At 42.6% G+C, this 115,343-nt stretch carries 66 protein-coding genes (1 of these 66 running past the window's edge); 16 read left to right on the forward strand and 50 right to left on the reverse strand.

Features of this window, described 5'->3' with window-relative positions; genetic code table 11:
- Positions 1 to 155: 155 nt before the first annotated feature.
- A complete protein-coding gene (locus ACFFGT_RS07645; protein WP_377021921.1) occupies positions 156 to 1,658 on the reverse strand; it encodes an aldehyde dehydrogenase family protein in 1,503 nt (500 codons plus the stop codon).
- Positions 1,659 to 1,813: 155 nt separating this feature from the next.
- Between ACFFGT_RS07645 and ACFFGT_RS07650 the strand changes: the two genes are divergently transcribed.
- Complete coding sequence (locus tag ACFFGT_RS07650) at positions 1,814 to 2,746, forward strand: AraC family transcriptional regulator (protein ID WP_377021922.1); 933 nt, start codon at positions 1,814 to 1,816, stop codon at positions 2,744 to 2,746.
- Between the two features lie 159 nt (positions 2,747 to 2,905).
- Here the strand turns inward: ACFFGT_RS07650 and ACFFGT_RS07655 are convergent, their stop codons facing one another.
- The 3 genes from ACFFGT_RS07655 to ACFFGT_RS07665 are packed head-to-tail and all read right to left on the reverse strand — an operon-like array spanning position 2,906 to position 7,679.
- Positions 2,906 to 5,566: a glycoside hydrolase family 2 protein gene (locus ACFFGT_RS07655; RefSeq protein ID WP_377021923.1), complete on the reverse strand. Its 2,661-nt coding sequence runs from the start codon at positions 5,564 to 5,566 to the stop codon at positions 2,906 to 2,908.
- A 12-nt stretch (positions 5,567 to 5,578) separates the two neighbouring features.
- The gene (locus ACFFGT_RS07660) at positions 5,579 to 6,433 is read right to left on the reverse strand and encodes an ROK family protein (protein WP_377021924.1); all 855 of its coding nucleotides are present in this window, start codon (positions 6,431 to 6,433) and stop codon (positions 5,579 to 5,581) included.
- 7 nt (positions 6,434 to 6,440) lie between these two features.
- Complete coding sequence (locus tag ACFFGT_RS07665) at positions 6,441 to 7,679, reverse strand: MFS transporter (protein ID WP_377021925.1); 1,239 nt, start codon at positions 7,677 to 7,679, stop codon at positions 6,441 to 6,443.
- Positions 7,680 to 8,081: 402 nt separating this feature from the next.
- On the opposite strand from ACFFGT_RS07665, the gene ACFFGT_RS07670 reads away from it, so the two are divergent.
- From ACFFGT_RS07670 to ACFFGT_RS07690, 5 genes are all read left to right on the forward strand, one after another.
- The gene (locus tag ACFFGT_RS07670) at positions 8,082 to 9,122 is read left to right on the forward strand and encodes an AI-2E family transporter (RefSeq protein WP_377021926.1); all 1,041 of its coding nucleotides are present in this window, start codon (positions 8,082 to 8,084) and stop codon (positions 9,120 to 9,122) included.
- 5 nt (positions 9,123 to 9,127) lie between these two features.
- Positions 9,128 to 10,060 (forward strand): cation diffusion facilitator family transporter, encoded by a 933-nt coding sequence (locus ACFFGT_RS07675; RefSeq protein WP_377021927.1) that lies wholly within the window; start codon positions 9,128 to 9,130, stop codon positions 10,058 to 10,060.
- Positions 10,061 to 10,096: 36 nt separating this feature from the next.
- On the forward strand, positions 10,097 to 10,420 hold the full coding sequence (locus ACFFGT_RS07680; protein ID WP_377021928.1) for a phosphoribosylpyrophosphate synthetase: 324 nt from the start codon (positions 10,097 to 10,099) through the stop codon (positions 10,418 to 10,420).
- Positions 10,421 to 10,540: 120 nt separating this feature from the next.
- Positions 10,541 to 11,635, forward strand: a complete 1,095-nt coding sequence (locus ACFFGT_RS07685) for an SGNH/GDSL hydrolase family protein (RefSeq protein WP_377021929.1) — start codon at positions 10,541 to 10,543, stop codon at positions 11,633 to 11,635.
- Between the two features lie 81 nt (positions 11,636 to 11,716).
- Entirely contained in the window at positions 11,717 to 12,526 is an 810-nt protein-coding gene (locus ACFFGT_RS07690) for a lysophospholipid acyltransferase family protein (protein ID WP_377021930.1), read from the forward strand.
- 135 nt (positions 12,527 to 12,661) lie between these two features.
- Here the strand turns inward: ACFFGT_RS07690 and ACFFGT_RS07695 are convergent, their stop codons facing one another.
- The 29 genes from ACFFGT_RS07695 to ACFFGT_RS07835 all read right to left on the reverse strand — a co-directional run bounded on the left by ACFFGT_RS07695 (position 12,662) and on the right by ACFFGT_RS07835 (position 77,116).
- Positions 12,662 to 13,747, reverse strand: a complete 1,086-nt coding sequence (locus tag ACFFGT_RS07695) for a mannose-1-phosphate guanylyltransferase (RefSeq protein WP_377021931.1) — start codon at positions 13,745 to 13,747, stop codon at positions 12,662 to 12,664.
- An 8-nt stretch (positions 13,748 to 13,755) separates the two neighbouring features.
- The gene (gene fcl, locus ACFFGT_RS07700) at positions 13,756 to 14,721 is read right to left on the reverse strand and encodes a GDP-L-fucose synthase (protein WP_377021932.1); all 966 of its coding nucleotides are present in this window, start codon (positions 14,719 to 14,721) and stop codon (positions 13,756 to 13,758) included.
- A complete protein-coding gene (gene gmd, locus ACFFGT_RS07705) occupies positions 14,721 to 15,836 on the reverse strand; it encodes a GDP-mannose 4,6-dehydratase (protein ID WP_377021933.1) in 1,116 nt (371 codons plus the stop codon). The genes fcl and gmd overlap by 1 nt, the downstream gene beginning before the upstream one ends.
- Positions 15,837 to 16,122: 286 nt before the next feature.
- A complete protein-coding gene (locus tag ACFFGT_RS07710) occupies positions 16,123 to 17,106 on the reverse strand; it encodes a UDP-glucuronic acid decarboxylase family protein (protein ID WP_377021934.1) in 984 nt (327 codons plus the stop codon).
- Positions 17,103 to 18,419 (reverse strand): UDP-glucose dehydrogenase family protein, encoded by a 1,317-nt coding sequence (locus ACFFGT_RS07715; RefSeq protein ID WP_377021935.1) that lies wholly within the window; start codon positions 18,417 to 18,419, stop codon positions 17,103 to 17,105. Before ACFFGT_RS07715 ends, ACFFGT_RS07710 begins: the two co-directional genes overlap by 4 nt.
- 39 nt (positions 18,420 to 18,458) lie before the next feature.
- Positions 18,459 to 19,376 (reverse strand): nucleotidyltransferase family protein, encoded by a 918-nt coding sequence (locus ACFFGT_RS07720; RefSeq protein ID WP_377021936.1) that lies wholly within the window; start codon positions 19,374 to 19,376, stop codon positions 18,459 to 18,461.
- A gap of 111 nt (positions 19,377 to 19,487) precedes the next feature.
- Complete coding sequence (locus tag ACFFGT_RS07725; protein ID WP_377021937.1) at positions 19,488 to 20,609, reverse strand: XrtY-associated glycosyltransferase XYAG1; 1,122 nt, start codon at positions 20,607 to 20,609, stop codon at positions 19,488 to 19,490.
- A gap of 48 nt (positions 20,610 to 20,657) precedes the next feature.
- A complete protein-coding gene (locus ACFFGT_RS07730; RefSeq protein ID WP_377021938.1) occupies positions 20,658 to 21,500 on the reverse strand; it encodes a glycosyltransferase family 2 protein in 843 nt (280 codons plus the stop codon).
- Positions 21,501 to 21,568: 68 nt separating this feature from the next.
- Positions 21,569 to 23,371, reverse strand: coding sequence for an ABC transporter ATP-binding protein (locus ACFFGT_RS07735; protein ID WP_377021939.1), 1,803 nt, complete (start codon positions 23,369 to 23,371; stop codon positions 21,569 to 21,571).
- A gap of 10 nt (positions 23,372 to 23,381) precedes the next feature.
- Complete coding sequence (locus ACFFGT_RS07740; RefSeq protein ID WP_377021940.1) at positions 23,382 to 36,959, reverse strand: non-ribosomal peptide synthetase; 13,578 nt, start codon at positions 36,957 to 36,959, stop codon at positions 23,382 to 23,384.
- Between the two features lie 48 nt (positions 36,960 to 37,007).
- Positions 37,008 to 51,275 carry a non-ribosomal peptide synthase/polyketide synthase gene (locus tag ACFFGT_RS07745; protein ID WP_377021941.1) on the reverse strand — a complete coding sequence of 4,756 codons (14,268 nt, stop codon included), beginning with the start codon at positions 51,273 to 51,275 and terminating at the stop codon, positions 37,008 to 37,010.
- 54 nt (positions 51,276 to 51,329) lie between these two features.
- The gene (locus ACFFGT_RS07750; protein WP_377021942.1) at positions 51,330 to 57,623 is read right to left on the reverse strand and encodes a non-ribosomal peptide synthetase; all 6,294 of its coding nucleotides are present in this window, start codon (positions 57,621 to 57,623) and stop codon (positions 51,330 to 51,332) included.
- 36 nt (positions 57,624 to 57,659) lie between these two features.
- The gene (locus ACFFGT_RS07755) at positions 57,660 to 59,282 is read right to left on the reverse strand and encodes an MBL fold metallo-hydrolase (protein ID WP_377021943.1); all 1,623 of its coding nucleotides are present in this window, start codon (positions 59,280 to 59,282) and stop codon (positions 57,660 to 57,662) included.
- A 2-nt stretch (positions 59,283 to 59,284) separates the two neighbouring features.
- The gene (locus ACFFGT_RS07760) at positions 59,285 to 60,004 is read right to left on the reverse strand and encodes a thioesterase II family protein (protein WP_377021944.1); all 720 of its coding nucleotides are present in this window, start codon (positions 60,002 to 60,004) and stop codon (positions 59,285 to 59,287) included.
- An 18-nt stretch (positions 60,005 to 60,022) separates the two neighbouring features.
- The gene (locus ACFFGT_RS07765; protein WP_377021945.1) at positions 60,023 to 60,574 is read right to left on the reverse strand and encodes a WcaF family extracellular polysaccharide biosynthesis acetyltransferase; all 552 of its coding nucleotides are present in this window, start codon (positions 60,572 to 60,574) and stop codon (positions 60,023 to 60,025) included.
- A gap of 48 nt (positions 60,575 to 60,622) precedes the next feature.
- Positions 60,623 to 61,765, reverse strand: coding sequence for an acyltransferase family protein (locus ACFFGT_RS07770; RefSeq protein WP_377021946.1), 1,143 nt, complete (start codon positions 61,763 to 61,765; stop codon positions 60,623 to 60,625).
- Between the two features lie 40 nt (positions 61,766 to 61,805).
- Complete coding sequence (locus ACFFGT_RS07775) at positions 61,806 to 62,990, reverse strand: glycosyltransferase (RefSeq protein WP_377021947.1); 1,185 nt, start codon at positions 62,988 to 62,990, stop codon at positions 61,806 to 61,808.
- 8 nt (positions 62,991 to 62,998) lie between these two features.
- Positions 62,999 to 64,210, reverse strand: a complete 1,212-nt coding sequence (locus ACFFGT_RS07780; RefSeq protein ID WP_377021948.1) for a glycosyltransferase family 4 protein — start codon at positions 64,208 to 64,210, stop codon at positions 62,999 to 63,001.
- Positions 64,211 to 64,229: 19 nt separating this feature from the next.
- Positions 64,230 to 65,615, reverse strand: coding sequence for a hypothetical protein (locus tag ACFFGT_RS07785; protein ID WP_377021949.1), 1,386 nt, complete (start codon positions 65,613 to 65,615; stop codon positions 64,230 to 64,232).
- Between the two features lie 18 nt (positions 65,616 to 65,633).
- Positions 65,634 to 66,797 carry a glycosyltransferase family 4 protein gene (locus ACFFGT_RS07790; protein WP_377021950.1) on the reverse strand — a complete coding sequence of 388 codons (1,164 nt, stop codon included), beginning with the start codon at positions 66,795 to 66,797 and terminating at the stop codon, positions 65,634 to 65,636.
- Between the two features lie 8 nt (positions 66,798 to 66,805).
- Complete coding sequence (locus ACFFGT_RS07795) at positions 66,806 to 67,855, reverse strand: glycosyltransferase family 4 protein (RefSeq protein ID WP_377021951.1); 1,050 nt, start codon at positions 67,853 to 67,855, stop codon at positions 66,806 to 66,808.
- 1 nt (position 67,856) lies between these two features.
- Positions 67,857 to 68,963 (reverse strand): acyltransferase family protein, encoded by a 1,107-nt coding sequence (locus ACFFGT_RS07800; RefSeq protein ID WP_377021952.1) that lies wholly within the window; start codon positions 68,961 to 68,963, stop codon positions 67,857 to 67,859.
- Positions 68,964 to 68,975: 12 nt separating this feature from the next.
- On the reverse strand, positions 68,976 to 69,848 hold the full coding sequence (locus ACFFGT_RS07805) for a glycosyltransferase family 2 protein (RefSeq protein ID WP_377021953.1): 873 nt from the start codon (positions 69,846 to 69,848) through the stop codon (positions 68,976 to 68,978).
- Positions 69,845 to 70,978 carry a glycosyltransferase family protein gene (locus tag ACFFGT_RS07810; protein WP_377021954.1) on the reverse strand — a complete coding sequence of 378 codons (1,134 nt, stop codon included), beginning with the start codon at positions 70,976 to 70,978 and terminating at the stop codon, positions 69,845 to 69,847. Before ACFFGT_RS07810 ends, ACFFGT_RS07805 begins: the two co-directional genes overlap by 4 nt.
- Positions 70,979 to 71,033: 55 nt before the next feature.
- Positions 71,034 to 72,002, reverse strand: coding sequence for a hypothetical protein (locus tag ACFFGT_RS07815; protein ID WP_377021955.1), 969 nt, complete (start codon positions 72,000 to 72,002; stop codon positions 71,034 to 71,036).
- A gap of 6 nt (positions 72,003 to 72,008) precedes the next feature.
- Entirely contained in the window at positions 72,009 to 72,566 is a 558-nt protein-coding gene (locus ACFFGT_RS07820; RefSeq protein WP_377021956.1) for an acyltransferase, read from the reverse strand.
- Positions 72,563 to 73,867: an MATE family efflux transporter gene (locus ACFFGT_RS07825; protein ID WP_377021957.1), complete on the reverse strand. Its 1,305-nt coding sequence runs from the start codon at positions 73,865 to 73,867 to the stop codon at positions 72,563 to 72,565. Before ACFFGT_RS07825 ends, ACFFGT_RS07820 begins: the two co-directional genes overlap by 4 nt.
- Before the next feature lie 94 nt (positions 73,868 to 73,961).
- Complete coding sequence (locus ACFFGT_RS07830; RefSeq protein ID WP_377021958.1) at positions 73,962 to 76,295, reverse strand: GumC family protein; 2,334 nt, start codon at positions 76,293 to 76,295, stop codon at positions 73,962 to 73,964.
- A 38-nt stretch (positions 76,296 to 76,333) separates the two neighbouring features.
- Positions 76,334 to 77,116: a polysaccharide biosynthesis/export family protein gene (locus ACFFGT_RS07835; protein ID WP_377021959.1), complete on the reverse strand. Its 783-nt coding sequence runs from the start codon at positions 77,114 to 77,116 to the stop codon at positions 76,334 to 76,336.
- A 205-nt stretch (positions 77,117 to 77,321) separates the two neighbouring features.
- On the opposite strand from ACFFGT_RS07835, the gene ACFFGT_RS07840 reads away from it, so the two are divergent.
- Positions 77,322 to 77,558 (forward strand): hypothetical protein, encoded by a 237-nt coding sequence (locus ACFFGT_RS07840; protein WP_377021960.1) that lies wholly within the window; start codon positions 77,322 to 77,324, stop codon positions 77,556 to 77,558.
- A gap of 13 nt (positions 77,559 to 77,571) precedes the next feature.
- On the opposite strand, the gene ACFFGT_RS07845 is transcribed toward ACFFGT_RS07840, so the two are convergent.
- Positions 77,572 to 77,961, reverse strand: a complete 390-nt coding sequence (locus ACFFGT_RS07845) for a response regulator (protein ID WP_377021961.1) — start codon at positions 77,959 to 77,961, stop codon at positions 77,572 to 77,574.
- Positions 77,962 to 78,129: 168 nt separating this feature from the next.
- On the opposite strand from ACFFGT_RS07845, the gene ACFFGT_RS07850 reads away from it, so the two are divergent.
- Positions 78,130 to 78,351 (forward strand): hypothetical protein, encoded by a 222-nt coding sequence (locus tag ACFFGT_RS07850; RefSeq protein ID WP_377021962.1) that lies wholly within the window; start codon positions 78,130 to 78,132, stop codon positions 78,349 to 78,351.
- Positions 78,352 to 78,377: 26 nt separating this feature from the next.
- On the opposite strand, the gene ACFFGT_RS07855 is transcribed toward ACFFGT_RS07850, so the two are convergent.
- Positions 78,378 to 79,679, reverse strand: coding sequence for a WcaI family glycosyltransferase (locus tag ACFFGT_RS07855; RefSeq protein WP_377021963.1), 1,302 nt, complete (start codon positions 79,677 to 79,679; stop codon positions 78,378 to 78,380).
- Between the two features lie 836 nt (positions 79,680 to 80,515).
- Here ACFFGT_RS07855 and ACFFGT_RS07860 point away from each other — a divergent pair.
- Together ACFFGT_RS07860 and ACFFGT_RS07865 are read left to right on the forward strand one after the other, a co-directional pair.
- On the forward strand, positions 80,516 to 81,049 hold the full coding sequence (locus tag ACFFGT_RS07860) for a UpxY family transcription antiterminator (RefSeq protein ID WP_377021964.1): 534 nt from the start codon (positions 80,516 to 80,518) through the stop codon (positions 81,047 to 81,049).
- Positions 81,050 to 81,152: 103 nt separating this feature from the next.
- Positions 81,153 to 81,521, forward strand: coding sequence for a hypothetical protein (locus ACFFGT_RS07865; protein WP_377021965.1), 369 nt, complete (start codon positions 81,153 to 81,155; stop codon positions 81,519 to 81,521).
- A 215-nt stretch (positions 81,522 to 81,736) separates the two neighbouring features.
- Here the strand turns inward: ACFFGT_RS07865 and ACFFGT_RS07870 are convergent, their stop codons facing one another.
- Complete coding sequence (locus ACFFGT_RS07870; RefSeq protein WP_377021966.1) at positions 81,737 to 82,297, reverse strand: inorganic diphosphatase; 561 nt, start codon at positions 82,295 to 82,297, stop codon at positions 81,737 to 81,739.
- Positions 82,298 to 83,149: 852 nt separating this feature from the next.
- Here ACFFGT_RS07870 and ACFFGT_RS07875 point away from each other — a divergent pair.
- Together ACFFGT_RS07875 and ACFFGT_RS07880 are read left to right on the forward strand one after the other, a co-directional pair.
- Complete coding sequence (locus ACFFGT_RS07875; RefSeq protein ID WP_377021967.1) at positions 83,150 to 83,485, forward strand: hypothetical protein; 336 nt, start codon at positions 83,150 to 83,152, stop codon at positions 83,483 to 83,485.
- A 383-nt stretch (positions 83,486 to 83,868) separates the two neighbouring features.
- Positions 83,869 to 86,280, forward strand: coding sequence for an FtsX-like permease family protein (locus tag ACFFGT_RS07880; protein ID WP_377021968.1), 2,412 nt, complete (start codon positions 83,869 to 83,871; stop codon positions 86,278 to 86,280).
- Between the two features lie 6 nt (positions 86,281 to 86,286).
- Here the strand turns inward: ACFFGT_RS07880 and ACFFGT_RS07885 are convergent, their stop codons facing one another.
- The 3 genes from ACFFGT_RS07885 to ACFFGT_RS07895 are packed head-to-tail and all read right to left on the reverse strand — an operon-like array spanning position 86,287 to position 90,286.
- On the reverse strand, positions 86,287 to 87,882 hold the full coding sequence (locus ACFFGT_RS07885; protein ID WP_377021969.1) for an MFS transporter: 1,596 nt from the start codon (positions 87,880 to 87,882) through the stop codon (positions 86,287 to 86,289).
- Between the two features lie 5 nt (positions 87,883 to 87,887).
- On the reverse strand, positions 87,888 to 88,943 hold the full coding sequence (locus ACFFGT_RS07890; RefSeq protein ID WP_377021970.1) for an HlyD family secretion protein: 1,056 nt from the start codon (positions 88,941 to 88,943) through the stop codon (positions 87,888 to 87,890).
- 2 nt (positions 88,944 to 88,945) lie between these two features.
- The gene (locus ACFFGT_RS07895; protein WP_377021971.1) at positions 88,946 to 90,286 is read right to left on the reverse strand and encodes a TolC family protein; all 1,341 of its coding nucleotides are present in this window, start codon (positions 90,284 to 90,286) and stop codon (positions 88,946 to 88,948) included.
- A gap of 61 nt (positions 90,287 to 90,347) precedes the next feature.
- Here ACFFGT_RS07895 and ACFFGT_RS07900 point away from each other — a divergent pair, with 61 nt between their 5' ends.
- On the forward strand, positions 90,348 to 91,166 hold the full coding sequence (locus tag ACFFGT_RS07900; protein WP_377021972.1) for a helix-turn-helix transcriptional regulator: 819 nt from the start codon (positions 90,348 to 90,350) through the stop codon (positions 91,164 to 91,166).
- Here the strand turns inward: ACFFGT_RS07900 and ACFFGT_RS07905 are convergent, their stop codons facing one another.
- From ACFFGT_RS07905 to ACFFGT_RS07940, 8 genes are all read right to left on the reverse strand, one after another.
- Positions 91,167 to 94,262, reverse strand: coding sequence for a DUF5107 domain-containing protein (locus ACFFGT_RS07905; RefSeq protein ID WP_377021973.1), 3,096 nt, complete (start codon positions 94,260 to 94,262; stop codon positions 91,167 to 91,169). It abuts the gene before it with no gap.
- Between the two features lie 7 nt (positions 94,263 to 94,269).
- Positions 94,270 to 97,251 (reverse strand): glycoside hydrolase domain-containing protein, encoded by a 2,982-nt coding sequence (locus ACFFGT_RS07910; protein WP_377021974.1) that lies wholly within the window; start codon positions 97,249 to 97,251, stop codon positions 94,270 to 94,272.
- Positions 97,252 to 97,472: 221 nt separating this feature from the next.
- Positions 97,473 to 98,489 carry a c-type cytochrome gene (locus tag ACFFGT_RS07915; RefSeq protein ID WP_377021975.1) on the reverse strand — a complete coding sequence of 339 codons (1,017 nt, stop codon included), beginning with the start codon at positions 98,487 to 98,489 and terminating at the stop codon, positions 97,473 to 97,475.
- Positions 98,490 to 98,499: 10 nt separating this feature from the next.
- A complete protein-coding gene (locus tag ACFFGT_RS07920) occupies positions 98,500 to 99,900 on the reverse strand; it encodes an aryl-sulfate sulfotransferase (RefSeq protein ID WP_377021976.1) in 1,401 nt (466 codons plus the stop codon).
- A gap of 86 nt (positions 99,901 to 99,986) precedes the next feature.
- On the reverse strand, positions 99,987 to 101,507 hold the full coding sequence (locus ACFFGT_RS07925) for a RagB/SusD family nutrient uptake outer membrane protein (RefSeq protein WP_377021977.1): 1,521 nt from the start codon (positions 101,505 to 101,507) through the stop codon (positions 99,987 to 99,989).
- A 40-nt stretch (positions 101,508 to 101,547) separates the two neighbouring features.
- The gene (locus ACFFGT_RS07930; protein ID WP_377021978.1) at positions 101,548 to 104,658 is read right to left on the reverse strand and encodes a SusC/RagA family TonB-linked outer membrane protein; all 3,111 of its coding nucleotides are present in this window, start codon (positions 104,656 to 104,658) and stop codon (positions 101,548 to 101,550) included.
- 480 nt (positions 104,659 to 105,138) lie between these two features.
- A complete protein-coding gene (locus ACFFGT_RS07935) occupies positions 105,139 to 106,488 on the reverse strand; it encodes a Gfo/Idh/MocA family protein (protein ID WP_377021979.1) in 1,350 nt (449 codons plus the stop codon).
- 24 nt (positions 106,489 to 106,512) lie between these two features.
- The gene (locus ACFFGT_RS07940) at positions 106,513 to 107,823 is read right to left on the reverse strand and encodes a DUF3472 domain-containing protein (protein WP_377021980.1); all 1,311 of its coding nucleotides are present in this window, start codon (positions 107,821 to 107,823) and stop codon (positions 106,513 to 106,515) included.
- Positions 107,824 to 108,275: 452 nt separating this feature from the next.
- Between ACFFGT_RS07940 and ACFFGT_RS07945 the strand changes: the two genes are divergently transcribed.
- From ACFFGT_RS07945 to topB, 3 genes are all read left to right on the forward strand, one after another.
- The gene (locus ACFFGT_RS07945) at positions 108,276 to 109,301 is read left to right on the forward strand and encodes a LacI family DNA-binding transcriptional regulator (RefSeq protein WP_377021981.1); all 1,026 of its coding nucleotides are present in this window, start codon (positions 108,276 to 108,278) and stop codon (positions 109,299 to 109,301) included.
- A gap of 81 nt (positions 109,302 to 109,382) precedes the next feature.
- Positions 109,383 to 110,468, forward strand: a complete 1,086-nt coding sequence (locus ACFFGT_RS07950) for a phosphotransferase enzyme family protein (protein ID WP_377021982.1) — start codon at positions 109,383 to 109,385, stop codon at positions 110,466 to 110,468.
- 127 nt (positions 110,469 to 110,595) lie between these two features.
- Complete coding sequence (topB, locus tag ACFFGT_RS07955) at positions 110,596 to 112,455, forward strand: DNA topoisomerase III (protein WP_377021983.1); 1,860 nt, start codon at positions 110,596 to 110,598, stop codon at positions 112,453 to 112,455.
- A gap of 143 nt (positions 112,456 to 112,598) precedes the next feature.
- Here topB and ACFFGT_RS07960 read toward each other — a convergent pair whose 3' ends face one another.
- The 3 genes in view from ACFFGT_RS07960 to ACFFGT_RS07970 are tightly spaced (at most 9 nt apart) and all read right to left on the reverse strand, a layout consistent with a single transcriptional unit that may run on beyond the window.
- Positions 112,599 to 114,182, reverse strand: a complete 1,584-nt coding sequence (locus ACFFGT_RS07960) for an arylsulfatase (protein WP_377021984.1) — start codon at positions 114,180 to 114,182, stop codon at positions 112,599 to 112,601.
- 9 nt (positions 114,183 to 114,191) lie between these two features.
- Positions 114,192 to 114,923 (reverse strand): thioredoxin domain-containing protein, encoded by a 732-nt coding sequence (locus ACFFGT_RS07965; RefSeq protein ID WP_377021985.1) that lies wholly within the window; start codon positions 114,921 to 114,923, stop codon positions 114,192 to 114,194.
- 2 nt (positions 114,924 to 114,925) lie between these two features.
- Positions 114,926 to 115,343: the 3' end of an arylsulfatase gene (locus ACFFGT_RS07970; protein WP_377021986.1), read on the reverse strand. It continues 1,463 nt past the right edge of the window; 418 of the gene's 1,881 nt are visible here — the last part of the coding sequence; its start codon lies off the right edge, out of view; the stop codon is at positions 114,926 to 114,928.

Here is a 115,343-nt window from a genome sequence, read left to right on the forward strand (position 1 = left end):
ACTATAATTGGGAAAGGCCTCATCAGGGTATTAATGGTAAAAAACCTATTGAAATGGCATCCGTAAACAACAAATAAAATACCTGATTCTGTTACCGAATTACTAAACCCGTACAGCAATGACATAACGAGGGATCAAATTGGTAAAAGCCGGGATTAAAAAAATCCCAGCTTGTTCTTATTATATGAGATCAGCATGTTTTTAGTTTGACGGTAATGGCCAAGCATCATTTTATGATTTTCGCGACCAAAACCTGATTTTTTATAGCCTCCGAACGGTGCATGTGCAGGGTAAGCGTGGTAGTTATTTACCCAAACCCTGCCGGCCAGTATAGCGCGCGGCACCTGGTAAAGCTCATGCGCATCGCGTGTCCACACGCCGGCACCTAAGCCGTAAAGCGTATCATTAGCTATCGCGATGGCTTCTTCGGTGGTTTTAAATGTGGTTACACAGGCAACCGGGCCAAAAATCTCTTCCTGAAAAATGCGCATCTTGTTATTGCCTTTAAACAAGGTTGGCTGAATATAATAGCCGCCTTCCAATTCTCCATCCAGTTTTTTAATCTCGCCGCCGCAAAGTACCTCGGCGCCTTCTTCCTTACCAATTTTCAGGTAGGACTGGATTTTTTCGTACTGATCGTTGGAGGCCTGTGCGCCCATCATGGTACTTCCGTCAAGCGGATTACCCATAATGATGGCGTTGGTGCGCTCAATCACTTTCGACATAAATTTATCGTAGATATTTTCATGTACCAGGATCCTTGACGGGCAGGTACAAACCTCGCCCTGGTTAAGGGCAAACAGCACAGCACCTTCAATAGCCTTGTCAAAAAACTCATCATCGGCATCGCCAACCGATTCAAAGAAAATATTGGGCGATTTACCGCCAAGCTCCATAGTAACCGGGATGAGGTTTTCAGAAGCGTACTGCATAATTAGGCGACCGGTTGTGGTTTCGCCGGTGAAGGAAACCTTAGCAACCCTTGGCGATGAAGCCAGCGGCTTACCTGCCTCCGGACCAAAACCTGTAATGATATTCAAAACGCCAGGAGGCAAAATATCCCCGATCAGTTCCATCAGCACCATAATTGATGTTGGCGTTTGCTCGGCCGGTTTCACCACGCAGCAATTACCTGCGGCCAGCGCCGGAGCAATTTTCCAGGTGGCCATCAGCAGCGGAAAATTCCAGGGGATAATCTGGCCTACCACACCCAATGGCTCGTTCAAACAAATACTTACGGTATATTCATCATGTTCGGAAATGCCCCCCTCTTCGGCACGGATCACACCGGCAAAATAACGGAAATGATCAATCACTAATGGCAAATCGGCAGCACGGCATTCGCGGATGGCTTTACCGTTATCAATGCACTCTACAACGGCCAAAAACTCCAGGTTTGTTTCAATAACATCGGCTATTTTATTTAATAAAGATGCACGGTGGGCAGCTGAAGTTTTGCCCCATGTTGGGAATGCGGCATGGGCGGCATCTAAAGCCAGTTCAACATCTTCCTTTCCTGATCGTGCAGCTTTGGTGAACACCTTGCCATCAATGGGCGAAATGTTATCAAAATATTCGCCTTTAACCGGCGGAACAAATTTGCCGCCAATAAAATTGTCGTACTTATCCTTAAAGGATGGTTTAGAAACAGCGCTCATAATTTTTTATGTTTTTTTGGTAGTACTAATGTAGAGCTACCTCGCTGTAAGGCATTTGCATTATGCTCTCAAATGGTAGCACAATGGTCGCATTTTTTACGCCCGTTTGTTAATCAAAATAAGTATGCCTAATTTGGCTTAAATTATAAACGGCTATGAATAACAAAACCCTGTTATCTCCACTAAGCCTTTCACACGGAAAAGAACTGAATACCCTGATTGAAAACCGCAAGGCTTACACCATGAACCATTGTGAGCTCAACGTTTTTGAAACCTTTCAGCGCAGCGAACTGGTGCCCTTAACTTTTAGCGACCTGGTAATTACCAGCATGCTGCGGGGCAAAAAAGTAATGCACCTGTTTGATAAGCCGGGCTTTGACTACCTCCCCGGCGAAACCGTCATTGTTCCGCCAAATATTACCATGAAAATTGACTTCCCGGAGGCTACCATCAACCAGCCCTCGCAATGTACAGCCCTTGCCATCAATCACCAGGAAATTGCCGATACGCTTGATTTTTTAAACGAGAATTACCCGCGGGAAGATAAACGGGTATGGCAGCTAAACTACAACCAGTTCCACTTTTTTAATAATTACGAGCTTGCCCAGCTTATTAATAAACTCATCCGCATTAGTACCGGCGATGCTTTGACTAAAGATGTACTGGCCAACCTCACTTTAAAAGAATTGCTGATCCGCATTATGCAGATGCAAAACCTGCACGAGATCAGCGATAACCTGCATGAGCTATCAAGCGATAGTCGCTTTGCTTATGTGTTGGAATATATCAGGGTGCATTTAAGCGATAAGCTTAATATTGATGCCTTAAGCCAGATGGCCTTCATGAGCAAGGCCAGTTTTTTCCGGGCGTTTAAACATGAACTGGGTATTTCGCCGGTTGATTATATCATTAAGGAGCGCCTGCAATTAGCCAAGCAATTGATGAACAATCCTCATAACAGCATTTCCGAAGCTTGTTTTAAAGCCGGTTTTAATAACCTCAATTACTTTAGCCGGGCTTTTAAAAAGATAGAGGGTATTACGCCAAGTTATTATAAGGCGAAGTTGCGTGGCGGGCATTTGAATTGAAAATAAAATTGTCATTTCGACCGTAGGGAGAAATCTTATACGCCCTGTACGGCGGACTATACATTTACGCTTTTCGCACGTATAAGATTTCTCTTTCGCCCCCGTGCTCTATCCCATTGCGGCTCTATCGAAATGACAATTATTCATTATTGTGATATTCTACTCCTTCGGCAACCCATCCTCAAACCCACCATCCCCGCTACTCCCGGCGGTATCCAAATTCCAGGCTGAGGTTAGCAAATACGGCATAGCACCATCAGCATTCTTAGTATTGTAAGTACATTTAATCACCCTGCTTTCTCCCGGTGCTAATGAGATATAGTTATCACTGAAGATCACCGGTAAAATATCATCGCCACCCTGGCCTTTTAAAGCACGCAGATGCACAAAGAAAGCTACCGCGCTTCCTGTATTTTTAATATTTACGATGTATGAAGTACTATCCCCTTCGGCTTTGCTGGTTTGATTAACGGTCAGTTTGGTTTTGGGTAAGGATTGCAAGGCCGAATAATCAGCATAGGCCGATTGTGGTGTAGTAAACCAGTTTGATTTTTTCCAGTTCAGCTCATCTCCTTTTTTGGAGAGCCAGTACCAGTTGATGCTTTTGGATTCTCCGCCTTTATCACTCAGCTCGAGACGTAACAGGTAAGTATCGGATAAACCGGTAATAGCAGGCAGGGCGAACAATCTTTTGGATGCATCGGCACCAATATTGGCAACAACCGTTTTGTTGAATTTATTTGAACCATCCAGGTTATAAACATCTGCCTTAACCTTTAAGCCACTAAAAGTTTTCAGATACGAGTTGATCACCGCTACCTCATTTGTTTTGTACGAATACAGCACATGCAGCGGTTCCATGGCTTTTTTCATACCGAAATACGTACCTGCCGGGTACAGGTAATAATCATAAGTGTGCCAGATGATGCCCGGCCAGGGGTTACTGAGCATCCATTGCACTACACCTGTGGCAGTTTGGTATTTGTTTAATCCGTATGCTTCCATCATGGCGCGGTGTGCCTCATAGTTTTGAGCCTGCGCTTTAGCTACATAATTTTTGATGGATGCTGTTTCGCCGTAGCGACCGTAAAGTGCTTTGGTAAATACTTTTGTTGTGCCGAATGAGCCTGTGCCGCAATGGTAGTTCCAATCGGCCGAGGTTACGTTCAGTGAGTCTTTAGGAATAAACTTGATCAGGCTTTCATATGGCGGGATTGATGGCCCCGGCGAAATTTCTGTCGCAAAACTGTAAGTACCACCAAACTTTTTGGTAGCGTCGGTTTCCCAGTAAATAGGCGGCACCCACTCATATGGGCCAGCCATTTTCACGCCGCTGTAGCCCGATACTTTCGATTTACTTTCGTTGGCAGTTGCCAGCAGTGGGTTGGGCCATTTCAGTTGCTTTTCTATTTTCAGGTAATCGCGCTCAACCGAGGTATCAGTTGGTGGCATATCGCTGCCGTTGAGCCAAACAAACAAGCTGGCCTTGTTGCGCAGCCAGTACATTACACTACTGTCTGAAGCCATGGCAACCTTGCGCTCGGCGGCATCCCATTTTTCGGGGTGTTGCCAGGTGCCGCAGCACATCCAGCCGTTCATTACCATCAGGCCGTATTTATCGCACAGGTCATAAAAATTATCATCTTCCATTTTACCTTCAGAGCGTACAATATTCATATTCATATCCCGTACCAAACGAATCTCCTGCTCCTGTCTTTCTGTCGACCGGCGCTGAAAAATATCAGGCGACCAGGCCGCGCCTCTCAGCATAATAGGCTTGCCGTTAATGATAAACTGGCGCGATTGGTTCTCGTCAATAATTTTTGAAGTAAATTCCCTGATCCCAAAACTTTCGGCTACCGAATTACTCAGCTTTTTATCAACCACAGCCGAAACCTCAATGCGGTTCAGGTTTGGTTTACCATATTGCCATGGCCACCAGATGGATGGATCTTTAACGTTAAGTTGCTTAAACTCAACAGGCGAAAAATTAATATTCTTTGATTCATTAGCCAGCAGGTGTACCCTTTTCTCAAAGGCAATATTTTCGTTGATCTTACCTTTAATAACCGCGTCCTGTGGTTTGTTGGTATAGTTGGTTACCTGTGCATCTACGGTTAAATGAGCTACGGCAAGCGAAGGCAGATCAAAATCGGTAGTAACCAGTGGAAACTTAACGCCTACCTTGTTGTAGGTTTTCACCTCTACATTATTGATGATACCACCATTATAATCCTGGGGGTACGGGATCCAGTCGGCATAGTCAATAGCCAGGTCGCCATCACGTTTGTTTGGGGTGAATGGCCGCAGTACTTCAATAGCTAAAGTATTAGCACCACTATAGTTAATGTTTTTAGTGAGATCAAGATCAATGATGCGGTACGGGCCTTTTACCTTTGTTGAATCGGCTATTTTTACGCCATTGAGCCAAACATTGGCCTTATAGTTAATGCCATGCAGGCGAAGAATCACATTTTTGCCGTTTTCTGCGGCAGGCAGTGTAAATTCCCTCCTGAACCACCATGGCTTATCCAATTTTGGGTCGGCAAGTTTTTCGAGGTTCTTGCCCATGAAAGGGTCGAAATTATAAACATGGTTAGCCAGTAAACCTGCCAAAATGGTTGAAGGCACGCTTACCTTATACCAGCCCTGTGTATCAAATTTTTCTTTGGAAATTTCCGTAGCCGCGGCAGGTGCTGTAACTACCGACTGCATTTGCCAGTCATCCTTCAACAGCAGGTTAAAATTTTCTTGTCGCCCCTGTGCAAAAGCCCCTGCGCTGAGCAGGGCCATTGCCGACATTAATAATATTTTTTTCATGGTAGATCAGGTTTATTTCTGGTTATCGTAATACAAGGCAGCTGCACCGATGATGCCGCTGTTTTGCAGTTCTGAGATCTCAATTTTTATACGTTCAAGCGTTTTTGTGTAGGCAAAGGTTTTTACCTGCTGCCACATGGTATCTTTAAAATATTCAAAAGCATGGCTTACCGATCCGCCTAAAATGATCAGTTTAGGATCATAAGCATACATGACCATTTTTATTGCGTTACCTACATGGGTACCTAATTCGGCATAAAGTTCCAATGCACGGACATCACCGGCCTGTGCATCTTTAAATACCTGCACGCCATCTAATCCGTACACATTACTAAAGAACGAGCCGCTGCAATAGTATTCCAGGATATTATCGATATATGGAAAAAAACCGATCTCCCCGGCACCGCAATTGTGACCTGCATACAACTTGCCATTGGTGATAATGCCGGTACCAAGCCCGGTACCAAGAGTAACGCCAACCATACTGTCTGCACCTTTTCCTTTTCCGAAATACAATTCGCCTACAGCAAAGCAATTGGCATCATTGTTTACATATACCGGGATGTTGTAGCGTTCCTGCATCAGTTTTTTCAGGTGTACTTCCTTCCATGATGGGATGTACTGCACATCGTAAACAATCCCTTCGGCTACATCAACCACACTTGGCACGCCTATCCCGATGGCACTGGCTGTATCGTTTTGCAGCAGGGCATCAACAACAATATAAATATCGTTCAATACATCTTCAACACTGCCATCACTTTTTATCCGTTGGGATATAATATTGCTAATAGCGTTGTTATTGACCACAGCACCACGGATATTGGTAGCGCCCAGATCAATGCCTATAACTTTTATATTGCTCATTTATATGTTATGCTTTATTATCAAAAATAGTTTTATTGGTAACCAGTGGCTTAGCCCAAAAGCCAATACTGAGCATATAGCCGAATGTGATGTAGAGGAAACACATGCCTTCCCTTAATCCAAACAAACTGCCCAAACCACCAATCAATAATTGAACAACCGCTCCACCGATAATACCCGTAACCAGGATGCCTGCAAATGAACCATGATCTTCGGCTACCGAACTCAATGCCAAGGAAAATATGATTGGATACATTACCGACATAAAAAAGCCGACAATCGAAAATGAGTATAACGACGTTTCCTGGCCTCCGAATAATCCAAGCGTAAGGAAAATGAGCGCCAGGATAGTAAAGATCACCAAAAGTTTACGGCTATCCATGATCTTCAGTAAAAGCAAACCTAAAATGCCGCCTGCTGTCATCAATCCCCAAAAATAGGCTACCGCATTGGCACCCGTTGTTTGCGGGTCAAACTTGTGGTACTCCAATAAAAACTGTGACATCCAGTAGGATACGCCCTGCTCGCTGCCTACATAGCAAAACAGTGCTATAAAATAGGCTATAACTACAGGCTTTTTAAAAAGATCAACGTGGGTTTTCCATGGGCCGGCCTTTTCATCGTGTGCCAGCTCAACCTTAGGAAACTTAGATATCAGCATGATCACAAACATGGCCAAACAAATAACCGCGAACAGCCAGTATAGCGAAATCCAGGGCATGGTTGTGGGCACATGCGCTTCCAATAAAGGAAAAATACTGCCTTTACTACTACCCATATTTTTAACCATATAAGAGTAAACCAGCGGACTAACAAACGATGCCCCGCCAAATATCAGCTGTGCCAACACCGATGTAAACGCATAATTTTCTTCCCCACCCGATGTACGGAGCAACGGGTTGATCACCACCTGCAACATGGCCATGCCACAGCCAATTAAAAACAGGGATAGTATTGCAGTAAGATAGTTAGGATAAACAGCCAGCAACAACGAGCCAAAAAACGCCACTACAAACGCTGCAACCATAATGGTTTTCTCATTGTATTTTTGAACCAGCATACTCGATGGGATTGACATTACCCCATATGCAATAAAAAACGCAAAGGGTAATAACCCCGCCATTGCATCACTCAGTTTAAAATCTTTAATAAACTCGGGCGATAGCGGGCCGATGATATTGGTTAAAAAAGAGATAACGAAAAACGTAAGCATGATTAGCGTTACGATGTAATAGTTTTTTTTCATTAATTGGTTGATTATGGTTTGGTTCAGCGTTAACTAATATCGCTAAAAATCCTTTGGCCGGATAATTTTACAAAATCTTATTTAAATTGTTACACTTTCTTTTTAAAATATTTTAAAAAGTAAAAAAACAAGTCGCATAGTTGACTCACCCGGTCTACGCTTCGCTTGACCACCCTCTCTGCTTCGCAAAGAGAGTAGGGAAAAATAAGATGTAAAAATCCCCTCTTTACGCTTGCATAGAGAGGGGTGACAAGTGTAGCGATGTCGGGGTGAGTCGATATGGCGTGATCAATTTATAACCTATACTTTTTAATAATCTCCTAACACCTCCTTAACCTTAAATTATCCCTAATCAAAACATTTAAGGCACATTAATGTGTTAATGGAACAAACACCTGCCATATGACCCCAAAAAAAGAAAAAGAACTTACCTATATTGAAAAAGTATGGCACACCGTTGCCATTGTTGCTCTCCTGGTTGTAGTAATACTGATAGCACGCGTGGCTTTTAACGTATTGCTGATGATCCTGTCGGGCGCGCTCATTTCCACGTATTTTCACGGCCTGGGCGATCTGATAGAGCGCAACACCAAAATGCGCAGGCGTTATGCTATGATCATATCTGTGTTGGGTTCATTTTTGATTGTAGCAGGTTTGTTTTATTTGATGGGCACAACCATACAGCATCAGATAACACTGTTAAAAGATACGCTGCCGCATACGGTTAATAATTTTAAGGCCAAACTGGCATCAAATCCAACCGGACAGCAGATCCTTGATTATTTTTCGGGCGACAATGATCCTGATAAAGTTGTTGTAACTGTGCAGCACTTCTTCAGCACCAGCTTTGGTGTGCTCGGTGATATTTATATCATTTTATTTTTAACCATCTTTTTTACCGCCAATCCTGATGTTTATAAAAACGGTATCCTCATTTTACTATCCGATAAGAAAAAACAATTAGGCCAGGATATCATGGACAGGATCAGTATTTCGCTTAAAGGCTGGCTTAAGGGGATGCTGTTATCTATGGTATTACTGGGCGTGCTGCTTACCACCGGCTTAAGCATTATGGGGATCCCTGCTGCACTAATATTAGCCTTATTTGCAGGTATGTTAAAGATTATCCCCAATTTGGGTTCGGCTATAGCGATGATTCCCGGCGTTTTACTGGCGCTTACCATGGGCACTAATACAGCTATCATTGTGGCGCTTATTTATATCGTATCGCAAACTATTGTAAGCAACATCGTGGTGCCTATAGTACAAAACCGGATGATCAACCTGCCGCCTGCCCTTACCATCATCAGCCAGGTGGTTATGGGTACGCTTTCGGGGGTGCTTGGTATCATACTGGCTGTGCCTATTGTAGCTATCATTGTGATTTTGGTTGATGAGCTGTATGTTAAAAAACTTGGCGATGCTGAAGTAATAGCACACTAAACAATATGGCTTCATCAAAAAAATCGATATACAGCGCACTTATTGCCAATCTGCTGATAGCGATAACCAAATTTATTGCAGGTGTTATCGGGCGAAGCGGATCGATGATCTCTGAAGGGATCCATTCATTGGTTGATACGGCCAATGAACTGCTGTTATTACTTGGCTTGCACCGGGCACGAAGGGAGCCTGACAAAACGCACCCTTTTGGGTATGGCAAGGAGTTGTATTTTTGGTCGTTTATTGTATCTATCATGATATTTGGCCTGGGCGGAGGGTTATCCATTTACCAGGGCATTTTACATATCCGCGAACCCGAACCGCTTGGCAATCCTACGCTGAGTTATATCGTTTTGGGATTATCCATCATATTTGAAGGCTCATCGCTCATTATCGCCCTGAAAGAATTTAACGCAATAAGGGGCGATCAAAGCTGGTGGGATGCTGTTGTAAAAAGCAAAGACCCATCAACCTTTTTAGTGATGTTTGAGGATAGCGCTGCCGTTGCAGGATTGTTCATTGTTGGCATTTGCATGTTCCTGAACCACCATTATAATATCCCTGTACTTGACGGCATAGCATCATTATTGGTTGGGTTGATATTGGTTGGCGTTTCTGCCATACTGGCCCGGGAAAGCCGGAGTTTACTCATGGGCGAAGGGATTTCGTCTGAATCGAGGGCTAAAATCACTGCCCTTGTTGAACGTGACAGTACTGTTTTAAAAGTAATGCACATGCTGTCCACCTATCAATCGCCAGATGAAATTATTTTAATGCTGATCGTGGCTTTTAAGGAAGATCTTGATACACAACAGATCAATGAGGCTATTGACCGCATCCGCGATTGTATTAAGCAGGAATTTAGTTTGGTACGCTTTGTTTTGGTGCAGCCCGAAACATTTTCGGCAGAAATTACTGAAACAGGCAGCATACTTTAATTGTATATTAGCTATAACATTAAAAACATCCTACTCATGCAAGAACAAAAATTTCATTACGCAACGGTAACCGAAGCTATAAGCAAATTAAAAGAACAGGGCTATACCCATGAGTTTAGCCTTGAAGGTGATCATCTTAAAGCAGGTGAAGAAGTTTTCCCGGTAAAGGAATTTAAGATAGTCGACCTGTACCGCTATGAAGGACCATCTGACCCTGCCGATGAAGCTATTGTTTACGCGCTTGCATCAACCGATGGGGTTAAAGGCACGTTAGTAACAGGCTATGGGATCTCTACAGATGAGGCAACTATCGAAACACTTAAGAATTTACATTATAAATATCAACATGGCCAGCAATAATCTGGCCCTTTAACCATACCGGCTTTCGCGTCTGCCTGTGGTGATACTTTTACAGCATTTTATACCGATTAATTTTATGTATTTGGATTCCGGCATCAATATCGGTAATCTTGTGATACAATGAAAAGCCGGATATTATTTGCCTTTATCTTATCTGTTTTTGGCGTGCTGCAAAGCAATGCAAAAAGCAAAGTTGATACCATTTTTGCACCCAATCTAAAGCCAATTGGCCGCACACTCATTAACAATCAGCACAACTTAGCGCTGATTACTTCCGCCGCTCATTTCGGCTTTAGCTTTAAAGGGAATGAATGCGCCATATATGTAAGCATTGCGGATGCGGCTGGCCATAATTACCTGCAATACGAACTTGATGGTACCTATCAAAAAAGGATCAGGATAGACGGGAACTTGAAGACGCCGGTTATCATCAAAGCCAATAGCGCAGGCACGCACCGCATCTGGATCTATAAGGCTACAGAAGCAACATCGGGAGCTTTGATATTTTCAAAAATTGCTGCCGAAGGCATTAAAAACCTATCTATCCCCAAACTCCCGCTGATAGAATTTATTGGTAACAGCATTACCTGTGGAGCGGCGGCTGATGATTCAGAGATCCCCTGCGGCACCGGCGATTACCAGGACCATCACAATGCCTATATGGCTTATGGCCCAAGGGTAGCAAGGGCATTAAATACCAATTTTATTTTATCAAGCGTTAGCGGCATAGGTGTTTACCGCACCTGGAACAGGGACTCCCCTTCCATGCCATTGGTATATGAAAATGCTAACTTTCAGGAAAAGGATTCGCTGAAATGGGATTTCAAAACCTATCAACCTAAAATTGTAAGCATTGCCTTAGGCACCAACGATATGAGTAATGGTGATGGCACAGCAAGGGCAGCATTTGATACCGCCCGCTTTGTTAACGATTACGTAAAGTTTGTGCAGCTGGTGAAATCAAAATATCCCAAAGCTCAGATCGCCCTGCTTTCCAGTCCGATGATAAAGGGAAATTCAAGAGAAATATTACAAAGATGTTTGAGCAGGGTAAAAACAGCTATTGATGCGGGTTATCCTGCGGATAAACCTGTTTCTACATTTTTTTTCGAGCCAATGGAGGCCCATGGATGTTCGGGACACCCCAGCGTAGCCGATCACCAGATTTTAGCTGAGCAGCTTAAACCATTTTTTGCCGGTTTACTGAAGCAATAATAGCATCATCTATTTACTGCAGGTATAAAAGGTTAACCCGGATGCTGTTATAAGTTCACACTATAACACTATCTTCACCAAATGGCGGTAATTAGTAAAAGTGATATAATAGCAGCAACAGGTACCAGTAAATTCTCCTTTTTAAGCTCTGTTATTATGCGGCTGATGAAGATTGATAAATTCAACCGCATGATGGAGCAGGCCGGTGACCTGGAAGGCGTTGATTTCAGCAGGTTTATACTCAATTTTTTAGGCATTACCATTAAAGTTGATCCTGAAGATCTTGCACAGATCCCCGCAACCGGCAGTTTTCTTGCTGTTGCTAACCATCCTTTTGGTGCTATTGAATCCCTCGCACTACTTAGCCTGCTGGTTACAGCCAGGCCCGAGACCTTGTTCATGGGTAATTTCCTATTAAAAAGGGTGCCCAACCTTGAACAGTATGTTATTGCCGTAAACCCCTTTGATAGTATTAAAGATACTTCAAGCATTACAGGATTAAAAACCACGCTTCATAAACTGCGTTCGGGCGTACCTGTCGCGATATTTCCGGCAGGAGAAGTTTCGGCTTTTGACTTTAAAACCAGGAAAATCACCGACAGGGAATGGCATCCGGTGGTAGGTAAAATCATGGAGCGGGCAAAAGTACCAGTATTGCCGGTCTATTTTTATGGCGATAATGGTATCGGGTTCAGTTTGCTCCGGTATATTCATAAATCACTGCAAACTGCAATGCTGCCCGCCGAGCTCTTCAATAAAAAAGGTATGTGCCTGCATGTCCGTATCGGGAAACCAATATACCCTGCAGAATCCGTACAGGTATCCCAGGCATGCCAATTGTTAACCGCCAGCAGGGCTGCAACCTACGCGCTTAAGGAAGTTTCTATTTAAAATACGGCTACCCGTTAACAAATAAAAAAGGCCGCTCTCTTCCGAAAACAGCCTCCTTTATTGTTATTTAAGGGGTATTTATATGCTGCCTCCAATGATTGTTAAATCGGTGAGAGGCGTTAACATATTGCTTAATTAAATATATTCCGCGCCAAATCTGCTCTTTATATCGGCAACAATTTGTTTTACGCTTTGCTCCTCATTTCGCGGACAGATGAGCAGTGTGTTGTTAGCTTCAACCACAATGTAATTGTGTAAACCCTGCAGTATTACCAATTTATTATCAGGCATATTTACCACACAATCAGATGAATTGTACATGATCACTTTTTCATTTGGGGTTACCGAGTTACCTGTTCCATCCTTTTCGGATAGTTCATATATAGATGCCCAGGTGCCCAAATCGCTCCATCCAAAATCTGATGGCAGTACATAAACATTATCTGCCTTCTCCATCACACCATAATCTATTGAAGTATTGATGCAATGCTGATAAGCCTGGTTGATATGCGCAACCTCCTTTTCTGTATTATATACCAGCCTTGCATCAGCAAAAATATCATGCAAATCGGGCATATATGTTTCAAAGGCTTTTAATATCGCCCTGGCCGACCAAACAAAAATGCCTGCGTTCCATAAAAAATCGCCGCTTTGAATAAAGCTTTTGGCAATATCCAGCGTTGGCTTTTCGGTAAAGGTTTTTACTTTGTGGAAGTCGTTGTTTATAACACTGCCATTATATTGAATGTAGCCGTAACCGGTATCAGGTCTTGATGGTTTAATACCTAATGTTACCAGGCAATGGTGTTCACCAGCTGTTTGTAACGATTTTTCGAGGGAGCTTACAAAGGCATCCTCATCAAGGATCTGCTGGTCTGATGGTGCCACAACAATCACAGCATCCGGGTTCAGGCTTTCTATTTTAAAACAGCCGTAGGCTATACATGGAGCAGTGTTGCGCATTACAGGCTCAGTTAATATTTGCTGATCTGTTATATCCGGAAGCTGCTCCTTTACCAGTTTGGTATAACTTTCATTGGTTAATATGAAAATGTTTTCTTTGGGGCAGGTTTTAGAAAGGCGCTGATAAGTATCCTGTATCAAGGTTTTTCCGCTGCCAATAATATCGATAAATTGTTTAGGGTGCGATGTACGGCTTATAGGCCAAAAACGGCTTCCGATGCCCCCTGCTAAAATTATTGCGTAATAGTTTTTGTTCATGTGTTGCTTTAATGTTGATTAACAGAATTAAATTGTACATGATTGGCGTTGATCTTACCCAAAAAATCCCGGTAGGCAAGCCGGATGCCTTCTTCCAGCTCAACCGAATGTTTCCAGCCTTTACTGTGCAGTTTTGAAACATCCATGAGCTTCCTTGGCGTGCCGTCGGGTTTTGAAGTATCAAAGCTAATATTACCGGTGTATCCTACCACTTCTTTAATCAGTAAGGCAAGGTCACTAATGGCTATATCTTCCCCGGTTCCGATATTTACCAGGCCGGCTTCATTATAGTTTAACATCAAATAGTAGCAGGCTTCGGCAAGATCATCGGCGAACAAAAATTCGCGTTTGGGCGAGCCTGTCCCCCATATCGTTACATCTGCCAGTCCCTCCGTTTTAGCTTCGTAAAACCTGCGGATCAATGCCGGTAAAACATGCGAATTTTGCGGGTGATAATTATCGTTATAACCATATAAATTGGTTGGCATAACGGAAATATAATTGCAGCCGTACTGCGCCCGATAAGCATCGCACATTTTTATACCGGCAATTTTGGCAATGGCATAGGGCTCGTTTGTAGGCTCAAGCGGCCCTGTCAGCAGATAATCTTCCTTTAAAGGCTGCGGGGCCATTTTAGGGTAGATACAGCTTGAGCCCAAAAACATGAGCTTTTTTACGCCATTGAGGTACGACTGATGGATCACATTATTCTGGATCTGCAAATTATCATACAAAAATTCGGCGCGGTAAGTATTGTTAGCTACTATACCGCCCACTTTTGCAGCAGCCAAAAAAACATAATCAGGCTTTTCTGCGGCAAAAAAAACGGCAACCTGCTGCTGATCTCTCAGGTCGAGCGTTTCAGAAGTGCGGGTAACAAAGTTTGTAAAGCCCTCTTTAACCAGTTTACGGTATATGGCTGAGCCAACCATACCGCGATGCCCCGCAATGTATATTTTGGCGTCCTTTTCCATTATTCAAACTGGTTTTTAATGGCATAACCGGAATCTTTTAACAGCTTTTCTCTTTTAAACAAATCCACATCCGAGGCAACCATCTCACTTACCAGGCCCTTTAAATTGTATTTAGGCGCCCAGCCCAAAAGTGTTTTTGATTTCGTTGGATCGCCTATCAGCAGGTCGACCTCGGTAGGGCGGAAATATTTTTCATCAACAGCAACCACTTCCTTACCGGTTTCAAGCTGGTATTCAGGATCGCTGCAGCTTATTACGTAACCTTTTTCCTTTAAGCCGCTGCCAATAAATTCAATCTCGATACCCAGCTCGGCAAAAGCCATTCTTATAAACTCACGTACCGCAGTTGTAATACCCGTGGCTATTACATAGTCGGTTGGGGTATCCTGTTGTAATATCAGGTACATAGCCTCAACATAATCTTTGGCATGGCCCCAATCGCGCCTTGCATCAAGGTTCCCCAGGTATAGTTTATCCTGTAAACCCATGGCTATTTTTGCTGTAGCACGGGTAATTTTACGGGTTACAAAGGTTTCACCACGCAAAGGACTTTCATGGTTGAACAAAATACCGTTGCAGGCGTAAATGCCATAAGCTTCGCGATAGTTTACCGTTATCCAGTAAGCGTACATTTTTGCTACGGCATATGGCGAGCGGGGATAAAACGGTGTGGTTTCAGATTGCGGTACAGCCTGCACCAGGCCATAAAGCTCGGAAGTTGAAGCCTGGTATATCCTGGTTTTTTTCTCAAGCCCAAGGATCCTGATAGCTTCCAGCAATCGTAAAGTACCAATGCCATCGGCATTGGCGGTATATTCAGGAGTTTCAAAACTCACTTTAACGTGCGACATAGCACCCAGATTGTAGATCTCATCCGGTTGTACCTGTTGTATGATCCTTATTAAATTGGTTGAATCGCTTAAATCGCCATAGTGTAAAACCAGGTTAATATCTTTTTCGTGCGGGTCCTGGTACAAATGGTCAATCCTATCGGTATTAAACAGCGAACTTCTTCTTTTTATACCGTGAACCTCATACCCTTTTGATAATAAAAGTTCGGTAAGGTATGCGCCATCCTGGCCGGTTATTCCGGTTATTAATGCTACTTTTTTCATTTGTAAGGTCAAGTTTAAGTGTATAATAATATTTCAATATCGGGTTGATACCATGCCTGTAGTATAAGCACATCATCAAAATTGTTGTTTAAAAACCCCGGTATCAGATACAAGATTTGTTAGCGGCCAGATGAGGCCGTTTCATGAAAAGGGGAAAGATGATGCAGGTCATCTCAACTATATATCGGACGGCCAATCTGCCCCGCGTTTAATAGTTACAATTTCTTTAAGGTACAGCGATGTTACCTTGAATGGTTGTACCGCTGTACCTTTTAATTTAAAACTCCTACTTATTGTAATAAGTAAAGTCTTTATGATGTATTTCCTGTTCAGGTAATGATTTGAAGTATTCTAAAGTGATCTTCAAACCTTCACTCCGGGATACTTTTGGTTCCCAGCCCAGTATAGCCCTGGCCTTGCTGATATCCGGGCGGCGCTGTTTCGGGTCATCCGTTGGCAGTGGCAGGCTAATCAGCTGCTGATCGGTACCCGTCAGCTTGATAATCTCCTCTCCAAATTGTTTGATCGTAATCTCATCCGGGTTACCGATGTTCATCGGCTGGGCATAGTCGCTGTGCAGCAACCTGTAAATACCTTCTACCAGATCATCTACATAACAAAACGACCGGGTTTGTGAGCCGTCGCCGAACATCGTCAGCGGTTCGCCCCTTAGCGCCTGCCCGATGAAAGCCGGCAATACCCGCCCGTCGTTCAGCCGCATCCTTGGCCCGTAGGTATTAAAAATCCTGATGATCCTTGTTTCCAGCCCGTGAAAGGTGTGGTAGGCCATCGTGATGGCTTCCTGGAACCTTTTAGCTTCGTCATATACCCCTCTCGGCCCTACCGGGTTCACATTGCCCCAGTATTCTTCCGGCTGAGGGCTGATGTTCGGGTCGCCATATACTTCTGAGGTGGAGGCGATCAGCATCCTGGCCTTCTTGTTCCTGGCCAGGCCCAGCAGGTTATGTGTGCCCAGTGAACCTACCTTCAATGTCTGGATCGGGATTTTTAAATAGTCGATCGGGCTTGCAGGTGAGGCAAAGTGCAGGATATAGTGCAGCTCGCCCGGTACAAACACAAACGTTGATACGTCATGGTTATAAAACTCAAAGTTCTCCAGCTTGAACAAATGTTCGATATTTCTCAAATCGCCCGTGATCAGGTTATCCATCCCGATCACATGGTAACCTTCTTTGATAAACCTGTCGCAAAGGTGCGAGCCTAAAAAGCCGGCTGCCCCTGTGATCAGGATCCTTTTTCTTTCTGTCATATGCTTACTGTTTTACGGCCAATGCTGTTGTAATAAAATCCATACTCTTTCATCCTGTCCAGATCATACAGGTTACGGCCGTCAAAGATCACCGCTGCGTTCAGCTTTTCCTTCATAAAGTCAAAATCGGGCGTACGGAATACCGGCCATTCGGTCACGATCAGCAGGGCATCGGCGTTATCCAAGGCGTTATACCTGTTGGTAGCATAGGTTATTTTATCCCCAAGCAGTTTTTTAACGTTCGGCATGCCTTCCGGGTCATAGGCGGTTACCGTTGCCCCGGCTGCTAACAGCTCATCAATAATGTACAGGGCCGGTGCTTCGCGGATATCGTCCGTTTCCGGTTTAAAGGCCAGGCCCCACAAGGCAAAGTGCTTGCCTTTTAAATTCTCTTCACCATAATACTCACGCATTTTTACTACCAGGCGTTTCTTCTGGGTTTCGTTCACTTCCATCACCGAATTCAGGATCTTGAACTCATATTTGTTTTCTTCGGCTGCTTTGGATAAGGCCTGCACATCTTTAGGGAAACAGCTGCCGCCATAACCCACACCCGGGAACAGGAAGCGTTTGCCGATGCGGGCATCTGCACCTACCCCTTTGCGCACCATATCCACATCGGCGCCTACCAGCTCGCACATATTGGCTATCTCGTTCATAAATGTGATCTTGGTGGCCAAAAATGAATTGGCTGCATATTTGGTCAGCTCGGATGAGCGTTCGTCCATGTATAAGATCGGGTTGCCCTGGCGCACGTAGGGTGCATACAGGTCGCCCATTACCTGGCGGGCTTTTTCGTCCCTGGTGCCGATCACCACCCGGTCGGGTTTCATGAAATCTTCTACCGCTACCCCTTCCCGTAAAAACTCGGGGTTGGATACCACTGCAAAAGGCACATCGGTATTGGCTTTCATTACGGCGGTTACCTTATCGGCCGTACCTACCGGCACGGTTGATTTGGTTACGATCACCTTATATTCGGTGATCAGTTTGGCTATATCTTTTGCTGCGCCAAGCACATAGCTCAGATCCGCTGCGCCATCGGCCCCCGGAGGCGTTGGCAGGGCTAAAAATATAACTTTGGCCGGTGCTATCGCTTCGGCAAGATTGGTCGTAAACGTTAACCTTTCCTGTTTGATGTTACGGTGGAACAACAAGTCAAGCCCCGGCTCATAAATAGGCATTTCACCGTTGCGCATCTTGTTTACTTTTTCTTCTACTATATCTACACAGGCTACTTCGTTCCCTGTTTCGGCCAAACAGGTTCCCGTGACAAGGCCTACATAACCAGTACCAATTACTGCTATCTTCATAGATTATTCTGTTAGTTTATCTGTTTTTATTAAGTAAGATCATTTTACTAAAACATCGTTCCACAAGCTTAACGGGTAAGTACCGTTTTCAACCAGCTTTGAGATGCTTTCCTGAACAATAGCTTTATCATTTACATAAGTTACACCAAACCATTTTGATTTTGTAGGTATCACCTTAAAGCTTGCAGTTCCTGTTTTTATCAATTCATCGGCAACCAGCGGAATATAAAATTCGGCTTTAGGCTTATCCTCATTGGCCTGTACAAACCTGGTAAACATTGGCTTGCTTTGCTCAAATACAGCCGGGGTAAATCCCCAAAAATTCATTGATACACGGGTATCAACCGGTACATCGTGTTCGCCGGTTTCATCCCTGTAGGCTATGCCGCCGTCTTCTTTAAAGTAAACTTCGGCACGCTCATTTATCTGCACCATATTCCCGTTTTCATCTACCTTACACACCCCGCGCGATACTGAACCGTTTTCAGAAAGTGTATTATTGATCTGGTAACCTATCAATGAATATTGATCTTCAGCAACCTCGGTAGTTAAAAACTCAACCATTTTTTCAAATGCATCATAGCCGTAATAATCATCAGCGTTGATCACACAAAATGGTTCTTTAACCGCATCACGCGCTGCTAAAACAGCATGTGCAGTGCCCCATGGTTTTGCACGCTCAATGGTTTTATCAATGCCAAAGGGTTTAAGGTCATAGCTTTGAAAAACATAATCAGTTTCAATCAATCCCTGTAATTTGGGTTCAAATATGGCTTTAAAATTATCGGCAAATTCTTCGCGGATAATGAAGCACACTTTTCCAAAACCTGCTTTAATTGCATCGTAAATAGAATAATCAATTATGGTTTCACCGTTGGGGCCAAAACCGTCGATTTGTTTCATGCTGCCGTAGCGGCTGGCCATACCTGCGGCCAGGATAAGTAAGGTTGGTTTCATAATGTTTACTTTAAATTTTAGTTTTTAATAGATATAAGAATATATGGTCACCATAATTGAAACATGGTGATAGTTACCAGACCAGGTAACGTAGTTGAAAGAAAAGAGGGATTATTTTAAATACTCTTCGTAATATTTTGTAATGAGCACTTGTTCATGAAATGTTGTCCTGATAATTTCACGGCCATGCTTGCGGATGTGATCTAATTTTTGTTTCCCAAGATAGGCTTCGTTCAGTTTTTCGATAATGCTGTCAATATCTAATGTACATACCCAGCCAAGGTTGTTTTCGCTCACAAAATTTGACAGCCCCACATCTTCAGAAACTAAAACAGCAGTACCCATATGCAGCGATTCAACCACCACATTTGCGAAGTTTTCATTTAGGGAGGTAAGGATAAACAAGTCTGACTGATTAAGGCGTTCAAATTTTTGCTCCCGGTTTACCCAGCCTATCCATTCAATTTTTGAAGCAATATTCAACTCATCGGCAAGTTGCTTCAATTGCTGGATGTACGCTTCATCACCATCTCCGGCAATAACAAGTTTAAGGTTAAATGAAAGCTGGCTTATAGCGGTAAACAGCTTTTCAAGCCCTTTTTTATGATGAATACGCGACATGAAAATAACAGTGAAGCACTCATTATTAGTTTCCTTTATTTCGATATCGGGCAATGACAAAATGTTGGGTAAAACGAAACCCTCCCATTCCGGAATCAGCTTCCGGCATTCAACATATTCGGACTGGGCGGTGGCGTGCAGTACGCATTTCTTTAAAATTTTGCGTCCTCCAAACTTATGGATCATTTTTTTATAGCCGCTGTTCCCTGTTTCAAACACATACTCGCTCAACATACCGCGGGGGGCCAAAATCACTTTGGTTTTGCTGAATAAAGCAATCCGTGCAGCTACCACACTTAAAATGCTCCACCAGGAATGGATGTGGATCACGTCGTAATGGTTAGCTGTTTTGATAAGCCTGCGCCATAATGCAGGGCTAACATGTGTATGATCGCCGGTGATGCGTTTAAAATAAGTTACATTAACCCCCTCTACATCCATTACAGTGCCGGGTACTACATCCAGTTCGGTTTTACCGTTAGCAGTGGTGGTATAAACATCAACATTATGCCCGTTAGCCGCTAATCCCTCGCATAAACGTGATACAGATTCAGTAGGCCCTCCGTATCCGTAAGCAGGTTTATAAGCAGGTATAATGTGCAGTATTTTCATAATGTATTGTTAGCTGTAAAGGAACGCAAATATGCGCCTGTTAATGGATTATTTAGCGAGATGTGATTTTAAATCGTCCTGGTTAATGACTAAAGACGGCTCGGGTTCCGGTTTTTCAGCAAGTTTTTCGTCTTCAATCAATCGTATAGCAAGTAAAATCTCAACCATTGTTCTTTGAAGGGTGTAGTGCCAGCCCTCCCAGCCGTTAAAGATCAACCTTTTAACAAACAGGCAATGAAAAAAAACTAAAAAAGGCGCCAGTACTTTTGTCTTACGGATCTTTGCACTCATTGGCATTCCTGCAGCCGGTGAGCTAACCAATTTTTTGCTTTCCTTAATAGCATAGCCATCCTGGTTATTTAACCACCGTGACAGGGATTTACGGTCGTCATGTAAAATATACGACTTGTACTTACCGGTTGTGCCATTAACTTTTAAACGCTGTGTATGCCCGTCATCAAAATAGATACATTTATCAATATCAAATAAAACAGGGCGGGGTGTTGTATTGTCTCCAAAAAGTTTTCTCCCGAAAACCAAAAAACTAAACGTTGTTTCATAAGCAGTATCCTGCGGATCAGCAACTATGTTTTTTGTTTCCTGTGTAAACTCGGGGGTAAGCACATAATCGGCATCAAGCGTTAATGCCCATTTGCTTTTAAGTAATGAAAGCCCGTAATTCCACTGGTTGCCGTGCGTATCAAACTTGCGTTGAAAAACTTCAACATTGGGATAAGAATTTGCGATATCCAGTGTAGCATCGGTACTAAAACTATCTAAAATAACAACCCTTTGGAGCCAGGTTAACCTGTCAAGAACCCTTCTGAGGTTCGGCTCTTCGTTTTTAGTTAAAATTAATGCGGTAATTAAAGTTGATGAGGTTAATTCCATCCTACTAATGTTATGTTATTTAATTAAGTAAATGTTATTGTTGATGTAAAGTTTTGCCGAACTGTTTGTTATTTATAACCAGCTGCCTGCAATTCAAATAATTCGGCATAGCGATGGCCTTTTTGTAAAAGTTCTTCATGGCTTCCTATCTCCAGGATTTCACCTTTATCAAGTACGATGATCCTATCAGCCATACGTACGGTTGAGAAACGGTGAGAGATCAATACAGCGGTCTTTTTCTCGGTGATATCCGAAAAACGTTTAAACACCTCATATTCCGAGCGTGCATCTAAGGCGGCTGTAGGTTCATCGAGGATCACTATCTGCGAATTACGCATGTAAGCCCTGGCCAGTGCTACTTTTTGCCATTCGCCGCCCGATAATTCAAAGCCGGTGTCGAAATGAGTGCCTAACATTTGCTGGTATTTATTGGGCATCCTGTCAATTATAGGATGAGCAAGACTTTGCATTGCTGCGTCGGTAATAAGATCTTCTCTATCAATTTCCGATATATCTCCAACAGCTATATTTACTGATGCAGACATTTGATACTTAATAAAATCCTGGAAAATGATGCCCATTTGCTTCCTGATATCATCAATATTATACTCCTTCAAATCATAGCCGTCGAGCGTTATGCGGCCTTCTGTTGGGTCATACAGCCTTACCAGCAGTTTTACGAGGGTAGTTTTACCAGCCCCGTTTTCACCCACCAAAGCAAGCTTTTCGCCAGGGCGAAGGGTGAAATTCAAATGCCTGTTGGCCCATTTTTCAGAGTTGGTATATTTAAACCCGACATCCTCAAACGTGAAGCCCGAAATAATAGGGTCAGGAAAGGGCCGCGGATTATTTGGGATGGTGATAGTGGGCATGATGTTAAAGAAATCAAAATAATCTGTGAGGTAAATAGCCCCCTGGGCAACTGCATTAAAGCGCTTGGCACTGCTTTGCACCAGGCCGCCCAATTGCCGTATCGTACCTAATAAAAGTGTGAGCCCGCCTATTGTTAAACTCCCATGCAGCACCTGCTGCACAATGTAAAAGAACACCAAATAAAACCCAACTATGCCCGGAATACTTATAAGAGAACTGATGATCAATCTTTTAACCCCAAACTTCCGCTTGGCATTGTAAAGATCGCGGGAGATGTTTTTAAACCGGTTTATGAAAAATCCCGAAAGATCAAACAATCTAACTTCCTTGGCTGCAACATCGCTGCTTGCCACCAGGCTTAAGTAATCCAATTCGCGCCGGGCCTGGGTTTGGCTGCGTAATAACGTATAGTTTTTGTTATTGAAATAAAACTCGCCTAATAAGGATGGCAAAGTAACCGATAACAGGATCACGATGATCCAGGGATTAAAGGTTACCAATACAACTATGTATGAAATAATGGTGATGAGGTCCTGCACCTGGCTAAATAAGTGCGTAAGCAAAATTGCACGGCCTGTGGTTTGCTGCCTTGCCCTTTCCAGCTTGTCGTAAAACTGAGAGTTCTCAAACTGTACCAGGTCCAGTTTTGCAGCGTGCTGCATGATCATGTTGGTGGTATCGTTTGTAAGGCGCTCGCCCAAAAGCTCATCAATAAGCGAGGTAACTTTTCCAAGTATAATTAACAACAGGATGAGGATAAACTCAATGGCAATTAATTTCCAGAGATAATCGTACGGCAGCGCCCTGTTGTGGGTTATGGCAATGGCTTCATCAATTATATACTTACTTACATTAAGCAAACCAAGCGGAATAATTGCCTGCATTATCCTTATCAGGATATTATATGATGTTAACCGGGGGCTAACTTTCCAAACCAGGCTAAAAAACTTTGGCAGATTACGGTATGCAACCAATCTGTCCCGAATTGTTAATCCCATGCTTTTTCTACTAACCTAAATAATGTTGTAATATTTCAGAAAACTCCCTTGCATTTAACTCATCAAAAATTGTTGAATGCTCTCCCTTAACCTCATGAATTTTAACAGATTGGGCATAGTTTTTCCAGGCATGTTTGTTTTCAAAATTAACTTCCAGTTCTTTGTAAATGATCTTGTTAACCTTATCAATAAAATAGTACTGCTGCGTAGCATTAAACAAAACTATCTCGCCAGTGTAAGGCTTTATCTGGTAATTGTCTGCTGCTGTTTTTATTTGCAGGGTAATCCTGTCAAAAATATCCTGGTCAATATTTGCCAGTTTTGATTCGGTATTGGTAAACAACGGGCCTATTTTTCTTGCCTTATACATCAGTGCCTGTTTAGGGTGCTTCATTAACAGGAAGATCTCAAATTTCAATTTGGTAGATATTACCGAAACTGACCTTTTAACTAAAGATGATAAATTATTGCTATGCTGCTCAGTAACAGCATCCACCAATGGCTTTGCATCCGCATCAAACATAGCAAGCATTGATACCTTTTTCCCTTTGGCCTGAAGCTGATTGGCCATTTCAATGGCTATCATACCACCAAGACAATGGCCTGCTAAGGCATATGGGCCATAAGGATTATCTAACAGCATTTCTGTTAAATACCTTTCGGCAATCCCCTCAATGGTATCCGGAAAATCAGCAGGATTACTGATGTGCAAAGGCTGCTGCAACCCGTAAACAGGCTGCTCAGGGTCAAGCAGTTTTACAAACTCCTTAAATTTAAAGGCTGTGCCCCCGGCCCCGCAAACAATATAAAGCGGTGTTTTATTGCCTGTAGTTTTTATAGGGATAAGCGATTGCGTAAGATCGATATTTTGATTTTGTGACCTGCGGTAAAGCTTGGCAATTGTTGGATGCAGAAACAGGTCCCTGATGGTAATGTTGATTCCCATCTCCTTTTTTACTGCAGCTATCAATCGCATAGCTAATATCGAATGGCCGCCCAGTTCAAAAAAGTTATCATGGATACTGATCTTATCAATCCCTAAAAGGCGTTGCCAAATCGCCGCCAACCCTTCTTCTGTATTATTGCGCGGCGCCACATAGTTATAAGTTAACTGCTCTGCCATATCAACATCAGGCAGGGCGCGTTTGTCGATTTTGCCATGTGTTGTTACCGGAAATTTATCAAGCAGCACCCATAATTTGGGTACCATATACTCGGGTAACTGGTCTGTAAGGTATGATATCAGGGCCTGCTTGTTATAAACGCCATCTGTAGTTACATAGGCTATTAACCGGTTTACGCTATCAATGTCGGGTTTTGACAATACAATTACCTGCGATACCAGGCCGCTTTGCAACAGCACATTTTCGATCTCTCCTAATTCTATACGATAACCGCGGATTTTCACCTGGTCATCTATCCGGCCAAGATATTCGATGTTACCATCTGGCAGCCAGCGTCCCAAATCGCCTGTGCGGTACAACCGTGCACCGGAATCATTGGAAAACGGATCATTGATAAACTTCTGCCTTGTTAACTCCGTCTGATTCAGATATCCGCGGGCTACCTGGATTCCGCCAACACAAATCTCACCGGTTACACCCACCGGGTTTAGCTGGTTTTCTTTATTCAGGATATAGATATTTCCGTTATCTATTGGTTTACCTATAGTTATAACGCCGTCAGGTCTTATCGGGTCATTAGTAAGCGAGGCACATACGGTAAATTCCGTCGGCCCGTATCCATTGAACAACATTATCCCCTGCGATTGTATTTGTTTACCTACAGCCTCATTTAAAGGCTCACCTGCCGACATGATAATTTTAAGGGTATCAGGCACATTTTCAATGAACTGTTGAAAAGTGGGTGGTAATATAGCTACCTCAATCTTTTGGCGACTCAAAAGCTGCCCAAATTCATCGGCAGATAAAAGGGATTCTTTTGTACACATCACCAGGCAGCCTCCTGATAAAAGGGTACTGAAGATCTCAACACATGAGGCATCAAAACCAAATGAAGCAAATTGCAGGAACCGTGTGCCCTGCTCCAATTTCAAATGATGTTTAAATGCCAATACAAGGTTAACCACACTACGGTGTTCAATCATTACCCCTTTTGGCCTGCCGGTAGAGCCTGATGTATAAATGATATAGGCAAGCTGCCCGGCATTAACCGATGTATTTAGTTCTGTATCATCATACTTTTCAACTTCGGCCCAATGCTTATCAAGCTCAACTACCTGAATACTTGTTTTTGCAAATTTGTTACTGCAATTGCTACTACTAACTACCAAACCGGCGCCCGTATCTTTCAGCATATAATCGATCCGATCCTGCGGATATTCGGGATCAAAAGGTACATATACCCCACCGGCTTTCATCACCCCCAGTATACCTATTATCATTTCAATGCTGCGCTCGGTGCAAACAGGTATTATGGTTTCTGTTTTTACACCCTGTACCTGCAGGTATTTTGCCAGGCTGTTTGCTTTATCATTAAGCTGCCCGTAGGTTATCGTTTCATCCTCAAAGGTTACAGCTACAGCATCCCGCGTTTGAGCTACCTGCTGCTCAAAAATATCCAGAACGCTTTTATCTGCAGGATAATCTGCATCTGTTGCGTTAAAGATCTTTATTTGCTCCTCTTCCTCAGCTGAACTCAGCATATTGATATGCCCGATTATTTCGGTTGGAGTTTGGACAACAGATTGCAGGATAGCGGTAAAATGACCGATCATGCGCTGCATGGTTTCGGTTTTAAAAAGATCGGTATTATAGGTCAACCCTCCTACCAGGCCATCTGCAGTCTCAACCAGGTTTAAGCTGATATCGAATTTAGATGTGGTATCCTCTGCTGTTTCGGCGCTTAATGTTACGTCGGCCAGTTTCAGTTCAGGTATTTCGGGCGTGTTTTGAAGCGTAAACATTACCTGGAACAGCGGACTATGACTCATATCCCTTTCCTTTACAACGGCTTCAACCACCTTTTCAAAAGGCACTTCCTGGTGGTTATAAGCTTCGAGGGTTGTATTTTTTACCTGCTCAAGCAATTTGGTAAATACTTCACTACCCTGCACATTATTTCTTAAAACCAGTGTATTGATAAAAAAGCCTATCAAACCTTCAATTTCCTGGTGGCTACGACCTGAGACCGGTGTGCCCACACTTATATCCTCCTGCCCGCTGTAACGATAAAGGAGTACTATAAATGCCGAAAGCAATGTCATATAAAGCGTTGTTCCCTGCTTGCGGCTTAAGGCATTTAATCCGTTTACCAACTCCTTATTGACGAAAACTGCTTCAGTTAAACCCTGGTTGCTTCTGATCACCGGTCTGCGGTAATCAGTTGGCAGCTGGATGGCAGAAATGCCTTCAAGCTTATCTTTCCAGTAACTGAGCTTTTGTTCCAGCAGGTCACCCTGAAGATGGTTTCGTTGCCAGATAGCGTAATCTGCATATTGGATCGGTAGCACGGGCAGTTCAGAAGTTTTAACTTCGGCCCCTGCTGCAAATGCTTTATATAAAACACCAAGCTCCCGCACAAGAATGGAGGTTGACCAGCCATCTGAAACTATATGGTGCATGTTTAACAACAAAATATATGCTTCATTACCTGTTTGAATCAGTTCGGCACGCAGCATGTCATCCTGCGATAAATTAAAAGGCCTGTTTATTTGCCGTTGAATATAATCCTGCAAGCTAATATCAGCAGTTTCAATTTCTGCAAGCGATGTTTGCTCTATCAGCCAATCGCCTCCCGGTTTTATGTACTGATAACCACGGCCTTCATGCTCCCTTATTACTGTACGTAAAACCTCATGACGGTTAACTATTTGCCCGAAAGCCCGGGTTAATGCCGTAATGTTTAAGTTACCATTTAAACGCAATACTGCCGGAACGTGATATTGAACACTGCCTTCCAGCCTGTCGATAAACCACATGCGTTCCTGGCTGAACGACAGCGGGATATGCTCAGGACGTACCTGCGCTCCGATACTTGTAATTTCCTCGCCGGCTTTACTAATAGCCAAGCGGGAGCTTAACTTGCTTACTGTAGGGTAATCAAATACGTCACTGATAGGCAGCTCAACCATAAACGCTTTGCGCACTGCCGAAATCAGGCGTACGGCCAGTAATGAATGCCCGCCCAATTCAAAGAAATCGTCATGAACACCTATCGAGTCTACTTCGAGGATTTCCATCCAGATGGCTGCCAGTTTTAATTCTGTTTCGCTTGCAGGTGCATCATCACTTTTTGCCGATACTTCAACTTCCGGATCGGTCAGCAGCTTCCGGTTTATTTTACCCGCTGCCGTTAAAGGAATTTCTTTGAGCTCAATCAAGTAAGCAGGCACCATATACTCCGGCAACTGTTCTTTTAACCAACCAATAATAGCCGGGCGGTCAAATTCACCTAATGCCACCACATAACCTACCAATTGATTATTTCCCTGTTTATCGCGACGCGCCATTACAACTGCCTGATTTACCAGTTTGCTTTGTTCCAGGATCCGGCTAATTTCGCCCGGCTCCACACGGTAGCCCCTGATCTTTACCTGGTCATCTACACGGCCCAGGTATTCAATATTCCCTTCGGCATTATATTGTACGGCGTCACCGGTTTGGTACATCAATGCACCTTCATTGCTGTAAGGATCTGCTATAAATTTCTCGCGTGTTAGTTCCGGCTGATTTTGGTATCCCCTTGCCAATCCCATACCCCCAATAAATAATTGACCGGGAACACCTACAGGGCATAATTGCAGCTCTTTATTCAATACATAGGTTTGCGTATTTGAAAACGGGCGACCAATCGGGATTATGGTGTGGTTTGTATCCGTTACTTCATATAATAATTTACCAATTGTGGTTTCGGTAGGCCCGTAATGGTTAATGATGCGGCAATCACTATACTGCCTAATTTTGGATACTATTTCTGTAGATAATGATTCCCCGCCAAAAACAAGCATGCGAGCAGGTACCAAAGGCTCATCTGCCGATAATGCTTTCCAGTGCGAGGGTACTATCTTGATACAATCTATCCGATTTTCTTCAAAGTAATTATGCAGGGCTTCGATATGGCTCAAAGTTTCTTTAGAGAAAACATGCAGCGTACCGCCGAACAATAATGAGCTGTATAAAACTGTATTACCCAAATCGGTTGCAATGGTTGACATTAAACCGAAAGATTTGCAAGCGCTAATGCCGGTACGGTCATTCAGGCCATAAACATAGTCAATGATGTTTCGCTGGGTAATTTGTACGCCCTTGGGTTTTCCTGTTGAACCTGACGTGTAGATCACATAGGCAAGATTGTCAAGGGAAATAGATCTTATTGTATCGGTTTCAGCCTCTGCTGCCAGTTCCCAGTTTTGTTCGTCAAGTTCAACAACTTTTAACCATTGGGAGATATCAGCAAGGTTGCCGGCAAATTTGGGACTGCTTACCGCAATTTTTGCGTTGGTATCTTCCAGTATATAGTTTACCCTTTCCTGCGGGTAATCAGTATCAACCGGTACATAAGCGCCGCCGGCTTTCAAGATTCCCATGATACCAACAATCATTGAGATGCCCCGCTCAATATAAAGCGGCACAAGGGTATCTGCTCCAACGCCATATCGCTGCAAGTGATGTGCCAAGCGGTTTGAGCGTTTGTTCAATTCCTCAAAGCTGATCGACTCGCCTTCAAAAGTAACGGCATTTGTAACAGGCGATTTTGATACTATGGCCTCAAAGATATCGGTAATAGTTTTATCTGTTGGATACAAGCAAACACTCCTGCCCTGGGTTATCAAATTTTCTTTTTGCAGCTGGTCGAGCATTTGCAATTTGCCTACCTGCATTTCCGGATCAGCAACTGCCGAAGCCAACAGGGTGCAAAAATGCTCCACCATAGTTTCGATTCGCACCGCGCTGAAAATATCTGTCCGGTATTGTACGGCGCATTGAAGGCCATCAGGAGTTTCACTCACAAAAAATGTAAGATCGAATTTTACTGAAGATTGCTCATAGTCAAACCCGATAAGTTCTAAACCGCTCAGTTTTAATTCGGGTACAGTTGGCGTGTTGCCAAGCACCAGCATTACCTGGAACAGCGGACTTACACCTGCTGTCCTTTCCTTTACCACGGCTTCCACCACTTTTTCAAAGGGCACTTCCTGGTGCTCGTAAGCCTCAAGCGTGGTTTGCTTAACTTGCGCTAATAGCTTTGTAAATGGCTCGTCGCTTTTAACCTGGTTACGTAATGCAAGTGTGTTCACAAAAAAGCCGATTAACCGCTCCAATTCAGGATTTGGCCTGCCTGCGATTGATGTGCCTACGCAAATATCATCCTGACCACTGTAGCGGTACATCAACACATTAAACACTGATAACAGCGTCATATAAAGTGTGGCACCATGCTCCTTGCTCAATAACTGCAACTTATTGTTGAGTTGTTGATCGATATTAAACGTTAAAGTAGCCCCTTTGCTGCTGTTAGCTGTTGGGCGTGTATAATCGGCCGGTAATTGTAAAGCGGGAACATCCTGTAATTTCGATTTCCAGTATTGCAGCTTTTCTTCTACTTTTTCTTCAAGCAGGTTATCCCGCTGCCATAAAGCATAATCGGCAAATTGTAACGCAGGTTCGAGCAAACGCAGTTGGTTGCCATTGCTATAGGCGCTATACAAAGTGGCAATTTCATCAACTATGATTGGCAATGACCATGCATCAGATGCTATATGATGTATCACCATCACTAATACATATGAGTTTTCGCCTGTCCGGATCAACTCTGCACGGAGCATATCATCTGCCGACAGATCAAAAGGCTTTTCAATCAGCGCGCTGATATATGATTTTAATTTCGTCTCATTTAAAGATGAGGTTTGTGCTAATCCCCATAGCCCCACCGGTTTCACCAATTGAAATCCATGACCATCGTGTTCCCGGATCACGGTGCGTAGCACTTCATGACGGTTCACAACTTCCCTTATTGCCAGTTCCAAAGAAACGGCATCAAGATGACCTTCTAATTTTAAAACTCCGGGAATGTGATATTGTACACTGCCCTCCAGCTTATCAATAAACCACAACCGTTCCTGACTGTACGACAGCGGGATATATTCCGGTCTTGGGTTGATGCTTTTTATAGTGCTGCCTGCTACTTCTGTGTCCTCACCTTCCAGTTGTTTGGCAAGATCTGCAATGGCTGGGTACACAAAAAGGTCCCTGATCTTTAGTTCTTTGTTCAGTTCCCTTCTTACCTGCGAGATCACCCGCATAGCCAGCAGTGAATGGCCCCCCAGTTCAAAGAAGTTATCCTTTGTCCCTATTTTTGCTACGCCCAGCAATTCTTCCCAGATTTTGACTAATTGCTTTTCTGTTTGAGTTTGTGGTGCGGTATAGCTTTCTTCGTGGCTTGCTTCTGCTTCAGGCAATGCACGTTTATCTGTTTTGCCGTTGGGTGTTAACGGCAGGCTGTCCATTCTTACCCAAAGCCTTGGCACCATGTATTCAGGTAAACGTTCGCCTAAATAGTTTTGAAGCTCCTGTTTATCATAGGCTGCTTCGTCTATCACCACGTAGGCAGTCAGGCGTTTGGTGCCCTGTTTATCCGCCTTCGCTAATACCACGGCCTGCTTTACATTTTCGTTTTGCAGCAGTACCTGTTCTATCTCACCCGGCTCGATCCGGTAACCACGGACCTTTACCTGCTCGTCTATTCTGCCTAAATACTCAATATTCCCATCTGAGAGCCATCTGCCCTGATCACCTGTTCTGTACAACCTTGCGTTTGGCTCTTCGCTGTATGGGTCTGTGACAAACTTTTCTTTCGTCAGCTCTTGTTGGTTCAGATAACCTCTTGCTACCTGCACACCGCCGATGCAGATCTCGCCCGGTACACCTATCGGGCTTAATTCGCCCGAGGTTGTTCTGATGCGGATCTGCGTATTCGACACCGGTGCGCCGATCAGCGCGGCTTTTTGGGTATCGTTTATCGTATAATAGCTTGCACATACTGTGCCTTCTGTTGGGCCATAGGTATTTACTACTGTGGTTGTCGGATAAAGATTATCTATAAAACCAGGTTGCAACAGTTCGCCACCGCTGATAATATAGCGAAGGTTCTTGATGTTGACGCTGTTGGTAGCAGCTTCTTTATTCAGGTAGGCGATTACGGTTGGCGTTGCACTTAATATCGTTATCGCTTCGGTAGCCAGCAGGTGTTTGATATTATCCACATCTTTACCACCTTCTTTTACCATAACCACTTTGGCACCACTGATCAGTGCGGGATAAACTTCTTCGCACATCGTATCAAATGATACGGATGATTGCTGAAGAACTATATCTGCTGCCGTGATCCCGAAATAGTTTACAAAGCCATAAGTGTAATTGACTATGCTTTGATGCTCTACCATTACACCTTTTGGTTTACCTGTTGAACCCGAGGTGTACATGATGTACGCCAGTTGATTTGGTTTGATGGTAATGTTCAGGTTGTCGCCGCTTTGGTTGGCTATTTCCTGGTTATTGTTTAATTCAATAACCAGGGTATTGGTATCTGCCAAATTTGCTTTTCCTGTGCTGCTGCTCAGAACAATCGATGCTTCGGTATCGTTTAGAATATAGCTGATCCGCTCTTTTGGGTAATCAATATCAACCGGCACATAAGCTGCCCCTGCTTTCAGGATGCCCAAAATACCCGCGATCATTGCTGTGCCGCGTTCTATGCAAACAGCTACTAAGCTTTCAGTTTTTACACCTTGTTCTTTTAGATAATGTGCTATTTTATTTGATTGCTCATTAAGGGCTTGATAGCTTACTGTTTCTCCTTCAAATACCAGTGCTGTTGCTTCCGATGCAAATTTTACTTGTGCCTCGAAAAGGCTGATGATATTTTCTTCTTTCGGGTATGCTGCTGCTGTTTCGTTAAACGAGCTTAGTTCCTGCTCTTCTGCATTGCTTAACAGTTGCAGTTTATTAATTATTGTTTGTGGGGCATTAGTTACCGATGCAATCAGCTCTGCATAATGCCCTGCCATCCTTGCAATGGTCTCTGCCTCATACAAATCGGTATTGTATTCTACTACAAACCGGATCCCCTCTTTCGTTTCTTCTGCATTATAGCTCAGGTCATATTTGCTTGCCTGGTCTCCTGCCCTTTCTCCTGTGATTTTGATATCACCCAGTTCCAGCGTTGGGATCACCGCTGTATTCTGTAATACGAACATCACCTGGAACAATGGGCTCCTGCTCAGATCCCTTTCTTTTACTACTGCTTCTACTACTTTTTCAAACGGTACTTCCTGGTGACCGTATGCCTCCAGTGTGGTTTGTTTTACTTTCGATAGTAATTCTGTAAATGCTTCTTCTCCGTTCAGGTTTGTCCTTAGCGCAAGCGTATTTACAAAAAAGCCGATCAGTTCTGCGATTTCTTCCCTGTCCCGGTTGGCTACAGGTGTACCTATACAGATATCTTCCTGGCTGCTGTAACGGTACAACAGTACTTTGAATATAGCCAGCAGCGTCATGTAAAGCGTTGCGCCCTGTTCAAGGCTTAACTTCTGCAGTTTTTCTGTCTGTTCTTTTGTTATCGTAAATTCATATACCGATCCCTTGCTGCTTTGTATTGCAGGGCGTATATGATCTGTTGGCAGCTCAAGCGTGGCTGTGCCGGCTAATTTTTCTTCCCAGTAGTTTAATTTACTTTGCAGGTTTGCTACATCCAAATATTCCCTTTGCCAGATTGCATAATCTGCGTACTGTATCTCGGGGCTTGGTTGTTGTGATACTTTGTTTTTGCTAAAACTGCTATAAAGATTACTGAACTCCGATACCAGCACCGGCATCGACCAGCCATCGGCCGCGATATGGTGCAGTACCAGCAGCAGTACATATTCATTTGCCCCTGTTTCGATCAGTTCTCCACGAAGCATATCATCCTGTGACAGGTCAAACGGTCTGCCTACTTCTTGGCTGATGTATTCTTTTAGTTCTGCGTTATAGTTTGACTGGCTTTGTTTTAATGTCCAGCTGTTGGCTTTGATATACTGATAGCCCTGCCCTGCTTGTTCCCTGATCACTGTACGCAGTACTTCGTGACGTTCTACCACTGTTTTCAGCGCGTTTTCCAGGGCGCTGGTATTTACTTCGCCTTCCAATTTCAGTACGGCTGGGATATGGTATTGTACGCTGCCTTCCAACCTGTCGATAAACCATAACCGTTCCTGGCTATATGACAGCGGGATATATTCAGGCCTTGGTGTTACACTTTTTATCGTACTGCCTGCTGTTTCTGTGTCCTCATCTTCCAATTGTTTGGCTAAATCTACTATGGTTGGGTACACAAACAGGTCACGGATCTTCAGTTCCTTGTTCAGTTCCCTTCTTACCTGCGAGATCACCCGCATAGCCAGCAGTGAATGACCACCAAGCTCAAAGAAGTTATCCCTTGTCCCTATTTTTGCTACGCCCAGCAATTCTTCCCAGATTTTGACTAATTGCTTTTCTGTTGTTGTTTGTGGTGCAGTATAGCTTTCTTCGTGGCTTGCTTCTGCTTCTGGCAGTGCTCGTTTGTCTGTTTTTCCATTAAGTGTTAACGGCAGGCTGTCCATTCTTACCCACAACCTTGGTACCATATATTCCGGTAACCTTTCGCCCAGGTAATTTTGAAGTTCCTGTTTATCGTGGCCTGCTTCGTCCATGACCACATAGGCAGTTAGCCGTTTGGTGCCTTGCTTATCCGCCTTGGCCAGTACTACGGCCTGCCTTACATCTTCATGTTGCAGCAACACCTGCTCGATCTCACCAAGTTCGATCCGGTAACCACGGATCTTTACCTGATCATCTATCCTGCCCAGGTATTCGATGTTGCCATCTGCAAGCCATCTCCCCTGATCACCGGTACGGTATAGTTTTGCGTTTATTTCTTCACTGTACGGATCGTTGATGAACTTCTCTTTAGTCAGTTCCGGTTGGTTCAGGTACCCCCTTGCTACCTGTACGCCGCCAATGCAAATCTCACCCGGTACGCCTATCGGGCTTAACTCACCGGATGCACTTCTGATGTAAATCTGCGTGTTTGACACCGGAGCGCCGATAGGAACAATCTCTATATCCGGATCTTTTGTTAAATCGCTCCAATAAGTAACGTCAATAGCGGCCTCGGTAGGGCCATATAAATTATGTAAAGCCACATGAGGCAGCTTGCTCCTGAATAACTTAACCTGTGCAGTTGTCAAAGCTTCGCCACTGCATAATACATGCTTCAATTCAGGACAATCGCCTTTTTCAATATCGAGCAAAAACACGCTCAACATCGAGGGAACAAAATGAAGGAGGGTAATTGACTGACCTTCTATTACCGATTTCAGATACAGGCTATCGCCCTGGGCGCCGGGTTTGGCAAACACCAGTTTGGCACCGGTTAGTATAGGCCATAAAAGCTCCCATACAGATACATCAAAGCTGAATGTATTTTTTTGCAGAACGGTATCGGCTGCTGTTAAGCCGAAATAGCTTTGTGTCCAGTTGAGCCTGTTAACCACACCTCCATGCTCGTTCATGGCTCCCTTAGGTTTCCCTGTCGACCCGGAAGTGTAGATCACATAAGCGAGTTGACCGGCATCTATTAGCGTATCAAGATTGCTGTTATCTTGTTTTGAGATTAATTCCCAATCTTCATCCAACTCAATCACCTGCAAGTTATTCCCTTGCAATTTTGAGATGCCTACAGTACTGCTTAATACTATTTTAGCGGCGCTATCCTCAAGCATATAAGCGATCCTTTCAACAGGATATTCAGGATCAACCGGGATATATGCACCACCGGCCTTCAATATGCTCAATATGCCTATCAGCATTTCAAAACTACGTTCCAGGCAAATCGGCACTAATGTTTCCTTAGCAACACCTTGCAATTGAAGATAACGTGCCAATTGATTGGAACGCGCATTCAGTTCAAGATAGGTAAGTGAACGCCCCTCAAACTTTACAGCTACAGCATCAGGCGTTTTTTTCACCTGATCCTCAAAAAGGCTTACAAGATTTTTATCCGCCGGGTACGGTGCAGCAGTATTATTGAATTTTTTTAAAACCGATGCCTCGGCAGGAGTAAGTATTGAAATGTCGTTTAGCGATTTTACACTCCCCTCAGTAATCTGCGACAGTACATAGGCAAACTGATCAGTGATAGACTGTACATAGCTGGTTTCTAAAAGATCTGAATTATAATTAAAAGTAAAGTTCAAACCATCGGCATCAGCAATTAAAATAGTTAAAGGGTAATTAGTTTGTTCGTAAGTATTGGCGTTCTCAACTTTTAACGACCATTGTTTGGCGTTTATAGCTTTGTTTACAGGATAATTTTCAAAAACCAGCAAGGTATCAAACAGGTCGGCTTTTATGCCTGTCCACTCTTTGATACTTTGAAGTGTGGCATGCTGATAGTTTCTCGAAGCAGCCTGATCAGCCTGCAAGCTTTGCAACCAGTTAATTATTTCCTGGTTATCAAAAGTGGCTTTGAATGGAATAGTATTAATAAACAGACCTACGCGATGTTCAACACCGGGTAATTCATCGGGCCTGCCGGATACAACGGCACCAAATAATACATCCGCATTACCGGTGTACCTGTTTAACAACAATGCCCATACGCCCTGCATAAGGGTGTTTAGGGTAATGCGGTGATTCTTTACATAGGCAGAGATCAGCGCTGAAGCATCTTTATCAAATATTTTGGTAACGGAAAGAAATTTGGCTTTTAAAAGTGCAGCATTTGTTTTTTTAACAAAGGGTAAAGAAGTCCCCTCGCTTATGCCCTGCAAATAATTTCGCCAATAGCTTTCTTCGGCCCACTTATCCCTCCGTTCCAGGTAGCGGATAAAATCTTCATATTTATCTTCCGGCACCCGGGTTATAGCCTGGTCTTTTAGTAAAAGCTCATAAGCTTCTAAAAACTCACTCATTAATATAGGCAGCGACCAGCCATCGAACAGGATATGGTGAAAGCTCCATAACATCCTGTAACGGTTATCAGCCAACCGAACCAAAGTAATGCGCATTAAAGGTGGCAGGTTAAAATCAAAACCCCTTTCGCGATCGGCAGTTAAGTATTCATCAAAGGCTATGGTTTGAGATGCCGGATCAAGCTCACTGTAATCTATTTCGATTATGGGAAGCGTTACATCACGATAAACACATTGAACAGGGATACTGAACGACTCGTAGTAAAAGCCGGTGCGTAAAATAGTATGTTTCGTAATAACCTCAGCCCAGGCGGCTTTCAATGCGTTCAAATCTGCATCAATAATATCGCAGGTAAACTGCTCAATATAGCTGCCAAATTGTTCATTGTACAGGCTGTGGAATAGCATACCTTCCTGCAGCCCACTCAACCTGTAAATGGAAACTACATTTTTTTGGTTACCTGCCGATACTTTTGGAATAGTAGAAATGTACCGGATTAATTCATCCTTATGAGTTTTAATATAATTAATGATCTCGCTGTTATTTTTAACAGCGTTTATCTGCTCTTGGGTAACCTTGTTTTTATTAGCATTTAAATTCAGCTTTTCATTATCCACCGATAATGAAAAGTTCATACTTTCAAGGTTTAATAAAAATTCACCTATTTCCATAAAACCTGGTACTTAAAAACTCATAATGTTGTCCGTATCATTATCATCCAGGAATCTGTCCAGTTCCTGGTAATTTATCTCGGCCCCTAAGCCGTAATCGGCCGGTGTAAATATTATTTTTGATTTAGCTTGTTCCAAACAATGATCGATTAATTGTGAAAGGCAGGTTATATACTTTAGCGACAAATCATTAATCGTTGTTTCAATATAATGCTTGTTACTAAAACTCCAGTTTATTATCAGTTCTCCGGCAATAATATAGCTATTTATTGTGATTTTAACAGGTGAAGACTGTGTTTTGTTTACAGATTCTCCACTATCTTCATGAGCATAATTAAACCAATTCCCTGAATTTATTGCCTGATCAAACTGCCCCAGGTAGTTAAACATAATGTCCCAAGGATCCTTTCCCTGCAAGGCATCTACCTTGTTTATGTATTTCAAAACACCAAAACCAAGGCCCTTATCGGCTACTTTCCGCAAATCTTCCTTAACTTCTTTTATCAGCTTATCCGCATCAGCTTCGGCCCTAAGTTTTACCGGGTAGAGGCTGGTAAACCAACCCATAGTGCGGCTGATATCAACTTCATCAGTTATTGGTTCACGGCCGTGGCCTTCAAGTCCTATCACTACCTCCTGCTTCCCGGCCCAGCCGCATAAAGTATTTGCCAAAGCGGCTAATAACAGATCATTTATTTCCGTGTGATATACCTTTGGCACTTCGCGCAGCAGTTGAGTGGTATATCCGGCGTTAAGTTTTACGCGGATATTTGCCATGTCGCTCATTTGCGCTTTACCGGTAAATGTTGTATCGGCCGGTAAAGGTTCATAGCTGTTTATGATCTGCTCCCAGTATTTTTCCTGCGCCAGTAGCCGTTTGCTTTCGCCATATCGGGTTAAAGCCTGATGCCATTGCCTGTATGAGCTTCCTTTAGTACCTAAATTAAGTTCTTCGCCAGTTGCGATATTATCAAGCAGGGTATTCAAATCGCTTAATATGATCCTCAATGATACGCCATCCACGGCCAAATGATGCACAACTATAGAAAGCCTGTTTGCAGTTTCGCCCTCCGGCATTTTCATCAAAACCACATTGATCAACCTGCCTCCGGTAATTGATAAGCTGCGCTGATAAGTGTTGGTGTATGAACTGATCTGAGCACTCAGATCGTGTTGTTCAATATCAGTCAGATCTTCGGTTACTACGTTTACATGCGGTGCACTATAGTGTTGTTCCCATCTGCCATTGATATTAGTGTATTGCAGCCTTAAGACATCATGATATGAAACTAAAGCCTCAAAACACATTTGAAGAGTTGCTGCACTGATATTTTTATCTGTCGATAGCAAAACCGCCTGGTTATAATGCGAGACCTCCGTTTCGTTTCTGTCGAGGTACCATTGCTGAATTGGTAGCAAACCTGCATCCCCGCTTAAAATTCCCTGTTCGGTTTTAATTTTATTGATACCGTTTTTTTGTACAGCTTCGGCCAGGCGTGCAATAACCTGGTGGTAAAAGATATCGCGGGGTTGAATTTCTATCCCATATTTACGCGCCCGGCTTACCACCTGTATTGTTAAGATGGAATCTCCTCCAAGCTCAAAGAAATTATCATAGATGCCAATCTGATCCATGCCTAATAATTCCTGCCATATCTCCGCCAGTTGCTCTTCAGTTTGATTGCGCGGTGAAACCTGGGTTTTTGATATCAGTTCGCTTATTTCTGCTTCGGGGAGAGCTTTCCTGTCTATTTTACCATTTATGGTTAAAGGTAAATTTTCCATCCTTACCCAAAGTCGCGGAACCATATATTCGGGTAAGCGTTCCTGCAGGTATTGCTGTAATTGCTGTTTATCGTAAGCGGCTTCATCCATTACCACATAAACGGCAAGGCGTTTGGCGCCCAGCTTATCGGCCCGGGCAAGCACTACTGCCTGGATTACGTCAGGGTTTTGAAGCAGCACATTTTCAATCTCTCCCAGTTCTATTCTGTAACCGCGGATCTTTACCTGGTCGTCCTGTCTGCCAAGATATTCAATATTCCCGTCAGACAGCCATCGGACGCTATCACCTGTGCGGTAAAGCCGTCCGCCCGTTTTGAATGGATCTGCAATAAACTTCTCCGAAGTTAGTTCAGTGTTGTTCAAATACCCACGTGCCACGCCTTCACCGCTAATGTATAATTCACCTTTTACGCCTACCGGTTGCTGATCACCCTGCCCATTCAAGATGTACAATGTTGTATTTGAGATAGGTTTGCCGATCGGGATGCCTGAAGGAATACCTGAAAGATTATCAGAAAGCTTAAAGCTGTAAACGCTGCAGCCTACTGTAGCTTCAGTCGGACCGTATTCATTAATGATCTCCGTAGTACAGCCGCCTGTGTTATAACCATCAAAATGGTTTAAGCGAAGAGCTTCGCCACCAATTACCAATCTGTCGGTAAGCATGTTCCTGTCTGCACCGGATGTTGCTTCCTGCAGCAGACCGATATGCGCCGGGGTTAGTTTTATAAATTCATAGGGCGCATATTTTAACAGGTTCGCATCTTCAAATACGTTATCATATTTTGTACCGGCTATTACTATCGATCTTCCGCTAATCAACGGCATGAACAAACCTGTAATTGAGGCATCAAACGTGTAAGATAGATGGATGAACGTGCCCGACTTGTTACTGCTACCGCCGATATATTGTGTTTTATTATTTACCAGATAATTGATCAGATTGCCATGTTCTACCATTACCCCTTTAGGTTTACCGGTTGAGCCTGAAGTATAGATAACGTAAGCCAGTTGGTTTAGATCAATGGTGATGTTTAAGTTATCATCGCTTTGATTGGCTATTTCCTGGTTATTGTCCAATTCGATAACCTGAGCATTTGTATCTGTCAGGTTTACTTTGCCTTTGCTGCTACTTAGCACAACCGCCGCTTTAATATCATCCAGAATATAGCTGATCCGCTCTTTAGGATAATCGATATCAACCGGTACATAAGCTGCCCCTGCCTTCAGGATACCCAGAATCCCTGCAATCATCGCGTTGCCACGTTCTATACAAACTGCTACCAAGGTTTCTTTGCTTACCCTTTGTGCCTTTAAATAGTTCGCTATTCTGTTTGACCTTGTGTTTAGCTCTTCGTAGCTTACTATTTCTTGCTCAAATACCAGTGCAGTGGCGGCAGGAGTAGCTTGTACCCGTGCCTCGAAAAGGCTGATAATGTTTTCAGTTCCCGGATAGGCTGCTGCCGTTTCGTTAAAAAAGTTCAGTTCCTGCTCTTCTGCTTTGCTTAACAATCGCAGTTTAGTTATTTGAGTTGTCGGTTCTTTTGTTACCGATGCAATGAGTTCTGCATAATGGCCTGCCATTCTTGCTATGGTTTCTGCTTCATACAAATCGGTATTGTATTCTACTACAAACCTTATACCCTCCCTGGTTTCTTCTGCATTATAGCTCAGGTCATATTTGCTCGATTGGTCACCTGCCCTTTCTCCGGTGATTTTAATATCACCAAGTTCAAGAGTCGGGATCACTGTAGTATTCTGCAGCACAAACATTACCTGGAACAGCGGGCTCCGGCTCAGGTCCCGTTCTTTTACCACCGCTTCTACTACTTTTTCAAACGGTACTTCCTGGTGGCCGTAAGCTTCCAGTGTGGTTTGTTTTACTTTGGATAGCAGCTCTGTAAATGCTTCTTCGCCATTTAGGTTTGTCCTTAGCGCAAGCGTATTTACAAAAAAGCCGATCAGCTCCGCGATTTCTTCCCTTTCCCTGTTAGCTACAGGTGTACCTACACAGATATCTTCCTGCCCGCTATAGCGGTACAGCAATACTTTGAACACTGATAGCAAGGTCATGTAAAGCGTTACGCCCTGTTCAAGGCTCAGCTTTTGCAGTTTTTCTGCTACTTCCTTGTTTATCGTAAACTCATATACTGCTCCTTTGCTGCTTTGTACCGCCGGGCGCGTATGATCTGTTGGCAGTTCAAGCGTTGCAGTTCCTGACAGTTTTCCCTCCCAGTAGCTCAGTTTGCTTTGCAAATTTGCCACATCAAGGTATTCCCTTTGCCAAATTGCATAATCTGCATACTGGATCTCAGGGCTTGATAGTTGAGAAACTTCATTTTTGCTAAAACTGTTATAAAGCTTGCTGAACTCAGATACCAGTACAGGCATCGACCAACCGTCGGCCGCGATATGGTGCAATACCAACAGCAGAATAAATTTCTTTTCTCCAGTTGCTATCAGCTCACCACGCAACATATCATCCTGCGACATGTCAAATGGCTTTGCTATTTCTTCGCTGATAAACTCTTTCAGCTCTGCGTTACTGGTCGACTGACTTTGTTTTAATCCCCAGTTGTTTGCTTTGATATACTGATAGCCCTGGCCATCATGTTCCCGGATCACGGTGCGCAATACTTCGTGGCGTTCTACGATTGCTTTCAGCGCGTTTTCCAGTGCAGTTTTGTTTACTTCGCCCTCCAGTTTCAATACTGCAGGGATATGGTATTGTACGCTGCCTTCCAACCTGTCAATAAACCAAAGCCGCTCCTGGCTGTAGGATAGCGGGATGTATTCCGGTCTTGGAGTTATGCTTTTTATCGTGTTGCCAACTGCTGCTGTTTCTCCATCCTCCAGTTGTTTAGCCAAATCTGCAATGATTGGGTACACAAACAGGTCACGGATTTTTAACTCTTTGTTTAGTTCCCTTCTTACCTGCGAGATCACCCGCATGGCAAGCAATGAATGACCACCAAGCTCAAAGAAATTATCCCTTGTTCCAACTTTTTCTACACCCAGCAGTCCTTCCCAGATTTTGGCTAATTGTTTTTCTGTAGCTGTTTGCGGTGCCGCGTAGCTTTCTTCATGGCTTGCTTCTGCTTCTGGCAATGCGCGTTTATCTATTTTACCGTTTGGCGTTAGTGGCAGGTTTTGTAGGTTTACCCATAGCCGCGGCACCATGTATTCAGGCAAACGTTCGCCTAAGTAGTTTTGCAGTTCTTGCTTGTCGTAAGAATTTTCGTCCATTACCACATAGGCAATCAGGCGTTTGGGGCCTTGCTTGCCTGATCTCGCCAGTACTACGGCCTGCCTTACACTTTCATGTTGCAACAGCACTTGTTCTATCTCGCCCGGCTCGATCCGGTAACCTCGGATCTTTACCTGGTCGTCTATCCTTCCTAAATACTCGATATTGCCATCCGCAAGCCATCTTCCCTGGTCACCTGTCCGGTAAAGTTTAGCATTGGGCTCTTCGCTATAAGGGTCTGTGATGAACTTTTCTTTCGTCAGCTTCGGTTGGTTCAGGTAACCTCTTGCCACCTGTACACCACCAATGCAAATTTCGCCGGGAACTCCTATAGGGCTTAATTCGCCTGAGGTACTTCTTACGTAAATTTGCGTGTTGGATACAGGGGCACCTATCAGCGCTGCTTTTTCAATATCATTTATTGTATAGTAGCTTGCACATACGGTGCCTTCAGTTGGGCCGTAACTATTTACCACTGTTACCGTTGGGTACAGGTGATCTATAAAACTCGGCTGCAGCAATTCACCTCCGCTGATGATATAGCGCAGACTTTTGGTGTTTATATTATTATCGCTTGCTTCTTTATTAAGGTAAGCTATTACAGTTGGCGTGGCACTTAATATCGTTATTGCTTCTGTAGCCAGCAGATGTTTAATGTTATCGACGTCTTTACCGCCTTCTTTTACGATGACAACTTTTGCACCGCTGATTAGTGCAGGATAAACTTCCTCGCACATCGTATCAAATGATATTGATGATTGCTGTAAAATTTTATCCGATGCTGTAATCCCGAAATAGGTTACAAAGCCATAAGTGTAATTAGTGATACTTTGATGTTCCACCAATACCCCTTTGGGCTTACCGGCTGAACCTGAAGTGTACATAATGTACGCCAGTTGGTTCGGTTTGATGGTTGTGTTCAGGTTTTCGCTGCTTTGATTAGCTATTTCCTGGTTATTATCCAATTCGATAATCTGAGCATTTACATCTGTCAGGTTTGCTTTACCTGTGCTGCTGCTCAGAACAATTGCTGCTTTGGTGTCCTCCAGGATATAGCTAATGCGTTCTTTGGGATAGTCGATATCTACCGGCACATAAGCTGCCCCTGCTTTCAATATGCCCAGGATACCCGCGATCATTGCTGTGCCGCGTTCTATACAAACTGCTATTAAGCTCTCGCTTTTTATGCCTTGTATTTGCAGGTAGTTCGCTATTCTATTTGATTGCTCGTTAAGGGCTTGATAACTTACTGTTTCTCCTTCAAATACTAATGCCGTAGCTTCTGGCGAAACTTTTACCTGCGCCTCAAAAAGGCTGATTATATTCTCTCCTTTAGGATATGCTACTGTTGTTTCGTTGAACGAGCTTAGTTCCTGCTCTTCTGCTTCGCTTAGCAGTTTCAGTTTGCTAATTATTGTTTTTGGAGCGCTGGTTACCGATGAGATCAGTTCAATATAATGACCTGCCATCCTTGCAATGGTCTCTGCCTCATAAAGGTCAGTATTGTATTCTACTACAAACCTTATACCTTCCCTGGTTTCTTCCGCATTATAACTCAAATCATATTTGCTCGATTGGTCGCCTGCCCGTTCTCCGGTGATTTTGATATCTCCCAGTTCCAATGTTGGGATCACAGCAGTATTCTGCAGCACAAACATTACCTGGAACAGCGGACTTTGGCTCAGATCCCTTTCTTTTACCACTGCTTCTACTACTTTTTCAAACGGCACCTCCTGGTGGCCGTAAGCTTCCAGTGTGGTTTGTTTTACTTTGGACAGTAATGTTGTAAATGCTTCTTCGCCGTTTAGGTTTGTCCTTAAGGCCAGCGTGTTTACAAAAAAACCGATCAGTTCAGCAATCTCTTCCCTGTCCCGGTTGGCTACAGGCGTACCTACACAGATATCTTCCTGGCCGCTGTAACGGTACAGCAATATTTTGAATATCGAAAGCAGCGTCATGTATAGCGTTGCACCATGTTCAAGGCTTAGCTTCTGCAGTTTTTCTGCTACTTCCTTGTTTATCGTAAATTCATATACTGATCCCTTGCTGCTTTGTAAGGCAGGGCGCATGTGGTCCGTTGACAGTTCAAGTGTAACTGTGCCTGATAGTTTTTCTTCCCAGTAACTGAGTTTGCTTTGCAGTTTGTCTGCGTCAAGATATTCCCTTTGCCAGATTGCATAGTCTGCATACTGGATCTCAGGGGTTGATAGTTGCGGTACTTCGTTTTTGCTAAAGCTACTATAAAAACTGCTGAACTCGGATACCAGAACAGGCATCGACCAGCCATCGGCTGCGATATGGTGCAATACTAAAAGCAGAATAAATTCCCTTTCTCCCGTTGCAATTAATTCTGCACGCAGCATATCATCCTGTGACAGATCGAACGGCCTCGCTACTTCTTTGCTGACGTACTCTTTTAGCTCTTCTTTGTTATCGTTTGACTGGCTTTGTTTTAATGTCCAATTATTTGCTTTGATATACTGGTAACCCAGTCCTTCCTGTTCCCTGATTACCGTACGCAGTACCTCATGGCGTTCTACAATTGCTTTCAGCGCGTTTTCCAGTGCTGCGATATTTACCGCTCCTTCAAGCTTTAGTACGGCAGGGATATGGTATTGTACACTGCCTTCCAGCCTGTCGATAAACCACAGCCGTTCCTGGCTGTACGACAACGGGATATATTCCGGTCTTGGGCTGATGCTTTTTATCGTGCCGCCTGCTGTTTCTGTTCCTTCATCTTCTAACTGTTTAGCCAAATCGGCTATAACAGGGTATACAAACAGGTCACGGATTTTTAGCTCCTTATTCAGCTCCCTTCTTACCTGCGAGATCACCCGCATGGCAAGCAGCGAGTGACCGCCCAGCTCAAAGAAGTTATCCTTTTTTCCAACTTTTTCTACACCCAGCAATTCTTCCCAAATTTTGGCTAATTGCTTTTCTGTTTGGGTTTGTGGTGCGGTATAGCTTTCTTCATGGCTTGCTTCTGCTTCTGGCAATGCACGTTTATCTGTTTTGCCGTTCGGTGTTAAGGGTAAGCTTTGTAAGTTTACCCATAGCCTTGGCACCATATATTCCGGTAACCGTTCGCCCAAATAGTTTTGAAGCTCCTGTTTATCGTAGGCTGCTTCGTCCATGACCACATAGGCAGTTAGCCGTTTGGTGCCTTGCTTATCCGCCTTGGCCAGTACTACGGCCTGCCTTACATTTTCTTTATGCAACAGCACTTGTTCGATCTCGCCAAGCTCAATCCTATAGCCACGGATCTTTACCTGGTCGTCTATCCTGCCCAAGTATTCAATGTTGCCATCCGCAAGCCAGCGGCCCTGATCACCTGTTCTGTACAACCTTGCGTTTGGCTCTTCGCTGTATGGGTCTGTGATAAACTTTTCTTTCGTCAGCTCCGGCTGATTCAGGTAACCTCTTGCTACCTGTACGCCACCAATGCAGATCTCGCCCGGTACTCCGATCGGGCTTAACTCGCCCGATGCACTTCTGATATAGATCTGCGTGTTCGATACCGGTGCGCCGATGGGTGGTAAAACTGCAATTGTTGAACTATCAACAGTATAACTGCTTACCACATGCGCCTCTGTAGGCCCGTATTGATTGATCACTTTTATACCTGTATTCCGGATCAAAGTCCTCACCTCGTCCGTGATCTTTAATTGTTCACCGGCAACGATGATCTCCTCAACCAAAAGTGAAATTCTCCTGTCAGAAATGATCTGCTCTGCTAAATTTTGCAGCACAACCACCGGGAAAAACAAATGCGTCAATTCATATTTAACAATATGATCAATTAACGCATCCATATCCCGGCGGCTATCGCCATCAATAAGGCAAATTGTATTCCCAAAACAAAGCGTCGAAAAGATCTCCTGGAAACTTACATCAAAAGTGTAAGCTGCAAATTGTAAAACCCTGCGGTTTTTATTTTTAAACTGCGTTTCCTGCCAGTTCAATAAGTTAAACATAGCCCGCTCCGGCATCATTACGCCTTTTGGTTTGCCTGTTGAGCCCGAAGTATAAAGGATATAGATTAACTGCTCAGCGCTGATGTTTACACCAAGATTGGCTTTACTTTCATTAGCAATATCCTGTTCCTGTTTTCCATCTATCTCAATTACTAACGCATTTGAATTTAAGATTCGTTTACTGCTTTGCCTGCTGCTAACCAATATGGATGCACCGGTATCGGCCACCATATAGTCGATCCTTTCCTGCGGAAAATCCGGATCTATCGGCACATAAACACCGCCTGCTTTCAGGATGCCAAGAATGGAAATGATCATTCCCAAACCACGTTCTATGCATACAGGCACCAAAGTCTCATTGCTTACCCCCTGCTTTTGCAGGTATCTTGCTAATTGATTTGAGCGTTCATTTAAAACCCAGTAGCTCAATTCTTCGTTTTCAAAAACCAAGGCAATTGCATCCGGATTTTTGGTAACCTGCTCTTCAAACAGGCTTATAACGCTTTCATTTCCGGCGTAATCAACTTTTGTAGCGTTAAACGTTTCAAGCTGATTGCTTTCAGCCCCGCCAATCATATTTAAACGACCAACAGATTCATTCGGTGCATCAACTATAGCATTCAGCAACTGACTGTAATGACCTGCCATACGGCTAATGGTTGACTCATCATAAAGATCAGTATTATACTCCAACCCGGCACGTAAGCCATTTTCTGATTCAATGATGAATAGCGTAATATCAAATTTAGCGGTTTGATGTGCATCCTGAATTTGCTTCAATCTCAGGCCCCCAAGCTGTAATTCAGGTATGCGCGCGGTGTTCTGCAATACAAACATTACCTGGAACAACGGGCTCCGGCTCAAATCCCTTTCCTTTACAACAACCTCAACCACTTTTTCAAACGGTACATCCTGGTGCTCATAAGCCTCCAGCATGGTTTGTTTTACCTGTGCCAAAAGTGATGTAAATGACATTTCTGCACCCAGATGGCTCCGAATGGTCAGCGTATTTACAAAAAAGCCGATCAGTTCTGCTATTTCAGGCTGGTTTCGGTTTGCTATCGGGCTGCCTACACAAAGATCTTCCTGCCCGCTGTAACGGTATAATAAAACATTGAAAGCAGATAGCAATGTCATATAAAGAGACACACCGTTTTGTACGCTAAGCGCGTGCAGTCCGCTCGTAACTCCTCCGCTTATCTCAAACTCGTATAATGCGCCATTAGTGCTTTGCTCAGCCGGGCGCTGGCGGTCGGCAGGTAATTGCAGCGTTGAAACCCCGGCCAATTTGCGTTGCCAGTAAGCCAGTTTTGAGGCCAGCAGGTCGCCCTGTAAATTAGTCCTCTGCCAGATAGCATAATCAGGATATTGCACTGCCAATACAGGCAGTACAGGCTCCCTGTTATCTGAAAAAGCGTTATATAATTCAAGCCATTCTTTTGCCAATATTGCCGATGAGGAACCATCTGAGGCAATATGGTGCATGGTTAAAACAAGAGTGGATTCGTTTTCGCCAACTCTTATCAGTTCTGCGCGCAGCATGTCATCTTTCGACAAATCAAATGGCTGCGCTATCTGTAACCTGATATATTGCTCAAGCGACAGGTGCTGCTCCTCGTAATATTTTGCGTCGGTTTGCTTTAAAGCCCAGGTGTTTTCAGGTTTTACATGCTGATATCCTTGTCCATTACGTTCAAAGATCACCGTACGCAATACTTCATGACGGTTCACAATTGTACGAAACGTATTTTGCAGGGCATCAATATTCAACACACCTGATAAATTAAATACGGCTGGTACATGATACTGTACGCTGCCCGACATCCGGTCGATAAACCATAAACGTTCCTGGCTGTATGACAGTGGGATCAGAGCCGGACGCAGCCCTGCGATGATGCTGGCTGATGTATTTTGCTCTGCACGACCTAAGCGTGATGACAACGATCCTATTGTTGGATAATCGAACACTTCGCCAATTGAAAGGTCCTGTTCAAAGGCTTTTCTGACTTCGGCTATTAATTTTACTGCTAATAATGAATGACCGCCAAGTTCAAAAAAGTTATCGTTGATACCTATTTCGTCTACCTCAAGAATATTTTGCCAGATCTCGGAAAGCATGCTTTCAACTTTGTTACGGGGAGCTGCATATTCCTTACCAGATGCCTGTACTTCGGGATGAGGCAGGGCCTTACGATCTATCTTGCCATTAGCCGTTAACGGGATTGCCGAAAGCTGGATAAGATGCGAAGGCAGCATATAATCGGGCAGATGCTCCTTCAGGTAGAGATTCAAACCAACCGGGTCAAATTTTGCCGATGGCACGATGTAGGCTACCAGTTGTTTATTGCCCAGTTTATCATCAAAGGCCAGCACCGCGGCATGACTGATATATTTGCTATGCTCAAGCACAAGGGCAGCCTCGCCGGGCTCAACCCTATATCCCCGTATTTTCACCTGGTCGTCCATACGGCCCAGGTATTCGATATTACCATCGGCACGCATAACCACCCGGTCACCAGTACGGTAGATCCGCGACCCTTCCCTGCGGTATGGATCGGCAATAAATTTTTCTTTAGTTAGTTTGGGCAGGCGATGATATCCCTGTGCCAGACCCCGGCCACCTATGTAAAGTTCGCCGGGGATACCTATCGGGCTACGCTCCATTTCTTTACCCAAAACATAAACGATGGTATTTGAAAACGGGCGACCGATAGGGATACGGGAACCTTCAATTAATTGATCGGATACCTCGTACAATAACTTGCCGATAGTGGTTTCGGTAGGTCCATAATGATTAACCACGCGGCAATCGCTGTAGCGGGCAATCCGTGTTACCGTTTCTTTCGGCAAAGTTTCGCCACCGAAGATGAGCAGTTTTGCAGGTAATAAAGGGGCATCTGTTTCAGGCGAAAGTGCTTTCCAGTGCGATGGCACAATTTTGATGCAATCAATCCGGTTCTCTCCAAAATATTGATGGATCTGGTGCACGTTGCTTACCTTTTCTTTAGAGAAAATATGCAATGTGCCACCATAAGCAAGTGAGCTGAATAAAACAGTATTGCCAAGATCAGTCGCGATGGTCGACATCAGGCCGAAAGTTTCGCACTCGCTGATACCCGTACGCTCGTTTAAACCATAAATATAATCGAGCAGACTATCGTGTTCAACCAACACTCCTTTAGGTTTTCCGGTCGAGCCTGAAGTATAGATCACATAAGCTAAATGATTTGATGACGGGAATATTTCAGGGTCGCTTTCCGGCTCTATGGAAAGTTCCCATTCCATATTATCCAGCTCTAAAACTTTCTGAAATTCAGTTACAGCAGCTGCACGATCAGCAAATTTACTGCTACTCACGATGACACCAGCCCGGGTGTCATCCAGGATATGTTTTACACGATCGGCCGGAAAATCGGTATCGATAGGAACATATGCACCACCCGATTTCAGGATACCTAAAATGGCTACGATCATGTCCATGCCTCGTTCCATATAAACCGGCACCAGTACGCCTGCCTTTACACTATAGCGCTGCAGGTGGTGGGCGAGCTGATTGGAGCGAACATGCAATTCGCGGTAAGTTAAAGCCTTACCTTCAAATACCACTGCCTGCTCATCAGGGTTGTGCAATGCCTGGGCAAGAAACAATTCAATGATGGTTTCGTTGGCTATATATGCGCAATGGCTGCGTTCGTTTTTTACCAGCCATAATTCTTCTTTGCGGCTTAACAATCTTAGCTTGCTGATCTCAACATCAGGGTTTATCACGATAGAGATCAGTAAAGTTTCGAAATGTTTAACCATGCGCCTAATGCGCGCGGTGTTATAAAGATCGGTATTATATTGCACAGCCCATTTTAAGCCATGCTTTGTTTCTGTTACGAAAAAGGTAAGATCGAACTTCACTGTTTTATGCTCAAACCCGTAGCCTGATAATTCCAAATCACCAAGGGTTATGGCAGGTACTTCGGGTGTATTACCCAAAACCAGCATTACCTGGAAAAGCGGACTAACGCCTGCTTCCCGCTCTTTTACCGTTGCTTCCACAACACGCTCAAAGGGTACATCCTGATGGGTAAACGCGTCAAGCACGGTTTGTTTTACCTGTGCAAGCAGTTGGTTAAATGTAGCTTCGCCGTTTACCTGGTCACGAAGTGCAAGGGTATTTACAAAAAAGCCTATCAGTTGCTCAAGCTCCTGCTGCGGGCGACCTGCTATCGAGGTACCTACGCAAAGATCTTCCTGCCCGCTGTAACGATAAAGTAATACTTTGAAAGCAGTGAGCAGGGTCATGTATAATGTTGCCCCGTTCTTCTGGCTTAATTTATGCAGCGCCGAGGTAAGGTCATTACCAATATTGAATGTTAATGTAGATCCATTAACAACTGCACTGGATGACCTGATACTATCTGCCGGTAATTGCAGTTGCTCAACATCTGCAAGCTTTGTTTTCCAGTACTCCAGTTTGTTTTCCAACTGCTGCTCGTGCAGTGCATTCCGCTGCCATAAGGCAAAGTCGGCGAACTGTAGTGGCAATGCAGGCAGCTCAAGCTCTTCTTTTTTAGTATAAGCCTGGTATAAAGCAGCAATCTCCTGTACAAGGATAGGCATCGACCATGCGTCGCCGGCAATGTGGTGCATGGTAATAACTAATATATGCGTCCCGTCTTCAAGCCCTATCACATCTGCACGCAACATATCATCAGCAGCCAAGTCAAAAGGCTTTTCGATAAGTGAATTGATGCGTTCTTTTAGTTTTTCGGTACCGTTCACGTAACCCCCTGAAAGATCACGGCCTAAATGCCAGCCATCAGCTGCTTTTATTTCCTGGTAAGCTGTTCCATCTTTTTCCCTAATCACAGTACGGAGCACTTCATGACGGTTAACAATGGTTTTGAAAGTATTTTCCAGCGCGTCTACATCCAAATGTCCTTTCAATAAAAGCACTTCGGAAAGATGATATTGCAAACTGCCTTGCAGGCGATCGATAAACCATAACCGTTCCTGGCTAAATGACACAGGAATTTCCGAAACAACGTCCCTATCGAAAGGTGCTATTTTATCATTGCCCTCAGTTTTTGCATTCCAGCTATCCTGCTTTAAAAAATTAATGATCGCCTCTTTATTTTCCCTTATTTCGTCGATAAGCAACGGATCGACAGCTACATTTTCAGGAACCTGAAGTTGCAAACGATCTCCGTTCAATATGATTTTTACATCATTTTGTTCGGCCAGGTATAAAATATCAATAGCTTTAGTAAACAGTTCTTTCATGCAAACTTTCTTTGAAAATCGGGGTTTGGAGGGGGCGGGATTAGGTTTTTGTGCTTATATGTCAACTATTGTAAAGGATGATGTTTGATTAGTTGTTTTATTACTATTGCGGATTGTTATGTATTTACTCAATTCGTTAATAGAGGCAAATTGAAACAGGACGCTGATGGGAATAGTTATTGAAAATTCCTTTTCGATATAATGAACAACCCGCATGGCTAATACCGAATGGCCACCCAACTCAAAAAAGTTATCGAAAACGCCTATTGGGTTTACGCCGAGTAGTTCCTCCCAGATCTTTGTTAGCTGGCTTTCTACTTCATTGCGTGCGGCTACATAACCCTGTACCGATAGTTCGGCTTCAGGCAATGCACGCTTATCTACTTTGCCATTGGCTGTAAGCGGAAAACTTTTCATTTGCACCCATAAACGGGGCACCATGTAATCTGGCATTTGTGTATGCAGATAATCCTGAAGTTTTTGCTTATCGCAGGCGGCATCAGCAACAAAATATCCGGTTAAACGGTTAACACCGTTTTTGTCAGGACGGGCCAGTACAATGGCCTGGTTTACCAAACCACTTTGTAACAGCAGGCTCTCTATTTCGCCCGGCTCAACACGGTAACCCCTGATCTTAACCTGGTCATCTACCCTGCCCCGGTACTCGATGTTTCCGTCTGCAAGCCACCTGCCCACATCACCGGTTTTATACATCAGTGTACCAGCATCTGTAAAAGGGTCTTTAATAAATTTCTGGTTTGTTAATTCTGGCTGATTTAAATAGCCGCGCGATACACCGTCACCACCAAGCCAAACTTCACCAAATACCCCCACGGGATTTAACTGATGCGCCGGACCCAGAATATATGCTTTGCGGTTATTTAAAGGCTTGCCTATCGGGATTATTCCGTCGCTATTAATTTCGGTGATCGGATAAGTCAGTGAAAAAGTTGTATTTTCTGTTGGGCCGTAACCGTTCAACAACTTCAAATCCGGGTATGTGGCCCTGATCTTTTTGATATGTGGCACCGAAAGCTTTTCGCCGCCAACCAATATGGTTTTTAATCCTTTTAATACTTCAGGAGCGTCATCGGCAAGTTGGTTGAACCAGCTTGAAGTAAACCACATTACGGTTACTTTATGCTGAACTATCAGTTTTTTGAGCGTTGTGCTATTGAAAAGGTCTTTATCGTTACAAAGTACCAGTTGTCCGCCATTAAGCAACATGCTCCAATATTCAAAAGTGGTTGCATCAAATGATGGCGAGCCTGTTACCAGTAAGGTATCGTTATGATCAGCGTTAAAATAGCCCGCATTTTTCACCAGGCTTACAACGTTACCATGCTCCACCATCGCACCTTTGGGTTTACCAGTTGAACCTGAGGTATACATGATGTACGCAAGCTGGTTTGGATAGATGGCGATATTTAAATTCTCGCTGATTTGGGCTTGTATTTCCAGGTTGTTATCCAGTGTTATGATATTTATATCCTGCCCCTGCAAAACCGCTTTACCTGTGCTGCTGCTCAGGATAATTGTTGCTTTGATATCATCCAAAATATAACTGATCCGCTCTTTTGGATAATCAATATCAACCGGTACATAGGCAGCCCCTGCTTTCAGAATACCTAAGATACCCGCGATCATTGCTGTACCACGCTCTATGCATATTGCTACCAATGTTTCTGTTGTTACACCTTGTGTCTTTAGGTAGTTCGCAATTCTGTTTGATTGCTCGTTAAGCCCTTCGTAGCTTACTGTTTCTCCCTCAAATACCAGTGCTGTTGCAGTAGGTGTAACTTTTACCTGGGCCTCAAAAAGGCTGGCAATATTTTCTTCTTTCGGATATCCTGCTGTTGTTTCGTTGAAGGTGCTCAGCTCCTGCTCTTCTGTTTTGCTTAACAGCTGAACTTTATTTATTGAGGTTGTTGGAGTTTTTATTACCGACGCGATCAGTTCCGCATAATGGCCTGCCATCCTTACGATAGTCTCTGCCTCATAAAGGTCGGTATTGTATTCTACTACAAACCTGATCCCGTCGTTGGTTTCCTCTGCATTAAAGCTCAGATCATATTTGCTTGAAGGTTCGCCTGCCCGTTCTCCGGTAATTTTGATATCGCCCAGTTCCAGTGCCAGTATAGTGCCTGTATTCTGCAGCACGAACATTACCTGGAACAGCGGGCTCCTGCTCAAATCCCTTTCTTTTACTACCGCTTCTACCACTTTTTCAAACGGCACTTCCTGGTGGCCATAAGCTTCCAGTGTAGTTTGTTTTACTTTGGATAGTAGCTCTGTAAATGATTCCTGGCCGTTTAGGTTTGTCCTTAGCGCCAGCGTATTTACAAAAAAGCCTATCAATTCTGCCGTTTCTTCCCTGTCTCTGTTGGCTACTGCGGTACCTACACAAATATCCTCCTGTCCACTAAAGCGGTAAAGCAGCACCTTAAACACCGAAAGCAGTGTCATGTACAGCGTCGCTCCCTGTTCAAGGCTTAGCTTTTGGAGCTTGTCTGCTTGTTCCTTTGCTATCGTAAATTCATATACTGATCCTTTGCTGCTTTGTACAGCAGGGCGCATATGATCTGTTGGCAATTCTAATATTCCTGTTCCTGCTAACTTTTCTTCCCAGTAGTTTAATTTGTTTTGCAGGCTTATCGCATCCAAATATTCCCTTTGCCATATTGCATAGTCTGCATACTGAATTTCAGGGATTGATAGTTGCGATGCATCATTTTTAATAAAGCTATTATAAAGCTTGCCTAACTCGGATACCAGCACCGGCATCGACCAGCCGTCGGCTGCGATATGGTGTAGCACCAATAATAGGATATATTCGTTTTCTCCTGTCGCGATCAACTCTGCGCGCAGCATATCATCCTGTGACAGGTCAAATGGCCGGCTTGCTTCTTTGCCGATATATGCTTTCAGTTCTGCTTCGTTTCCGTTTGAATGACTTTGTTTTAACGTCCAGTTACTCGCTTTCACATACTGGTAGCCCTGTCCCTCCTGCTCCCTGATCACAGTGCGCAGCACTTCGTGGCGTTCTACCACTGTTTTCAGTGCGTTTTCAAGGGCGTTGGTATTTACTTCTCCTTCAAGCTTCAATACCGCAGGAATATGGTATTGTACACTGCCTTCCAGTCTGTCGATAAACCATAGCCGCTCCTGGCTGTATGACAATGGGATATATTCAGGTCTTGGAGTTATGCTTTTTATAGTGCTGCCCGCTGCTTCTGTTTCTTCATCATCCAGTTGTTTGGCCAAATCGGCTATCACCGGGTACACAAACAGGTCACGGATTTTCAGCTCTTTGTTCAGTTCCCTTCTTACCTGCGAAATCACCCGCATGGCCAGCAGCGAATGACCGCCCAGTTCAAAGAAGTTATCCTTTGTACCGATCTTTTCTACAACTAACAGCTCTTCCCAGATTTTGGCTAATTGCTTTTCTGTATCTGTGATAGGTGCGGTGTAGCTTTCTTCGTGGCTTGCTTCTGCTTCGGGCAAAGCTCGTTTATCTGTTTTACCGTTCGGCGTTAATGGCAGGCTATCCATTCTTACCCAAAGCCTTGGCACCATGTATTCCGGTAACCTTTCACCCAGGTAGTTTTGCAATTCCTGTTTGTCATAGGCTGCTTCGTCCATGACCACATAGGCAGTTAGCCGTTTGGTGCCTTGTTTGTCTGCCCTGGCGAGTACTACTGCCTGCCTTACATTTTCATGTTGAAGCAGGCCCTGTTCGATCTCGCCGGGTTCTATCCTGTAACCACGAATTTTTACCTGGTCATCTATCCTGCCTAAGTACTCGATATTTCCATCTGCAAGCCAGCGGCCCTGGTCACCGGTTCGGTATAACCTTGCGTTTGGCTCTTCGCTATATGGGTCGTTAATGAACTTTTCTTTCGTTAGCTCAGGTTGGTGCAGATAACCACGTGCTACCTGTACACCACCAATGCAGATCTCGCCCGGCACGCCGATTGGGCTTAACTCTCCTGACACTGTCCTGATGTGGATCTGCGTGTTGGCAATCGGCCTTCCGATAACTATTATTTTATCTGTACGGATAGGTTCATCAGTTAAAGTTGCGCATACGGTACTCTCTGTTGGGCCATAAGCATTTATTAATCTTACACCCTGCGATTGCAAATACCTGCCTGTCGTTTCGTTTAAAGCCTCACCCGCTGAAACTATTGTTTTGATAGAACCCAAAGAATCGGCTATGGCTTGCTGAAATGAAGGCGGGATCACCGCTAACTCAATCTTTTGCTGATCAAGCAGTTTTTTAAATTCTTCGGCAGATAGTAAAGTTTCTTTTTTACACAACACCAAACAGCCACCGCTTAGCAGCGTATTGAAAATCTCATAGCATGAAGCATCAAAACCAATAGATGCAAACTGCAGGGTGCGCATACCAGGTACTAACCTTAACGCCACAGCCTGGCCTGCGGCAAGATTTACAACTCCCCGATGCTCAACCATTACCCCTTTGGGTTTACCGGTTGAGCCGGAGGTATACATTACATACGCGAGTTGATTTTGGTTTATAACGGTATTTACGTTTTCGCTGCTTTGAATTTCTATCAACGGCTCATTATCCAGTTCAACAATCATTGCGTCCTGATCATGCAATAATGCACTGCCTGTGCTGCTGCTCAGGATGATCCTCGCGCCCGTATCATGGAGAATGTAGCTGATCCGATCTTTAGGGTAATCGATATCAATTGGCACGTAAGCGCCGCCTGCCTTCAGAATGCCAAGTATGCCGGCAATCATATCAGTACCGCGCTCTATACAAACCGCTACCAGCGTTTCATTCCCCACACCCAGGCCTTTCAGGTAATTAGCAATTTTGTTTGCTCTTTGGTTGATTGAATTGTAGCTTACCTCTTTATTATCAAACACAAGTGCATTGGCTTCCGCACAAATGGCTGCCTGGTTTTCAAAAGCCGATATTATCGTTTTATGTTGGGCAATATCTTCATTAAGTTCCTGATCGGATGTACTGAATACTGATAGCTGATTATGTTCCTTCAACGGTAAAACATCAATGCCTTCGATACTTTTATTCAGGAAATCAGGGAATTGGATAATAATGTGAATAATCCGTTCGCCCAAAAGCTCAATTTCTTGCTGCGTAAAATATTCATAACAAAACTGGATCTGCAATTGCAGGCGCTGTTGTTTATGATAATCGCGCCAGCATAATTGCAAAGGCGTACGTTCACCCTCATTGGCCAACCGCAAAACACTTGCCTCAATGGTGTTTCCAAAATTCAGATCAAAATCAAGGGGTTCGTAGTTTACAATAACATCATACAAATTATCAACTGCCGAATTAATTTTAAGGGCACGGCCCAAATCTTCTACCAAATAATTGTAATGGCGATAGTCCTGCTTTTGGGTGTTTATAATTTCGGCAAGCAAACCGGATAAAGTTTGCCCGGCCTCATAACCTCCTTTAAAAGGAAGTGCACCTGTAAAAATGCCGACAGTGTTCCTCTGCTGCCTTGAGCCGCGTTTGTGAACCGGCAGCCCAAATACAAACCCGGTTGCTGGGGTAATTTTCCCGAAATATATGATCAATGCAGCTATTGTTAACTGCAGTAGGCCGGCATTGCAAACTTGCTGAATATGCTCAAGCTGTATTTTTTGATTATCTGAAAGATCAATACTATAGGTAGTTCCTATTTTTCCTTCATTAGTATATTGAGGGTATTTTTTTGCAAGTAATTTTTCAGGTTTGGCTATAATTTTACTCTTCCAGTAATCACCATCCCTTTCATAACTTTCTGAATTATAATATTCATTGGCGCGAATTGTTTCAGCCTGGTAAGAGGGTGCGTTGAAAACAAATGGCTGCCCCTCAACCAGCGATTGGTATTTTTTTGCGAGATATTCAATACTTACAATAAAGCCATAACCATCGGTAATTAAATGATGATACTTCATTAAAAACCAATGCTCGTTATCGGCAATCTTTATCAAATAATGTTCAAACGGCAACAAATCGGCAGTTAAGTTGAATGGTGTACCGAATGTCTGGTACATCCATATTTTAGCTTCGGCCCGGGGATTGACCTGTGTACTAAAATCGGCGGCTATCAATTCGCATTCAGTAAATCCAGTATTCAACTGATAAACAAAATCCGACGCCTTTAAATCAAAACTCATTTTAAAAGCATCAAAAATCAGAGGAAGTGAGCTAACAGTTTCGTGAAATTTTTCCACGTCAAGATCCCCCTTTAGTATAATGTAACCCCCAATATTATATTGCGGACTATCAAGATCTAAAAGCTGACCAACGTAAACTTCCCGTTGTGCGGGATGTAATGGAAACCGGAACCTGGACATGCTGTTGTTTTTCTGAAAGCCTAAACGGCCTGATCGTTACTGTTCAATAAGACTATCAACCTGCTTGTTATACAATAGTTCCTTTTCGCCATACAAGCGTTCAGCAACTATCCCCCGCTCTGTGCATAGCTTTACCAGCTTGTCGGATTGTACTATGGGGTTTGATTCGTCGGTATATTTGATGCTGCTGATAAATTCAACCCATGGTTCCTGGCCCATGGCATACACGTAAGCTTCTTTCGGATTAAATATATCGATGAGGGCCATACCCTTATCACAATCAGAACCGGCAAGGCGCCTGCTTCCATCCATATCCCTTGGCAACTTTTTGGTAAGCAAAGGCCCATACAACCATGTTAACGGCGCACCATCACATTCCATACCGATAAAAAGCACATCTACATTACCTATATGCTTGTGCACCAGTTCATATAAACGAGGTTCAACAATGCGTGAATCGGCCAGGAAGAGCAGTTTAAAGTCGCCTATTTTTACCAGGTAGCAAGCTTTCGTGAGGATATTCATATCACTATGCTCGCCTATGAAAGGCAAACCGGTAATAATGGCATCATTGAAATGAATGGTTTGCATTTCACTGATATCCATCACATTGTTAAAGCCAATGCTATTGAACATTAACTTCAGATCAGGATCTTCCAGTTTGCCACTTGATGTACGCGGAACAATCAGGTTTTTGATCTTATGCCTTAAAGGCAGCAGGGTTTCAAACAGGATATGATCCTGGTGATTATGAGTTATCAGCACGTAATCAATTGTGTCCGGAAGGTCAACATCCGAAAAATGCTGAACATCCGAGCTATAACCGTAATAACTAATCAGCGGATCGACAAGGATACTGATATCCTTTGTTTCAACCAGGATACAGGCATGGCCAAAATAACGCATCCTGATCTTATCGCCGGTATATTTTTCATAGGGAGGCGGAGGCGTTTCTGTAAAAAATGTTTTAAACAGGGGCTCCTGTTCCGGAGTAATTCCGCAAATTTCTTTAATGGCTGAATAGCTGTTAGATGTGCGCTTCATTCTGGCCAGGGCATCAATACAGGCATGGTCAAAAGGAACATCCAGGCTTAATACATCAGGCTCGGTAAGGCGGGGCGTACTGAGGCAAAACGGGCGCTCATCGTTATTGGTGATCCACATAGCCAGGCTTTGGGAACTTTTATTGTAAAACTCACTCTGGTATAAAAGCGACTCAAAAAACCTGAACCCGGGGTTATTATTACGGTCATAATACAGCTCAACGTAGCCTCTCAAAATTTCAGGCACTTTAGGGTACAAGTCCTCTAAACCGTAACCTGTTGCTTCGTTATCCAGCAACTTATCTAAGGTTTTTATCGCCTTAGCAAACTCAATAACGTGTTTTTGTTTTTCAAGCGATTGTTTCTCCAGTTCTGTTACTTCGTCAATTCTTCCGCCGCCAAAATCCATAAAGGGGCCGCCTTTCATTTTAGGGTTAAGTACGGCATTGGCATGAATGGCCGGGGCCATTAAATACGATTCGATGATTGCCAAATGCCTTCCAACTATATTCATGGCGGCAGTTGCCGGAGAAATCAAATGGCTCCAGGCGTACCATTTATCTACCAATGGCTCAATTACCACATTGGGTTTCAGATATAATTGTTCCTCGTTCATGACTAAAATGTTTCTAATTGTTTTATCAGCTTTTCAGAAATGGCATTGATAATAAAATCCTTGTGCTGCATTATAAAAAAGTGATCACCTTCCAATTGCATAAAATCAACCGTAGGGATACTTTCCTTTTGCCATAGCAAAACTTCTTCGGCGGTGAGGTCTTCATCAATACCTGTAATAACTGTAAAAGGTATATTCAGCGCTTCGGCAGCCTTATGCACGTAAGTTTCGCTCACTTTAAAATCGTTACGGAGAATTGGTTCAAGAAACTCCAGCATGGCATTATCCTGCAAAATCTCATCGGGCATACCGCCAAGGATGACGATCTCATTTATAAATTCTTTTTGAGGGTATAAATGAAATTTCTTTGTTAAACGCGATGGTGCAGAAGGCCCTGAAGCACCTGTAATGAATATATGTTTAGGCAGCTCGGCTTTGTTTTCACGGATTTTTACTGCAAGCAGGTAAGTTAGTAACCCACCCAGGCTATGCCCGTAAAGTGCATAATTGCCTTTGCTTAATATTTGTTTCAGTTGGTTAAACAGGTCATTAACAAGCTTATCAATATCTGATGTAAGCTCTTCAAAAATCCTTGTTCCCCTACCCGGGTATTCAAGCGTGGTGGCATTAAATACGGTTGAACTTTCGGTAAATAAAGGCCTGTACGAATACTTGTTACCACCTGCAAAGGGCAGGCAAACTAAATTGATCTTTTCACTCATTTTCCCTGAACAGTAGTATTAGTCGGTAATGCCTTTTCTAACCCGTACAAATGATGCCGGGTTTCCTGAGTAGATACTCCATTGCTCAAGGTCTTTAGTGGCAACGGAATTCACAGTTAAAATGGAATGACTGCGGCAAACAACTCCCGGACATACCACGCTTTTTGCACCGATCCATGTACCATCGTCAAGCGTGATCTTACCCAAGCGGTATGGGAAATCTGTTTTGGTATAATCATGGTTGCCGGTTAGCAGCATGGCATCCTGTGAGATACAAACATTTTTTCCGATGCTGACATCTTCGAGGTTATCGATCCAAACCGATTCGCCTATCCAGGTATGATCACCAATACTAAGCCGCCATGGGTTTTTTATTTTAACCTTTGTTTTGATAACAACACCCTCGCCTACTTTTGAACCAAACAGTCTCAGTAAGGCTACTTTGAATTTATAGGGCCATGGGAACGCGCTGTTAAAAATAAAGTAGTTGATAAAATACCAAACTGTCACTTTTATTTTGCTGCCGTTTTGATAATCGCCGATTGTAAACTTTGAAAGATCTGTTTGCATGGAATAATAGAATGATTGCTGACCTTAATGAATTAGTGCCGAAATAGCTTATTCATTTACTGGTACTATTACCGCCGGTTGCTTTTTGGTGCGGGATAGTTTTTTTGCCAGTGCATGTGTTGGGGCTTCGATAAGCAGGTAAAAACCCCATGCTATAAAAACCATGAGTATTGAAAAGCCGAAAGGGATTAAAAAATTAACCGGCTTACCACCAAAATAATTAACCCAAACAATGCCAATTAACCTAAAAACAGGTTTGTGAATTAAGTACAGCGAAAACGAACAGGTGCCCAACACGTTCATTGCTTTGACAATACCTCCCGGGATATATTTATTCCAACGGTGTTCGGTACTAATGCCAAACCATAGCAACATGAGGTAAAAAAAACCGAAAAGCAGTTCAAGGTAAGGTGAAGGTATACCACGTACCTGCAGCACTACCGCTATTCCAATTGCTATTACTCCCGTTACTAAAAGCCAGTTTGATGGCTTGCGTAGTGTGCCGTTGGCATAATCCTTTGCAAGCAAAACCCCGGCACACCAAACAACCCAGTACATTGCAAAATCAGAACCCAGCCAAAACTGGCCACTGATAAAAAGGCCAAGTGCTATTAATGATACTATGCCGGTAATAATTATCAGCGCTTTATTGCCCCAGTTTTTGAGTAAGTAAAATACAACAGGAAATGCGATATAAAGTTCAAGCTCAACCGGCAGGGTCCACAATGCTCCGTTTGATGTAAGGGCGCCTGTTGTATAGTTTTGAACCATAAAAACATTTGCCAGGTACGAGGTATAGGGAGCAACCGGCAGCGCATATGTTTTTAATAAAACAAATTCGATTATTAAGGTGACGATTATAGCTATTAAATATGGGGGATAGATCCGGAAAAACCTCCTGATAGCGTATTCTTCTAAATTTAATTTACGGGCGTTATTACCTACATAAGGCAACGAGATGCAAAAACCGCTTAAAAGAAAAAACAGGATAACTCCCGACCCTAAAAAAGGTGTTGGTATAGAAATCCATGCAACGGCTTTATCAAATGCGGAAGCCGAAGATGATCCGCGCAGCGCGTTCCAACCAACCCATAAATCCTCCCTTACATGATATAATACTACACCAAATGCTGCTAACCCTCTGAGGTAAACTATAGTAGCAGATTCGCTCTTTGAAGTTTTAGTAGTCATTTTAAATTAAGTTAGATAATTATGAGACAAGGACAGGATGCTATTTTTCAAGCCTGATATCAAAGCTTTTTGTTAAATATTTGTAAATCTCCTCAATGCTGTTAAGCATGGTTTCAGTTTGGAACCGCCTGGAGTTTTTTATGCCGTTTTCAACTACAGTTTTGCGCTCAGCAGGTGATAGGTTTATAACATGATCAACAACCAATGCCGATTTATCTGCCCAGGAATTTGCGATGTCGCCTTGATTATTTCGTTTTTCAATCAGGAAGCCTGCTTTTCCTGCAACCTCCGTCATCGGTGCTTCATTGGTTGTAACTACCGGGCAGCCTGATGCCATTGCTTCGGCTATTGGCCATCCAAAGCCCTCGGCAAGGGATGGAAATAATAACAGCGTTGCGCCTGCATAGGCCAGCAGGGTTTGGTCATCACTGATATCTGTCAGGAAAAAGATCTCCTTGGCGTAAGCCGACTGTTGTTGTTTCTCTTTTAATGAAGCTGTTGGTTCTTTACCTATGAGCAGCAGGGGCAGTTTTCCGTTACCGAGCTTTCGCCATGATTCATAGATCTCTATTACCCCTTCACGATTTTTATACCATTGGTTACCGCCTATATGTAAAATATATCCCTGTGAAAGATCAACTCCAATTGATTTGCCAAACACCTGCCGGGTTTTATCTGTTTCGAGTGGTTTAAAATCCCGGTTCAGGCCGTTATAAACTACATCTGATAGTTGGGGTTTCCTGATTAACAGCTCCTGAAGGTCCTGGCTGGTTTTATTGGAAACCGATAGAAAATTTTTCCCTTTTAGATAACCTTTCCGTATGTACTGCTGATATAACCTACCGGTGAAACCGGTTGGGTTTTCTTTTATTTTGCCAAAGGCCGATTGCTGTGCTAAAAAGTCGTGACAGTGAATTATATGCGGGCGGTTAGCTACTAATGGCACCCATGGGCCTAAAGCATGATCGGTAAATACAAATAATGTTTGGCCGGGGTATGATTTTATCCGTTTACGGACCTGACCCGGAAACACCAGATATTGGTCAAGATATCCTAACCATTTTTTTAAACTTTTTGGCGCCGATAGCTTATAAAAATTAGCTTCAGGGGTCCAAACCTCAATTTGGTGCCCGCGTTGTTCCATACCGTTGGCCAACATTGCAGCAAAACGGGGCATGCTTTGCGAACCTAAAAACGGCGGGTGCGTAAAAAAAACAATGCGCATTGTGATAGTTAAACAGATACAGACCTGCGTTTGGCCTTATTAACTTTATTGATCAAATCCAGCATTGATTCCTTATGGGCTCGCTGCTGAAATTTCAAAGATATTTTACGGGAGTGATCGCTGAATTGCTGACGCAGTTGTTGATCATTAAGCAGTTTTACAACTTTCTCGGACAGTTCCGCGATGTTTCCAAAGTTGTATACAAAACCGTTTTTGTTGATCTGCACATCATCGGTATCGCCGTAACTGCCGCAAGTGCTGCTCAAAATCACCGGGCATCCCATATATATGGCTTCGCTGATAGCTAATGAATGCGGTTCAATACTGGCCGGGTGCACATAGGCATCGATGGCGGCATAATAAGCTGGTAATTCTAAGGGATCAACAAAGCCTGTAAAGTGTACTTTATTTACCTTCAGTTGTTCGGCCTTTTGCTTCAAACCTTCCAGGGTTTTACCTGAGCCTAAGATGAACGCATGGGCTTTATGTCCTTTGCTTTCCAGATCTATCAGCAGGTCTATCAGGTGCTCCTGGTTTTTCCAGGTTACCAGTTTTCCTACTACCGCTATAGCAAAATCATTTTCAGGGATCCCATATTGCCCGCGGATCTTGCTCCTTAACGCCGCTTTATTTTGAAAGGCATCGGCATATACATCTACATCAATAGGATAATGCATCCTGATAAACTTTTTTTCGGGTACGCCGTAAAGTTTAAAATATGCTTCATTGGCATCGCCTACCGTGAAAAAGTAATTCACCTTGTTATAATACTGCCTTAGTAAAAAAAACTTGGCCAAAAGTTTATACCATTTACGGCGCTGGCGGTTTTCAGAATCGGTAATATATACAATAGGCACATGGTTGGCTTTGGCCCATTTGTGTGCCCTGCGCTGTACTTTTTGAAAATGCCCGTAGGTAATAATAGCATCAGGATTAAACGAATCTAACTCTTCAGTTATCGAGGGGGCATCAAGCTCTTTGGTTGAAGGTAAAACCTGTTCGCCGTTTAGAAATTTATGATCAAACTCTTCCAGTCGCAGGTTGTTCCAGGATATTTCCTGGCCAAAATTTTTATCCACGTATTTTTTGTAGCCCAGCATCGAGGCAAAAAAGAGCTTTACATCTACATCTTTCATTTTTGTAAAGCTGATATACTGCGGACAAAAGTGCTGGATTGGATGCGATACAATGATGGCTACCCTAAAATTATTGTTTGACATAAGATTTTGTTGGTAATATCTATACTGCAAGAACCGATTTGGCTGCAGATTCTTTCAGCGCCTTATCCTGCTGATCATTATAATTTTTGATGATTAAAACGCTGCCTATTGCCAGCCAGAGCCAGATATTTACAGGCGGGTTTTTACCTACGGCCCCTATTGCTGCATTAAGGATAACATAACTCAGCAAAAACGAAAGCAATACCCCCCATTCCTTTCTTCGCATTTTTTGCCATATACCAAGGCAAAATATGATCATCCATAACCTGAATGCATACCATACAACAGCAAGATAGATCCCACCCTCATAAATAGTGGTATCAAAATCACTTTCGGTGCCGGTTTCCTCTAATTTTAAATCATTTGCATACTGGCTGATCTTTTCGGAACCGTTACTCATTACCCCCAGGCCATTGCCAAACATTATGGCAACGATATCCTGTTCAAAAACCCAGTTAGTCCAGTTTAAAAAGTTTCCCTGAACCCTTCCCTTGATCTCTTCGGATTGTGTACCTGAATCGTTATCGCTTGAGCGCTCATCATATGCTGCAAAAAACTCAGGCTTGACAGCACGGATACCTCCGAGCAATACAACGAATACTGCAACAGCAATCAACCCTTTTGACATAATTTGCCCCGGAGATTTAAGTGCTGCAAAGGCAAGGCCAAGTACCAAACAAACCCCGCAGCCTAATACTGCCGAACGCCCCCCTGTTATAAACGTGCCTATCAACAGCGCTACGCCCGTGGCAGCTAAGTATATGATCCGCCAGTTTTTTGCTTTTCCTTTAACCTCTTCCTTCGGCCAAAAAAAGCTCATTGCTAAAAATGTACATGCCATATTTAAAAACCATGAGTACTGGCCGGTAAAGGAAAATGTAGAACTTACCCTAAGCCGCCCCGCTGCCGAAAACCCTTCTAACGAGCCTCCGTCAACACTTAAGTTTAACCAATGGCTTGCGGGCAAACTATTTTGTAATACTGCTATACCTGTTGTTGGTATTAACGAGATGCAAATACAAATGACAAATATTTTAAATTCAGCCATCTTATCCGGAGGGAAAGCAAATGGCATCAATACACCAACAATCATGTATAACAGGTATTGCTTTAACCCGAAAATGCTTAAAATAGGGTCGTGAAAAACGGTGAATGCAACAGGCGGAATAAATACCAGCATCACTGTTTTCCAGTTTTTGAAAAGCGTTAATGCCAGGCCGCTCAATTTTGCTTTACTGATACTGAATATGCCCATGATGCATAAAATATCTTTTAAAAAGAACACCAAAAGCCCTAAAGCAGAAGGGAGCATTTTACGCATAAGGCCTTCAAAAATGAGTACAAAGACCAGTACGTAAAGCAGCTTTTTAATATAAACCCGTAATTTCTCCTGCTGATTATCCATGTAAACTTTGGTTAATTTTTATTTTTTAGCTGCAAACACATCGTTGAGCGATGCTATCAATAACCGGCCGGTTTCGTCCCAGCCTTTTAAACCGGTGGCTTTTTTTACCGCCTTTGCTTTCATGTTTTCATAAAGTAGTCCGTCATCGGCTAACAGCTGCAGCTTTTCGGCAATACTTTTGCTGCTCCTGATCGGAACTATAAAGCCTTCTTCTCCATTGGTTATGATGTCATCGGCACCTGTATTTTCTGTGGCAATAATGGGAACGCCGAATGACAGGGCCTCGCCCAAAACCAATGCTAATCCTTCTTCAATTGAAGGAAGGCAAAAAACACTGGCGCTTTTGTAAGCCGCTTCCAGCTCCTGCCCTTTTAAGATCCCTGTAAACACCACCCCATCCGGAATCACAACATCGGCCAAACCGTTAGGATTATTTTCCGGGCCTACAATTATTAATTTTTTGTTGGGATGATTTAATAATTTGAAAGCTTCAATTAAATATCTTAAACCTTTACGCACCGAGATGCTCCCAACATACAGGATGGTAAATACATCCTGATCTTTATCATCAACCAACTCTGCATTTCCTGCCAATTGATTAAAGCCGTATGGCACCCTGATCAGTTTATGCTCAGGAAAACCAGCTTCAATAAAGCTTCTTTTTACAAAGTTGGAGGGCATCAGGATATAATCGGCAATGTGGTACTCTTCAATCCGCCTTGCTTTTTCCTTATCATGAAAAGGTTGCCATTGCAGCTTTAATGATTCAAACTCTTCTTTCATTAAATTTTCCTGGTACTGCACATGGCTGTTCACAGCTTCTACAATAACTATTTTACCCTTGCTTTTGGCTTTTTTGCTGGCATTGAGGCCGCTGCCATTATAGTACATGAAAATATCGGCATCATCTAAATATTTTATGCAGGCATTATCCTGTTCAATCTTAGCTAAATAAGCCAATTGTGTACTGATAAACTTAGGGGCTTTGAACCTTAGGCTTGCCAAATAAATTGTTTGAAGTTTATCTGTACGCACTAATTTATTTCCTATTTCGGTAAACGCCGCACGCGGGCTCCAGCGCGAAAAACCACTTACAAACTTATGCAGGATCCCAGCTTCATGAAGCGCAAGCGCATAACGGTAATGATGGCTCCGGTTAGGCGACGTATAAATTACTTTCATAAATTTTGTTATTGCACTGCGGGATTAATGAGATCGAAATATTGTTTGGCAACCACTTTACTGGTATGTGCTTTGAGATGAGCATCTGCTTCCCCTCTTAGTTTTTCCTGTAAAAGTTTATCGGTCAGGAGGCTTTTAATTGTATTTATCAGGTCTTGCAAATCACCTCTTTTAAATACCAGTCCTGCTTTGCCAACAGCATCGGGCAAGCCGCCACCGTCAGATACAATTGGGATACAACCGCATGCAAGCCCTTCCAAAGCAACTATCCCAAATGGTTCCTGCCACCTTGAGGGGATGAGCATATATTTATGTTGATTTAGGCAGGCAACCAGCTTTTCGCCAGTTAAGCTGCCTTCAAACCTGATGATTTTCCCGATGCCTGAATCTATAACATACTGTTTTAGTTTTTCAAAATCCTTTCCCTCTCCAATTACAGTTAATGAAATTTCAGAGGGATCTGAATTTGCTTGCAGGTATTCTTTATATAACTGCGCTATCGCTTCTATTGCTAAATCAGCTCCTTTATCAGATACCAGCCGGCCTAAAAAAACAAAGCTTTTCGGCTTATTATCATTAGTTACCGTTTGTACAAAAAGATCGTCATTGTATGCATTTTCAATTACAACTGCCGCAGGCCAGCACTTTTGACGGATGGCGTCACTTACAGCTATAACACTTGAGGCCTTCTTGAGCCACAAGTATTTCATTTTTGCAGGGAGGGACTTTGAACCATCTTCATTGCTTATCCATGTATTTAAGGATACAACCAGTGGCTTTCTGAAAAAAGCAGCCGGCCATGACATCCTTAAAACCGGGCTGTTTTCAAAAACTACATCGGCCCAGTTATGCTCGGCCAGTAATTGTTTTAAGCCGGGGTTGCGGACAACCTTATAAGGAAACACTTTGGTACCTGATTGCTGTGTCCAGGTGAGCAGATGTACCTCGGCTCCGTAGTTGTGAAATGCTTTTGCCAAAAATTCGGCATTGGCTTCTGTTCCGCCCAAATCGGGGTAAAACTTATGTGTAAGTAATAATACCTTCAGAGATTGAGCCATATTAAGTATTGGCTTTTGCCAGTGATAAGGTTTTTCCTTTTTGAAGTGCTTTCTTGAAAAAACTTGTCCAGTGCTTCCGGTTTTCTTCCAAAATGTAACCGATTACCATGGTAGCTGTGAATACAATCAGCATAGCTATTGTAAATTGCGTAACATCAAACAGCCTGGTTTTCCATAGTGATCGTACCAGTACCAGCATAGGGTCATGCAGCACATATAACGGAAATGTCAGATCAGCAAACTTCCTGATGAAGTTTACAACCGGGCTTGGCTTTTTAACTTCTTTGTTTTCGTACTGAGGCAGCATCCATAATGCCAGTGCTACAAAAACGCCTATTATAAAATCGGTAATGAACTGTCCGGCAAAAAACAACGGGGCTTTGCCTAAATGAAGCGGATAGCCCGGCAGTACACAAAATAATGTTATTGCTATGCCAATCATTACCGTAATTAACAACCATGACAGCGTATGGCTTTTTATTGGGTTTTTAAACCGGTATGCGCAATTGCCCAGGAGCCAAATCGGCATCATCAGCAAAATTTTTGGCCCGGCTATTAAACATGCAGCTAATGGTAACAATAACCCTTTCCAGCCCTTAGTCCTGAAGAAAAACAAGCCAAATACCACGTAATACCAAAACTCATATGATAATGACCACAATGGCCCGTTAATAGGTGGCGAGGCAGATAAGAACCAAACTTCATTCAAGAACAGGCCTGATATGATATATCGTGGCCACGAAACGCCGCGGGTATAGTGAGCTAATAAAGCGGGATCAGAAAACTTAACAACAATTTCAATCAGGGCGGTGATCAGTAACGTTGGAATCACAACCGAATATAACCTGCTTAACCTGGCCTGGGTATATTGTAAAAGGCCCCTGTTATTTGCTGTAGTTGAATATGCTATAACGTAGCCGGACAGGGCAAAAAATATGACAACTGCCATATGGCCCCAATCCACACCATTGTAATTATATCCAACTGTAGTGAACCATTGGGCATAGCCATGCCCTAAAAAAACAACCAGAGCGGCCACGATACGCAGGCTATCCATAAAAATGCTTGTCCCGCCGGCTATCTTTTTAGGTGCTTGTGAATAAATCATTGTTTTGCGCAATTAGATTTTACCGGTAAAAAACATACCGATAAGGCTTGACCTCGAGTAAGATTTGTCGGCCCTTATTTCGTTTGTCATTTTGAGGCGTCCAAGTGTATTTATAGCTAAATATTCCACAGCCAAACGCCCAACAATTAATGTGTTTAAAAGCGGCTTTGCCGGATATTTTCCAAATTTCTTAAGCAGTTTTATCCTGTTTTGATAAAAACGGATAACGCGCCTGCCTACTTTTTGCGGTGTACCGCTGCCTTTATGAAATGCCCTTACCGGAATTACACCAATACCCCAGCCTTTACGGATGGCGCTCATGCAAATATCATGATCAAGCTCCAGCCAGTCGTAATTTTCATCAAAGCCGCCTACCTGCTGTAATACCTCTTTCCGTATTACCATGGCGCAGGTATATACGGTTATTTGCTTAGGGCTTTTGTTAAAATATTTTTGATAGTACCCATGCAGTTTTTGGCCGAGTATCACGCTCATGGCATCCGGTTCAGGTTCAAAAGCTACTGCCGGGTTTCCATCGGCATTTTCGGTGCTGTAAGCAGCTATGCCAATGGTTGGGTTAGCCTCAAAAAACGCTTTTGTTTTAAGGATGTACTCCTCAAGCGGCCAGGCATCAGAGTCAAACAGGATCACCAGATCGGTATCAGTAGCGCTTAACCCTTTATTTAAGCTTTTAACCAGGCCTAAGTTTTGCGGGTTACGAAGCAGCTGCACATTGTTAAACTTGTTTTCAAACAACTCGGTTGAGCAATCGTCAACAACAGTGAACTGATCGATCTTATCATCTGCGTAACGTAAACAGTGATCGATACACTTGGAGGTCATCTCCATGGTGTTGTAATTGGTAGTTATTATTCCAACGGTCATGATTTCACACTCAATTTAAACATGGCGCTATACTGTTCGGCAGCGTTTTTGGGACTATATTTTTCGGCGAAGCCGGGATCCTGGTTTATAAACTTTTTTATATCGGTTATATATTTCAGCTCTTCAATCTCATCCCTTTTTTGATCATCATTGGCAAAACCATCGCGCAAAATGATAACAGGGCATTGGTTGTATAAGGCGGCTGCTATACTGCCGCTTTTTTCAAATAAAACTTTCGGATGGTTGGAAAGGCTTACATCACAGGTACCCAGGTAATCGGCTATATCGTTTTCGGCCCATTCGCCTAATACATGCATCTGGATTCCGGTTACTTCGTTTAATTTGGAAAACTGTTCCTTTATCCCCGGGCTTTTACCCGCATGGGTGATTATCAGTTTTTTATTAAACTGATCGTTAATACTTACCGATAATTGCTTTATCCGTTCGGCAAGCAAATCATGATAATGAAAACCTCCAAAAAAACAAGCTAAAACATAAGCTGTATTATCAATCCTATAGTTGGCTGGTAACTGCTCGTAAATCTTTCTCCGGGTATGGTCGCCTAAAGGCATATTACTGAATACCGGTATTTTATTTGTATCGATACCTGCTTTTGAAAGGCTCTTTTGATAATAGCCGTTGGTTGTTGAAATACACTTAGGCTTTAATGCCTTCACAACTGCTATTGCTGATCGCTTTTGAAAAAATCCGATGATCTTATCTTTCAGCGTACTATCTTTTGATTCGCCCTGCCAGATCTCATGAAACATCACATGTACATTGGCACCAGTCTTTAAACGCCTGAGCTGTTTGGCCAGGTCAAAAACAATTCCGCGTTTGTTAAATGAATAACCTACATATTGCAGGCTTATCCAGTCGGGGGTAAAAGCATCTGTTACTTCTTTCAGCTTTGCAAAGCGTGTCCGGGCATCCATTGAAGCGGAAAGGCGAATTTCTGCGATCCCTTCATCTCCTGCCCGCTCAATCAAAGTAGTGATGTGGCGATCATTCAGCGCAAAAAGGAATACCTGGTGGCCTTGTTTTACAAACTCCCGCGCCAGTTTTTGTGAATAATCTCCAACGCCATCACGTCCGGGTTCCAAAGATCCGCAAACAAGCAAAATCCTCATATTATGGTATAAAAATTCGGGGATGATTTATTATTGCTCCTGATATCCAACTTGCTTAGTTCCTGGTGTAAAACCGGCCGATAAATGCGCCTACGCTTACAACAAGGTTTTTGCGCTGCACATAGTTGTTTTTAAAAAGATTAATGGGATGATCAACGCATTTCCAGAACTTTTTATCTACACTTCTTGGGCTTACCCCCAACAGTGATTGTTTCAGGAATTTAATGCGCCAGGGTTTAGGGCTCCCTAAGGCATGAAGCATCAATGTTGCACCTCCCTGCAGGCCCATACCCTCTTTACCAACAAAACTCACCACCCCGTCCCAGGCGCCAATTGCAATATTCAAAGCGTCCTGATCGGTTTTGCTGAAAGGAGCATAATCACCGGCGTGCTCCTTAGCCAGGTTTGCCTCGCCGGGGAATGGGGCCCGGCTTAAACCGCCTATTAAGGGGCCTATTTTTTCCTGGATCATAATCCAGGTATCAACCAGGCCGATATCTTTTTTATTTACACCTATAAACCCGGAGTTTACATAAATCTCTCTCTCGAGGTTAAGGTTGATATCAAACTTTCCAAAATATTTTTTCCATGCCATTTTGCGGGGATGGTTGGGAGGAAGCGGCGAATTCACATCCTCACAAACGGTAACCCCGAATGAAACCCATTCTTCATAAAAATCCCAGCTGTAATCTAAAATTATATCCGGATCGAAGTAAAAAATATTTTCTGCGTCACGGGCCGGGCCTTCAAAAAGCCACTTCAAAAAATCAGGTTTATAATTGGCTAAGTGATAAGCGGTTTTTAACTTAACAAAATGGATTTTTATATCATCATTAACTTTGTAAGTTGCTAATTGCAGATCGTCAAAAAGAGATAAATCTGTTGCAGTAGCCCAGGGGGGCAATTCGCCTAAATAACCGGCATAGATATCCCCTTTATAACCATGTTTATAAAGCGAATTAACAAATGCCGCGACACCAAGATGGTAATGTCCTTCAAAAAGCGTACAAATAACTGTTTGCATAGTATTTTATCTGTTTTTAATAAAGCGGGCGGGTGTACCGGCCCATATCTGGTAATCGGGAATTGATTTGTTGACCAAAGAACCGGCACCTATAATACTGCCCTCACCTATAGTTACCCCCTGAAGAATAATACTATGCGTCCCAATCCATACATCGTTCTTTAAAATTATTGGCTTGTGTATAACTGGCTGCTGATTGATTGGCAAACTGCGGTCCATTTCGCGGCCTGCATCAACAAAGGTTGTGTTGGCTGCTATCAGGCAATCATCGCCTATTGTTAACCCTAATGTGATGTTAAAATCGCAGCCATGACCAATAAAAACACGCTGACCGATTTTTACAAAGTTGGTTTCGGCAAATGGCTGGGGGGTTTTGAAAACCACATCATCTTCAATTACACTTTCTTTTCCAACACTGATTTTGCCGGGCCATTTACACTTGATCTTACCTAAAACCACACTTTCATTAATTTGCATCCCTAAAAACTTATAATATTTTTTCCGGAGCGATAAACTAACATTGCTAAGTTTATGCCTTAACATAGCCGGGTATCTCTGTTTCATGAAACTATTTGTTTTGGTAGTTTGGAAACCCTGTAAATGAAGTATATAATTAAAATTATAAAGGCGAGTAAAAAGTCGACGATAGAAAACATCAGCACATTGGTTGTTTTTGAAAGGTCCATGGTAACAACCAACAATAGCTGGAATAATATATTGATGGTTAAATTAATTACCGGCTTTATGATCCAGCCCCGCGAAACCAAAACAGAATAGGTAACGCCGGCAAGCATAGCCAGACAGCTTGAAATGGTAATTAAAAGCATCTCCTTATTGAGGTTTGCATACCCCTTGCCCAATACCCAAAGTACCTGTGAAGGGAACAGCAATACGATAACAACTATAATAAAGCTGATTATAAAAAGTGCCGCTTCAATTTGTATAAACCGTTGTACCAATAACTTTTTTTGCTCGGGCAACCGGGCAAAACGCGGTACAATCAGGGTGCTGAATAAAGTGGTAAAAACGGTTAAAACGGTAGTTAAGCGGCTTAATGCGCCAACATGGGCTATGGATTGTGTATTTCCAAAAATGGAGATCAGCCAAATGGTTATCTGCCCTGATACGCAAAAATAAATAGCCCCCGGTAATGACCGTTTTACTATTGAAAGGATTTCTTTTTCAATAACCGGATCAGATTTTTGTAAGGGATCGGCATACTCGGCTGAGATTTTCCTTAACTGAACGTTAGCCCACATGCGCGGGATACCGTTTCCTAATATTGCCACAGCTGTAAACGGAAACAACAGCAGTGAACCAATCATTAGTACAAAGCGCCCTAAACCTGCAGATAGTTGATTTTTTTGCAGCTTGTTTATTCCCTGGTGCAGTTTGGAGGCTGTTTCGAGCAATGTATCGCTTAATGCCGCAAAGAACGATGGGATGATGGCCAGCACAACAAAGCATGAAGATAATAGTGATGCACCGTTATGTACAAGCAGGTAAAAAAGTACCGGTAAAGAGATCAGTAAACTGAATACGCCGAATATTTTACGCAGTTTGAGGCCGCTGGCAATTACAACTCCTAATTTCTCGCGGTCGCGCCAAACTTTCCCTCCCTGTGCCATTACCCCTGATGAGATGCCGCCATCGGCCAGTACAGTCATTGTACCGAGCATGGTATTTGCCAGTGTATAAAAAGCGTACTCTGTTGTAGGCAACAACCTAACAATCAAGATCCCGGTTAACAAGCCCAATAGCTGAATAACTGCCTGGGCAGAAAATGTGACGGCAACAAGCTTAGTCCATTGCTGCCATTTTTCGAACCTGCCATTCACAGCAATGTTACTTGTTAAACTTTTCATATAGCAGGCAATATTGAGGGGAGTTTAGTCATCAAATGCATATCGTTAAACTTTAGCTGCATTTATAAATAAAAGAATGAGATTAAATGGATGGTTAAAACCTGCTCATGAATTTTTTGAACCTGCTTTTCACACTTTTGGAAGGCTCCTTGATATAGCTGTTTTTTTGATAGATATAGCTATTGGCATGCAGCTCACTTTTAACAGCGTTAAAAACCAGTTTCATCCTTGGCAATTTATTGTCATTGCGCAGTTCGCTTATAAAGCCCAGTTCCTGGCTTGGGGTATAATCCTGCCTGATCACATAAAGGCATAAATCACACATCGGAGAAATGATCATCGCATCCGTTAAAATATGAACCGGAGGCGTATCAATAAGAATGTGGTCATATTTTAATTTTAAGTCGGCAAGCAGGTTGGCCAGTTGCTTGCTTTCAAGCAATTCTGAAGGATTTGGCGGCACGGCACCACCGCAAATGATGTGCAGGTCATCTGAGATCTCCGACTTTTGAATTATTTGTGCCTGATTTGCGTTACCTATAATATAATCTGTTAACCCGATAGTTGAATTTTTCAGGTTAAAGCGTTTAGCCAGGGTTGGGTTCCGTAAATCCAGTTCAACAAGGATTGTTTTTCTTCCGGCAATGGCTAAAACTGCCCCCAAATTACTTAACACAAAACTTTTGCCTTCGCCAGAAATACTTGAAGTAAACAGTGTGGTTTTGCCTGGGTTATTATTGTTATTGTGTAAATAGCTCAGCTTGGTACGCAAATCCCTAAACTGCTCGCCGATAAAGGTTTTTTGATTGAGCACTACAATAGGATCCGTAGTATCAGAATCGGTGATCTCGATCAAAACAGGCATTCCTGTACCTTCAATGATAGCATTTTTGCTCGAAACCTTATTTTTAAAGGCATCCCTTCCGTATATCATGCCGGTGGGTACAATAAGCCCGAATAAAAGCGCCATGGCATAAACCGACCCGGGAATTGGCGCACTTTGCGACCCGTAATGTGCCTGATCAATGGTAACGGCATCAGAAATTGTTGAGGCGTAATCTAAACTTAACTCCTCCTTTTTCTGAAGCAGGTAAACAAATAAATTCTCCTTAATCCCTTTCATACGGTCAATATCCTTCAGGTCTCTTTCCTGGCCGGGTAAGCTGCGTATGGTTGATTGATATGAGGAGCCAACACTTTGCAGGTTTCTTTGAGTTTCTATTAAGGAAGCCCTGGTTGCTTTTAAATTTTCCCGCAAGGCCGACCGTGTTAACGTTATTTGCTGGTTTATGGGATTGAATAAGGGGTTACTTTCAGGTAATGTAGAGAGCATTTTGGTACGCTCCAACTGCAAGTCGGTTAAGCGGTCGATATATCCCTGCAGCGCAGGACTGTTTATACCCAATGTTGACGGAGTATTACCTTTGCCATCATCAGAGTTGAGGTAACGTTCAACACCATCCAAAACACTTACCTGAATTTTAATATCATTAAGCTGCTTTTCATTTGATTGGGCCCCTCCCACGTACTGAGACGACTGATCGGCAATTTCAGTGATACCACGTACACTTTTATACCCTGTATACTTGTTTTCAACGTTATTCAGCTCCTGGGTAATGGAACCTAAACGTTCCTCAACAAACTTGATGGTATTTTGGGTAGAGCTGCGCTTCTGTTCTACCGAGGCAGCCATGTAAACCCTTATCAGGTCGTCAACAATTTCACGGCCCCGCTCCGGAACCTCATCTTCCAGCCGGAAAGCAACCATTGAACTTTTGGCTACAGGCGATTCATGAATGGCACCTTGATAATAACCTACAACATCATCTATCTCACGTAGCTTTATCCTTATAGTTTTACCTATGTAACGATTAAAATCAGGTGATTTATCAAGCCTCCAGGTGCCAAAACTATTAACCAGGTTATTTTGAAACGCAAACCTGATTGATTTTTCCTTAGGTTGTTTTATTAAAAATGTGCTGTCGCTTTCAATTACAATATCAAATATTGAATTTAACGAACCTTTTCCACGGCTAATTAATTTAAACTGCACCGGGGTAGTGTTATAAATATCCTTGTACGAATAATATGGCGTTGGTTCCAGGTAAGTAGTCCATAATTGTAAATCCTCCACTACCTGCCTGGTTACCGGAATTGAACTCATTAAGCCCATTTGCTCATCAATACCTGTTTGAGCTTCGGTTAAATTAATTGCTTCAAGGGCGGCTTTGTTTGCTTCCTTTTGCTGGTCTTTAACCATCACTTTGGCATAGATCTGGTAAACTGGCCGCTTATACTTAAGATAAAAAACGGCGAGCCCAAAACACACAGCCAGGAAAACTATATATAAAGGCCAATGAAACAAGATCTTATTAAAAAAGATCCTGACTTTGGCCGATCCTGAATCATTAGAATTGACAAGCTCCATATTATATTTTTATTTATTGAAATAACTTTTAGGGTATTTTATTTAGTTACCTGGTAGGTAACCAATATTAATGAGGCTATTGAAATTACAATTGGCAGTATTTTAAGTAAGGTGCTCTGGCTTGCAAACTTATTTTTACCTGGCTCAACATAGATCAGATCATTGCTTTTGAGATAATAATATGGCGATTCGAATAACCTTGGTGAGGTAATATCTATATTTATATATTTCCGTTTGCCATCAACCTCTCTGACCAATAAAATATTATTACGGTTGGCGGTTGGCGTAAGGTCACCGGCACGGCTAAGCGCATCGGTAATTGAAAACCGTTCATCAGTAACAGAAAGCACGTCGGGATGAGCTACGTCGCCCAATACCGAAACTTTAAAATTCATTAAAGCAACTGTTACTTCCGGTTCTTTCAGGTATGATGAAATTTTACCTTTAATAACAGCGGCGGCTTCTTCAAGTGAAAGCTGGCCTACCTTAACGCCGTGTACTAAAGGAAGCTGAATTTCACCGTCTTTATTTACCAGGTAGCCATCGCTTGGGGAAGATGCGGAACTGCTGCCATCTTTACCTTTAGCCGTAGTCGGCGCCCCGCTATTAAAAATAGCTGACCCATCTGAATTTAAACTTTTGACATTTAATGCTAAAACATCGCCGGGCTGTATGGTTGGCGGAGAAAAATTGGTAATTTTATAACCCATTTCAGGGTTTCTTTCAAGTCCCTGGAAATAAAGCTTCTCCTTGTAGTTGGCACAAGATGTCAGCATTACCATTAAAAATAAAAGCGTTGTAAATAATTGATTTTTCATCATGATTGATTTAATTATTTCTTTAAAAAACCGGGCCGTGAGTTCATCCCCGGCACCTTAAAAGATGTTAATACAGCTTTAACTGTTAGCAGAATATGATTAGTTGGAAAGCAACATTAAATGATTAAATAATTGTTGCAACATTATTAGGGGAAAACCGTATAGCAGTTCAAATACATTTTATTCTTTATTCAAAAGCATATTTGCGATGACGCCACCCCTTCAAAAGAAAATTTATTTAACTGACTTAGAACAAAATCTGACCTTTGCGGGCTTCTTCAAATCTTATAAAGAAGTAAATGATCATGTTATTGCCACTATGCGTGATATTGAAGTTTATGACTACACTTCTTCAATTCCGTTATTCACCATGCGGGAGGCTACCCTGAAAAAAAGCAAGTGTAAAATTTATATTGATAGTATTACCGGTTGCTTAAACAATTGAGATTTTGTGCTGATTATACCGGCTCTAATATTTTTTTGAGCGTAGCTTTTGTTAGGGGTTTTATGATATAATCTAAAACGAAATCATATTTTTTTGACAGGGCCAGGTCTGACGGATCAATTGAGGATGACATAATATAAACATCTATTTTTTTTGCTAAACCGGCCCTCAGCTTACTATATTTATGAAGGAATGTAGCACCGCTCATAATAGCCATATTAACGTCAACAAATATCATATCGGGCAATCCATCGCTGTTAGCTTTATTTTCAATTAAAAAATCAAGAACTTTTGTTGCATCGAAATAATATTTAGTTACTGGCTCATATGATAAATAGGTTTCAATCATTCTTTGAATAATAAAATGTTGAATTGGCTCATCGTCAATAAATATTAATTTCACACAGGTTAGGGTTTATAGTGTTTATTATTGAACAAGTATTTAATTGCCTTTTTAATATATTATGCCAGTTAAAACAATTACATAGTATTATATAAAAACCAATCAATTCTTTCCATTCGGAAAAAGATTGCCATAAAATTTTATTTTCTTTGCGCCAATAATTAAACTATGACTGAGCCCGTTACAAAAAAAATATATATTACCGATCTGAACATCAACCTTACCTTTTTGGGTGAGGTTAAATCCTTTGAAAACAAGAATGAAAACATTACAGTTTTATTGAGCAATGTTACTGTGTACGAATATTCATCCTCAAATTATTTATATTCTCAGCCTGAAATTTCACTGTCGGGCCCCGCGTCGCGCTTCCATATTGAAGACGCTGTGTAAATATTACCGTTAACTAATTTTTGATTTTAATCCGCATCCCTGTCCAATCTTAAATACTTAATTCCTTTTGGTTCGGGATATACAGTTTTTTGCATATTTGACATCATCCTTCTGATCACCTTACTGATATTAAGGTGATTTTCGGCATAATTACGGGCATTCATTTTAATTTCAGTGCTATCAGATGTACAGCAGTTCAGGATCGCCTCTTTTAAATGATCAATATCCTCCGGCGGAGCAACAACGCCCATGTTATTGTCTTTTATCACTTCATATAAAGTAGTGCCCTGCTCTGCCGTCACCAGGGCCAATCCGCCAACGGCTAATATTGTAGTGAGTTTTGACGGCATAACCAGGTCGGCAGCACTCTTTTTTTGCAAAACAAGATGAACATCGGCCATATTCAAAAAGCTGTTAAATAAATGGCGTTCCTGAAGTGGAAAGAAACTCACGTTATCAAGCTGCTGTAACTTAGCCCGCTGAATGAGTTTATCTTTATGAGGGCCGGTGCCGCAGATAACAAACTTTATAAACTTAACAGATTTAAGTTTCTCCGCTACATCTAAAATTGCTTCAATTCCCTGCTTTTCGCCTATACTGCCAGAGTATAATACCACTTTATCATTAACATCAAAATTCCACTTTAATTTCAGTTCAGCACAGTTGCTCAAAGGGTAACAGGTATCTGTATCAACCCAGTTGGGAAAAAATGAAATCTCCCGGTTAATTTTACAGCTGATTTTTTTAAGCATGCCCTTGGAGATGGAGCTTACAAAATCAACCTTCTGCATGATGAATTTTTCCATTGCGAATAAAATTTTAAATGCCATTTTTGATTTTAGCATATTCAAATCTCTCGCGGCCTCAATTTGCAGGTCCTGGATATGGTAAATAATTTCGCCCCGTTTAAAGAACCTGTAAAACAGCCCTAAAAAACCTAAATGAAAGGGTGGGGCTATGCAAAAAATGTAATCGTTTTTTGGCTTAAACAACAGGGAAATTATCATGAAAAAAGCCGACACAAAAAAAGTGGCTTCGTGAATGAGCCGCTTTAAACCACCGGGTTTCTCAGGTATATATAACGGACATCTGTATACAGTAAGCTTACCGTCCTTTAGTACTTCGCGCTTATAAAACCTATTTATATACGGTGACTGTACTTTCCAGAATGGATAATACGGAAAAGATGTTACTACAGTACATTCATAATTATTATCAACAAACCATTCAACCATGTCTCCGGTGTATTTTCCAATGCCCGTCAATTCAGGAGAAAAGTTGATGCCTATAACTAATATCTTTTTACTCGATGCGTTTGGCCTATTCATTTGATTAAGTTATCAGCGAGGGGATTAAAAATCCTTGTTATTTTAAAAATCCTGTTATGCCCTGACTTCAATGCACTTAGCGTTAATTTCCCACTGCCGGCATACAAAATGTGGCCCGGCAACCTGCTCTTTTTATAAGTAAATTAACTTGGGTACTGTGGTTGCAGTAATTATCAGATTGGTCAGGGATACTAATTGATAATTGAGTATAGCTTCGCCATTTCACTTACAATGACTCTTTTTCAATTAAAAATTGCTGTGCCTGTTTATCAATTCATTATCAATGTTTAATTAAACATGAATTTTATTTAACACATTGATACAAAATTACCCATATAATTCACTTTTCATCAACAAAACTGGCGATTGTTTTAAAATGTACAAAAGTGTGATATTATTCACATTTCTGTAACAAATCAACAACCATTTACGTATGGGCATCCTCCATAAAAATCAGGCAGAAACAGATCAACTAAACAAGCCCCTTACAAAAGCCATTTTTATACCTCAACCCAACGATTAAAGAAAATCAGGCTGCTTTTATAACAACTATAAGTTAAAAGCATTTTTTGCGTAACTATTCATTAATTTTTTTACTGATTTTAGCATCCTGCCGGTTAAAAACCTCCATCATCCGCAGTTGATAATTATTCAAACACAATTACTAAAACAGGTGTATTTTTCACACCACACTTTTTCACATTTTGAAAACAAATTGTGTGAGACTATGCGAATTATTAAACTAAATGGCGATTTTTATGAAAATAACGTACAACAATTGAAAAGCATTCAGTTTGATTATCTATCTAATTTTCAAACTATTAAAAAACAGCACTATGATGAAGAACGCCGTTTTACTTAAACCAACATCTACCAATTGGATGGTTGTTTATACAAGATCAAGATTTGAAAAAAAAATAGACCGTACCTTAAATGATAACCAAATCACCTCTTTTTGCCCGGTGATTAAATCACTAAAAAAATGGGCCGACCGAAACAAAATGATAGAAACTCCATTATTTCCATCATACGTTTTTGTTAAGGTAAATGCAGGTGAACAGCTTAAGGTAAAGCAGGTTCCGGGGGTAATAAATTTTGTATCTTATTGCGGAAGGCCTGTTATACTAAATGAACTGGAAATTGAACGGATAAAATCAATAGTTAACAACTATTCGGAAGTTGAGCTTATAAGTGTTCAAAATTTGAATATCGGTAATAAGGTTAAAATAAAGGATGGATTATTGTATAATTACCAGGGTGTGGTTACTCAAATTATGGGCAAAGCCATATTAATGACCATTGAACAGCTTAACTGCGTTTTAACAGTGAAGGTAAACGTAGATCAAATTTGTTTAAATGTTGCAAGTTAACTTTTTAAGATGTATTATTAACTTGTTGCTAATTTTTTATTATACAACTTAATTAAGATTACGATTGTTATTTAAGTAGTTCAAAACACATTTATAAAAACTTATGGATTTGCACCATGGTGAAATAGTGGAGAAAGTGGTTAGGCGCAAAGGCTGCAGCATAAGCGAAATCGCACGATTCACTAATGTTAACAGACGCTCCGTTTATTACTGGTTTAATCAAAAATATCTAAAACCAAAGATCATATACAAAATAGGGCTTTGCCTTAAGCACGATTTTTCTGTCGAATTTCCTCATTTGTTTACAGAGGGTGAATTTGACAATATTAAAAATCAAGGCTATAATCAAGCTCCGGATTATCATGCAGATGAGATGGAGGACTCGTACTGGAGGGATAAATACATAGAGCTATTGGAGAAGTACAATAAAAGCCTTCTCGAAAACTCAAAAAAGAAATTTAATCAGCGGTAGAAAGAGTGCCCTGGCTAAATAGATTAAAACCACAAACTGAAACTACTTATATAAACAGAGCAGGAAAAAAGTAAGAAGAGCCAACAATACTAAACTAAACTTATAAACTCAACTATAATACCCGCCGGGAGGCGAAGTGAAAATAAAAAATGCTTAACTCAACAACCCGATTAACAGGGAGTTGAATTAAGCATTTTTTTCTGTCCGTAATCTTTTTAACCTGCAACTTTGTTTTGAACCGGTTTAAAATTAACGTCATATAGCACCATGCTGTCTTCTATAACGCGGTGCCCGTAGCTTACCCCCATCCAGCGCTCAACAGTTACATTTTTACCTTCCAAAACTTTATAATCCTTAAAGAAACATTCAATCTCTTTAATAGTATGAGGAGGCAATTCGCTTAAATCATTTATGTAATTTACCGACATATCATTGTTGGCAACGGCAATAATTTTATCATCCTGCTGACCATTATCAATCATGTGCATTACCCCGATCACCTTTGCTTCAATGATGGACATTGGAAAAACATCAACCGAACATAATACTAAAATATCAAGCGGATCCTCATCATCACAATAGGTTTGAGGAATAAACCCATAATTAGCCGGGTACATTACGGATGAAAAAAGCACACGGTCTAATTTTAAAAGTCCGGATTCTTTATCAATCTCATACTTAGCTTTTGAGCCCTTTGGAATTTCAATAACGGCGTTTACAACATAAGGAATTTTAGGCCCGGTTGAAACTTCATGCCATGGATGCTGTGTACTCATTGGTAGTAATTTAATATTTTGACGATTTTTTTATGAAAGTACTAACAATTTGGCAAATTTGTTAAAATATCCCTATTCTATTTTTTATACACTTTACTACTCAAATACTTCTCAACCTGTCGTTTTTTCTCAATTTAACTGGTTTACAGGATTGTACAATATCAAAATCCCCCCTGGCAACTGACAATTTCCCGGCGAACACCACAGCAATAATCATTTTTCAATATTGAAAGAAGATTATTGCCGGGATCATTCAGTATTAAAAAAATGCGATAAAGGATATAATTTAAAACTTTAGAGTGGTACTTAATTTTATAGAAAGTGATTGCTTACTGAATTTTTAAATTACCCGACCATCAGGTTAATTCCATATTAATTAACTATTAATATAATAACGATTAGCGCGATAAAACCTGGCACCAATTTTCACAATTGCATTACAAGCATTAAAAGTGTAACATTATTGTAGCAATTCGTGATCTCACTTCTCACTATTTCTTTTTTTAGTCTGCACATAAATTCCAAAATCCATAAAACGGGAATAAAATTTCACACTATGTATACATTATTCCACATTATGCGCGTAATTAAATACACGGTATTTTATTTAAAAAAATAAATCAGGAAAATAAATGTCGCAAAAGTTAAATTTATTCGTAAAAGTGGGGAATCTCATTTGTTACTAAATCAACCTCTCCTATCAATTTCGTCAAGATTAAATTTGGGACACTGGCACAGATGTTGCAATACATGGTTACCTAACAATGGTTAGTCAGCTGATTAACAACTAATTATTAGTTAGCACCTAAGCTTATTTTGGATTACTTTTTTAACTTTTTACAGCTAAAAATTATGCAAAAACATCACGGTCAAATTGTAGAGATACTCGTCAGAAAAAAAGGCTTCAGCATTACCGAACTCGCACAGCATTCAGATGTGAGCAGAAGCGTGGTATACCAATGGTTTAACAGGAAAGAGCTAAATGCAGATATTATTCACCGCATAGGCCGAATTGTAGATCATGACTTTTCGAATGAATTTCCAGAATATTTCCAGAAAAGAACTAATGATACATATGATGCCAGGAGCAGGGAAATGATGCGCCCAAATCAAAACAGGGTAAATCTTTGGAAAGATAAGTACATCATTTTACTGGAGCAATACATTCAATTACTATCAACTGAATAGGATAAATTGCCTGTTCAGTAATCAACCTGTATTTAAATGCATTATTGTGCATTTTTATACAGGCATAATATATCCCTTCTAAACAGCTCTCGAAACTTAGCTAAAGGTTGCTTTCTCCTTTTTCAGCATTTTGAACAAAGGAGAAACCTTCTACCCTACCCGATCCAGGGCTATTAAGCTTGTCTTTTGCTCCACGACCATCCATTTATAAGTTCATTTTCAGCTTGTTACAAAAACGAACGTAGGCATGTACGTTTTTGATACATCCCCAAGTCAACACGCCTGAATAAATCACTAAAAATCAACAACTTAATACATTGGCACTATATTTTAAACAGCACTTTAAGATCATTCTTTTTAGTCCTCTTTAAACCCATAATGTCATGATTAAAAATTACTTAAAAGTTGCTTGGCGAAATCTTTTAAAGAATAAAGTTTCTTCCCTGATCAATATCGGCGGCCTTGCTATTGGTATGGCCGTAACTATCCTGATCAGCTTATGGATCCGGGATGAGTTATCATTTGATAAATACCATCAAAATTACGATCGCATTGCCCAGGTAAGGACCCGGCTTACCGATCCACATACTAAAGAGCCCTTTGCAAATGGGTCGATGCAGGTTCCGATGGTAACGGAGCTTAAAACCAACTATAAAGATAATTTCAAGCATATTGTCATGGCTTCGTGGGATATTGACGACATCCTGTCGGCCGGGGATAAAAAGCTTTCCAGAACAGGCCTGTTCATGGATCCCGGCGCACCTGAAATGTTAACGTTGAAAATGATTTATGGCTCGCGGGCGGGGTTAACAGATCCTTATTCAATCATGCTTTCGCAATCAACTTCCCGGGCTTTTTTTGGTGATATCAACCCGGTAAACCGGTTAATGAAAATCAATAACAAATTTAATGTGAAGGTTACCGGTGTTTATGAAGATCTGCCGGTAAATACCCAGTTCAAAGATCTTAAGTTTATCTCACCTGCCGATTTATGGGTAATCGATAATCCCTGGATAAAACAAGCATCAAGTGACTGGCAAAACCACTTCCTTAAAATTTATGTGGAGATCAACCCGAATACTGATTTTGACAAGGTTTCAAGAAACATTAAAGATGCCGAATTAAAGAACCTTGCCAACTTTAAAGACGAGGCTAAACTAAACCCGCAGGTATTTTTACACCCCATGCGCGACTGGCACCTACATAATTACAAACGGGGCGTTGCCGATACCGGTCCGATGCAAATGTTATATCTTATCGGTATCATCGGAGGCTTTGTGTTGCTGCTGGCCTGTATCAATTTCATGAACCTAAGCACTGCACGTTCAGAAAAACGCGCTAAGGAAATAGGTGTCAGAAAAGCCATCGGTTCCATGCGTAAACAACTGATAGGCCAGTTTTACAGCGAATCCTTTTTAGTTGTGCTGCTCTCATTCCTGGTATCGCTCATCCTTGTGCGCTTATCACTCTCCTGGTTCAACGATCTATCGGCTAAGCAGATACTAATCCCATGGCAAAATGTTTATTTTTGGGTGGCTGGTATAGGCTTTATTTTTATCACCAGCACAATAGCAGGCAGTTACCCGGCCTTGTACCTGTCATCTTTTAACCCGGTAAAAGTATTAAAGGGCACTTTCAGGGTTGGGCGTTTTGCTTCTATCCCGCGCAAGGTACTGGTAGTAGCACAGTTTACGGTATCTGTAGCTCTGATCATTTGTACTATTATTGTTTACAGGCAAATTCAGATTGCCAAAAACCGCCCGGTTGGTTATACCCGCGAAGGGTTGGTAATGATCGAAAAAAAATCAAGCGATTTTGATGGGAAGTACGATCTGCTCCGCTCCGAGCTGAAAAACACAGGCGTAGTAACCGAAATGTCCGAATCATTCGGGAAAGTTACCGAGATAGCTTCAGGCAACGGGGGCTTTACGTGGCGGGGTAAAAACCCTAACCTTGAGGATCAATTTGGCACCTTGCCCGTAACGTTTGAGTATGGCAAAACCGTAGGCTGGCAATTTGTGAACGGACGCGATTTTTCAAGAAATTTTATAACCGATTCATCGGGTATAGTGATCAACGAATCGGCCGTGAAATACATGGGATTAAAAAACCCCATTGGTGAAGAAGTCAGCTGGAAATTCCAGGATCAGCCAATAAAGCATTATAAAATCCTGGGCGTGGTTAAAGATATGATCATGGAATCGCCCTATGCGCCGATGTCCCCTACCATATTCATGATCAAAGGCCATGTACCCACAAGCCTGATCAACATTAAGATAAAACCCGATGTAAGCGCCAGCCAGGCATTACCTAAAATAGAAGCAGTTTTCAAAAAGCTCATCCCATCGGCCCCCTTCGAGTACAAATTTGCTGATGACGAATATGCCTCAAAATTTGCCGCCGAAGAACATATTGGCAGGCTGGCTACTGTTTTTGCCGGATTGGCGATCATCATTTCATGCCTCGGCCTTTTCGGTTTGGCCTCGTTTGTTGCAGAACAACGGGTAAAGGAGATAGGTGTACGCAAAGTACTGGGAGCATCCGTATTCAATTTATGGCGATTGCTCTCAAAAGATTTTGTGCTGCTGGTTATCATAGCCCTGTTAATTGCTTCTCCCCTTGCCTGGTATTTCATGAACAAGTGGCTGCAGCATTATCAGTTCCGTGCCGAGATCTCCTGGTGGATTTTTGCAGTAACCGCTGCCGGTGCCCTTTTGATCACTTTATTAACGGTAAGCTATCAAAGCATCAGGGCGGCACTGGAAAACCCGGTAAAAAGTTTAAGGAGCGAATAAAATCAATTAATAAACCACAGCTGCAGGCTGATCTGATTTAAGGTTAATAATTGTACGGTTAACTGATGGAAATAGAATAACCAGCAATATAATAGCCAGCAACAGCCAGCTGATAAGCTGATAGTAATCAACAGCAAAACGTAGCTGGGCCTGTGCATTGATATTTTTGCTTAACAGGCCATTGGCTATTTTGGTTGCCTGATCGGCGGCTACACCTTTTCCGGTCAGGGCTTGTTTGTACATCGCCAATTTTTGAACAGCAAGCGGGTTTAGCTGGCTTAATTGTTCCTGGAAACGGTTTGCATGATCATTTTGCCTGTATAGCTGAAAATAATTGATAAGCGCTATACTGCTGCTAAACCCCGTAAAACGCATAAAGATGCCCACAGCCGAACCTGTTGTGCCATATTTTGCCGGGGATGATGAGATCACAAACAGGATAACAGGGGTCATTAACATACCAGCTCCCAAGCCCTGTAATATTACCGGGATGATGAGATCGTTGGTATTAACCTGGGTAGAAAATATAAAGCACATATATACATGAAAAGCCAGCAACAGGGTAAAACCTAAAATGAGGATATGCCGCAGCTGTTTCTTCATCAGCAAAAATCTTGATGATATGGTTACGCTTGCTATGATGGCTGCCAGATTATAGATAAGCAGATATCCAACGTGGATAGGATCCATGCCCATAGTACTGCTCATAAATGATGTGGTAATCCCGAATGAGCCGCGGCAGATATAAAAAACAAACAACAGCAATGCCGCGAGCACAAACTTGCGGTATTTAAACGCCTGGATATGAAAGTAAGGCCGCTTAGAATTAAGCTGCCTGATCACGAAAATAGTAAGCAATACAACAGCTCCTACAGCACTATAAAGGATCCGGCTGTCATCAAACCAATCATATTGCTGGCCGTAAACCATAATATAACCTATCAAACAAAGCCCTGCCGAGTAGATCACAAAACTGGCCCAATCAAGCTGATATAAAGGTAGCTTACGGTGAAGGCGTACATTGTTCATGATGATACACATCAATATGGCTCCCGGCAAAAAAGAGTAGATAGCACATTTGTATATCACATTAAAGTTAAAGTTATCAATAATGGATGCCGTAAACAGCGTTGACAACGGCGACACACACAGCAGGATGCAATAAACAACCGAATAGCCAATTTCTTTAGATCGTTCACTATGCAAACGGGTAAACATCAGCGTAAGCGTAATGCTAAGACTTGTACAGGTCAACAACCCTTGTATATACCTGAAAATCAAAAGCACAAAAAAGGCATGCACATGATAACAGATGTAACAGGTAGTTACCAACAGCAGCACACTGATGAGCAGGTACATTTTACTGGCTATGTTTTTGAAAAAGCGTTTTTCCAGCACTACGAAACTCGCTGTTGCCGCATACAGGATGATCATTGAAAACTGCGCATCGTTGGGGCTTATGCCATAATAACCGGCAGCAGCGTTTACGTTACTGATAGATAATGAAAAAAGGATAATACCCGGCAATACAACCAGCAGTAAAGTGGTCCTGATAAGCCACTCGGGCACCCAGGGTTTAAAAACAGGAATCAGATTGCTCATGTCCGTTAGTTTTTAGGTACGGTTACGCTGGCATTCATACCGGCGCTTAAAAAATCGGCAGCCTTATTGTCTATTTTAATTTTTACGGGGATACGCTGTGCTATCTTCACAAAGTTACCTGTGGAGTTATCCGGAGGCAATAATGAAAAACGAGAACCAGTGGCCGGTGATAAAGAAAGGATCTCCCCTTTTATTTTCCTGTCGGGATAAGCATCCGTAGTAATCTCTACACGCTCCCCTATCTGCATATTATGTAACTGGGTTTCCTTAAAGTTGGCTACAACCCACAGACCGGTTTCTTTATCAACTATATAAGCAAGCGTTTGCCCAAGCTGGATCTGCTGGCCAGGCTGGATGGTTCTTTTACCCATTTTACCATCATAAGGCGCAGTAACAACGGTATAGGAAACATCAAGTTTATTGCGCTGCAGCACCAGCTCACGGCGTTTGATCTCCGATAATACCGGCGAGATCTGCGAGCGGCTGTCATTCACTTTTGATAATGATGCCTGGTAATTATTTAACGATGCCTGATAATCGGACCGGGCTACGTCAAGCGCGCTCTGTACATTTTCCAGCTGTTGCTTGGTTGCCGATTCGGCATCATACAATTTGGTGAAACGGTCAAACTCCTGCTGGGCTTTTACCAGTTTGGCTTTGGCGGCGGCTATCTGCACTTTGTTTACATCAGCAATTTTTGCGGCTGTTTGTACATTGCTTTCCAGTACGCTAACCTGTTCACGGGCATTTTGCAATCCTGCACCTGCTTCTTCCTGCTGTAGTTGGTATTCGCGGTTATCAATGATTAACAGGGTATCTCCCTTTTTTACATCCTGGTTTTCATCGTACCTTATTTCTTTTATAAAGCCGCTGACCCTTGCTGTAATAGGGTTAATATAGGCTTCAACCTGTGCATCATCGGTTTCTTCATAACTGTACAGATGCACCAGTGTTATAATTCCCCATACTAATAATGCGGCGGCAACTATGCCGGCTATCCAAGTGGTTATTTTAGTTATTAACTTATCAGTTTTTGTATAAGTGTTTATATGCTTGTTCATTGTTAAAGTTTCCCGGTTACGTTTTGTAATTGATAATATTGAAGTTGAGCGGCTATCCTGGCTGCGGCCAGGTCAAAGCGGGTTTGTAATAACTGTGTATCAGCATCTAACAGATCTGTTATTAATGAGAGCTGATTGAAATACGTGTTATTTACAATGCGCCTGTTTTCGGTGGCCTGCTGTACATTGGTCTGGCTTACCTGTACTCTGTTCAAAGCTTCCCTGTACCTGAGCCAGGCTTCGTTAACCTGCTGGCGTACCACATCTTCGGTTTGGGCATGTTCAATTTCCTGGCTTTCCAGATCCAATCTTGCCACTTTTACTTTATGGCTGTTATGATAAAAGGATGAGATTGAAAAAGAAGCTTTTACGCCCGCAAAACCCAATCCATATAAACTTGGCGAATATGGATAGAACAGGATTTGCGGATAACTGTAATTATAAGCCGCAAACAGGCCTATTTTGGGAGATACATTAGCTTTTATATTCTTCAGCTTGAGTTTGCTTAGTTCTGTTTCCTGTTCGGAGATCTTTACCTGGTAGGCGTTTTTGCCGGCATCGGTAAGGTACTCATCATAAGGTTTAATCGTGATTGAATCCAGCTGCACCTGGTCGACAGGGTTCACCCGCTGATCATCGGGCAGACCTATCAGGATATTCAATTTCTGATTGGCTATGGCCAGGTCGTTATCCAGTTGTACTAAGGAGAGCTTTTGTTTAGAGAGCTTGAGCTCGGCCCTCAGTACATCACTTTTTAACACTACACCATTTTTTTGCAGCGTTTTGATCTGTAAAAGCTGCTTTTCCTGCGCGGCGATATCTTTCAGCAACAGATCTTTAAAAATGAGGCTTCGCTGCATATCCAGGTAATAGGCTGCTGCACGCAGTTTTACTTCAGATAGGGTGAGCTTTTGCTGTTCGCCGGCAATATTGTTCTCGCGTTTACGAGCATCAATTTCCAGGTTGGTTTTATTACCATTGTAAATATTTAAATACGCCTCGCCGCCTACGGTATAGGTGGTATGCAAAACCGGGAACTGGGTTGGTGTGTTAAAAATACCGTTTTCGTAAACCGGCATATTGCTCACGCGGGCATATTCGCCGTTAATGCTGATCTCGGGTAAGCGCTCGGCTTTAGCATCCTTAATGGCTTCGGCACTGCTTGTTACACGTAGTTGTTTAATTTGTACAGCTTTGCTGTTAATGGCTGCTTTTTGCCAAACCTGGGCTATAGTTAAGGAAATGTTTTTGCTGGTATCAGCTAATGGTTGTTGCGCTTTTAATGAAAAGACCGGCAACAAAACTGGCAACAAGGCCAGGTAAAATTTACTATTAAAGTTCATGGTTGTTTAATAGTACAAAGGTCGGCACTTGTTAAAAGCTTATTTTATTTAAATTTGCCAAATGCTTATTCATTCCAGCCAAAACATTGACGCGGTTACTGCCGAAAATTTCTTTAAGGAGATAGACCAGTATCCCGAATCCGTTTATGTAATTAACTGGAAAACAGAAAGAAACTACCCGAACCATAATCACAAAAAAGGACAACTGATTTATATTGAGGGGGGCATAGCCTATATCCATTTAACTGATAAAACCCTGGTAATACCTGCAAGGCATTATGTATGGATCCCCGGCGGGATGATGCATTTTGTGGAAATGCACAAATCAGCAGTTACCCGCACCCTGTACTTTTACTGGCACGATGATAACAGCAATCCGTTTTATGGCAAAGGGGGCATCTACCCTATTAATAACCTTTTATTGCAGATGCTCATTTACTCGGAGCGGTGGAGCGGAGATGTGCATCCTGATGAACAGGCATTTCATTTTTTAGCGGGGATAAAAGCGATACTGCCGGAGATCAGCAAAAAGGCCTTACCTGTAGCCCTGCCTACTACCGATATTACCCGAATGCATCCGGTATTGGATTATATGAATGAAAATGCTTTTGAGCCTTTAACGCTTTCGTCAGTAAGCGATAAAACAGGTTTTAGTGAACGGACGCTCTCACGCCTGTTCCAATCAACCCTCCATACTTCATTTTTACAGTACTTTAAGCTCTTAAAAATGGTTAAAGCAATTGAACTGATGCTGCAAACCGATATGTCGATGAGTGAGATCGCTTATAAATTAGGTTACAATAGCCTATCAGCCTTTAGTGCCATATTTTACCAGCTAACCAAGATCAGGCCATCGGAGTTTGCCAAGCAATTGAGATAATTACATCAAACGCTCCAATACCCTGATACTGGCATCACTTACATCGTTTTCTTTAAAGGCCTTGCTTTCATAAACCTCTTTGCACCATTTGATCACTTTATCATCGGGATACTTTTGGATCTCGGCATTTAACCAATTAATTGCTGCCGCACTGCCATCTAATTTTCCAATAGCCCAGGCACTAACCAAATGATTGGCCGAAAGGAAATTACTTACCGTATTATCAATTTGAGGTTTAAAAGCTGTTATTTTTTGAAGATACTGTTTGGCCTCATCAGTGTTACCCATTTTAGTATAGCACAGATAGATCATCCAATCTTCCAGGCGCTCGTCAATATTTTCGGCATAGGGTTTACCAACACCCAGGTTTGCCGGCCACTTTTTGGCATCGGTTATATAACCTAAAGCTGCTTTGTAGCTTTTAGCATCTATCTTTTGAACAGCCTGCATTAATTCGGTTTCGCGGTATAGCTCACGCCCGATGGTTGCGCCCTCAAATGGCAAAATATCAATGCGCGATAATAGTTTACCGCATTCGCTGTACCGTTTGTTAAGCAGCAATGTTTTAGCATACAACATACCGATGATATAATTATCAGGATGCGATTTATAAAACGGCTCAACAGTAGTTAGGGCCTTTGCGTATTGTTTGTGATTAACATAGTATTCGCCAAGCAATTTGCTATAGCGCCAGCCTTTATCAAGCTTGACTGCTGTACTTAGATCGGCTAAACCATCATTATCCATGGCTGCACGGGCGGCATAAAGGGGTGCAAAATCGGGCTGGGTACCGCAATCGGCAAACAGCTTTTTGCTCTCACCGATACGGTTCCTGTCTTTATAAAGCAACGCCAGGAAATATTTAGGTTTCCAGCTATTGCTTTGCTGTATGGCCCATTGCAATACTTCTTCATCGCTATTGCGAAAAGGAAATACAAATGCAGCCGTTGCAGCACTGGCTTTATTTAAAAGTTCATTGACGGGTTTGCCTCCCTTATATTGCAAAAACGCCAGCTTATAATTCACCAGGGCATTAGCAGGCGACATCTGTAAAACTTTTTCACTTTCGCTCAGGCAGCCATTGTGATAATACCAATCCGCCAGATCGAAGTAGCTTTCAATAGGCTGTTCGTTGCGGATCATGGTTGTAAAGGCTGTTTTACTGGCATCAGATAGCTGCGCCCAATATTGCTCGAACCGGGCAAAATGATTAAGCGGTTCATAAGCCAGTATCGTATCTAAAATCCTTGCAGCATTCTTACCATCGTTTAAATAACGATAAGCTACAACCTGCACTTGTAGCGAAGAAATATCCAAACGATTAAAGTCGAGTGCCTTTGAGGCAAACTCAAGTGCTTTCGGGTAGTTTTTTTCTTTGAGATAAACGCTGCTCAAAGCTGAATATGCAGCGTTACGATATTCAACCGATAAACCGGCCATATCAAAGCCATCCTTAGCATCCACCACTTTACCCAATTGCGCATTGATGATGCCGTAATAGTAATTTGCAGCGCCATCATTCGTATTGATACTCAAAGCAGTTTTGGCAAAACTTAAAGCCTCGGCATAACGCATATCACGGTACATTAATGCAGCCGATTGTACCAGCGCGGGCAGAAAATAAGGATCTTTTTTTAATGAGGCCTGGAGCTTTTCTTCGGCTTCGGAGTACATTTTTTGATCCATGAACTCCTTCCCTTGCGTGTACAGACCATAAGCACTATCCCAGTCAAAATCCTTCGGCAAATCAAGTGGGCGGCTTAAATTATCAGCGTCGGGTTTCGAGTTATAGATGAGCTTATTGTTGCCCAGCGTTACCAACACATCACCGGCATCCGCCTTCATCGAATCAGTAAAGAGTTGCAGCGGACTCAAGCTTATCTTTTTACTGTAGATCACCCTATCGCCCTGCTTTACTTCCAGTATATCGGCTATTTTTTGTACGGGATTGAAATAGAGTTTCAACCAACCGCCATCGGCTTTAACATTGAGCGCACCGTAGTTATTGGCCTGTACAAAACCTTTGGTTTTCAATACCGGGTACCAGTATTCCGTCCAGGTATCGGAGGCACCCGGCGCAAAACCTTTATGTTTGAAAGGTGTAAAAGTGCTTTTAACCGCAGTTTGGTTAAACAATCTGCCCGATTGAATTTCGGAATACTGCCCGTCGTTATCGGTAAGCAGTTTTTCCCAAATCATGCCCTGGTCTGATAATCCCCAGATCCAGATCTTTTTACCGGCTTTATCTTCGTGACCACCATAACGGGCCATTCCAAAATCATCATTGTGCCAGTAAGCACCGAAAAAATCAGTGTATTTGCCAAAAACATGGTATGACTTATAACCGCCAAAGTTGTTGTTATCATAAAAGGAAAGGTCCTTCCCGTTCTGTTTATTGATGGGCCAGTCGCTGTATTCACCCTGGTGGCCAAGGTAATTGGTTCCGGGGAAAATGTATTGCAGCTTGCCGTTGGTTTTAATGCCGGTATTCATCCAATGGTAATAAGGCTGCTCAACCGGCGTTGAATTATGCCAGAAGGATTTGGTAATGAAATAGGCCTTATCTGCCGGCAGGTTCACCTCCATTGTCCATGTGGTATTGGTAAGCAGGTCGAGCACGCTGATGATACAGCTTACGCTTCCATCGGCATTTTTGCGGGTAAGGTAGTCAACCGGGGTAACCGAGTTTGGCGTATGACCGATTATGCCATAATTGGGCTCGATTCCACCACTTGTCCAGGGGCCGCGCATGGCAATATCCCTGAATTTGACTACGTGGTTTTCATAAACAATTGGTTTACCGGTCGCTTTCTCAACTGCCGACCAGATCTTGCCGCCTATCTGCGGTAAAATGGTTAACCTGATGTACGTGTTTTCCAGCTCAACCACTTTCCATTCCTTTTGCACCGGTTTATCCGTAAATCCGTCGTAACGGAAATACGGATAAATATTGGTGAATGCCGGTATCGGGTTAGGATCCGAAAAGGGATAAGTAGTGATTGTTTTGTTGTATTCGCGGATACTTGCCGGCTGCTGGGCAACAGCGCCCAGGCTGCCTATGCAAAAACATACAGCTATAAACCATTTTTTATTCATTACCGTATTATTTAATGATCAGCAACCACCCTTTACCCTTTTCAACTGGGATCCTGTCGTTCAAACCAAATGTCTTGCCCGGCTGAAAACTTTTAATTTCGGGAGCAGTAATGGTTGCCTTAGCGGAATCGATACCCAATTTTTTCCAGTCGATGTTTAGCTGAAAATCGGTATCGGCATCTTCCCAGCTTGCAATGGCCACCATGGCAGCTCCGTCTTTTTTGTAAACGGTAGCAATAACTTTGGCTTTATCAGTTTTTACCGGGTTATCATCAACCCAATAGCCAATCATTTTAGTCCCCTTCATGCCAAAGTTGTCCCAGGCTTTCCAGATCGGGCGTGGATCGGCGCCATCGCTCCATGGCATACGATTGGTCATCCCGTAAACCATACCGCGCCATTTGTTGCCGCCACCCTGCAGCATTTCGCCCATTAAGCCAAATGGGATCCCGCTCACTTCGGTCAGGAAGAAATCAGGATCATTTTTTTCGTAATCGAAATATTCACCAAACCAAAGGCGGTTGAGGTAAGGAAAATGCTCCATGTACAAGTTTGCGCTGTTATTAAAACCGTCGCTTTTGTTGTATTGATTGGCCGAGTGCAGGTCGATGATACCGGGATGGCCGTCTTTGGTCAACACGCGTTTAATACGTTTCATAGTAACACGATCAAAGGCAACATCATCCAGATAAATACCGTCGATACCTACGTTTTGGGTTAGCCAGTTCATACCTTCTACATAGTAATTGTGCCAGCGGTTCATGCCGCTGTTAATGATGGCTGCGTCTTTAATTTCGGGTACAAACCAGGCCGCTATATAGTCGTCGCCTACGTGCTCCTGTAACCAGCTAAAGCCTCCACCCTTACCCGGCGAATAGATTTCATGACCTAAACTGCGCAGAGCAAAGGTTTCGTAGGCATGGTTAGATAACTCACGGATAGTGTTATAGATCTTCACCTTTAAACCTGCTGCATGTGCCGAATCATCATAGGCTTTCATTTTTTGCCAGGCGATGAAAGGATAATTAATAGTAGGATTTATAGCCGTAGCATGGTGAATATTGATAAGCGTTGCACCTGCGCTTTTAATGGTATCAATAGGTTTGTATGAATGATAGAACCTTGTAGCCCACTGAAAATCGGTATTGATAGTGTGGAAAGGTGTTACCAGCAGGGTAAAATTGTAATAAAGCTCATCCCCTTTTTTCAGATCACGCTCGCCGCTGTAGTTGTTTGCTAATACTGCTTTACCATCAAAGCTTACTTTAATACCACCCTTGTTCTCATTGCCCCATGAGGTAGGCAGCAATAAAGGTTTTTGCAGATAAAAATTGGTATTCAGCGGACGAACATATTTCTCATCCCTCAAAGAATATTGCAACCCGCCGTTCACATTGCCTATCCACGCGCCATCCTGGTTTTTGTGGGCTACATCCCACTTCCATTCAAAGTTTTCGGGACGATAGCCGCCTTTTTGACCGAGGCCCATCATATATTTGGCAAAATCCTTTTTAAAAGGAATGTGCATGGTAATATCTTTCAGACTAACATCCTGCAAGGCTTTTACTTTTACGGTGTAAGCGATAAAGCCGTCAAACTCTAACGAAGCAGTTACGTCCATCTGCAGGCTGTCGTTGGCACTCACAGCTGTCCATTGCACCGTACCTGCCTCTTTTTTGGTAAACTGTATGCCCTGGCTTTTCAGGTTAATCTTTTTTCCGGCAGCATCAATAAAATGAAAGTGGATGCCTTCGGTAAGCAGGTTATTAGGCGCTGCTGCATACTCCGTCATTTCGGGCGTAAAATAGGTCTGGATCTGCTTTGGAAAACCATCCTTATTTACTTCTACTTTACGGCCCAGCAGGCTAATGGTATTACCGCTTATTTCAAGTGGTGTATAGGGTGCAATAACGGTGTTTTGCTGCGCCATGGTTGAGTTGAGCCAACCGAGGCGGGTCATTTTATAAGGCTCACTTACACCACCATCTTTCGATATTTTAGCGTTTACTTTAACAGCTAAAGCAATTATTTTTGCCGTTTTTCCATTGATACTTATGATAGCCTTACCTGTATAAACCGAAGGTAATGCTGCGGCAGGAACATCAACACCACACCATAAAGCCTGCACCTGGCCCTGGCTTACATTTACAGTTTTGGTAAGCGGCTTACCATCATAAGTGGTACCGCCAGTATTGATACAAAACAGTGCCGAAGCGGGAATTGCTTTACCCGTTGTCGATTTTAGATCGCTGAATGTTACCTTAACATTATCGATATTTTGCAGCGCATAAATGCCCAGCTGAAAAGCAAAATTTTCTCCACGTGAAGCCTCGCCTGTATATTTATTTTGCGGACCAAGTTCTATCCAGCGTTGAGGCAGGTCATTAGTCATGCGGATAGAATTCATCCTATCTTCCGGAAAAACCAAAAATGGTTCGGCTTTATGCTTGCTTACCAATGCTTCCGTTTCTGCTCTGGTAGCTATAACCTCCATCGGATAAAAGCTATTAAAAGCATCAATCGACTGAAATTCTTTCACCGAAGCCAATGATGCCTTGTCATTTACAGCACTAAGCCAATCTGCAGAAGCTGTATTTTCGGGCTTAAGGTAAACGCCTTTAGGATAATTTGAACGGCCTTCATTTTTGTAAGGCATATAATACACAAAGTAAGTGCCCTTGCCCGATGTTGGCTCAAAATACAGCTCGCCGTTTTCGCGGTTTACCGTGCCTATTTTTACGTTGGTTATTTTCTGTTTGGTTTTAGCATCCTCAATAATGATCCGTTTGTTCTCCGGGTCGTTATCTCTCCGCCTCCAGTTGATCACTGCTTTAGCCACTTTACCTGTACCATTAAACGTTAACACCACACGGTGATTACCTAATGAATCGGCCAGCCAGCATTTTTCGCAATTGGTATAAGGCACCTTTTGTGCCGAAGCCGCAAAGCCGGTTAAGAGGAAAGTGATAGCTAAAAATTGTTTTTTCATGGAATAAATTTAGTCAGTCTTTTTATAATGTTGTTTGGAAGACTTTTTATTCCCTCCTTGGGGAGGGGTGCGTTCGGACAGCGCGGTGGCAGGGAGGGGTTTATGCGTTATGCAGACTGATAAGCCTATCGTAGAAACCCCTCCCTACACCCTCCCAAGGGAGGGAATCGCACTATCCCACGCTTCCTGCATCCGTGCAACCAATCGAACGGTCACTTATTTTAAATAGCAGGCGTAATCCCCTTGCCTTCCCAATAATCAATGATAGGCTTATACGGCCCATATTTATGTTGTTGTTCAGAGAAAGGATCTTTAAAGGGCCCTTTGTCATAATCGATTGCTTTTTCTTCGTAATGCGGATAATCAACTTCCTTGGTGGTTTTAGGCAACGGACGTTTATGCTTTTTATCGTCGTTAACATAGGCGGCAATATCAAGCGCTTCGGCATCAGTTAGGAAAGGTTTGCCTGTGGTTGTTTTATCATAAGGCATATTGCCCTTTAACCATTGCGCCAGTTTAACCACCCTGTGCATACTTGAACCCGGACGATAAGCCAACATTCCCCATACCGGCGGATACTCGTAAGTTACGTTATCAAAGCGCATTTTTCCTTCACCGTTTTTAGCGTGGCACCGCTCACAATTTTGGGCGTATAAAACCTCGCCCCTGTCTGATGATGCTGCAACATCGGGCAGCTCAACTTCCATGTTTTTTAACCCTTTAGTGGTTTTTGAAACACTTGATGAATCGCTCAAAAACTTCAGGTAAGCCATGATTGAAACCATTTCCCTACTATCCAGGGGCAACGGCCTGCCCAGGTTAGGACGCATTACACAATTGTTGATCCGCTCGGCCAAAGATAAAATCCTGCCCTCTCTTGCGCGGTACTGAGGATAATCACGGAACGACCTTACCAGGTTAAAAGCAAAAGGTCTTGTACCTGCATCGCGGTGGCAATTGGTACAGTTCATTTTATTGCCGGTATAATGCCCGTTAACGCCTTCGGGGCCGATGTAATATGCGGTATGCAACATCAAATTTCTGCCATAACGCACAGCCTCACCATATTTGCCGCCCGGCATTTTGGCGGTATCTACCGAAACAAGCCTGTCGGTAACCAATGAATCGTCGTTATCGGCCTCTTCGGCCTTGCTACCGCTGCACGATACCAACTGTGTAACGTTAGCCAAAGCAAATAACACCAACAGGAAAGTTATATATTGATATTTCTTTTTCATTTTTAATGATCTATGGTTTTAAATATGGATCAAGCTGGTCGTATTTTATAAAGCCGGCGCGATAGGTTGGCACTGATGTTTCCATCGTCCACTGTAAAACGCCTTTGTTATTGGCCAGCACTACGATGTGCCTTTTTGAGCAGCATACCAGCGTAGTTGTATCATTGATCATGTATGCACTGCCCATGCGGCCGTTAAAAATTTCTTTAGGTAATTTGATGTGCATGACAATAGTTGATGTTTGGTTTTTCTCATCAATTTTCATATCATACACGCCCGACTGGTGTTTCTCCACCCCATTATCAAAAAACATGAGGTTCCCCTGTTTATTAATATGGGCCGCGTGGGCCTGGGTAAAGTTGCAATCGGCAGGCATTGCTATGGTACCGCCTTTGCCAAACTTGTAAATTACTTTACCATTATGCGAATCTATCTTCCAGATCTGCCCGTTGTTATAAAACGACATCAGGTAATTGTCATCAACATCATAGTTAAGGCTATTGGCATGCATCCAGTCTTTTTTGGTTTTCAGGATCTTAGGATCTTTCAGCGGATCCATTACATCAAACACGCTCCATTTATAAAGCTGTTTACCTGTTTTATCCATCACCATTATACCATCGCCATTAACTGTATCCTGCTTATTCCCTCCTACCGATGTTAAATCCATCAATCTTTGATCAACAAAAATGGTTACCAGCTGGCCTTTATCATTCTTTAGTATTTCGTGGTGGATGGTTTGCTTAAAATCACCCTGTCCTTTAGTAAGGTGCAGCAGCGTATCGCCCAGCATGTTAATCTCCAAAATCTCGCTGCCGTAGCTGGTAGGCTCATCATTACGGCCTAAAATGGAGAGCAAGGTTTTATCCTTTGTGAAATTGATCACCTTAAAACCCAGCCTGTCAATCATGTGGTACCACCTGATCTGCCCTTTGGCATCAACCAAAAATGCCACTCCCGGCGCATAACGTTTGTTGATGAGCATTAAACCATCATTAAACTGTGGCGGCAGCGTAGCTTTCGCAGCAACTTTTGCGATAAACTGTTCCTGCAAAAACATTGGCAAAGGATGCGATTTAAAAGTGTGTGTTTTGCTAATAACGGTATCCCCACCATCAACGGTCACAATATGATATGAATAAGTAGTATCGGGCAAAATATTGCAAAGTACAAGCTTGTACGATGTAGCATTACCGGTAGTGGTCGACCGGTATTTTACCGGCTGCTTACCTTCTATCCAGTACTCGGCATACAGATCAACAGGCTTGCTGGTCATAACATCAAGCTTAATTTTCAGCTCGTTGTTGTTATACAAACCTATATGAATTTCTTTTACCAGGTTACCACCCGAACACCCGCAGATGATCGTAACCAACAACCCCGCCGCTAAAACTTTAAACCAATCCTTCATCACTAAAATTTGTAATACCGGTTAAACAGTAAAGAATATACAACCTGTAAAGGCTGTATATTCTTTGCTAAAATTTGAAATTATGCTTATTGCTGTCTGCCTGCGTTGTTCAGCTTAGGGTTAATAGTAACCTGGGCAAGCGGGTAAGGGAAATATTCATCGCGCGGTAACTGCACGGTATTGGTTTGGCCAATCCGTTTCAGGTATGCATTCACGATTACGTCATATTTGCCAAAGCGTTTCAAGTCTGCCCTTCTCTTGCCTTCGTAATACAATTCCCAGCCACGCTCCTGTAATAAAGCATCGCGGAAAGTGGCCTGAGTAAGATTGGCCTGTACCAGCAGCTTGGCGTGCGACCTGCCTTTAACCTGGTTTACCAATGAAACGGCTTCGGCAGTTGGACCACCCAATTCATTTAAAGCTTCGGCACGGCTCAGCAATACATCGGCATAGCGCAAAATATCAACGCTGTGGCCATCGTAGTAGGTATTTGCACCGTTTGGATCGGCATACTTCATAGTCGCAACATCAGGCATATACAATACACCATCCGGAGCTGTAGCACCTAATGAAGGCGCTTGTTTGTGGGTTAAACCATCAACACCCTGGTATTGGGTAAAGAACATTTTTTTGCGGTCGTCCTCATCGCCATAGCTGTTATAAAAATCCCAGGTTACAGCGTAATACTGCCACCTGTCGGTTAATACCGGGTGGCTCAACGGGCCAAAGTGGTTCAGCAACTCAGTACCATTAACGTTAGCATCACTCAATACCGAGAATATGTTTTCAGAACACCATGTATTTGTTTCTTTAAATAACCCTTCGTACGATGGATATAACTGGTAAATACCCAGATCCATAACCTGTTTGGTTAAATCGGCAGCTTTTTGCCATTGATGCTCGCGCAGGTAGATCTTGGCCAACAGGAACATAGCGGCGCCTTTAGTAGCACGGCCTACATCGTTAGTTGTATAGATATCGCTTTTGGTATAATCAACAGGCAATACGTTGATCGCGTTTTGCAGATCAGTGATCATTAAAGCGTCAACATCTGCTACCGGGCTTGGAGGGGTTTGAGCCTTGTAATCAGGATTGGCTACATCTTTTTCGGTATTCAGGATCACCGGCCCCCAGGCGTCGGTAAGATCAGAATAAGCTATAGCACGTAAAAATTTCATTTCGGCCAAAAACTGACTTTTTTGTGCATCAGTGATGCTTTTCATACCCGAGATATTGTAGATAGCGTTGTTTGCGTTGGCTACAAGCTTATAGATCTGCCTGTAATCTTCTGCTATCAAACCATTAGCTGAGTTCCATTGTACAAGCGACAGTTGCCCAGGGTCGCCTGCATAACTGCAATGGCCTACATCTGTAGTTAAATCGGTAAGGGCGAAGTGCCTTACTGTCCAATAGTCAAAGTTATCACCTACGGCCGGGCCTTTAAGGCGGGCATAAACCGCGTTTACAGCCGCAATAGCGTCAGACTTGGTGAGGAACGCGTTTTGGCTTGTTAAGTTGCTATATATCTTAGGTTCGAGATTGGTTTTATTACAGGAAAACTGTGTAATTACCGCAGCTGCAAGGAGTAGAATATTATATTTTTTCATTTGATTTAAATTTTGTTAATCCCTTAAATGGATAATTTCATTAATGGATAGATGCCTTAATACCGAATGTTACCGTTTTAAATGCCGGGAACGAGTTAAAGTCCAAACCGCCGGTAGTAGCCGACCTTAACGACACCTGACCTGGGTGCGCACCAGTATCATCGGCATGTACGTTTGCTTCAGGGTCGGTACCTTTATAACCTGTGATTGTCCAAAGGTTCTGTGCTTCGGCATATATCCTGATGCCTTGTAAAATTTTCATATTCTGAAATAACGAAGCAGGGAAATTGTACGCCAGCGTAAGTGATTTTAAACGAACATATGAGGCATTTTCAACAAAACGTGAGTTTACATAGCTACCGTAAGTGCTCAGGTAATAACCTTCGCGCGGGATAGATGTATTTTCATTTTTACCGGCAACAAACCTGTTCAATGCAGCAGCACCTGTGGTTGATTCCAGTACCATGGCATTCATGTTGTACAGGTAATAGTCAAACGCTCCCTGGAAAAATATACCCAGATCAATGCCTTTGTAATGGAAATCGTTGCCGAAACCGGCCATGTAGTGTGGGTTTGAGTTACCCAGGTAAGTACGGTCGGCAGGTGTAATTACACCATCGCCATTAACATCTTTGTATTTAGGATCACCTGCTTTTGAATTTGGCTGCGGGGCATATTTTTCGCCGGTTTTTACAACGCCTTCATAAACATAGCCATACAGCTCGCCTAACTCAATGCCCGGTACTACCCTTGTAAACTCCTGACCCGAAACCGTACCGCTTGGGTTAGCAGTGTTAGTACTTATTATCGAAACTCCAGGGCCTAAATCCAATGTTTTCTGCTTGTTGTAGGCAAATGTTATAGTTGTGTTCCATGACAGATCTTTGCTGCGCAGATTGGAAGTATTAAGTGACAACTCAATACCTCTATTTTGAACAGCACCACCATTTATATATTGTGTGCCATTAGTAGCGCCCCATTGAGCCCCAATCGGAACCTGGATCAGCAGGTCGGTAGTTTTTTTGCTGTAATAATCAACACTTGCATTGATACGGCCGTTAGCAAAGCCCATATCCAAACCAATATCCAATTGCCTTGTAGCCTCCCATTTAAGGTTGGGATTTGCAAGATTTTTTGGTTCGATGCCAGTTTGCAACTGACCACTTCCATTAAGCACTGTGCTATACGGCCCAAAAGTAGCAAGGTATAAACTTGCCGGAATACGGTCATTACCGGTTACACCGTAACTAACACGTGCCTTTAAATTTGAGAAGGTGTTGAGATCTTTTACGAAATCCTCATCAGTTAATTTATAAGCTACAGCACCTGCCGGGAAAAAGCCCGAACGCTTGTTTGAACCAAACTGTGATGACCGGTCATCACGATAAGAGAACGATGCCAAAATTTTATCTTTATAAGCATAGTTAAACCTCGTAAAGTATGATGTAAGGAAAGCTTCCGCTTTGCTGCTTCCATAACCGTTACTTAATGATCCCGCATTTAAATTATAATACAGGAACGCATCGGTTGAAAAACCTTTCGCACCGGAAAGTAATGATTCGGCAACATCTTTTTGGTTTGATGTACCTAACAATATGGTAAAATCGTGGTCTTTTTTGATATTGAACTTATAAGTGAAGTAGTTCTCAGCAATCCACCTGAAATTTGAATAGATCTGTTCCGCAGCTACACCACCTTGTTTTGCGCCGGCAATTGTAGTTGTTGGCAAGTACTGGCCGGTTGTAGTCTGGTTGTATTCAGTACCTGCGGTGAGGTGATAAGTTAAGCCATTAATAATTTTATAATCCAAACCAACATTGGCATTAATTAATTTATTACCACTATTATTTGTGGGCTCTAACAGGCCGGCCAATGCGTTGGTTTTTGTGCCCTGGGTAACATAATAGTTATAAGTACCATCGGCATTATAAGGGTTTACGTTCGGTGGTGCGGTAAGTAAACTGAACAATGGCGCAGTGATATCGCCTGAGTATGATTGCAAAGTTGCACTTGAAGTAGCACCGTAGAAGTTACCGCTGATCTTAATGTTTTCGTTCACGGTTTTTTCGGCACCAATCCTTGCGGTATACCTTTCAAAACCGGTACGCTGTAACACACCTACCTGTTTAATGTGATTACCCGCTACATAGATCTTTGAATTCTGATCGCCGGAACTTAAGCTGATGCTTTGATTTTGAACAGTAGCATTGCGGGTAGCCAGCTTTAACCAATTGGTATTTGCCACCTGGAAACTTGAAGGATAAGGTTGCGGTTTACCATCTTCAAGAGCAGTAGCATTTTGAATGTCAGTATACTGCTGACCGGTTAACAGAGCCGGTTTGTACGTCAGATATTGCGTACCGCCTGATATATCGGCATCTAAAGATACTTTACCATTTTTTCCTTTTTTAGTGGTGATCAAAACAACGCCATTACCGCCCCTTGAACCATAGATGGCTGTTGCTGACGCATCTTTAAGCACCTGGATGTCTTCGATATCGTTAGGGTTAACCTGGCTGCCGGCCTCACTTATAAAACCATCAACTACATAAAGCGGTGCTGTAGAAGTATTTATGGAATTACCACCCCTCACGGTAATATTGATGCCAGAACCCGGCGCAAAGCTGGCTTGTTGTACCTGCACACCAGCTGCTTTACCCTGAATAGCCTGGCCGATATTAGATGTAGTACCGCCCAATGTCAGGTTATCACTTTTTATAGAACTGATTGAGCCGGTTAAGTCGCCTTTTTTAACGGTACCATAACCAACCACAACTACCTCGTTCAGTTTGTTGAGATCTTCCTGTAAGGTAATAGTTATATCAGTAGCGTTTCCAACAGATACTTCCTGGGTTTTGAACCCTACGTAAGAAACAACCAATACCGTTGAGTTACCCTTTAATGTAAGCTTAAACTTACCGTTAACATCGGTAGAGGTTGTGTTTTTAACTCCTTTTTGAGTTACGGTGGCTCCAATGATGGGGCCGTCTTTATCTTTTACATTACCACTGATAATTGTTTGTGCATTTGCAAGCACAGGCAATAATAAAAGCAGGCAACAGCACATCAATTTAAAAAGGCCACTTATCTGCCTCCCTAAATAATTGTGTTTGCTGAAGCCCTGGTCGGGGTTTGAGTAAATTTTAATCATACGTGGTGGGTGTTGGTATTAATTAATTGTTAGTTTTCTGTTGCGATTTAGTCCTGTTTTTGAATATTGGAAATTAGAGATACAGGATTTTGAAAGCAAAAAATCAGCCCCGCAAACACAGCGCAAACGTTTGCTTTGGTCAAAATCAAGCTTACGCAAACGTTTGACTCAAAGTATTTTGAGGTAACAAAACTGTGTTTTGGAAGGCTTTTGGTGCGATAAACGAAATGAATTGGGGACAAATCTTATGGAATCTGCGTATTTTCGGATTATACCTAAAGAATTTGATTATGAGCAGGTTGATATATATACTGTCATTGAGCGCAGCGTGGCAATCGCACGGAAGCAGGGCCGCTCTGTATAGCATGCGGTTGCCACGCTGCGCCCGCAATGACATCGTTTTTAGCTATTAATCCTTAAAAAAAGTAAAGCCCGGCTTTTGGCCAGGCTAAACATAGACATGCAAAAATTAAACAATCCTTAAAAGCCACTATCATCAAGCGCAAAAGTATTTTTGCGTTCTTTCCATTTGCCTTTGGTGAAATCCGGGAACTCCACGCTTGCGTTACCTTCTTTTAATGATTTGGTTGATAAAGGCGTTATTACGCTCATCGTAACAGAATCATAAACATCAATAGGTGTTTGACGTTTTTGCTTTACCGATTCAACAAAGGCATTAAACACAAACCAATCCATACCACCGTGGCCTGCACCTTCAGCAAACTTTTCATACTTTTTCCATAGCGGATGGTCGTATTTCTCAAACCAATCCTTTGCCGGGTCCCATGAATCATCTTCTTTTGATTTATGGTCAATGTAAACACTTTGGTTAACATCCATCCAAAGGCCTTTTGTGCCTTGCACGCGGAAACCTAACGAATAAGGGCGCGGCAAATGCGTATCATGGCTCAGCAATACTGTTTCGCCATTGGCACAATTGATCATGGTGGTAGTAACGTCACCGTTTTTATAGTTGATCTTAGCATTAGGGTGGCCCGGTGATAGCTCTTCCACATAGGCCGCTAAACCGCGTGCCTTTGAACTGAACGACACAAGATTTGTAAAACGGTTACCTGCATTGATATTAGCATAATGCATACACGGACCAGCGCCATGGGTTGGGTAGATATCGCCATCTACATCAATATTGAATTGTGTGCGCCATTGCGCTTCACTCAGGGCCTTGGGGCCAAACTCAACACCTCCGCCGTAATAATGCTTGCCGTCATTAAATAATACACCTCTTAAATTATGCTGATATCCACCCTCCAAATGAACGATCTCGCCAAACAAGTCCTGGCGTGCCATGTTTAACGCCGCCATCACATCACGGCGGTAGCAAACGTTTTCAAGCGTCATGTATGGCATCCCTGTTTTTTCGGACGTACGTACGATATCCCAGTGATCTTCTACCGTTAAACCGGCAATTACTTCGCAGCCTACATATTTACCGGCCTTCATGGCATCAATAGCCTGCGGATGGTGAAACTGCCAGGGTGTGGCTATAATAACGGCATCGATATCCTTATGATCAAGCAGTTTTTTATAGGCATCCAATCCGCCGGTGTATTCCTTTACAGGTGCATGGCCTTTTTTGGCGATGTACTCGCGGCAAATTTTCAATGAACTTTCCTGTGTGTCGCAAATGGCTACGATCTCCACATCATCACGAAGCAAACCTTCGGCAATATGGCTCATACCACGCGCACCTACGCCGATGTAACCTAAACGTACTTTTGCAGGTGCTGATGCAAACAGGCTTCCTGATGGTAAAATGCTAAAACCGGCTGCTGCTATTACGCTGGTTTTAAGAAATTGTCTTCTTTCCATATATATTATTTTGGTTTTTGGGGCTTATTTATTGGGAAGTTTTTCAAAATCAATTACAGGCCGCTGCCCTGTAACCTCGCGGTCGTACGGGGTTTTGAGCTGGATGTAATGGTTAAAGAAACCTCCGTTTTGCAGGTAAAACTTGCTGCCTTCTTTTCCGCCTGCATAATCCTTACGATAATTGGCATTAGCTGTAGCATCGCCGGTATAAATAGCATGCGTAAGCTCCAGCCAGTTATTTTCGCTGTCACTTATCAACTGATTGGTAAAATATGCCTTGCGGACTTTATCGCCGTTTTCGGGTTCAAAATTCTCCACAAATGAGTATAAATGCGTTAAATAAGTAGCCTTTTGCGGACGGGTAAAGCTGGCTATCAAAAACCATTTCCCTGCAACCACATCTTTAAAATATGCCGTGTAGGTAGTCGTATTTTTAGCCAGATCGGGTTCGGCACTCAGCAGGAACGCGTAGGCCTGGCCTGCTTTCCATGGAAAACGCATATAACTTTGCCCACCCGAGCCTTCATTACCAAACTCACCGATATGAACATTGCTGCCGCTTTTTACCAGTTTAATGCGCATGCTATCGGGAATGCTTTTCGGATCTTCAGTATTAAAAGGGCTCCATACCGAAAACAATACCCTGCGCTCAGTGGCCGAGTTTACCTGCATCCCAAAATAGCCCTCGCCAAAACCATCGGCCATAAAATAGGAACCTATTACGTCCTGTTCTTTGGGTACGATGATCTCATTATAAAACCATTTTACTTTATTCTCTTTATCCGCTGCCACCGGATACCGCAAATGAACAGAAGGCCCCCTCCTGCCAAAATGGAACGAGCTGCCTTTTACAACATAGGCGATATCATTATCTGCTTTTTGCAGCGTAACCACCAGGTCAGATACATCGGCAAAAACCGTCCCGGTTTTACTGATACCTTTTAAACTTACCTTTATATATCCTGGCTGGCTGATATGCACCTTTCCAAAACTGATGGTATCAAATGCGGTGTTGTTTAGTTTTTTAACGAGCTTATTTTTCCCTATCAATAGTTGTATAATGCTGCTGCCCTGCGGCACGCGTACTACCAGCGCAAATTGCATATCCTGTGCAACGCTAACCCTGAAATAAATATCAGCAGTTGATTTTGGGCTTTTTAGGCCAATTAAACCCTTATCAGTTATCGTATCTGGCGCATTTACCCATGCATTACCACCAAACGGAACCACATGACGCAGTTTCGAAGCGTCAATGTGCACAGTTTGCGCAGTAGCAAACCTGCAGCTTATGGCAACAAACAATATAGCAAGGCAAATTATAATGGTCTTCTTCATCGTTGGGTTATAACACAAGTATCGTTTCATAAATGTACTCGCATTAGCGGCTTTAGTAAAAAATTAATGTTTCAATTTCAACGCAAACGTTTGAAAAATGGTCATAATTATCTTTTAACTGGTATTAATTGAAAAACAGGTATTTATCAAACATCATGAGTTTATGACCACTATCTTAAAAAATGGAGATAAATATATTTTTAAGCGGCTCTTTCTGTCAAGATCTCCATTGCGAATGAGCTCAACTATTTTAATATCCATGATAAAATCAATGGATACTGCTGTAATACTGCCAATATCTAAATCTTCATCATACCAGCCGGTTAACATTTGCAAACCGATGATTTACACCGCAAAACACAACGCAAACGTTTGCAATCCGGCTGATAGAGACTATAATTTCATAATAATGGCTTAACTTTAACTATAAAAACAACATTAGCCCATAATTAATGCAAACAAAGCCAACTACTATAAAAGAGATAGCGCAAATATTAGGCATTTCGGTTTCTACAGTTTCGAGGGCCTTGCATGATCACCCAAGCATAGGGCTAACCACAAGGGCAAAAGTTAAAAAGCTGGCAGGCGAATTGAACTACGAGCCTAATCAAACCGCCATTTTTTTGCAAAAGGGCAAAACCCATACCATCGGGGTTATTTTACCCGAACTTTCAGAAGCTTTTTTCTCTGCAGCTATAAGCGCCATTGAAGATACTGCCTATAAAAAAAATTATACTGTATTGCTGGCACAATCACATGATGACGAGCAAAAGGAAAAACAATTGGTTGAAAAAATGAAAAACCATCGGGTTGATGGTTTACTGGTATCTGTAGGGAAAAATACTTCCTCTTACCAGCATTTTGAAAACCTAAAGAAATACAATATCCCCGTAGTTTATTTCGACAGGATCCCATCTATACCTAACATCCATTATGTGGCCTGCAACATGGAAATTGGCACTATTGAAGCTGTTAGCTATCTGTTAAAAAAAGGTCACCGGGCAATAGGCATGATCAACGGGCCGCAAACCATGGTAGCCACCGGCGAGCGCAAAGAAGGCTATATCAAAGCCATGACCAAAAACAGGCTCAAGTACGATCCATCGCTTATTGTTTCATGCGATTTGACCGAAGAAGGTACAAAAAAAGCATTGGATGAGTTGCTGGCCAGCAAAAGAAAGCCGACTGCAATAGTAACCTTTAATGATTATGTGGCACTTTTTGCCATTAAACATGCCAGTAAATTAAACATCAGGATAAATAAGGACCTTGAATTTGTAAGCTATGCCAATTTACCGCTGATCCATTACATGGAGAATATTCCTGCCGCTTCGGTTGAGCAATTTCCTTATTTACAGGGGCAAAAAGCAACCGATATTTTAATGGACCTGCTACATCACCAGGGTACAGGCAGCAACGAGCCAAGTGCCTTTTATAAGGTGATCATCGAATCGCAGCTGGTTGAGAACAAAAAATAATCCCCGATAAAAAACACTCAAACGTTTGCGCATGGCTATCGTTTTCCAATTAGCTATGTTTGATGAGTTAACGCCTATAATATGTTTGATAATATCCTTATAAATTTTGGATTAAACGTTTCTGAATATACCATCCGGCCATTTGGCTCGGGTTTAATAAACCATACTTATAAAATAAGTGATGTTAACCAGGCATATATCCTTCAGCAAATAAATGATTCGGTTTTCAAACACCCCAATCATATTGATAACAACCTGGCGCTGATCAAACAATATCTTGATGAAACCAACCCTGGTTACCTGTTTGTGGCACCATTAAAAAGCAAAACCGGAAAATCCATTATTAAAGCCGATGATGGTAAATATTACAGGTTATTCCCGTTTATTGAAGGATCACATACGGTAAACTTTTTGCAGGATACCAAAGCAGCCTACAATGCCGCTGTACAATTTGGCCGGTTTACCCATCTGCTAAACCATTTTGATATCAGCAAGCTGGAATACACACTTACCGATTTCCACAATTTAAAATTACGGTTTAAGCAGTTTGAACAAGCCCTGCAAACGGCTCATGAGGAAAAGTTGAAACAAGCCGCCGATGAAATAAAACAAGCCAGGGGCAATATCGAAATACTGCATACCTACAATCAATTTACGGCAAACAAGGAAATTAAACTGCGGGTAATACATCATGATACCAAAATCAATAACGTATTATTTGATGATGAGCAAAATGCGCTTTGTCTGGTCGACCTGGATACCGTAATGCCCGGTTATTATTTAAGTGATGTTGGCGATATGATGCGTACCTATCTTTCTCCTGCCAACGAGGAAGAAAAAGACCTTGACAAGATTGTTATCAGAACAGACTTTTTCAGGGCGATATATAAAGGTTACATGAGCGAAATGGGTGGTATTCTTACTGAAACAGAGAAACAATACTTCATTTTTTCGGGCAAAATGATGATCTATATGCAGGGTCTCCGCTTTTTAACCGACTTTTTAAATAATGACGTTTACTACGGTGCCCAATATGAAGGCCATAACCTGATCAGGGCTAAAAACCAGTTTAAACTGCTTGAAGGTTACATCAACGCCGAGCCAATATTTAAGGAAATAATTATTGGGGTAGACAAAGAATTACTGGCTACTACGAACGGTATTTAACAGGTTATTCCATATACCGGGCGGCACAATGTTACCAACAAACCTTGCACAGCCCTCCTTAAATTCATACTTTCGACGCCCGTATCAGCAGGCACCGGTATAAGCCAGTGCATTGGAAACAGCATTTATGAAAGTTATTATAGCCGAAAAACCATCTGTAGCCCGTGAAATTGCCAAAGTTTTTGGGGCGACCACTAAAAAAGATGGCTATATTGAAGGCAAAGGTTTCACCTTTACCTGGGCTTTCGGTCACCTATTGCAGCTTGCTGCCCCGCAGGAATATGGCTATTATGGCTGGAGTGTTCAGCACCTGCCTATGCTGCCCCCAAAGTTTAAGCTTTCCATCCGTAAGGTAAAAACCAAGGATGGTCTGGTAGACGATCCGTCGGTAAAAAAACAATTGGATACTATCCAAAAGCTATTTGATGAATCTACCGAGATCATCGTAGCGACGGATGCCGGGCGCGAAGGAGAACTTATCTTTCGCTATATTTACTATTACTTAAAATGCAAAAAGCCTTTTAAAAGGCTTTGGATCTCATCCCAAACCGATGAAGCTATCAAAGAAGGTTTCCGCAACCTGAAGCCCGGCAGCGATTATGATACGCTGTTTAATTCGGCTCATTGCCGTTCACAGTCGGACTGGCTGGTGGGGATGAACGCAACACAAGCGCTTAGTCTTTCATCGGGCATTCGCGGTGCGGTGCTTTCATTAGGCCGGGTGCAAACCCCTACCCTGGCCATGATCTGTTCGCGGTATCTCGAAAACAAAAACTTTGTGCCTGAAACCTTTTACCAGGTAAGTATCCACCCTGATAAAGACGGGCAGGTATTTAAAGCGATATCGGCCGAAAATTATAAAACAAAAGAAGAAGCGCAGGCGGTTGTCGACCAGGTGCAGGATGTTGAAGGCGGCTTTCCGCAGGGCGGCCATATTTTACAGGTGGAAGCCAAACCCCGTAAAGAACCACCTCCACTATTGCACGACCTGAGCAGCCTGCAACAGGAAGCTAACAAACGCAAAGGTTTTACTGCCGATCAAACGCTTAACATCCTCCAAAACCTGTACGAAAACAAGCTGGTTACCTATCCCCGTACCGGCAGCCGCTATATTGGTGATGATGTTTTTGCAGGCGTACCCGTGCTTATTGAAAAGCTGGAACAACACCCTCTTTTTGGCAAACAGGCTATTGCACTGGGCAGTGCCACATTGAATAAACGGAGTGTAAACGCAAAGAAAGTAACAGATCACCATGCCGTACTCACAACCGGCGAAACACCGCACCAGCTTTCGGCCGATCAGCAGGCTATTTACGATATGGTAGCAGGGCGGATGCTTGAAGCTTTTCACCAGGATTGTATCAAAGAGGTCACCAAAATTGTGGTGCAATCGGGCGCAAAATTCAACGCCAGCGGAACAGTGATTCACACTGCCGGTTGGCGCGCCGTGTTCAATGATAAGGAAGACGATAAAAAAGACGAAGAAAACGCCACCCTGCCTAAAGTAGTTCAAGGCGAAAACCTACCCATAACAGCAAAAGCACTACTCGAAAAACAAACCAAACCCAGGCCACTTTATAACGAGGCAAGTTTGCTTAAAGCTTTAGAAACAGCCGGTAAGGAAATCGATGATGAAGAGCTGCGCTATGCCATGAAAGATAGCGGTCTTGGCACTCCGGCAACAAGGGCGGCCATCATCGAAACCCTGCTTAAGCGCAATTACATTATCAGGGAAAAGAAAAACCTGGTACCTACCCCTACCGGCATAGCTGTTTATGAAGTGGTAAAAAATCAGCAGATAGCCCAGGCCGAACTCACCGGAACATGGGAAAAACGCCTTGAAGAGATTCGCTCAGGTGCGTCGGTTACTGATTTCCAGAATGAGATCAAAACCTATACACGTGCTATTACTTCTGAGTTACTGGCGCAAGGCAAATCGTTAAAAATCCCGACTGCGGCAACAACCGGGGTTAAAGTAAGTGCGTAGAAAGTTATCAGAATTTTCTTCCATACGTCATTGCGAGGCACGAAGCAATCCCCAATAAGCAAAGCCGCTCTGTATAGTTCGCGATTGCTTCGTGCCTCGCAATGACGCTTTTTATACTATGAAGTTTTATTAAGATCGCTTAATCACAACTCTTTAATCGTATTCCAATCAACAACGCCAACCTTTTTAGCCCAGGCAAGATATTCGGTTTCAAGCGCTTTAACTTTATCGGGATATTTAGCCGCCAGGTCATTTATTTCAGAACGATCGGCTTCCAGGTCATATAGTTCCCATGGATCTCCTATTTCGGCAACCAGTTTCCAGCGGCCTTTTCTTATAGCGCGGCTGCCTTCATGCTCCCAAAATAATGTTTTATTGCCTATGTAAGGTTGGCCTTTAAAAGCATCAAGCAAACTAACACCTGCCAACGGTGTAAGCTCCCTGTTTTTAAACTCAACGGGATAACTAACACCCGCAAAGTCAAGGCAGGTTGGCATCAGATCAATTAAATGGCCCGGACTATTATTGGAACTCCCGGCTTTGATATGTCCCGGATACCAGGCAATAAGCGGTGTAGCTATACCACCTTCGTGCGTATTGCGTTTAAACAACTTAAATGGTGTATTACTTAGGTTTGCCCATGGGATCTCATAGCTATCAATCGAATTTACAGAGCCGGGTACGCCATTCTTTTGTATTACTGTCGACAGGCTTTTAACCTGGTCAGCACTGCCTCCATTGTCGGATGCAAAAAGGATAATAGTGTTCTTATCTTTTCCCAGTTGCTTCAGTTTGCTCATAATCTCACCTATACAAGCATCCATCCGGTAAACCATAGCGGCATAGATAGCCATGCGGGTATCCCATTTGTCTTTTTCTTCGGGAGATAGTGAATCCCATGCCGGTGCGCGACTATCCCGTCCCGATAATTGCCATTCTTTTTTGATGATACCGGCAGCCAGCTGTTTTTCATAGCGCTGTTGCCGCAGCATATCCCAGCCTTTAAGATATTGGCCTTTAAACTTAGCAATATCCTCAGGCAGTGCCTGGATGGGCCAGTGCGGGGCATTGTAAGCCACATACATAAAGAAAGGTTTTTGCTGCTCCTTAATCTCATCTAATGATTTGACCGCGAAATCGGTAATAGCCTGTGTAAGGTATTTTGAAGTATCGCTGCGGGTAATCTCCTTATCATTGAGCATAAAAGTGATCTTACTTCCATCATTGTACAATGGTGCCGAATTAAAATAGCTGCTGCCATTGTTAAGCATGGTAAACGATTGATCAAAACCCCGGTTATAGGCCAGTGCAGACTGTTGCAGCCCAACGTGCCATTTACCGGATACGATGGTATTGTAACCGGCCTCATCTTTCAGCAGCTCGGCAATGGTGGCGCTGTGCTCATTCAAATACCCCTGGTACGCGGGTGAGCCTTTGTATTTTACCATATCGCCTACACCGGCCTGGTGCGGGTATAAGCCGGTTAACAATGCCGCTCGTGAAGGGCAACACCTCCCGGCGTTATAAAACTGTGTCATTTTCAGGCCTTCGCGGGCAAGCCTGTCAATATTGGGTGTGCTGATCTCCGAGCCAAAGCAGCCGATATCAGAAAAGCCCATATCGTCGGCCAGAATGATGACGATATTGGGCTTTTGTTTAGGGGCCTGCGTAAATGCAGGCCCCATGTAAAATATAGCGATGAGTAAGTAGCAGATATTTCTTAGCATGGCTGTGTTTTATTTACCACTTGCAGCCAGGCCGGTTTTGGCCTGTTCAGCAACAGCCTCAACTTGTGCGGTTGATGAAAAGCCCTGCTTTTTCCAAATCTCTTTGCCGTTTTTATACAGCACCAATGTTGGCAGCACGTTCACCTTTAACTCTTTGGCCAAATTGGTATTGTCATAAACCTCAATGCTGATCACTTTGGGCGCAAAGGCGCTATTGGCTTTCAATGAATCAAGCACCGGCACCAGCTTTTTGCAGGCCCCACAATACCTCGACCCAAAATCAACTAATACCAAAGGCGATGAAGCAGCCAGTTCATTAAACTGGGCTTTTGACAAGGAAACTCCTTTTTTTGTGGTAGAAATAATCGGATACCCCGAACCTATCCAGTTGGCTAAACCGCCGGGCAGTTCCTCTACATTTGTAAAACCTTTAGCACGTAACTCGCGCGAAAGCACCGTACTGCGGCCATTAGCTATCGAATAAACGAAAGTTGGTTTATTCTTGTCCAAACCATCCAGCTTTTGCTGATAATCGGTTGCTTTGGCGTCAACGTTTACGGCATCTTTAATATGATTCTGCACAAATTCCTCGGCCGAACGGGCATCTAAAATCTGTGGTTCCTTTGCCTGTTTTAATTTAGCGGCAAAGGCTTCTATCGATAATAAAGCAGGTGATTGGGCTTTTACCACGCCGGTGAAAACTACCAGCAGGGCCAGTAATACAATTTTTAAGTTTTTCATAGTTAATTATTGTTTTCGAGGTTATGGATCCTTTTGTTGTTGATATCGTCCCTGTCAATAAATGGGTAGATGTGGTTCTTTTTAGCTTCCGCATCAAACAGGTCTTTCAGTTCTTTTAATTTTTCAGGATATTTTTTGGCGAGGTCAACACGTTCGTTAAAATCCTCGTTCAGGTTATACAACTTCCACACATCCTTATCGTAATTACGCTCCGGAATGGTCTTCTCTTTCGGGAAGTTCAGCAAGTCAACATTATCCGGACGGTGCGCAGCCTCAGCTTTCCAGCCATCTTTGTAAATAGATCGCGAAGTAAAAATGTAATAGTATTGCTGTGTATGCAATGATTTTGCCTGAGCGTTATTAAATGAGCTGAAGAGTGATTTACCCTGCAAAGTATCCTGTTTAATCCCTTTAACATAC

Source organism: Mucilaginibacter angelicae (genome assembly GCF_042434235.1).
Lineage (GTDB): Bacteria > Bacteroidota > Bacteroidia > Sphingobacteriales > Sphingobacteriaceae > Mucilaginibacter > Mucilaginibacter angelicae.

What these genes read in the sequence shown, in the direction of transcription:
- ACFFGT_RS07645 (WP_377021921.1), bottom strand. Translation starts at nt 1,658, where the DNA reads ATGAGCGCTGTTTCTAAACCATCCTTTAAGGATAAGTACGACAATTTT.
- ACFFGT_RS07650 (WP_377021922.1), top strand. Translation starts at nt 1,814, where the DNA reads ATGAATAACAAAACCCTGTTATCTCCACTAAGCCTTTCACACGGAAAA.
- ACFFGT_RS07655 (WP_377021923.1), bottom strand. Translation starts at nt 5,566, where the DNA reads ATGAAAAAAATATTATTAATGTCGGCAATGGCCCTGCTCAGCGCAGGG.
- ACFFGT_RS07660 (WP_377021924.1), bottom strand. Translation starts at nt 6,433, where the DNA reads ATGAGCAATATAAAAGTTATAGGCATTGATCTGGGCGCTACCAATATC.
- ACFFGT_RS07665 (WP_377021925.1), bottom strand. Translation starts at nt 7,679, where the DNA reads ATGAAAAAAAACTATTACATCGTAACGCTAATCATGCTTACGTTTTTC.
- ACFFGT_RS07670 (WP_377021926.1), top strand. Translation starts at nt 8,082, where the DNA reads ATGACCCCAAAAAAAGAAAAAGAACTTACCTATATTGAAAAAGTATGG.
- ACFFGT_RS07675 (WP_377021927.1), top strand. Translation starts at nt 9,128, where the DNA reads ATGGCTTCATCAAAAAAATCGATATACAGCGCACTTATTGCCAATCTG.
- ACFFGT_RS07680 (WP_377021928.1), top strand. Translation starts at nt 10,097, where the DNA reads ATGCAAGAACAAAAATTTCATTACGCAACGGTAACCGAAGCTATAAGC.
- ACFFGT_RS07685 (WP_377021929.1), top strand. Translation starts at nt 10,541, where the DNA reads ATGAAAAGCCGGATATTATTTGCCTTTATCTTATCTGTTTTTGGCGTG.
- ACFFGT_RS07690 (WP_377021930.1), top strand. Translation starts at nt 11,717, where the DNA reads ATGGCGGTAATTAGTAAAAGTGATATAATAGCAGCAACAGGTACCAGT.
- ACFFGT_RS07695 (WP_377021931.1), bottom strand. Translation starts at nt 13,747, where the DNA reads ATGAACAAAAACTATTACGCAATAATTTTAGCAGGGGGCATCGGAAGC.
- fcl (WP_377021932.1), bottom strand. Translation starts at nt 14,721, where the DNA reads ATGGAAAAGGACGCCAAAATATACATTGCGGGGCATCGCGGTATGGTT.
- gmd (WP_377021933.1), bottom strand. Translation starts at nt 15,836, where the DNA reads ATGAAAAAAGTAGCATTAATAACCGGAATAACCGGCCAGGATGGCGCA.
- ACFFGT_RS07710 (WP_377021934.1), bottom strand. Translation starts at nt 17,106, where the DNA reads ATGACAGAAAGAAAAAGGATCCTGATCACAGGGGCAGCCGGCTTTTTA.
- ACFFGT_RS07715 (WP_377021935.1), bottom strand. Translation starts at nt 18,419, where the DNA reads ATGAAGATAGCAGTAATTGGTACTGGTTATGTAGGCCTTGTCACGGGA.
- ACFFGT_RS07720 (WP_377021936.1), bottom strand. Translation starts at nt 19,376, where the DNA reads ATGAAACCAACCTTACTTATCCTGGCCGCAGGTATGGCCAGCCGCTAC.
- ACFFGT_RS07725 (WP_377021937.1), bottom strand. Translation starts at nt 20,609, where the DNA reads ATGAAAATACTGCACATTATACCTGCTTATAAACCTGCTTACGGATAC.
- ACFFGT_RS07730 (WP_377021938.1), bottom strand. Translation starts at nt 21,500, where the DNA reads ATGGAATTAACCTCATCAACTTTAATTACCGCATTAATTTTAACTAAA.
- ACFFGT_RS07735 (WP_377021939.1), bottom strand. Translation starts at nt 23,371, where the DNA reads ATGGGATTAACAATTCGGGACAGATTGGTTGCATACCGTAATCTGCCA.
- ACFFGT_RS07740 (WP_377021940.1), bottom strand. Translation starts at nt 36,959, where the DNA reads ATGAACTTTTCATTATCGGTGGATAATGAAAAGCTGAATTTAAATGCT.
- ACFFGT_RS07745 (WP_377021941.1), bottom strand. Translation starts at nt 51,275, where the DNA reads ATGAAAGAACTGTTTACTAAAGCTATTGATATTTTATACCTGGCCGAA.
- ACFFGT_RS07750 (WP_377021942.1), bottom strand. Translation starts at nt 57,623, where the DNA reads ATGTCCAGGTTCCGGTTTCCATTACATCCCGCACAACGGGAAGTTTAC.
- ACFFGT_RS07755 (WP_377021943.1), bottom strand. Translation starts at nt 59,282, where the DNA reads ATGAACGAGGAACAATTATATCTGAAACCCAATGTGGTAATTGAGCCA.
- ACFFGT_RS07760 (WP_377021944.1), bottom strand. Translation starts at nt 60,004, where the DNA reads ATGAGTGAAAAGATCAATTTAGTTTGCCTGCCCTTTGCAGGTGGTAAC.
- ACFFGT_RS07765 (WP_377021945.1), bottom strand. Translation starts at nt 60,574, where the DNA reads ATGCAAACAGATCTTTCAAAGTTTACAATCGGCGATTATCAAAACGGC.
- ACFFGT_RS07770 (WP_377021946.1), bottom strand. Translation starts at nt 61,765, where the DNA reads ATGACTACTAAAACTTCAAAGAGCGAATCTGCTACTATAGTTTACCTC.
- ACFFGT_RS07775 (WP_377021947.1), bottom strand. Translation starts at nt 62,990, where the DNA reads ATGCGCATTGTTTTTTTTACGCACCCGCCGTTTTTAGGTTCGCAAAGC.
- ACFFGT_RS07780 (WP_377021948.1), bottom strand. Translation starts at nt 64,210, where the DNA reads ATGTCAAACAATAATTTTAGGGTAGCCATCATTGTATCGCATCCAATC.
- ACFFGT_RS07785 (WP_377021949.1), bottom strand. Translation starts at nt 65,615, where the DNA reads ATGGATAATCAGCAGGAGAAATTACGGGTTTATATTAAAAAGCTGCTT.
- ACFFGT_RS07790 (WP_377021950.1), bottom strand. Translation starts at nt 66,797, where the DNA reads ATGAAAGTAATTTATACGTCGCCTAACCGGAGCCATCATTACCGTTAT.
- ACFFGT_RS07795 (WP_377021951.1), bottom strand. Translation starts at nt 67,855, where the DNA reads ATGGCTCAATCTCTGAAGGTATTATTACTTACACATAAGTTTTACCCC.
- ACFFGT_RS07800 (WP_377021952.1), bottom strand. Translation starts at nt 68,963, where the DNA reads ATGATTTATTCACAAGCACCTAAAAAGATAGCCGGCGGGACAAGCATT.
- ACFFGT_RS07805 (WP_377021953.1), bottom strand. Translation starts at nt 69,848, where the DNA reads ATGACCGTTGGAATAATAACTACCAATTACAACACCATGGAGATGACC.
- ACFFGT_RS07810 (WP_377021954.1), bottom strand. Translation starts at nt 70,978, where the DNA reads ATGAGGATTTTGCTTGTTTGCGGATCTTTGGAACCCGGACGTGATGGC.
- ACFFGT_RS07815 (WP_377021955.1), bottom strand. Translation starts at nt 72,002, where the DNA reads ATGCAAACAGTTATTTGTACGCTTTTTGAAGGACATTACCATCTTGGT.
- ACFFGT_RS07820 (WP_377021956.1), bottom strand. Translation starts at nt 72,566, where the DNA reads ATGAAACAGAGATACCCGGCTATGTTAAGGCATAAACTTAGCAATGTT.
- ACFFGT_RS07825 (WP_377021957.1), bottom strand. Translation starts at nt 73,867, where the DNA reads ATGAAAAGTTTAACAAGTAACATTGCTGTGAATGGCAGGTTCGAAAAA.
- ACFFGT_RS07830 (WP_377021958.1), bottom strand. Translation starts at nt 76,295, where the DNA reads ATGGAGCTTGTCAATTCTAATGATTCAGGATCGGCCAAAGTCAGGATC.
- ACFFGT_RS07835 (WP_377021959.1), bottom strand. Translation starts at nt 77,116, where the DNA reads ATGATGAAAAATCAATTATTTACAACGCTTTTATTTTTAATGGTAATG.
- ACFFGT_RS07840 (WP_377021960.1), top strand. Translation starts at nt 77,322, where the DNA reads ATGACGCCACCCCTTCAAAAGAAAATTTATTTAACTGACTTAGAACAA.
- ACFFGT_RS07850 (WP_377021962.1), top strand. Translation starts at nt 78,130, where the DNA reads ATGACTGAGCCCGTTACAAAAAAAATATATATTACCGATCTGAACATC.
- ACFFGT_RS07855 (WP_377021963.1), bottom strand. Translation starts at nt 79,679, where the DNA reads ATGAATAGGCCAAACGCATCGAGTAAAAAGATATTAGTTATAGGCATC.
- ACFFGT_RS07860 (WP_377021964.1), top strand. Translation starts at nt 80,516, where the DNA reads ATGATGAAGAACGCCGTTTTACTTAAACCAACATCTACCAATTGGATG.
- ACFFGT_RS07865 (WP_377021965.1), top strand. Translation starts at nt 81,153, where the DNA reads ATGGATTTGCACCATGGTGAAATAGTGGAGAAAGTGGTTAGGCGCAAA.
- ACFFGT_RS07870 (WP_377021966.1), bottom strand. Translation starts at nt 82,297, where the DNA reads ATGAGTACACAGCATCCATGGCATGAAGTTTCAACCGGGCCTAAAATT.
- ACFFGT_RS07875 (WP_377021967.1), top strand. Translation starts at nt 83,150, where the DNA reads ATGCAAAAACATCACGGTCAAATTGTAGAGATACTCGTCAGAAAAAAA.
- ACFFGT_RS07880 (WP_377021968.1), top strand. Translation starts at nt 83,869, where the DNA reads ATGATTAAAAATTACTTAAAAGTTGCTTGGCGAAATCTTTTAAAGAAT.
- ACFFGT_RS07885 (WP_377021969.1), bottom strand. Translation starts at nt 87,882, where the DNA reads ATGAGCAATCTGATTCCTGTTTTTAAACCCTGGGTGCCCGAGTGGCTT.
- ACFFGT_RS07890 (WP_377021970.1), bottom strand. Translation starts at nt 88,943, where the DNA reads ATGAACAAGCATATAAACACTTATACAAAAACTGATAAGTTAATAACT.
- ACFFGT_RS07895 (WP_377021971.1), bottom strand. Translation starts at nt 90,286, where the DNA reads ATGAACTTTAATAGTAAATTTTACCTGGCCTTGTTGCCAGTTTTGTTG.
- ACFFGT_RS07900 (WP_377021972.1), top strand. Translation starts at nt 90,348, where the DNA reads ATGCTTATTCATTCCAGCCAAAACATTGACGCGGTTACTGCCGAAAAT.
- ACFFGT_RS07905 (WP_377021973.1), bottom strand. Translation starts at nt 94,262, where the DNA reads ATGAATAAAAAATGGTTTATAGCTGTATGTTTTTGCATAGGCAGCCTG.
- ACFFGT_RS07910 (WP_377021974.1), bottom strand. Translation starts at nt 97,251, where the DNA reads ATGAAAAAACAATTTTTAGCTATCACTTTCCTCTTAACCGGCTTTGCG.
- ACFFGT_RS07915 (WP_377021975.1), bottom strand. Translation starts at nt 98,489, where the DNA reads ATGAAAAAGAAATATCAATATATAACTTTCCTGTTGGTGTTATTTGCT.
- ACFFGT_RS07920 (WP_377021976.1), bottom strand. Translation starts at nt 99,900, where the DNA reads ATGAAGGATTGGTTTAAAGTTTTAGCGGCGGGGTTGTTGGTTACGATC.
- ACFFGT_RS07925 (WP_377021977.1), bottom strand. Translation starts at nt 101,507, where the DNA reads ATGAAAAAATATAATATTCTACTCCTTGCAGCTGCGGTAATTACACAG.
- ACFFGT_RS07930 (WP_377021978.1), bottom strand. Translation starts at nt 104,658, where the DNA reads ATGATTAAAATTTACTCAAACCCCGACCAGGGCTTCAGCAAACACAAT.
- ACFFGT_RS07935 (WP_377021979.1), bottom strand. Translation starts at nt 106,488, where the DNA reads ATGGAAAGAAGACAATTTCTTAAAACCAGCGTAATAGCAGCAGCCGGT.
- ACFFGT_RS07940 (WP_377021980.1), bottom strand. Translation starts at nt 107,823, where the DNA reads ATGAAGAAGACCATTATAATTTGCCTTGCTATATTGTTTGTTGCCATA.
- ACFFGT_RS07945 (WP_377021981.1), top strand. Translation starts at nt 108,276, where the DNA reads ATGCAAACAAAGCCAACTACTATAAAAGAGATAGCGCAAATATTAGGC.
- ACFFGT_RS07950 (WP_377021982.1), top strand. Translation starts at nt 109,383, where the DNA reads ATGTTTGATAATATCCTTATAAATTTTGGATTAAACGTTTCTGAATAT.
- topB (WP_377021983.1), top strand. Translation starts at nt 110,596, where the DNA reads ATGAAAGTTATTATAGCCGAAAAACCATCTGTAGCCCGTGAAATTGCC.
- ACFFGT_RS07960 (WP_377021984.1), bottom strand. Translation starts at nt 114,182, where the DNA reads ATGCTAAGAAATATCTGCTACTTACTCATCGCTATATTTTACATGGGG.
- ACFFGT_RS07965 (WP_377021985.1), bottom strand. Translation starts at nt 114,923, where the DNA reads ATGAAAAACTTAAAAATTGTATTACTGGCCCTGCTGGTAGTTTTCACC.